The 87,082-nt window shown below is 32.5% G+C and carries 86 protein-coding genes, 4 tRNA genes and 1 rRNA gene; 75 read left to right on the forward strand and 16 right to left on the reverse strand.

Features of this window, described 5'->3' with window-relative positions:
• Positions 1-28 precede the first annotated feature (28 nt).
• From rrf to E7419_03935, 5 genes are all read left to right on the forward strand, one after another.
• A 5S ribosomal RNA gene (rrf, locus tag E7419_03915) occupies positions 29-145 on the forward strand.
• A gap of 6 nt (positions 146-151) precedes the next feature.
• Positions 152-227 (forward strand) — tRNA-Asn (locus E7419_03920).
• Positions 228-263: 36 nt separating this feature from the next.
• Positions 264-338: transfer RNA gene (locus tag E7419_03925), tRNA-Glu, on the forward strand.
• 46 nt (positions 339-384) lie between these two features.
• Positions 385-461: transfer RNA gene (locus E7419_03930), tRNA-Met, on the forward strand.
• Between the two features lie 170 nt (positions 462-631).
• Positions 632-976, forward strand: a complete 345-nt coding sequence (locus E7419_03935; protein ID MBE7014340.1) for a four helix bundle protein — start codon at positions 632-634, stop codon at positions 974-976.
• A 415-nt stretch (positions 977-1,391) separates the two neighbouring features.
• On the opposite strand, the gene E7419_03940 is transcribed toward E7419_03935, so the two are convergent.
• Positions 1,392-1,604: a helix-turn-helix transcriptional regulator gene (locus E7419_03940; GenBank protein ID MBE7014341.1), complete on the reverse strand. Its 213-nt coding sequence runs from the start codon at positions 1,602-1,604 to the stop codon at positions 1,392-1,394.
• 344 nt (positions 1,605-1,948) lie between these two features.
• Between E7419_03940 and E7419_03945 the strand changes: the two genes are divergently transcribed.
• From E7419_03945 to E7419_03980, 8 genes are all read left to right on the forward strand, one after another.
• Positions 1,949-2,599, forward strand: coding sequence for a hypothetical protein (locus E7419_03945; protein ID MBE7014342.1), 651 nt, complete (start codon positions 1,949-1,951; stop codon positions 2,597-2,599).
• A 47-nt stretch (positions 2,600-2,646) separates the two neighbouring features.
• Positions 2,647-3,102 (forward strand): hypothetical protein, encoded by a 456-nt coding sequence (locus E7419_03950; protein ID MBE7014343.1) that lies wholly within the window; start codon positions 2,647-2,649, stop codon positions 3,100-3,102.
• A gap of 590 nt (positions 3,103-3,692) precedes the next feature.
• Complete coding sequence (putP, locus tag E7419_03955) at positions 3,693-5,183, forward strand: sodium/proline symporter PutP (protein MBE7014344.1); 1,491 nt, start codon at positions 3,693-3,695, stop codon at positions 5,181-5,183.
• Positions 5,184-5,316: 133 nt separating this feature from the next.
• Complete coding sequence (locus E7419_03960; GenBank protein ID MBE7014345.1) at positions 5,317-5,739, forward strand: hypothetical protein; 423 nt, start codon at positions 5,317-5,319, stop codon at positions 5,737-5,739.
• A 4-nt stretch (positions 5,740-5,743) separates the two neighbouring features.
• Entirely contained in the window at positions 5,744-6,373 is a 630-nt protein-coding gene (locus tag E7419_03965) for a hypothetical protein (protein MBE7014346.1), read from the forward strand.
• Entirely contained in the window at positions 6,363-7,706 is a 1,344-nt protein-coding gene (rimO, locus tag E7419_03970) for a 30S ribosomal protein S12 methylthiotransferase RimO (protein ID MBE7014347.1), read from the forward strand. Before E7419_03965 ends, rimO begins: the two co-directional genes overlap by 11 nt.
• Positions 7,703-8,251, forward strand: coding sequence for a CDP-diacylglycerol--glycerol-3-phosphate 3-phosphatidyltransferase (gene pgsA, locus E7419_03975; protein MBE7014348.1), 549 nt, complete (start codon positions 7,703-7,705; stop codon positions 8,249-8,251). The genes rimO and pgsA overlap by 4 nt, the downstream gene beginning before the upstream one ends.
• An 18-nt stretch (positions 8,252-8,269) precedes the next feature.
• Positions 8,270-9,607, forward strand: coding sequence for a glucose-6-phosphate isomerase (locus E7419_03980; GenBank protein MBE7014349.1), 1,338 nt, complete (start codon positions 8,270-8,272; stop codon positions 9,605-9,607).
• Between the two features lie 240 nt (positions 9,608-9,847).
• On the opposite strand, the gene E7419_03985 is transcribed toward E7419_03980, so the two are convergent.
• Complete coding sequence (locus E7419_03985; protein MBE7014350.1) at positions 9,848-10,702, reverse strand: LysR family transcriptional regulator; 855 nt, start codon at positions 10,700-10,702, stop codon at positions 9,848-9,850.
• Between the two features lie 156 nt (positions 10,703-10,858).
• On the opposite strand from E7419_03985, the gene madL reads away from it, so the two are divergent.
• Both madL and madM read left to right on the forward strand, forming a co-directional pair.
• Positions 10,859-11,224, forward strand: coding sequence for a malonate transporter subunit MadL (gene madL / locus E7419_03990; GenBank protein ID MBE7014351.1), 366 nt, complete (start codon positions 10,859-10,861; stop codon positions 11,222-11,224).
• A gap of 11 nt (positions 11,225-11,235) precedes the next feature.
• Positions 11,236-12,000 carry a malonate transporter subunit MadM gene (gene madM, locus E7419_03995; protein ID MBE7014352.1) on the forward strand — a complete coding sequence of 255 codons (765 nt, stop codon included), beginning with the start codon at positions 11,236-11,238 and terminating at the stop codon, positions 11,998-12,000.
• Between the two features lie 64 nt (positions 12,001-12,064).
• On the opposite strand, the gene E7419_04000 is transcribed toward madM, so the two are convergent.
• Positions 12,065-12,862, reverse strand: coding sequence for a helix-turn-helix transcriptional regulator (locus E7419_04000; protein MBE7014353.1), 798 nt, complete (start codon positions 12,860-12,862; stop codon positions 12,065-12,067).
• Positions 12,863-13,122: 260 nt separating this feature from the next.
• Between E7419_04000 and E7419_04005 the strand changes: the two genes are divergently transcribed.
• The 12 genes from E7419_04005 (at position 13,123) to groL (ending at position 23,299) form a co-directional block, all read left to right on the forward strand.
• Positions 13,123-14,079, forward strand: a complete 957-nt coding sequence (locus tag E7419_04005) for a calcium/sodium antiporter (protein MBE7014354.1) — start codon at positions 13,123-13,125, stop codon at positions 14,077-14,079.
• Between the two features lie 114 nt (positions 14,080-14,193).
• On the forward strand, positions 14,194-14,904 hold the full coding sequence (locus E7419_04010) for an SGNH/GDSL hydrolase family protein (GenBank protein MBE7014355.1): 711 nt from the start codon (positions 14,194-14,196) through the stop codon (positions 14,902-14,904).
• Positions 14,905-14,924: 20 nt separating this feature from the next.
• Positions 14,925-15,323, forward strand: coding sequence for a DUF4430 domain-containing protein (locus E7419_04015; GenBank protein ID MBE7014356.1), 399 nt, complete (start codon positions 14,925-14,927; stop codon positions 15,321-15,323).
• Positions 15,320-15,838: a hypothetical protein gene (locus E7419_04020; GenBank protein ID MBE7014357.1), complete on the forward strand. Its 519-nt coding sequence runs from the start codon at positions 15,320-15,322 to the stop codon at positions 15,836-15,838. Before E7419_04015 ends, E7419_04020 begins: the two co-directional genes overlap by 4 nt.
• Positions 15,839-15,848: 10 nt before the next feature.
• Positions 15,849-16,439, forward strand: coding sequence for an ECF transporter S component (locus tag E7419_04025; GenBank protein ID MBE7014358.1), 591 nt, complete (start codon positions 15,849-15,851; stop codon positions 16,437-16,439).
• A 6-nt stretch (positions 16,440-16,445) separates the two neighbouring features.
• Positions 16,446-18,113 (forward strand): hypothetical protein, encoded by a 1,668-nt coding sequence (locus tag E7419_04030; GenBank protein ID MBE7014359.1) that lies wholly within the window; start codon positions 16,446-16,448, stop codon positions 18,111-18,113.
• Between the two features lie 15 nt (positions 18,114-18,128).
• Positions 18,129-19,163, forward strand: coding sequence for a metallophosphoesterase (locus E7419_04035; GenBank protein ID MBE7014360.1), 1,035 nt, complete (start codon positions 18,129-18,131; stop codon positions 19,161-19,163).
• A 19-nt stretch (positions 19,164-19,182) separates the two neighbouring features.
• The gene (locus E7419_04040; protein MBE7014361.1) at positions 19,183-19,980 is read left to right on the forward strand and encodes a TIGR00282 family metallophosphoesterase; all 798 of its coding nucleotides are present in this window, start codon (positions 19,183-19,185) and stop codon (positions 19,978-19,980) included.
• A gap of 85 nt (positions 19,981-20,065) precedes the next feature.
• Positions 20,066-20,425: a four helix bundle protein gene (locus tag E7419_04045; protein ID MBE7014362.1), complete on the forward strand. Its 360-nt coding sequence runs from the start codon at positions 20,066-20,068 to the stop codon at positions 20,423-20,425.
• Positions 20,426-20,606: 181 nt separating this feature from the next.
• Positions 20,607-21,173 carry a nitroreductase gene (locus E7419_04050; GenBank protein MBE7014363.1) on the forward strand — a complete coding sequence of 189 codons (567 nt, stop codon included), beginning with the start codon at positions 20,607-20,609 and terminating at the stop codon, positions 21,171-21,173.
• Positions 21,174-21,365: 192 nt separating this feature from the next.
• Positions 21,366-21,656, forward strand: coding sequence for a co-chaperone GroES (locus E7419_04055; GenBank protein ID MBE7014364.1), 291 nt, complete (start codon positions 21,366-21,368; stop codon positions 21,654-21,656).
• A gap of 17 nt (positions 21,657-21,673) precedes the next feature.
• A complete protein-coding gene (gene groL, locus E7419_04060) occupies positions 21,674-23,299 on the forward strand; it encodes a chaperonin GroEL (GenBank protein MBE7014365.1) in 1,626 nt (541 codons plus the stop codon).
• Between the two features lie 85 nt (positions 23,300-23,384).
• Here groL and E7419_04065 read toward each other — a convergent pair whose 3' ends face one another.
• Positions 23,385-24,371 carry a diaminopimelate dehydrogenase gene (locus E7419_04065; protein MBE7014366.1) on the reverse strand — a complete coding sequence of 329 codons (987 nt, stop codon included), beginning with the start codon at positions 24,369-24,371 and terminating at the stop codon, positions 23,385-23,387.
• 113 nt (positions 24,372-24,484) lie between these two features.
• Here E7419_04065 and E7419_04070 point away from each other — a divergent pair, with 113 nt between their 5' ends.
• The 13 genes from E7419_04070 to E7419_04130 all read left to right on the forward strand — a co-directional run bounded on the left by E7419_04070 (position 24,485) and on the right by E7419_04130 (position 33,162).
• The gene (locus E7419_04070; GenBank protein ID MBE7014367.1) at positions 24,485-25,048 is read left to right on the forward strand and encodes a hypothetical protein; all 564 of its coding nucleotides are present in this window, start codon (positions 24,485-24,487) and stop codon (positions 25,046-25,048) included.
• Positions 25,049-25,050: 2 nt separating this feature from the next.
• On the forward strand, positions 25,051-25,581 hold the full coding sequence (locus tag E7419_04075; protein MBE7014368.1) for a spore maturation protein: 531 nt from the start codon (positions 25,051-25,053) through the stop codon (positions 25,579-25,581).
• Between the two features lie 288 nt (positions 25,582-25,869).
• On the forward strand, positions 25,870-26,433 hold the full coding sequence (locus tag E7419_04080) for a DUF4364 family protein (protein ID MBE7014369.1): 564 nt from the start codon (positions 25,870-25,872) through the stop codon (positions 26,431-26,433).
• 3 nt (positions 26,434-26,436) lie between these two features.
• Complete coding sequence (locus tag E7419_04085) at positions 26,437-27,075, forward strand: MBL fold metallo-hydrolase (GenBank protein ID MBE7014370.1); 639 nt, start codon at positions 26,437-26,439, stop codon at positions 27,073-27,075.
• A gap of 51 nt (positions 27,076-27,126) precedes the next feature.
• On the forward strand, positions 27,127-28,026 hold the full coding sequence (locus E7419_04090) for a hypothetical protein (GenBank protein ID MBE7014371.1): 900 nt from the start codon (positions 27,127-27,129) through the stop codon (positions 28,024-28,026).
• 294 nt (positions 28,027-28,320) lie between these two features.
• Entirely contained in the window at positions 28,321-28,680 is a 360-nt protein-coding gene (locus tag E7419_04095; protein MBE7014372.1) for a zinc ribbon domain-containing protein, read from the forward strand.
• Between the two features lie 135 nt (positions 28,681-28,815).
• A complete protein-coding gene (locus E7419_04100) occupies positions 28,816-28,950 on the forward strand; it encodes a 50S ribosomal protein L34 (protein ID MBE7014373.1) in 135 nt (44 codons plus the stop codon).
• An 89-nt stretch (positions 28,951-29,039) separates the two neighbouring features.
• Complete coding sequence (gene rnpA / locus E7419_04105) at positions 29,040-29,456, forward strand: ribonuclease P protein component (protein MBE7014374.1); 417 nt, start codon at positions 29,040-29,042, stop codon at positions 29,454-29,456.
• The gene (gene yidD / locus E7419_04110; protein ID MBE7014375.1) at positions 29,425-29,637 is read left to right on the forward strand and encodes a membrane protein insertion efficiency factor YidD; all 213 of its coding nucleotides are present in this window, start codon (positions 29,425-29,427) and stop codon (positions 29,635-29,637) included. The genes rnpA and yidD overlap by 32 nt, the downstream gene beginning before the upstream one ends.
• Before the next feature lie 52 nt (positions 29,638-29,689).
• Positions 29,690-30,559 (forward strand): YidC/Oxa1 family membrane protein insertase, encoded by an 870-nt coding sequence (locus E7419_04115; protein MBE7014376.1) that lies wholly within the window; start codon positions 29,690-29,692, stop codon positions 30,557-30,559.
• Positions 30,560-30,564: 5 nt separating this feature from the next.
• On the forward strand, positions 30,565-31,254 hold the full coding sequence (locus tag E7419_04120; GenBank protein MBE7014377.1) for a protein jag: 690 nt from the start codon (positions 30,565-30,567) through the stop codon (positions 31,252-31,254).
• 183 nt (positions 31,255-31,437) lie between these two features.
• Entirely contained in the window at positions 31,438-32,268 is an 831-nt protein-coding gene (gene rsmI / locus E7419_04125; protein MBE7014378.1) for a 16S rRNA (cytidine(1402)-2'-O)-methyltransferase, read from the forward strand.
• A 120-nt stretch (positions 32,269-32,388) separates the two neighbouring features.
• Positions 32,389-33,162, forward strand: a complete 774-nt coding sequence (locus E7419_04130) for a hypothetical protein (GenBank protein MBE7014379.1) — start codon at positions 32,389-32,391, stop codon at positions 33,160-33,162.
• Between the two features lie 292 nt (positions 33,163-33,454).
• On the opposite strand, the gene E7419_04135 is transcribed toward E7419_04130, so the two are convergent.
• Positions 33,455-35,122, reverse strand: a complete 1,668-nt coding sequence (locus tag E7419_04135; protein ID MBE7014380.1) for a phospho-sugar mutase — start codon at positions 35,120-35,122, stop codon at positions 33,455-33,457.
• 3 nt (positions 35,123-35,125) lie between these two features.
• Positions 35,126-36,334: a cofactor-independent phosphoglycerate mutase gene (locus E7419_04140; protein MBE7014381.1), complete on the reverse strand. Its 1,209-nt coding sequence runs from the start codon at positions 36,332-36,334 to the stop codon at positions 35,126-35,128.
• A 289-nt stretch (positions 36,335-36,623) separates the two neighbouring features.
• Here E7419_04140 and E7419_04145 point away from each other — a divergent pair, with 289 nt between their 5' ends.
• The 10 genes from E7419_04145 to E7419_04190 all read left to right on the forward strand — a co-directional run bounded on the left by E7419_04145 (position 36,624) and on the right by E7419_04190 (position 48,230).
• Positions 36,624-37,070: an ACT domain-containing protein gene (locus tag E7419_04145; protein MBE7014382.1), complete on the forward strand. Its 447-nt coding sequence runs from the start codon at positions 36,624-36,626 to the stop codon at positions 37,068-37,070.
• A 27-nt stretch (positions 37,071-37,097) separates the two neighbouring features.
• Entirely contained in the window at positions 37,098-38,303 is a 1,206-nt protein-coding gene (locus tag E7419_04150; protein ID MBE7014383.1) for a homoserine dehydrogenase, read from the forward strand.
• Between the two features lie 11 nt (positions 38,304-38,314).
• A complete protein-coding gene (locus E7419_04155; GenBank protein ID MBE7014384.1) occupies positions 38,315-39,523 on the forward strand; it encodes an aspartate kinase in 1,209 nt (402 codons plus the stop codon).
• Between the two features lie 80 nt (positions 39,524-39,603).
• A complete protein-coding gene (locus tag E7419_04160) occupies positions 39,604-39,795 on the forward strand; it encodes a DUF378 domain-containing protein (GenBank protein MBE7014385.1) in 192 nt (63 codons plus the stop codon).
• A gap of 256 nt (positions 39,796-40,051) precedes the next feature.
• Positions 40,052-41,785 carry a hypothetical protein gene (locus E7419_04165; GenBank protein ID MBE7014386.1) on the forward strand — a complete coding sequence of 578 codons (1,734 nt, stop codon included), beginning with the start codon at positions 40,052-40,054 and terminating at the stop codon, positions 41,783-41,785.
• Entirely contained in the window at positions 41,775-42,068 is a 294-nt protein-coding gene (locus E7419_04170; protein MBE7014387.1) for a Ryanodine receptor Ryr, read from the forward strand. The genes E7419_04165 and E7419_04170 overlap by 11 nt, the downstream gene beginning before the upstream one ends.
• Positions 42,069-42,352: 284 nt before the next feature.
• Entirely contained in the window at positions 42,353-44,188 is a 1,836-nt protein-coding gene (locus tag E7419_04175) for a toll/interleukin-1 receptor domain-containing protein (GenBank protein MBE7014388.1), read from the forward strand.
• Positions 44,189-44,204: 16 nt separating this feature from the next.
• Positions 44,205-44,912: a 16S rRNA (guanine(527)-N(7))-methyltransferase RsmG gene (gene rsmG, locus E7419_04180; GenBank protein ID MBE7014389.1), complete on the forward strand. Its 708-nt coding sequence runs from the start codon at positions 44,205-44,207 to the stop codon at positions 44,910-44,912.
• Between the two features lie 133 nt (positions 44,913-45,045).
• On the forward strand, positions 45,046-45,858 hold the full coding sequence (locus tag E7419_04185; protein MBE7014390.1) for a ParB/RepB/Spo0J family partition protein: 813 nt from the start codon (positions 45,046-45,048) through the stop codon (positions 45,856-45,858).
• Between the two features lie 599 nt (positions 45,859-46,457).
• On the forward strand, positions 46,458-48,230 hold the full coding sequence (locus E7419_04190) for a phosphoenolpyruvate carboxykinase (GTP) (protein ID MBE7014391.1): 1,773 nt from the start codon (positions 46,458-46,460) through the stop codon (positions 48,228-48,230).
• Between the two features lie 117 nt (positions 48,231-48,347).
• Here E7419_04190 and E7419_04195 read toward each other — a convergent pair whose 3' ends face one another.
• Positions 48,348-48,902 (reverse strand): manganese efflux pump, encoded by a 555-nt coding sequence (locus tag E7419_04195; protein MBE7014392.1) that lies wholly within the window; start codon positions 48,900-48,902, stop codon positions 48,348-48,350.
• Between the two features lie 56 nt (positions 48,903-48,958).
• Positions 48,959-49,831: a GPR endopeptidase gene (locus E7419_04200; protein ID MBE7014393.1), complete on the reverse strand. Its 873-nt coding sequence runs from the start codon at positions 49,829-49,831 to the stop codon at positions 48,959-48,961.
• A 698-nt stretch (positions 49,832-50,529) separates the two neighbouring features.
• Between E7419_04200 and rpsT the strand changes: the two genes are divergently transcribed.
• The gene (rpsT, locus tag E7419_04205) at positions 50,530-50,796 is read left to right on the forward strand and encodes a 30S ribosomal protein S20 (protein ID MBE7014394.1); all 267 of its coding nucleotides are present in this window, start codon (positions 50,530-50,532) and stop codon (positions 50,794-50,796) included.
• 161 nt (positions 50,797-50,957) lie between these two features.
• On the forward strand, positions 50,958-51,497 hold the full coding sequence (locus E7419_04210; GenBank protein MBE7014395.1) for a rubrerythrin family protein: 540 nt from the start codon (positions 50,958-50,960) through the stop codon (positions 51,495-51,497).
• A 377-nt stretch (positions 51,498-51,874) separates the two neighbouring features.
• On the opposite strand, the gene E7419_04215 is transcribed toward E7419_04210, so the two are convergent.
• Positions 51,875-53,224: an NADP-specific glutamate dehydrogenase gene (locus E7419_04215; GenBank protein MBE7014396.1), complete on the reverse strand. Its 1,350-nt coding sequence runs from the start codon at positions 53,222-53,224 to the stop codon at positions 51,875-51,877.
• A 316-nt stretch (positions 53,225-53,540) separates the two neighbouring features.
• Between E7419_04215 and mraZ the strand changes: the two genes are divergently transcribed.
• From mraZ to E7419_04300, 17 genes are all read left to right on the forward strand, one after another.
• Positions 53,541-53,966 carry a division/cell wall cluster transcriptional repressor MraZ gene (gene mraZ / locus E7419_04220; protein MBE7014397.1) on the forward strand — a complete coding sequence of 142 codons (426 nt, stop codon included), beginning with the start codon at positions 53,541-53,543 and terminating at the stop codon, positions 53,964-53,966.
• A complete protein-coding gene (gene rsmH, locus E7419_04225; GenBank protein ID MBE7014398.1) occupies positions 53,963-54,913 on the forward strand; it encodes a 16S rRNA (cytosine(1402)-N(4))-methyltransferase RsmH in 951 nt (316 codons plus the stop codon). The genes mraZ and rsmH overlap by 4 nt, the downstream gene beginning before the upstream one ends.
• A complete protein-coding gene (locus E7419_04230) occupies positions 54,903-55,379 on the forward strand; it encodes a hypothetical protein (protein ID MBE7014399.1) in 477 nt (158 codons plus the stop codon). Before rsmH ends, E7419_04230 begins: the two co-directional genes overlap by 11 nt.
• A 109-nt stretch (positions 55,380-55,488) precedes the next feature.
• Positions 55,489-57,654, forward strand: a complete 2,166-nt coding sequence (locus E7419_04235) for a PASTA domain-containing protein (GenBank protein ID MBE7014400.1) — start codon at positions 55,489-55,491, stop codon at positions 57,652-57,654.
• 13 nt (positions 57,655-57,667) lie between these two features.
• Positions 57,668-59,098 (forward strand): UDP-N-acetylmuramoyl-L-alanyl-D-glutamate--2,6-diaminopimelate ligase, encoded by a 1,431-nt coding sequence (locus E7419_04240; protein MBE7014401.1) that lies wholly within the window; start codon positions 57,668-57,670, stop codon positions 59,096-59,098.
• Positions 59,099-59,101: 3 nt separating this feature from the next.
• Entirely contained in the window at positions 59,102-60,454 is a 1,353-nt protein-coding gene (locus E7419_04245; GenBank protein ID MBE7014402.1) for a UDP-N-acetylmuramoyl-tripeptide--D-alanyl-D-alanine ligase, read from the forward strand.
• Positions 60,448-61,404: a phospho-N-acetylmuramoyl-pentapeptide-transferase gene (locus E7419_04250; protein ID MBE7014403.1), complete on the forward strand. Its 957-nt coding sequence runs from the start codon at positions 60,448-60,450 to the stop codon at positions 61,402-61,404. Before E7419_04245 ends, E7419_04250 begins: the two co-directional genes overlap by 7 nt.
• Before the next feature lie 23 nt (positions 61,405-61,427).
• Positions 61,428-62,522, forward strand: a complete 1,095-nt coding sequence (gene ftsW / locus E7419_04255; GenBank protein MBE7014404.1) for a putative lipid II flippase FtsW — start codon at positions 61,428-61,430, stop codon at positions 62,520-62,522.
• Positions 62,523-62,526: 4 nt separating this feature from the next.
• On the forward strand, positions 62,527-63,636 hold the full coding sequence (gene murG, locus E7419_04260; protein MBE7014405.1) for an undecaprenyldiphospho-muramoylpentapeptide beta-N-acetylglucosaminyltransferase: 1,110 nt from the start codon (positions 62,527-62,529) through the stop codon (positions 63,634-63,636).
• A gap of 127 nt (positions 63,637-63,763) precedes the next feature.
• Entirely contained in the window at positions 63,764-65,017 is a 1,254-nt protein-coding gene (gene murA, locus E7419_04265) for a UDP-N-acetylglucosamine 1-carboxyvinyltransferase (protein MBE7014406.1), read from the forward strand.
• Between the two features lie 26 nt (positions 65,018-65,043).
• Positions 65,044-65,820 (forward strand): FtsQ-type POTRA domain-containing protein, encoded by a 777-nt coding sequence (locus E7419_04270; GenBank protein MBE7014407.1) that lies wholly within the window; start codon positions 65,044-65,046, stop codon positions 65,818-65,820.
• A gap of 76 nt (positions 65,821-65,896) precedes the next feature.
• The gene (locus E7419_04275) at positions 65,897-66,625 is read left to right on the forward strand and encodes a DUF881 domain-containing protein (protein MBE7014408.1); all 729 of its coding nucleotides are present in this window, start codon (positions 65,897-65,899) and stop codon (positions 66,623-66,625) included.
• Between the two features lie 15 nt (positions 66,626-66,640).
• Positions 66,641-67,033 carry a DUF1290 domain-containing protein gene (locus E7419_04280; protein ID MBE7014409.1) on the forward strand — a complete coding sequence of 131 codons (393 nt, stop codon included), beginning with the start codon at positions 66,641-66,643 and terminating at the stop codon, positions 67,031-67,033.
• 1 nt (position 67,034) lies between these two features.
• Entirely contained in the window at positions 67,035-68,201 is a 1,167-nt protein-coding gene (gene ftsZ / locus E7419_04285; protein MBE7014410.1) for a cell division protein FtsZ, read from the forward strand.
• A gap of 42 nt (positions 68,202-68,243) precedes the next feature.
• Entirely contained in the window at positions 68,244-69,467 is a 1,224-nt protein-coding gene (locus E7419_04290) for a tyrosine--tRNA ligase (protein ID MBE7014411.1), read from the forward strand.
• A gap of 55 nt (positions 69,468-69,522) precedes the next feature.
• The gene (locus tag E7419_04295; protein MBE7014412.1) at positions 69,523-69,888 is read left to right on the forward strand and encodes a hypothetical protein; all 366 of its coding nucleotides are present in this window, start codon (positions 69,523-69,525) and stop codon (positions 69,886-69,888) included.
• Complete coding sequence (locus E7419_04300; protein ID MBE7014413.1) at positions 69,881-70,270, forward strand: hypothetical protein; 390 nt, start codon at positions 69,881-69,883, stop codon at positions 70,268-70,270. Before E7419_04295 ends, E7419_04300 begins: the two co-directional genes overlap by 8 nt.
• A 51-nt stretch (positions 70,271-70,321) precedes the next feature.
• Here E7419_04300 and E7419_04305 read toward each other — a convergent pair whose 3' ends face one another.
• Positions 70,322-71,299, reverse strand: a complete 978-nt coding sequence (locus E7419_04305; GenBank protein ID MBE7014414.1) for a LysR family transcriptional regulator — start codon at positions 71,297-71,299, stop codon at positions 70,322-70,324.
• Between the two features lie 67 nt (positions 71,300-71,366).
• On the opposite strand from E7419_04305, the gene E7419_04310 reads away from it, so the two are divergent.
• Positions 71,367-72,755 carry an aspartate ammonia-lyase gene (locus E7419_04310; GenBank protein ID MBE7014415.1) on the forward strand — a complete coding sequence of 463 codons (1,389 nt, stop codon included), beginning with the start codon at positions 71,367-71,369 and terminating at the stop codon, positions 72,753-72,755.
• A 137-nt stretch (positions 72,756-72,892) separates the two neighbouring features.
• Here the strand turns inward: E7419_04310 and E7419_04315 are convergent, their stop codons facing one another.
• The 4 genes from E7419_04315 to E7419_04330 are packed head-to-tail and all read right to left on the reverse strand — an operon-like array spanning position 72,893 to position 75,994.
• Entirely contained in the window at positions 72,893-74,023 is a 1,131-nt protein-coding gene (locus tag E7419_04315) for a M20/M25/M40 family metallo-hydrolase (protein ID MBE7014416.1), read from the reverse strand.
• A gap of 12 nt (positions 74,024-74,035) precedes the next feature.
• Complete coding sequence (locus E7419_04320) at positions 74,036-74,914, reverse strand: hypothetical protein (protein ID MBE7014417.1); 879 nt, start codon at positions 74,912-74,914, stop codon at positions 74,036-74,038.
• Entirely contained in the window at positions 74,901-75,296 is a 396-nt protein-coding gene (locus E7419_04325; protein MBE7014418.1) for a hypothetical protein, read from the reverse strand. The genes E7419_04320 and E7419_04325 overlap by 14 nt, the downstream gene beginning before the upstream one ends.
• A gap of 59 nt (positions 75,297-75,355) precedes the next feature.
• Positions 75,356-75,994, reverse strand: coding sequence for an HAD family phosphatase (locus tag E7419_04330; protein ID MBE7014419.1), 639 nt, complete (start codon positions 75,992-75,994; stop codon positions 75,356-75,358).
• Between the two features lie 137 nt (positions 75,995-76,131).
• On the opposite strand from E7419_04330, the gene E7419_04335 reads away from it, so the two are divergent.
• From E7419_04335 to E7419_04345, 3 genes are all read left to right on the forward strand, one after another.
• Positions 76,132-76,207: transfer RNA gene (locus E7419_04335), tRNA-Trp, on the forward strand.
• A gap of 685 nt (positions 76,208-76,892) precedes the next feature.
• Positions 76,893-77,786, forward strand: coding sequence for a helix-turn-helix domain-containing protein (locus E7419_04340; protein MBE7014420.1), 894 nt, complete (start codon positions 76,893-76,895; stop codon positions 77,784-77,786).
• The gene (locus E7419_04345; GenBank protein ID MBE7014421.1) at positions 77,716-81,699 is read left to right on the forward strand and encodes an S-layer homology domain-containing protein; all 3,984 of its coding nucleotides are present in this window, start codon (positions 77,716-77,718) and stop codon (positions 81,697-81,699) included. Before E7419_04340 ends, E7419_04345 begins: the two co-directional genes overlap by 71 nt.
• Before the next feature lie 111 nt (positions 81,700-81,810).
• On the opposite strand, the gene E7419_04350 is transcribed toward E7419_04345, so the two are convergent.
• The gene (locus tag E7419_04350) at positions 81,811-82,008 is read right to left on the reverse strand and encodes a hypothetical protein (protein ID MBE7014422.1); all 198 of its coding nucleotides are present in this window, start codon (positions 82,006-82,008) and stop codon (positions 81,811-81,813) included.
• Positions 82,009-82,414: 406 nt separating this feature from the next.
• Between E7419_04350 and E7419_04355 the strand changes: the two genes are divergently transcribed.
• Entirely contained in the window at positions 82,415-83,407 is a 993-nt protein-coding gene (locus tag E7419_04355; protein MBE7014423.1) for a hypothetical protein, read from the forward strand.
• A gap of 896 nt (positions 83,408-84,303) precedes the next feature.
• Here E7419_04355 and E7419_04360 read toward each other — a convergent pair.
• Positions 84,304-85,179: a helix-turn-helix domain-containing protein gene (locus tag E7419_04360; GenBank protein ID MBE7014424.1), complete on the reverse strand. Its 876-nt coding sequence runs from the start codon at positions 85,177-85,179 to the stop codon at positions 84,304-84,306.
• Between the two features lie 612 nt (positions 85,180-85,791).
• Here E7419_04360 and E7419_04365 point away from each other — a divergent pair.
• The coding region (locus tag E7419_04365) for a hypothetical protein (protein ID MBE7014425.1) at positions 85,792-87,082 on the forward strand (1,291 nt) is incomplete at its 3' end.

Genomic DNA, 87,082 nt, shown 5'->3' on the forward strand with positions numbered 1-87,082 from the left:
GAGGGTGTATAAAGCACCTTTAACCATGATCAGTGGTGATTGCCAAAGGGGTACACCTGTTCCCATTCCGAACACAGAAGTTAAGCCTTTGAACGCCGAAAATACTTGGTGGGAGACCGCCCGGGAAGATAGGTAGCTGCTGATCTTTTAATCCTCAATAGCTCAGTCGGTAGAGCATGCGGCTGTTAACCGCAGGGTCGTTGGTTCGAGTCCAACTTGAGGAGCCAACAAACAGTTTGCCTTATGCAAACTGTTTGTTATATGGCCCGTTGGTCAAGCGGTTAAGACACCGCCCTTTCACGGCGGTAACGCGGGTTCGATTCCCGCACGGGTCACCATATTTAAGTAAATGCGAGGATACTATATCCTCGTATTTATGAATTAGGGCCATTAGCTCAGTTGGTTAGAGCTCCCGGCTCATAACCGGACGGTCCTAGGTTCGAGTCCTAGATGGCCCACCAAAAATCGACATTCTTCGTTAGAGGAATGTCGATTTTACTTATTACCTATTCACTCTTCACTATTCCCTAAAAACCCTTGTCGATTTTTGGAAAGTAATAGGTAATAGGGAATAAGGAAGAAGTAAGGTGCAAACTCGCAAAAGCGAGTTTGATAAAAAAGGAGAAAAATCATGGAAAGTCCGTTGCTTATAAAATCAAAACAATTTGCTCTAGATATAATTAAGGTTTGTAATAAAGTAAAAAGCGAAAAAAGAGAAAGTGTACTTACAAATCAGCTTGTTCGCAGTGGCACAAGCATCGGTGCGAATATAAGAGAAGCATTTTACGGGCACGGTAAAAACGATTTTATTGCAAAACTTCAAATAGCGCTGAAGGAATGTTCTGAAAGTGAATACTGGATTGAACTGCTTATAGAAAGCGGATATTATGACGATAACACAATTCTGGGGAATTGTGTTGAACTGAAGAAAATACTTATTTCATCTATAAACACGGCAAAGAAAAACAATAAATGAATGCATCATTATTGTTCTGCCTTGACACAAAAAAAGAACGCAAATCGCGTTCTTTTTTTGTGTTTGTGTCCGCAAGGACACAACGTCATTTGACCGTAAGAGGTCAACACTGTTTCAGGCTTTGCCTGAATATCATTTTGTGGCAAAGCCGCAAACAAATACTCTTAGCGGACACAAAATGAAGTTACACTTTCATGGTAAACGATGTTATCTTCGATAAATGATATTGTGTTATGCGCAGTTTATAATATAACTGCAAACAGAGTTTGCAATATAACTTTTACATAGTAAAATATCACTCCATTGAAGATGGAATATCACTATAACAAGTTCATCCAACCGTTTAGCGCCTCCCCAAAAAGCGACTTGTATGATACAATTAGATTTTCAATTATTTATTTTTAATAACTTGAATTTACTTGTTGATGTCTCTTTTTTCGGTTCTGCATAAAATATAGTCTATACTTACATCGTAAAAATCAGCAAGAAGAAGTAAGGTTTCTGTTGGAGGAGTTCTTTCACCCGTTTCAAATTTGGACAACAACGATTGCTCAATACCTGTTTGCATCTGTAGAGCAATTTGAGTAAGTTTTTTTTCTTTTCTTAATTTTCGTAAATTATTATTCATTAATAATCACCTAATGACATTATGTCATATTTTTTTCTTGACAAATATGACGAGTTGTCATATAATAATTTATATAATATAAAAAAATTTTAAAGGGTGCTAATTTATGAAAAAATTTATTCATGTTGCCTCGTTTCTTTATTAGCATTTTATTTCTTTGCTGTTACGGAAAGAAATACGAATGTTCAAAGTGCAAGTTGAAGATTTCACAATTATATTATTAATGTAATGATGACATAACATATTGAGAAGATAGTGCCCGACGATATAGTGTGTCGTTTGATTACAAAACGTGTCGCGTTAGATAGTTAATATAGCTTTGAATGGAAAGGATAAGTGATACAATGAAAAAATATATAGGCGTCTTTTTAATGATGTATTTAACATTTTTATTATGTAGCTGTGCTTCTAATTATCAACATACTGATAAAGCAAGTGCAAAAGCAATTGATGGCGTGCCAGATGATGTTATATATGAATTTGTAGATAATAAGTATAATAGTTATCAGTATCTATATAAAAAAAATCCTGGAAGGAGTTCTAAACCTGTGTTCAATAACGCAATTAATATTTATCAAAGGGTAGACACAATGGTTGATGTTGATAATTTTATTGTAAATTTAAAAGTTAAGATCAGCGGCGAAATATCTACAAAAGAGGTTGAATTACAATGTGAGTGTCAATTAAGTGATGGTACTTGGTATGTGCGTGACACCAATGAAATTGTTAGAAACATAGAATGGCATTATTCAAACTTGACGAATTGTTGGTGGACTGGTGGTGCTGGGTTAGCATATAGAGCTTTTCGTATTACAAATGTTAATACACAAAGTCAGAGTATGAATATTATTGATCAAGCTAATAGAGAATATTCAACAAATTATGAAGTATTTGATGATTATATAGAGATAAAAATTAAATATGACACAATAAACTGGTTTATTTTTTCAGAGGGACCAATGATTAATGGATATTTTATGAGAAAAGAAAATTAAATCTAGTATCAAAACATAAGAAAAGCAAACTGTGAGGAGGTGATTGAATGAAAAAAATAGTTTCATTTTTTCTAATGTTGATATCAGCTATTTTAGTTTTTTCAGCTTGTAATAATAGTGAGCCAAAAATTGAAACAACAAAAATGTCGAATGCCGAAAAAATTATTGGAGAATGGTATATAGTCGGAGAAAGTGAAGATACAGATTCTGGTGAGCAATTATATGAGTATTATGATTCTCCAGGTGGTAGTTGGATATTTAACAAGGATGGGTGTTATACAATAGCTTTTGCTGGACTTCAAAATTATAATTATACCATAGATAATGATAATTACATTAAGTCTTATGAAAAAAATGGAGAGTATGTGGGCTTTGATTTAAAAATCTCATGGCACGGAGAAGACTTGGTTTTGGCGGAGTATTGGAGAGAAGGCAATGATAAAGATGGTCCGTATGACAAAACTAAAGACCACGATTTTTATATTTTAAGGAGAAAAAAATAAAAAGTTATTTAAGAAATTGTAATTTTAGTAAAAAATGAGAGGAATGTTAATAAAATGAAAAAAATAGTAGTTTTGATTTGTATAATATGTACAGTTCTATGCTCTATGAGTGGCTGTGCAAAAAAATGTTATGATTGTGGAAAAATAACTTCAAGAGGATATACCTTTTTTGGAAATTATTATTGTGAAGATTGTGCATGGTAATGTAAATTTTTTGAACTATTATTATTTTATATTAAAGGTGAAAAAAATAATATCATTAAAATCAAAGGTTTCAATAACACTTTTGATTTATCAAAAATAGCACTCCAACGAAGTTGGAATATCACTTGAAACTTGTCATCTAAACCGTTCGGCTCTTCCAAAATAAAAATCCTGTCGAAAGATAGGATTTTTTGTTTCCTATTATTCGTTCTTCATTATTCAATATTTATAAATTAATAACAAAATAACGCAATTCCTTGTATTCTTTTTTTTGTGCCTCGATTTTCAAAATTGTTTTTCTAAAATATATTTATCTAAAATATTGCCAACTTTAAAAAAATATGGTAAAATAAATAAAACTATTTTTTTATAAAGGGGAAGATAATATGGCAGAAGTATTAGCATTTGTACTTTACTTTGTTATCGTTTTAATGATAGGGATTTATTTCTTTGTTAAATCAAAAAGTACTGACGAAAAAGATTATTTCTTAGGTGGAAGAAAAATGGGACCTTGGGTTACAGCAATGAGCGCTCAGGCATCAGATATGAGTGCATGGTTACTTATGGGACTTCCGGGAAGCATCCTTGCTTTTGGGTTAGGTCAGGCATGGATAGGTATCGGTCTTGCAATCGGTACTGCACTTAACTGGATATTTGTGGCAAAAAGACTTAGAAAGTTTTCTAAAGCATCAGGAGATGCTATCACTATGCCGCAGTATTTATCCAATCGTTTCTTGGCGGTAAATCCTGCACTTAAAATTATATGTGCAGTAGTATTTTTAGTAAGTTTTACATTATATGTTGCATCTGCATTCTCTGCAGGTTCAAAAGTGTTCAGTGATTTATTCCCTGTACTTAGCGAACAAAATGCGATGATTATTTTTGCAATAATTATCCTTGTTTACACTTTTTTAGGTGGTTACAAGGCAGTATGCTGGACTGACTTTTTTCAAGGTTTCCTTATGCTCGTTGCTTTGATTACAGTTCCGATTGTTATTGCGCTTACTAAAACACTTGATGTGACAGCATTATCAACAATAACCACTTCGAGCGGAGCAGTTTATCCGTTTACAACCAATTTATTTTCTGCAAGTCCTAAAGAAATTATATCAGGGCTTGGATGGGGGCTTGGGTATTTCGGAATGCCACATATTTTAGTTCGTTTTATGGCAATAGAAAAACCAAGTATGGTTAAGAAGAGTGCTATAGTTGCTATAATCTGGGTTGTTATAACATTACTTGCTGCAATATTAATCGCATATTTAGGAAGAATGGTTATCGGTGCAGAACTTTTAGAAGCAGGCAAACAGGAACTTGTATTTGTTACACTTGCAAGAAGATTGTTCCCAGGATTTATTGCAGGGGTTTTACTTGCTGCAATTATTGCAGCGTCAATGTCAACCGCTGACTCTCAACTACTTGTTGCGTCATCTTCTTTCACAAGTGATATATATAAACCTATAATAAGAAAGAATGCATCAGATAAAGAAATTTTATGGGTTGGAAGAATAATTGTAATAGTTGTAGCAGTTGTTGCTTACTTTATAGCAAGCAGTAAAGGTGAGGGGGCACAAGCAGTTATGGATATGGTTTCAAATGCATGGGCACTATTCGGAGCAGCATTCGGACCTGTTATGATTTTGTCATTATTCTGGAAACGCCTTACATATAACGGTGCTCTTTTGGGTATTATATCAGGGGCAATAGTTGATATTTTATGGTTAGTTTGCATGGCGCACACAGGAATTTACGAAATAGTTCCTGCGTTTATTGTAAGTTTAATAGTAACGGTTGTGGTTTCTTTAATTGATAAAAAACCGTCAGACGAAATTATTGCAATCTATAATAAGGCTACAGATAATAGCATTGATGACTAATTTAATCATATCTTTATAAGAACAGTAAGAAATTACTGTTCTTTTTTACGATTAAATTGGTTGTTATATTGACATTAAGTTAACAAAAGTGATATAATTAAATGAAAATATAAATTTACGAGGAATTTAAAAAATGGAAAAGGTAATATGTTGCCCCAATTGTAAATCGGAAGATTTGAAATTTCCTGAAAATAAATATGATTATATCGTATGTAATGATTGTGAGTATGAGTTTTATTCAGTTGAAACTCTTACGGAAGAAATAGAGAGAAAAGAGAAAGTTTTCAGTGTAACAACATATATACAAATCATATCGCTTATTATAGGTACGTTTGCACTTGCACTATCGGTTTTTATTGATTTTGAACTTAAACTTATACCTCAGTTTTTAATTAAATATGAGTATTCAGCATTTATATCTATAATTGTTGGATTTGTGATGTATTCTGTTTCTCTTATAACATTTTTTATACTATTAAAACAAAGAAATGAGATTAATGTTATAAGGAATATGAGAAGACATTTAAAAAAGCGTATATACAAAGAAAAAAGGTAAAAAAATGCTTGTTACAGATATTAAAAAAAGTTTTCCTTATAAAAAATTAAATGAAGTGTATATAGATTTTGAATTTTCTTTTGCCCTTTATGATTCTGAACTTAGAAAATTTAAAATAGAACTTAATAAAGAAATTGAAAAAGAATTTTTAGAGAACGAAATATATCCGTATCTTAAGAAAAAGGCGTTAAATGATGCGCTTAAAATGGTTTTAAGAGCAGATACAACGGTAAAAAATGTGAAGGAAAAATTGACTTTAAAAAAATATCCTTCATTTGCCATTGATAACGCTTTGGAGTATCTTGAAACAAAAGGATTTGTTGATGATTTAGAATATGCGATAAATTTTATCAAACATTCATTTAACAAGGGAAAAGGAAAAAAATATGTTGAGTTTGAACTTGCAAAACGAGGATTAAAAAACGATAAAACAGAAGCATTTTTAGATAAATATTATAAAGAAGATTTAATATGTGATGTAACTGATAAAAAACTTATATCACTTATAAAAGGCAAAGATAAACCTGATTATAAAGACCTTAACAAATTAAGAGATTATCTTGTAAGGCAGGGTTTTTGCTATGATGAGGTAAACGAAGAAATTTTACGGGTGAGACGAAATTATGAAGACTAAAGTTTTTGTTGTATCCTTAGGGTGTTCAAAAAACCATTGTGATCTGGAAAATATGATGGGTATACTTGTTGATAAAGGATACGAAATAACCCTTAATGAATACGAAGCAGATGTAGCGCTGGTTAACACCTGTGGTTTTATAGAATCGGCAAAGGAAGAAGCCATCTCAAATATATTGGAAATGGCAGAACTTAAAGAAACGGGCAATTTGAAAGCACTTGTTGTTTCAGGATGCCTTTCGCAAAGATATAAGGATGAAATACTTGATTCTTTCCCTGAAGTCGATGCTGTGGTCGGGGTTTTTGATTTTGATAAAATTGACGAAATTATAAATAACACATTAAAGGGCAAAAGGGCATGTTATCTTGATAGTGAAAAATTAGAAAATTTTAATAATATGCCAAGAATTCAGACAACGCCTTTTTACACTGCTTATTTGAAAATTGCTGAGGGGTGTGACAATCGTTGTTCTTATTGTGCAATTCCTAAAATAAGAGGAAGATTAGTTTCAAGAGAGTTAAATTCACTTATTAAAGAAGCGACCAGACTGGCACAGTCAGGAGTAAAAGAACTTATTCTTGTTGCTCAGGATACAACCCGTTATGGAGTTGATTTATATGGCGAACCCAAACTTTGTGAACTTCTTTATAAACTTTCACAAATTGACGGAATTGAGTGGATAAGAATTCATTATATGTATCCTGAAATGATTACTGAGGAACTTTTAAATTGCATAAAAGAAAACAAGAAAGTTCTTCATTATTTTGATATACCTATTCAACATATAAATTCGAGAATTTTAAAACTTATGAACAGGCGTTCTGACAGGGAAAATATTGAAAGCACGGTTAATCTCATAAGGAAAATCATTCCTGATGCGACTATAAGAACAACTGTTATCGTAGGTTTTCCAACTGAGAGTGAAGAAGAATTTCTGGAACTTTATTCATATATAGATAAAACCAAGTTTGACAGGTTGGGAGTTTTTGCTTTTTCCAAAGAAGAGGGAACGGGTGCTTACAATTTAAAAGGGCAGATTCCAAAAAAAATCAAACTAAAAAGGCAGGAAGAAATTCAGAAGCTTCAGGCAGAGATTATGGAAAAAAACAACAAAAAACATATAGGTCAAGTTCTTGACGTACTGGTGGAAGGCTATCATAATGATTATGATGTTTACTTTGGAAGAAGTAAGATGGACAGTGTAGAAATTGATGGAACGGTTATGTTTGAGACAGATGAGAAAATTGATTTTGGTGAAATTGTTAAAGTTAAAATAACAAATGCACTTGAATATGATTTGATAGGGGAATTAACGAAAGGAACAGAATTATGAATTTACCAAACAGATTAACAATTTTAAGAATTATATTAGTACCAATACTTTTGATTTTAATATACAATATAGGAAATTCTTTATTGATGTCTTTAATATCAGCAATTGTTTTCTTACTTATTTCATTTACCGATATGCTTGACGGATATATTGCAAGAAGCAGAAATCTTGTTACTGATTTTGGTAAATTTTTAGATCCTCTTGCAGATAAAATTCTTGTAATTTCAACTATGATTGCATTTATAGATATGGGGTATATTTCTTCTCTTGCGGTTATAATAATTATTATAAGGGAATTTTTAGTAACATCATTAAGACTTGTTGCAGCATCGACAAGTAAAGTTATTGCTGCATCTAAATTAGGTAAATTAAAAACTATTATTCAAATGATTGTTCTTACTATTCTATTCTTTACGCCTCAGGTAGCATCATTGCCTGGTGGCAATATTATACTTAATATATTAATATGGATAATGGTTGCAATAACAATAATATCAGGTGTAGATTATTTAATAAAAAATAAAGAAGTTATTAAAATTCAATAAAAAAGGAAGGGAAACAGTATGTTAAAACCAATTTTCAAGTATGAAACTGCAAGTCAGTTTATTGATAGCGAAAAATTTGAAAAATACAAAGAGAGCGCCATAAAATCACTTTCTCTTTTAGAAAAAAGAAGCGGGAAGGGTAATGATTTCTTAGGCTGGCTTGATTTGCCAAATACCTACGATAAAGAAGAATTTGAAAGAGTAGAAAAAGCCGCAAAGAAAATAAGAGAAAATTCTAAAGCACTTGTTGTTATCGGTATTGGTGGATCTTACTTAGGTGCAAGAGCTGCAATCGAATTTATAAATGGCAATATGCATAATCTTAAGAACGATAATAATCCTAAGATATTTTTTGCAGGAAATTCTATTTCTTCAGATTATCATTATGAACTTTTGGAAATTTTAAAAGATATGGACTTTTCTATAAACGTAATTTCAAAGTCAGGAACAACTACTGAACCTGCGATTGCTTTCAGACTTTTCAAAGAACTTTTAATAGAAAAATACGGCGAAGAAGAAGCAAAAGAAAGAATATATGTTACAACCGATAAGGAAAAAGGCACATTGCTTAACTTTTCCAAAGAAGCAGGGTATGAGAGATTTACAATTGCTGATGATGTAGGCGGAAGATTTTCGGTTTTAACATCTGTAGGACTTTTACCGATTGCGGTAGCAGGAATTGATATTAAAAAACTTATGGAGGGTGCAAAAGAAGCACTTAACGATACAAGAACATTAGACTTTGATAATAATCCTGCGTTAAAATATGCAACTGTAAGAAATGTTTTTTATAATGATAATAAAGCAATTGAAATTTTAGTAAATTATGAGCCATCTATTACTTATTTTGCAGAATGGTATAAGCAACTTTTTGCAGAAAGTCATGGTAAAGAAGGCAAAGGTATATTCCCTGCATCGCTTAACTTTTCAACTGACCTTCATTCTCTTGGGCAGTTCGTTCAGGATGGCACAAGAAATATGTTTGAAACTGTTATTACAGTTAAAGAACCAAATAAAAAGGTTGAAATTAAGGAAGATGAAAAAAATGTTGACGGACTTAATTTCCTCGCAGGAAAAACAATGGACTTCGTTAACACACAGGCATTTTTAGGAACATACTTAGCACATACAGATGGTAATACTCCTAATTTGGTTATAGAAATTCCAAAAAGAGATGAATTCTCACTTGGTTATCTTTTCTATTTCTTTGAAATAACATGTGCGATTGATGGTTATATGCTTGATGTTAATCCGTTTGACCAACCTGGTGTCGAAGAGTATAAAAAGAATATGTTTGCTCTTTTGGGAAAACCGGGATATGAAGATATGAAAAAAGAACTTGAAAAAAGACTTTAAAAATTAATTAGGAATTAGGAAAGAGGAATTAGGAATAAAGGTAAAAACGCATAATGCGTTTTTGGATTAAATGGGAAATCTTCGATTTCAAAATTGTAGTGGGGAAGGATCTTAAGTGCCCTCCCGAAACATAAAAATTCAAATAATTCAATTTTGTATAGGTGAGAATTATATTAAAGGCGAAATGGCTGTATAGCATCATTTCGCCTTCTTTCATTCCTAATTCCTAAATCCTCATTCCTAATTATCTTTAGCCGTATCTATCAGTTTTTCCAAAAACAAATGTGTGGCTTTTGAATTGTATTTTTGGGTGTTAAGATATACAAAGGTGTATCTGTTGATATTTACTACTTTTCTTAAAACAACGTCGTCAGAAAAAGTACCTTGCCAAGAAAGAGAAGGGACAAAGGAAACCCCAAGTCCCATTTCAATATATTTTCTTATATAATAAGGGTCATCGCTTTGAATAACAAAATCAGGGTTGAATCCTTCGGAATTGCATATTTCGTTAATTAGTCTGAAAAGACCGCTTTTGCTGTTCATTGTAATAAATTTTTCGTTTTCCAAATCTTTAATTGAGATCTCTTCTTTATAAGAAAGGGGATTACTTTTATTCATAGCAAGTAAAAGTTTATCTGTAACAAGAAGGTGCTTTTCAAAATTTTTTTGATTTATAATTTTATCCGTAATAATTAAATCATATTTATCGTAAATTCCGTCACAGGAATGGTCAATAAAAAATGATACATAAGTATAATTTTTCTGAAAATTCTCAATTGCTTTGGTAACAATTCGTCTGTTTGTTTCTGCAAGTATTTTGATTTCTCCCGAAATTTCTCCCGGTGTTTTTAAATTTAATTTTGCATTGTGAATAAGTTTTAGTGCATCTTTTATATCCTTATAAAAAACTTTTCCCTGTTCGTTAAGTGAAATCTTATTTGACGTTCTGTCAAAAAGTACTGTTTCAAGTTCCTTTTCAAGTCTGCGTATACTCTGCGAAATATTTGATGTTGGGACATTATATATATTAGCCGTTTTTGAAAAATTTTCTGTTTCTGCAGCAGTGCAAAAATATGTAAGTTGTAAAAGTTCCATTTTTTTCACCTCTGATATTATTTTAACCCAAATTAGAAACAAAGTCAATAATTACTATATTATTAAACATATAGTAGGTGTATAATATCTCATTATTTACAATATAGTAAATGTATTATAGAATTAATAAGATAAAAAAATAAGGGGGATTAGAATATGATTTACGGTGTAGCGTTACTGTCTTTTTGTATGATTTCAGGTTCATTTGTCGGAAATCTAATAGGAATGCTTATCGGACTTAATTCTGACGTTGGCGGTGTTGGTTTTGCGATGTTACTGTTGCTTTTTGTGACCAACTCTAAAAAAATAAGCGAAAAACTTCCTAAAGGAAGTTCGGAAGGGCTTACTTTCTGGAGAGAGATGTTTATTCCTGTTATAATTGCCATGACTGCGTCTCAGAATGTTTATCATGCAATATCAGGAGGAGCACTTGCAATTGTTGCAGGGATTGCTGCTGTTGTTTTATCATTTGCAATGGTTCCTGTTCTTGCTAAGATAAAAAGTAAGGGAGGTAAGGAATAATTATGCAGAATATATTAAATATAATAGTTGATTTGTTTACTAAAAACGGACTTGTTATATCTTTCTTGATTGTGGGAATTATATCATTATTTTCTAATTTTGTTTCTAAAAAAATAACAAAAGGAAGAATTCACGCATCGGCAATTGCTATTTTTATTGCACTTATTCTTGCTTACATAGGAGGAGCTGTTACAGGTAAGGAAAAAGGGCTTTCAGATATTGCGATGTTTGCGGGAATAGGAGTACTTGGAAGTTCTTCTTTAAGAGATTTTGCTATTATAGCAACATCTTACGGAGCAAAAGTTTCAGAAATTAAAAAATGTGGTGTTGCAGGAATTATATCAGTTTTTGCAGGCGTTCTGGTTGGATTTATAGCAGGTGCAATAGTTGCTTACTGCTTTGGTTATCACGATGCAGTCAGCGTTGCAACAATCGGTGCAGGAACGGTTACTTTCGTTGTTGGTCCTGTTACAGGTGCCGCAGTCGGTGCATCTTCAACCGTTATTGCGCTTTCCATTGCTGCAGGGCTTGTTAAATCAATTATGGTTATGCTTTTAACTCCTGTAGTTGCAAAAAAAATAGGGCTTGATAATCCTCAATCGGCTATGATTTTCGGAGGGCTAATGGGAACAACAAGCGGAACAAGTGCAGGACTTGCCGCAACAGACCCGAAATTAGTTCCTTACGGTGCAATGACTGCTACTTTCTATACAGGGCTTGGATGTTTACTTTGCCCATCGGTTTTATATACTTTGACAAAATTAATTTTAGGATAATCGAATAGTACAAAAAAAGAACAGATATTCTGTTCTTTTTTTGTAGTAAATATAATTTAATATTCTATAAGACATCTTTGGGAGAAATTCCTGTTTTATTTTTATAAAACCAACTGAAATATGCCGCATCTTCAATGCCGATTGCACTTGCGACCTCATATATTTTATGTTCTCCGTTTTTTAACATTGTTGTTGCTTTGTTGATTTTAAGTTTATTAATATAACTAAGTGGCGAATTACCCGTGTATTCTTTAAAAAGTCTTCTTAAATGGGTTTCCGAAATAAGAGAATTTTCCGCTACGTCCTTGACAGTTATATTTTTATGATAATTTTTTTCTATATAGGAGATGGCTGTAAGAACTTTTTTATATTTTTCAGGCACAAGCTGCCTTCCTGAACTTATAGACATATCAGTTAGAAATTCATACATTTTTGCCTTGATTAAGGCACTCGGTTTGTTGGATGAAATAAGTTCATAGAGTTCATCAATATATTCTGTAAAATTTCTTTTTAAGATTTCTGATATAAGGATATAATTGTCGGAAAAAATAATATCCTCACCAAAAGAGTCTATAAGGTTAAAATTTATAATTACAGCGCTTCTTTTTGGCAGACAGTTTGAAAACCGTGATTTATATTTTAGTCCTTTCGGGAAATAACATAAATCATTTTTTTGAAATTTTTTAGTTTCGTCTTTAAAAGTATGGGTAATATCCATATCATAAAAAAACATAAACCCACTTGCCATTCTGCCACTCTGGGTACAATTATAAATTCCGCCTTCTTCAAAAGAGTCTTTTAACGTAATATCACAAATATTATATTCGTACTGATATAAATCTTTCAGGTGTATTGTCTTCAATTTGTTTCACCTCTTTATTATTATAATATCTTGTAAAGATAAATTCAATAAGAATATAATTGTTTTTATTGACTTTTTAACTTTAATGGAATATAATAGTAAAAAAAGGGAGTAGCTTGCGCATGCAATGTGCGTTTGAAATGTCGTCAGTACGATTTTTTTAAAAAATCCGTATTTCAATTAAAAAGCGAGACTTTTATTACCAAAGGGGTAGTAGAAGTCTTTTTTTATGCGTAGAATATAAAAACAGGAGGATACTTATGAATTATTTATTACTTTTAGTTGGTTTTGTATTGCTGGTAAAGGGTGCAGATTTTTTTGTTGACGGGAGTTCCTCGCTGGCAAAAAGGCTTAAAATTCCTGCAATAGTTATAGGCCTTACAATAGTTGCTTTCGGAACAAGCGCACCAGAAGCGGCTGTTAGTATTAGTGCATCTTTGCAGGGAAGTAACGGAATTGTTATCGGTAACGTAGTTGGATCCAATATTTTTAATCTTTTAATGGTTGTCGGAACCTGTGCTTTAATTAAACCTTTTAAAGTTGAAAAGAAAGTTATGGATTCTGAATTTTCTATGTCGATTTATGCATCTCTGTTGCTTTTGGTTGTTGGACTTGACAGTGTGTTAAACGGCAGAGCAAATGTTGTTGACAGGACTGAAGGTATATTTTTAACTGTATTTATAATTTTATTCTGCGTATCTCAAGTTAAAAATGCCTTAAAAGGAAGAAATGAATCCCTTGAAGACAAAGATGAGGAAGAATTCAAACTGTTATCTCTTCCAAAAACTTTTGTATATATTATAGGTGGACTTTGCGCGATTATTTTCGGAGGAGATTTAGTGGTCGATTCTGCATCGGCTATTGCAAAAAGTTTTGGTGTTTCTGACCATTTAATCGGTCTTACAATTGTTGCTATCGGTACATCTTTACCTGAACTTGTTACAAGTGTTATTGCCGCAATTAAAGGCGAAAGCGATCTGGCGCTTGGCAATGTTATTGGTTCCAACATATTTAATATATTCTTTATACTTGGACTTGCAGGACTTATAAGTCCGTTTGAAATAACCGGTTTTGCAGTAAGTGACACTGTTATTTTAATTGCTGTAAGCGTACTATTCTATTTGATTACAAGATTTACAAAAGGTGTTAAAAGATGGCACGGAGCATTATACGTGCTTATGTATATAATGTTTACTGTGTATATTATGATAAGATAAGAAAAAAGGACGTTTTGGGGACTGTCCCCAAAACGTCCTTTTGATATTTTATATTATATATTGAAATTTAAGTTTTAATATTGTATAATGTTATGAAGAACGGAGGAGTAAAAAATGGAAAATTTATTATTTAAAAAAACAATTATATGGAACGGAGACTCGATATGTGCAGGTTCGGAAATATCGGGCAACTGGTCAAAAAGAATTGCCAAAAACAATGAAATGATTTGTAAAAATTATGCTGTCGGTGGCGGAACAATTGCTCAAGGTTTCCCTATATGCCAAGGCGGTGAAATCAGACATTCGGTTCTTAAAACTATAGATACAATGTATGAAGAATATCCTGATGCTGATTTTATAGTTTTTGAAGGCGGAACTAATGATGCCGACCTTATAGAAAGAGGCGACGGCGCTGACCTTTCACTAGGCTCTGTTGATTTTAATGATTTTAGCGGAAATTATAAATTATCAACTTTTGCAGGTTGTCTTGAAACCTTGTTTTATAAAGCATTAAAATACTGGAACGGCAAAAAAATCTGCTATATTGTTGCTCAGAAAATGGGCACACATCCTCTTCAGTTAAGAAGGAGAAGAGATTATTTTGATATGGCAGTTAAAATTTGTAAAAAATGGGGTATTCCATACGTAGATTTATGGGAAGGTTGTTACCTTAATCCAACTCTTTCATGGATGTATAATCCTGAAAAAACACCTGATGAAAACAGTATGGAAAATAAATGCTACTATATAGATGGTCAGCATTTAACAGGCAGAGGGTATGATGTAACTTCTGAAATTATAGAAAAATTTCTTAGTAGACTTTAAATCTGAGGGGATAAGAGAGTATGAAACTTAAGAAAATATTGTTGCTGATTTTAAGTGTTATTTTAATGTTATCTTTTTCGGGGTGTACCGTTATAAATAATGATGCATTAAATGAAAGTGACGGAACAGTTAAAGAATTTACATTTACTGCCTTTTTTCCTGACGGAACCCATAAAACTTATGAATTAAAAAGTGATATGAATACTGTGGGGGATGTCTTGATTAAAGAAGGTATTATATCAGGTGAAAAAGGAGCTTACGGTCTCTATGTAAAAAAAGTTTGTGATGTGACACTTGATGCAGATAAAGATAAGATGTACTGGGCATTTTATGTAAACGATAGTTACGCAACAAGTGGTGTTGACACAACTAAAATAGAGGAAGGTTTCAAATATTCGTTTAAGGCAGAAAAGATATGAAACTATCAGTAAAAGAAATGTGCCTTTTTTCGATTTTCGGAGCAGTAATGTATGCATCAAAACTTGTTATGTCGTTTATACCTAATGTGCATCTTATTGGCGTTTTTGTTGTTTCGCTGACTGTTATTTACAGGAAAAAGGCATTATATCCAATATACATATATGTGTTTTTATGTGGCTTTTTTTCAGGATTTGGAGTCTGGTGGATTGCTCAACTTTATATATGGCTCGTTCTATGGGGTCTTGTGATGATAATTCCGAAAAAAATCCCTGATAAAACTAAAACAGCAATATATATGATTGTGTGCTCTATGCATGGATTTTTATATGGATTTTTGTATTTGCCTGTTCAGGCTGTGTTTTTTAATTTTGATTTAAATAAGGTTTTATCATGGTATATGGCAGGAATTCCATGGGATATTACACATGGAGTGAGCAATTTAATTTGCTCGGTTCTTGTTGTACCAATTATAATGATAATACAAAGGGGAGATTCAGATGTCAAAAAAATATGATACAAAAAAAATGATTTTAATGTCGCTTTTTATGGCGATTATACTTATTATGGCTTTTACACCTAATTTAGGATATATTCCTTTAGGGGTTACAAGAGCGACTATTATACACATTCCTGTTATAGTCGGTTCTATTATTTTAGGCCCATTACCGGGTGCTTTTTTGGGGTTTGTTTTTGGTGTAACAAGTTTAATAAATAATACTATAAACCCAACTGTCACATCTTTTTGTTTTTCTCCTTTTTATACTTTTATGGGAATAAACGGTGGATTTTTAAGCCTTGTTATATGCTTTGTTCCAAGAATTTTAGTGGGTATTGTGCCTTATTATATTGTGAAACTTCTTAAAAAGATAAACTATAATTTATCACTTATCTTAGCAGGACTTTTAGGCTCGCTTACAAATACACTTTTTGTTATGAATATGATATTTATATTCTTTAAAGAAGAGTATTCTTTAGCAAAGGAAATAGCAGTAGATACGTTATATAACGTTATTTTATCCGTTATTGCAATTAACGGAGTTCCCGAAGCAATTGTTGCTTCAATTCTTACTTTGTTTTTAATAAAAGCAATAAATAAAATATATAATAGAGGTTAACTGCAAATGAGCTATAAATATCATCCTATGCATATGCATCTTCATGCGGCCTGTGACTATGGAGCATCAATGGCACTTGATATGTATAATGCATCAAAACTTGGTATGAAATATATATGGTTTACCGACCATGACACAAGAATGGGTATAAGAGAAAATTGCGTTGATGGGTTTTCTTTTGATACCCCTTCTTTAATGAAATATATAGATGAAAGCTTTTATGGTTTTGAAACTCTGAATGAAAATATAGATTACAGTATAGATGTTAAATCAAAAACCTTAAGTATGGATTTAAAGTCTGAAGATAGCGAAGAATGGACTACATCTGGAATTAAATTCTTATCGAAAGGGACTTTGCATACCTGTTCACTTTCATCTGATGTCACCTTAAGCGTTGAGGTTAAGGATTTTACTTTAACGCCTGATAGCAGACTTGTTTTTGTAGTTAAATTATCTCAAAGACCGCCTGATATGAAAAATGCATATATGCTGTATGTTGTGGGCGAAAACGATGATCTTTTAAATTTATATAACGAGCATATACAAACTCTTTCTGCTAAGGTAGAAAATGGTATGGTTACTATGCCTGTTTCGTCAGATGTTTCTTGTGATATAAATATTGGTGGACGGGATAATGCTTTTGATACCCTTTATATTCTACTTCAGTCTAAATGCGGGAAAGAATGTTCTGCTAAAATCGGAGATTTTAAAATAGAAAGAAAGTGGATATGCGAAGAGTTAAAACAAAGGCTTCAAAAATCTGCTGATGAAGCGGGTAAGCATTACGGAGTAAAACCATTTGTTACAACTGAAATTTCAGGTGCAGGTGAGCATAAGAATTGTTACGGCACCAATATTCCTATTATTGATTATAAAGAGTATAACTATAATATGCCGGAAATTGATGCGATTGAGCATGTTAAAAAGCATAATGGAATTTATGCAATCAATCATCCGTTTGCTATTAAGAAACTAAAAAAATTAAAATTCCAAGATGGGATTGAAGCGGAAAAAATCACACAGGAATTATTTGAAAATATAAAATCAACTTATAAAGATGCATCGCTTATAGAGGTCGGTTTTCCTGAAGGAAGAAATTTCCCCCTTTCTTATTATCTTCGTTTGTGGGATATGCTTTCTTTATCGGGAATGTTCTTAACAGGGTATGGTTCTTCAGATTGCCACAGAAATAACATTGGCTGGTTTGATGGGAATAACTTCTGCACTTATATAGGAGTTGATCCGCATTTAGAACATCCTATATGTGAAAAAGAATTTGTTGACGGGATGAAAAAAGGCAGAGTATATACTGCCGACCCTGTAAGAATAAAAGGCAATTTAACATTTGAAACCGAAAATATGATTGAGATGGGCTCAGTAATTTCTTTTGAAAATAAAGAGTCTGTGAAAGCAAAATTCAGCATGAATAAATTATCTTCAGACTGGACTTTTAAGCATATAAAAGACGGAGAAGAAGTCGTATGTAAAAGAGTAGAAAAAGAGGATTTTGAATATAACTTTGTAATAGAAAAATCTTCTCAAAAAGTAAGCTTTCATCGTATGGAAATATGGGATGAAAAAGGAAGATGCATTCTTATTACTAATCCGATATATGCTATAAATAAAGAACTTCTTTCAAACCCTTGCCCGGAAGAAAGGCTTCATATTTTATAGGGAGAGTTTAAAATAATGAAAATATATATAGCAAGTAATGCACAACCTGATTTATCAGATAATAGTCATATCAGTAATTCAGGGAAAGAACAGGCAAAATATCTTGGAATGTACATAAGCCATCTTGGTTTTAAAGGGAATATATACTCAGTTGGTGGCTTTTTAGTATCAGAAACAGCAAAGATAATAGCTGATATTACCGGTGCTACTATTGTTTTATGTGAAAATGATTTTGACAAAATAAAAAATCTTGAATTTAACGAAGATGTTATGTTTGTCGGGGATAACGACGCAGTTATTAAAATGACAGAGTTTTTTGGTATCTCAGGTAAAAAAAGAGAAGTGTCCAACTGCTCATTTTCGATGATTGATACAGACGGAATAATGGATAAGAGGTATCTTGATAACGCTCATCTTCCATATAAACTTAGAACTTTTAATGATATTTCGCAGTATGAAATTGATAAAAAAAGAACGCAGGATATAATTGAAAATCACCTTAATATTCCCGATAAATTGGTTAAATCCAAAGAAACGAAAATTCTTCACATCGGGGATACTGGCTCTTATTCTTACCCTTATTATAAAGAACTTATAGATAAAACAAAACCTGATATTATAATACATACCGGAGATTTTGTTGACGAAGTTAAGGCAGGAAGAATGATTAACACTGAAAATGAATATGAAGAAGGCGTTAAGAATCTGGCAGATATCATTTTATCATCAACTGCAAGTGAAGTATATATAGTGCGTGGCAATAATGATGTTGAATCTGTTATAAGAAAGCATTTTCCTTTAGCAAAAATATTGGAGCCAAATACCACAATAGATTTATGCGGAATTTCCTGCACTTTCGGACATAGCCATTTTGAGGCTGAAAATCCTGCACAGTGGTATTTTTACGGGCATGGATTTACAGGTGAAAACTGGTCGGAAGAAATGAATGATATTAAAAATGGCGTGTGCAAATTTAATGCCGCAAGAAATCCGTCGGTTATCATAATGCCTGAAAGAGAAAGGTTTTTATTCCCGTCTCTCGAAGTATAATAAAGAAAGTTGAATTATAATGAAAAATATTTTAGTAATAGGTGATGTTGTAGGCAGAGCCGGGCGAGAGCTTATTTTTGAAAAACTTAAAGATATAAAAAATGAATATAACATTGATTTTACAATAGTAAACGGAGAAAATGCTACAACAGGTAACGGTATAACCGAAAAATATGCATATATGCTTTTAGATGCAGGGGCTGACTGCATAACGCTTGGCAATCACGCGTTTGATAAAAAGGACCTTAATAATATGCTTAATACATCAACTAAAATTGTAAGGCCTCTTAACGTTAATCCTGACCTTCCGGGTGACGGTGTGGCAGTTTTTGATATAGGAGATTATAAAATCGCCGTTATAAATCTTCTTGGCAATGTTTTTATTGAAGGGGCTGATTCAAATCCGTTTACAGTATTAGATAAAGCAGTAAAAAATATAGAGAGAAAACATGGGCGTTGTAATATTATAGTTGATTTTCACGCCGAGGCAACAAGTGAAAAACAAGCATTAGGTTATTATATGGACGGGAAAATTACAGCACTGTTTGGCACTCATACCCATGTTCAGACTAATGATATAAAAATATTAAAAAACGGAACAGGATATATAACTGATGTAGGAATGACAGGAGCCGAATACTCTGTTATAGGACTTGATAAAGATATTGCTGTTAAAAGATTTGCAGAAGGTGAAAAAGGCAAATTCAAGTGGTCGGACATTTCGCCTATGATAAACGGATGTGTTTTTACGATTGATGAAAGAATAGGCAAAACTGTTTCGGTAAAATCAATATATAAAAGATACGGAGAAAATTAGGAATTAGGAATGAGGAATTAGGAATGAAGGTATGCAAAAACATGCCATACGGCGTTTTTGCAATAGTGAAGAAAGGTGACAATGAATGGATAATAATATCATAGCAGATAAGAGTAAAAAATTTGCTATTCGAATTGTTAATTTATATAAAATTTTAGTTTATGATAAAAATGAAACAGTTATGTCTAAACAATTATTAAGAAGCGGAACAAGTATAGGCGCTAATATAGCAGAAGCTGTCTGTTCAATTAGTAAAAAAGATTTTTTATCTAAAATGTATATTGCTTTTAAAGAATGTTCTGAAACAGGATATTGGATTGAGTTATTATATGAAACAAAATTTGTAAATTACGAGGAATATGTTTCAATTTATGGTGATTGCACGGAACTTAAAAGAATTTTATCGTCTATTACAAAAACTGCTAAAGAAAAAATGGATAATTAGAGATTAGAAATGAAGGTGTGCAAAAACATGACATTGGCGTTTTGTTCTCTTTTTAATATTGTATGAGTTGACATCCTCGACAACCTGCATTTGAAATCATAAATTCCGTAAGGAATTTATACCTTCATTCCTCATTCCTAATTCCTAATTCCTCATTATATAAGAAAGAAGGGTATAAATTATGGAAATTTTTGATATAATTAAAAGAAGAAGAACAATTCGACTGTTTTTAAAAAAGCCGGTTGAAAAAGAAAAGATTGATATAATGTTAGAGGGGGCTCGTCTTGCGCCGTCAGGAGCAAATATTCAGCCTGTTAAATATATTGCGGTAACTGATAAAGAGTACTGCGATAAACTTTTTCCTCTTACCAAGTGGGCAGGTTATACTGCACCAAAAGGCGCACCGACTAAAGAAACATCTCCGACTGCTTACATAATTGTTCTTATTGACGAAGATTTAAGAAAAGACGGGGATAATGATGCTTGTTATGCAAGTGAAAATATAGTCTTAATTGCAGAAAGTATGGGGATTGGCTCTTGTATTTTAGGGTCAGTTCAAAGATCTGAAATTAAAGAATTATTTAATATTTCTGATAATTTAAGGATTCATACTGTTATTGCTCTTGGCTATCCAAAGCAAAAATCTTCTTATTTTGATTTAGAAGACAGTGTAAAATACTACGTTGATGAAAATAATGATTTACATGTGCCTAAAAGAAAAATCGAAGAAATAGTTTCGTATTTTTGAGTAAATCAGAGTATTTTAGAGAATTTTAAAGAAAAACAACTATTATATTAAAATTTTAATGATATGCATACAAATGCCCAGTATTTCGCACCTTGAAATACTGGTAAATATTAGGTAAAATATACATTAGCACTCTCGTAATGCGAGTGCTAAAAATGTTTTTTATATAATAATATACAGGAGGAACTTAATATGAAGACATTAAAACCATACCTTGACAAAGTGGTCATTAAAATGGTAGAAACTGAAGAAACAACCGCAAGTGGAATTGTTTTACCGGGTAATGCTAAAGAAAAACCTCAGATGGCAGAAGTTATTGCTGTTGGTCCCGGTGGGATTGTTGACGGAAAAGAAGTTGCAATGTTTGTTGAAGTAGGCGATAAAGTTATTATCAACAAATATGCCGGAACTGAAGTAAAACTTGATAAAGAAGAATATACAATCGTTAAACAATCAGACATTTTAGCTAAAGTAGAATTTTAAGTAGGAGGCAAAACAATATGGCTAAACAAATTTGTTACGGAGAAGACGCTAGAAAAAAATTGGAATCAGGCATAAATCAACTTGCCGACACAGTTAAAATAACATTAGGTCCTAAAGGCAGAAATGTAGTTTTAGAAAAGAAATTCGGCGCACCATTAATTACTAATGATGGTGTTACAATTGCAAAAGAAGTAGAACTTGAAGACCCATTTGAAAATATGGGTGCTCAACTTGTTAAAGAAGTTGCAACAAAAACTAATGATGTTGCAGGTGACGGTACTACTACTGCTACTGTTCTTGCTCAGGCGCTTGTAAGAGAAGGTCTTAAAAACATTGCTGCAGGTGCAAACCCTATGATAGTTAAAAAGGGTATTCAAAAAGCAGTTGACACCGCAGTTAAGGAAATTGTTAAAAACTCTAAAAAAGTTAATGGTAAAGAAGATATAGCAAGAGTTGCATCAATTTCTGCTGCTGACGAAACAATTGGAACTTTAATTGCAGAAGCAATGGAAAAAGTATCAACTGACGGTGTTATTACAGTTGAAGAATCAAAAACTGCCGAAACATATTCGGAAGTAGTTGAAGGTATGCAGTTTGACAGAGGGTATATCTCGCCTTATATGGTTACTGATACTGAAAAAATGGAAGCAGTAATTGACGATGCTTTAATTTTGATTACAGATAAGAAAATTTCAAATATCCAGGATATCCTTCCACTTTTAGAACAAATTGTTCAACAAGGTAAAAAACTAATTATAGTTGCAGAAGACATTGAAGGTGAAGCATTATCAACTCTTATTGTTAACAGATTAAGAGGAACATTTATTGTTGTAGGTGTTAAAGCACCAGGCTTTGGCGACAGAAGAAAAGAAATGCTTCAGGATATAGCAATTCTTACAGGCGGTCAGGTTATTTCCGAAGAATTAGGTTATGAACTTAAAGATACAACTATTGATATGTTAGGTAAAGCAGGTCAGGTTAAAGTTCAGAAAGAAAACACTATTATAGTTAATGGTAATGGAAATGCCGAAAATATTCAGGCAAGAATTGCACAAATCAAAGCGCAAATTGAGGAAACAACATCAGAATTTGACAGAGAAAAACTTCAGGAAAGACTTGCCAAACTTGCAGGCGGTGTTGCAGTAATCAAAGTTGGTGCTGCTACCGAAACTGAAATGAAAGAAATGAAATTAAGAATTGAAGACGCACTTGCTGCTACAAAAGCCGCAGTTGAAGAAGGTATTGTTGCAGGGGGCGGAACTGCTCTTATAAATGCAATTCCATCAGTTGAAAAGTTAATTTCTGAAACTTTAGGCGATGAAAAAACAGGTATTAACATTGTTGCAAAAGCATTGGAAGAACCTGTTAAACAAATTGCTAAAAATGCAGGTTTAGAAGGTGCAGTTATAATCGAAAAGATTTTATCAAGCGATGTAAATGTAGGATTTAATGCACTTAAAGAAGAATATGTTAATATGATTGAAGCGGGTATAGTTGACCCTACAAAAGTTACACGTTCAGCTCTTCAAAATGCTGCTTCAGTTGCATCAATGGTTCTTACAACTGAAAGCCTTGTTGCTGATATCCCTCAACCTGAAGCACCAGCACCACAAATGCCGGGCGGCGGAATGGGAATGTATTAAAGTTTTAAAACACAAGTATTTTATTCAAAAAACACCGAAACGGGATTATCCTGTTTCGGTGTTTTCTATTGAAAAAAATTCTGTTTTACAACATTTCGCTTATAATTTCTTCATATGATTTTTGTGATAACAGTTTAGGTGCGATATCAAATACTGTTCTGGCACCTGTTTCATTGTTTTTATAAAGTCTATATGCAGCTCTTGCATACGAAACAATAACGCTGGCAGTAAATTCAGGGTTGGAGTCAAGATTAAGGCTGTATTCAATAGTATGAGTATTCTTGCCATTTTCCCCTGTCGTACCTGTTCTTATAACTTTTCCGCCGTGAGGGATTCCCCCGTGTTCTTTGTCTAAAACTTCCTGAGATACAAAATGAACAATTGTATTGTAATCTGCAAAATAGTTAGGCATATTTTTGATTTCTGATTCTATTTTTTCTTTGTCAGCATCATCTCTTACTACAACAAAACATTCTCTGTAATGTTTCTCGCCTGTAGAAAGAGTAGGATATGTGCCTTTTTTAACTTCTTCGATAGCAGCATCTATCGGAATTGTATATTGCTTTGCATCAATTACTCCGTCAATTCTTCTTATCGCATCAGAATGTCCCTGACTTACGCCTTTTCCCCAGAATGTATAATCTTTTCCTGATGGTAAAATTGCTGATGCGTAAAGACGGTTAAGAGAGAACATACCGGGATCCCATCCCACTGAAATGATGCTTATTTTTCCTGCTTCTTTTGACGCTTTGTCAGTATTTGAAAAATGTTCGGGAATTTTTGCATGAGTGTCAAAACTGTCAATCACATTGAAATATTTTGCATAAAGAGGAGTTTGTGTTGGTAAGTCTGTTGCACTTCCTCCGCAAAGTATTAAAACATCTATCTCATCTTTATAATCTAAAATAGAGTCAATGTGTTTTACCGAAGCTGTTTTTGTAATTATATTAACATTTTCGGGATTTCTTCTTGTGAAAACATATTTAAGTTCCATATCGGAATTTTGACCTATAGCGTATTCAACGCCTTTACCTAAATTTCCGTATCCTAAAATACCTATTCTAATTGTCATTTTTATCACCTTTCTTTTAATTAGAATTATATCATAAAAATTTTAAAAAATAAATATTTTTTTTGTATTTTTAGTATCTATTAATCATATTTTTTAAAAAGGAGGCTGATTTTATGCTTAATTATGTTTTCTCATTTATTATAATTTTGTCAATCATATATTCGCTTTTTACAGGTGACTTCCCTAAGGTAACCGAAGGTGCACTGGAATCTTCACAACAAACAATCGAACTTACTTTTACTATTTTATGTTCAATGTGTTTGTTTAACGGAGTGATGAGGGTGCTTGAAGAGGCAGGAGTTTTAAAAAGACTTGCCCGTATTTTAAAAAAGCCTCTTAAATTCTTATATAAAGATGTAAAAGATGAAAAAGTTTTTGGTATAATGAGTATGAATATCGGAGCAAATTTGCTTGGTATGGGAAATGCAGCCACTCCTTTTGGCATTAAAACAATGCAAGGCTTAAAAGGAAATAACGAAAAGGCTACCAATTCAATGTGCCTTTTTGCAATAATGAATACGGCATCAATACAAATTATTCCGTCAACAATTCTCGCAATAAGATTAAAATATGGATCTTCATCTCCTTTTTCCATAATTATACCTATATGGATATGCAGTGTTACCGGTCTTATAACAGGAATAGTTCTATGTAAAATATTTGAAAGGAGAGGTTAGACGTGCGAGTTTTAGAAATAATTTCATCTCTTTTAATACCTCTTACTTTTCTTTTTGCGCTGATTGTTGGTGTTATAAAAAAAGTAGATATTTATTCTGCCTTTGTTAATGGTGCAAAGGATAGTTTAAAAACTGCACTTAATATCTTTCCCGCAATTGTAACATTAATGATAGCAATAGGCATTTTTCGTACTTCGGGACTTCTTGATTTTACTACCGGTCTATTTTCTCCCATACTTAATTTTATAAATGTGCCAAAGGAAATTCTGCCAATAGCAATTTTACGCCCTATGTCAGGAAGCGGAGGTCTTGCAATGCTTACTGATATTATAAAAAACTATGGTCCTGATTCGAAAATTGGTGTGATGGCATCGGTAATATGTGGATCAACTGAAACAACTTTTTATACTGTTGCCGTTTATTTTGGCTCAGTAGGTATAACAAATGTAAGGCACACAGTAAAGTGTGCCTTGCTGGCAGATTTAGTCAGCATAATAATGGGGATTTTAGTTTGCAATCTTCTTGTTTTTTAATTCGCTATAACATACATACGAAAATACTAAGCTTGATTGGTATAACGAATAATTACAGCGTAAATTTTCTAAGACAATGGGGATGTAAATTTTTACTAACCTTTGCTGTTGCATTCCCACTGTCTCCACATCTTAATACTATCTAAAACAGAAATATCAGATGTTAAAATATTTTAATATCTGCTTTTTTTATTGTGTACTTGAAAAATGTTTTGTAAAATGGTATAATGAATTCAGCGATATATCTTCGATGCGATATATTTTAAATATCCACGATGACGGCGAGATATGTCAAAAATCAGAAAGGAAAAAACAATGGCATACGAAGGACTATTAAGAAACGAGTTTATTATAAAACTTATTATATTATTTGTCATGAAAGAGTATAAAAAGCCTCTTACAAACCAGCTTCTTACTCAGATGACTTTAGAAAACGTTGAAATAGATTATTATTTAATGCAGAAATGCTTATTTGATGTTATAGGTGTTGGTTGGATAAGAACTTTTAAAGAAGATGGATGTATGAAGTATGAAATAGTGGAAGAGGTTGCTTCATCTGCAGAATATTTTCAAAGGGAAATTCCCTATAAAATAAAAGAAAGGCTTAAATTTGCAGTAAAAAGGCAGGAAACACGTGAACAGCCTAAGTCGGCAATTGAGTCTGATATTGTTGTTTCGGAAAAAGGGGATTTTAATGTATATTTAAAAATATACGAAAAAGGAGATTTGCTTTTTGAACTTAATATAAATGTCGGCTCAAGGGACCTTGCTTTGAGAACTAAAGAGCATTTTTTAAAAAATGCTATGGACATTTATATGGAAACTACAAAGAATGCAATGCAGGGTGTGTAATAAATGAAAGTTTTACCTTTAGTTGTGGGAAATCTTTCCACTAATTCATATATAGTATATGACGAAAATAAAAAAGAGGGGATAATAATCGACCCGGGCGATTTTCCCGAACTTTTAATTTCAAAAATAAAAGAACTTGGGATTAACCTTAAATATATAGTTTTTACTCATGTTCATTTTGACCATATACTTGGATATCCCAAATTAAAAAAAGAGTTTCCCGAATCCCTTCTTATTGTTTCACATATAGAAAAAGAGTCGCTTTGGGACAGAGAAAAAAGTCTTCTTTATTATGTCGATGTTGATTTTCCGAAAATAACGGAATTTGAAGAAGTAAAAAACGGTGACCTTGTTGAGTTTGGCGATGTGTCTTTAAAAGTTATTGAAACACCTGGGCATACTGAGGGTAGTATATGTTTATATGGGGAAAACATTTTGTTTTCAGGTGATACTTTATTTTACTTATCTTTGGGAAGATGGGATTTTCCGGGGGGAGATTTTTATAAGGAATATCACTCAATAACCGAAGTTTTATTCAGTCTTCCAAATGATACTTTGGTATATCCGGGGCATGGGAATAAAACAACTATTGGATATGAAAAAATAAATAATGAAGTCGTAAAATTTAAAAAAACAGAATAAGAACCTTTAAAACTGCAATAGAATATATAAAGACTAAAAGAGGTGGTATAAATGAGCGTTTTAACAATAGCTGAAATTAACAAAATGGCAAAAGAGCCTGAAAAGTTTGTATCAGCATGTGAAGAAAAATTTTTAAAAACTACCGAAAACATTGTAAAAATAATAAACGAACAAAAGATAAAATATGTATTCTTATGCGGTCCGTCATCTTCGGGGAAAACTACTTTTTCCAGTATGCTTGTAAAAAGGCTGGAAGGAAAAGAGCATTTTGATATATCTTTAGATGATTATTACAAAGAACTCAGCGTAATGCCTTTAAGGAAAAACGGTAACTATAATTTTGAAACTATAAATTCTTTGAGGGTTAACGATTTTAAAAAAGATTTTAAACTTCTTAAAGAAGGGAAAGAAATCTATCTTCCTATGGTGGATTTTAAAACAGGTAAAAGAGTAGAAGATAATGAAAAAGTAAAGGTAGGAAAAGATACAGTTGTTTTAATCGAGGGGCTTCATGCATTAAATAAAAAAGTAACAGATATTTTTTCGGGAGAAAAAACGCTTAAAATATTTATTTGCCCCGAACCGAAAATAGAAAGGAATGGGAAACTACTGTCGCCTTATGACTTAAGATTTATTCGCCGTGCAGTAAGAGATGAAAATTTCAGAAATTCTGATATTTTCAATTCCTTTAAAATGTGGCAGGATGTTCGTCTTGGCGAAAAACAGTTTATGGGTTCTTATAAAAAGAATGCAGATATTGTAGAAAATACTTTCTTAAACTATGAACTATGCGTTTTAAAAAAACCTGCGCTTAAGATGCTCTATACGGTGGGGAAAGACAGTAAATATTATCTTAAAGCAAAAAGGCTTATCGGCATACTTGAAAACTTTTTAGATATTGATAAAAAATATGTGGGTAAAAACTCACTTTTAAAAGAATTTATAAAATAAGTAGGCACTCGGGAGTCGAACACCTTATGGTTTAAAATTAGAAATTTCGCTTAATCCTGCAGAAATTCCTGCGAATATACGAAAGTATTATCCTTGAAATTTCTTTGACTTAAACAAAATTTCTCAATTTTAAACTCTTCGACCTTAAACGCAGGGAAATTTCTAAGATTTTTAATGCGAAGGACGAAGTCAGGCCGTCGCCTTACGAGGACGCCAAATTAAAAAGATTAAAATTTAACAAGTTTAAGGCATAAGGGGGTTTGGCTCCCGAGTGCCTAAGAGGAGGAATTTAATATGGAATGGTTTAACACAATAAAAGGAACAGTTAAAAAAACAGCAGGAATGGCTTACGAAAAATCAAGCCAGATAGTTGAGGTTACAAAAATCAACTTTAAAATTTCTGAAGCACAGGCAAAAATTGACAAGGAGTTTGAAGAAATAGGAAGAAAAGTTTACGGTATGTATAAGGATGGAGAGAATGTATCGGAAGATGTAAAAAACATTTGCGAACTTATAGATAATAAATACTTTGAAATCGAAACTTTAAACAACCAGATTGAAGAAATCAAAGAAATAAAAATATGTAAATCCTGTCAGGCTAAGAATAGCGCAGAAGCAAAATTCTGTTCAAACTGCGGGACTATGATGGAGTAATAAAATTCTATAGCCTATATTATAAAAAAATATCTTGACTTTTTAAATGTTTTTATATATAATTAGTATGTTATAAGTTAAAATGTCGGTTTGTGCTCACATTTTGGCGGTATCACATTAAGGAGGTGCATAGACGTGAAAAGAACATTTCAACCAAAGAAAAGACAAAGAAGCAAAGAACACGGCTTCAGAAAAAGAATGAGAACTTCTAACGGCAGAAAAGTATTGGCAAGAAGAAGATTAAAAGGCAGAAAAAGATTAAGTGCGTAATTTTTTAATTTTAATATATGACATATTATACTTGCGGTAATACCTGCAGGTAGTTTTGTCATATTGGTGTAAACCGAATTGAATATAAAATGCCGTCGTCTTTACGGCATTTTTTTAAAATTAAAATCAAGACAGGTTTTAGTATGGTAAGAACTGTATCGATAAAGGAAAACAGGGACTTTTCATATTTGTACAGGCGTGGGACATTTGTTTCCTCCGACTGTCTTATACTTTATTTTCGTAAAAACAGGTTTCAGGTTAACAGGCTTGGAATAACTGTTTCGAAAAAAGTGGGAAAAGCCGTTGTAAGAAATAAAGTCAGACGTAGAATAAAAGAATATTATCGTAAAATAGAAGGTAGATTGCCTGCCTCCTATGATTTTGTTATAGTAGCAAGAAACAGTGCAAAAGATGCAGATTTTAAAAAAATATCATCGGCATTTGAGTTTTTGCTAAGAAAATCCGGTTTGTTGAATTATGAAAAAAATACTTATCCTGGTAGTTAAATTTTATAGAAATTACTTATCCGGTCTTAAAAGGTATCCTACCTGCCGTTATATTCCCACTTGTTCGGAATATGCAATTTTAGCAATTGAGAAATACGGTGCGTTCAAAGGTTCTCTTAAGGCCATTTACCGTTTGTTAAGGTGCAATCCGTTCTCGAAAGGCGGAGTGGATTATCCGTAGGCATCAGTGAGAAATTTTCTGATGCTAATTGTTTTAGTTAGGAAGTGAATTTATGGACTTTTTAGGGGCTCCAATTGGATATATTATGAATATTTTATACAACTTTTTATCAAACTACGGTTTGACAATTGTGGTTGTATCAGTACTCTTTAAACTTATTATTTTACCACTTACAATTAAACAGCAAAAGTCAATGGCGGCAATGCAGGAAGTTCAGCCTATACTTACTGAAATTCAGAATAAGTACGCCAACGATAAAGAAAAGCAAAGTACAGAAATGATGAAGGTTTATCAGGACTATAATATAAGTCCTTTTGCAAGTTGTTTGCCTACTCTTCTTCAGTTTCCAATACTTATAGGTCTTTACGGTGCAATAGGAAGACCTTTAAAATTTATGCTTGGCTTAGGCGAACAAGCAATTAAAAAACTTGCAGAAATTGTCGGTGTGAGTATTGCAAATGCATCTCCTTATTCTTATGAAATAAATATTGCAAATAAAATAAGCCAGCCTGAATTTATAGATAAAATTCAGGATATCATTCCGGGATTTTCAGGGATAGATTTTAACTTTTTTGGTTTAAATCTTTCTCAGATGCCACAGTTTAGTGTGATATCGACTGCATGGATACTTCCTGTTCTGGCAGCAGTTTTGACTTTCCTTAGCAGTTATGTTATGCAGGCACAGTCATCTCAAAACAGTGAAATGCAGTCAAGCCAGAAAACTATGCTGTATGTTATGCCTGTTATGATTTTATTCTTTGCATTCCAGGTTCCGTGCGGACTTAGTTTGTACTGGTGCATTAACAGTATTTTGCAGATTATTCAGTTCTTTACACTAGATAAAGTTATTAAAGAAAGATTATCAACAGAAATTGCAGTTAAAAGTGCAAGTTCGGTTGCCAAGAACCAAAAAAGGAGATAACCGTTATGAGAGAAATTATTGCAACAGGTAAAGATACCGAAGAAGCAATTGAAACAGGTCTTATGGAACTTAATGTTTCAAGAGAAGATGTTAATATAGAAATTATAGAAACAAGCAATAAAGGACTTTTTGGAATATTCGGACAAAAAGATGCTAAAGTTAAAATTACTCTTTTGGGAGAAGAAACCGAAACGAAAAAAGATGCTCCTAAGGTAGCTGATGAAGATGTTTTATTACAAACCAAGAATTTTGTGATTACCGTTTTATTAAAAATGGGTATTGACTCAAATTGTGAAATAGTAATGAATGATAATAACCGCATTGAAATAGAATTAAGCGGTGAAAACATGGGTATGGTAATCGGTAGACGCGGAGAAACGCTTGATGCTCTTCAGCACGTTGTTCAACTTTATGTTAACAAAGAATTTGAAGAATATTATAAGGTGACTATTGACACCGAAGATTACAGAAAAAAAAGAGAAGAAGCACTCATAAATCTTGCTCACGGGCTTGCAAAAAAAGTTATAAGAACAAGAAAAGAAATTGTATTAGAACCGATGAAACCATACGAAAGAAGAATTATACATACAGCACTTCAGAATTACAATAAGGTTAAAACTCACAGCATCGGCGAAGAACCAAACAGAAAACTGGTTGTTTCTTTCAAATACCCTGCAAAGAAAACAGAAGAATAACATCAAGAGGGTGTTTAAAAAGTCAATTTTTAAACATCCTCTTTTTAGGGGATAGGAAAAAATCTTTGCCTTCATTTTGCATTTTGCATTTTGCGTTTTGCATTTACGGGAGGGCACGGAGGCCCTCCCCTACAATCGGTTTGGAGTTTTTTTACAGCCCCTATTTTTTAAAGGTGAAAAGATATGTATGGAAAACTATATATTTGTGCAACCCCAATTGGTAATCTTTCTGATATTACTTTAAGGGTTTTAGATACGTTAAGAGAAGTTGATATAATAGCAGCAGAGGACACGAGGCATACTCTGAAACTTCTTAACCATTTTGATATTAAAAAACCACTTATAAGTTATTTTGAACATAACAAACAGTATAAGGGCGCTAAAATAATAAACGAATTAAAGCAAGGAAAAAATGTTGCTTTAGTATCAGATGCAGGAACGCCGATTATATCTGACCCCGGAGAGCAACTTGTTAAAGAATGTATAGAAAATAATATTGAAATTGAATCTTTGCCGGGTCCCTGTGCGTGTGTAACTGCTATGACTTTATGCGGTCTTGACTCGAAGAGATTTATGTTCTACGGGTTTTTGCAACATAAATCAAAGGACAAGTTAAAAGAACTTGAAGAATTAAAGCATATAAAATATACCCTTGTTTTTTACGAAGCACCTCATAAACTTGTTTCGACTTTAGAATGTATATATGAAGTTTTTGGCAATAGGGATATCGCACTCCTTCGGGAAATGACCAAAAAGTTTCAGGAAACTCTCCGTATGTCTTTATCGGAGGCTATAGAATATTACAAGGAAAAAGAGCCAAAAGGGGAATATGTACTTACTGTAAGTGGTGCAAAAGAAGAAATAAGCGCAGATTTTTCTTCTCTTTCTATCGAAGAACATGTTGACATTTATATTGAAGAAGGTCTTTCGAAAAAAGATGCAATAAAAAAATGTGCTGAAGACAGAAATATTTCCAAAAGAGATGTATATAATATTGTAATGAAAAAGGATTAAAAAATGTGCAGTATTGATGAGTATCTTTATAAACACTCGGCAATACTGCACATTTTTTTTCTTTTATCATAATATGGTAGTGAGATAAAATGTCTCTAAAAATCTATGGAGGTTATAAATATGGCAGATAAGTGTAATTGCTGTTCAAACAGCTCTATAAAAGATAAAGTTTGTATTCATACTGATAAAGTCTATGATTCCTGTAGAGAAAAAGACTGCTTGGAAGATTTAAGAGTATATCTTACCCGTGAAGGTCAGGAAGTTGCTGATCGTGCAATCAGTGTTAGAATTAAAGGTGCGGAAATTGTCTGGGTATATTCTGATGTAGAACCTGTCGCTTTTAATAAAGGGTATTATACTGTAAGTGTTAAATATTTCTTTAAAATTACATTGGAATTGTTTACAGGTTGCGGAAGACCAACACTTGTTGAAGGACTTGCAACATTTGATAAAAAAATCATTCTTTATGGTTCAGAAGGTAATGCTAAAATATATACATCTGTATACAGACCTGACGAACAGGATATTTTAGAATCTGTTAAAACAAATCTTCCTCGTTCTGTTGTAGAAGTGGTTGACCCTGTTGTATTAAATGCAAAACTTGTTGAAAAAGACAAATGCTCTTCTTGCTGTGACGTAGATATTACATCTATACCGGGATGCATTTGCCGTTGCTTTAGTGACGATTTAGTATCTTCAGGAGATAATAAAACAGTTTATGTAACTATTGGCATATTTACAATAGTAAAACTTGAAAGAAGCGTTCAGTTAATGATTCCTGTATGCGATTTCTGTATTCCTGAAAAAGAATGTGAAGGGTCAACAGATGAAGATCCATGCAACGTATTCAGAAGTCTGTGTTTCCCTGTAGAAGAATTCTTCCCACCAATGTAAGTTTAAAGGCGTTAAAATTGCCCGTAACACGCAGGGGAAAATGAGTTTATGAGGATGCAGGTGCATCCTCTTTTTTTACAAGGTATAAATTGCTGATGGCAATTTATAAAATCAATACCCTGCGTTTTTCGTTATACAACAAAATGGGGTGTATCTCTTTTTCAAGAGATACACCCTCGTTTGCATTTCCTTAATAAATTTTTATATAGTTTTAATTGCTTCTTGGTAAATGTTGTCTGCATCACTTTATAATTACAATTACACTATAACACAGCAATATTAAAAATGCAAGTTAATCAAAAAGTTTATTTAACTCTTCTTTGTAAAGTTTTAATTTTTCTTCAGATTCGCTGTTTGTCGGTGTTTTAACCATAATATAACCTTTGATTTTAGGCTCGGTTCCTGATGGTCTTATAAATAGTGTGGTATCATCAGAAAGTTCAAATCTTAAAACATCGGCTGAAGGAAGTCCTTCGACTCCTTCTTTATAGTCAATAACTTTTGTTACAGGAAAACCGCCAAGCGTTTTTGGGGTATCATTTCTTAAAGATATCATAATATTTTTGATTTTTTCCATACCTTCTAAGCCTTCAAATGAAACAGAAATAACCTGTTCTTTGAAATAGCCGTATTTTTCATAAAGATTTTCCATAGCGTCATATAAGGTCATACCTTTATCATTATAATATGCTGCCATTTCAGCAATAAGAAGACATGCATTAACACCGTCTTTATCTCTTGCGTGAGTTCCGCTTAAGTATCCGTAACTTTCTTCAAAGCCAAAGAGGAAAGTATGGCTTAAATCTTTTTCATATTCTTTTATTTTTTCACCAATAAATTTAAAGCCTGTAAGAACGTCAACCATTTTTACGTTAAAGTCATCACAAATATCTTTTGCCATTTTAGTTGAAACAATTGATTTAATAACTGCACCGTTTTTTGGCAATCTGCCCTGTTCTTTTAAGCCTTCTAAAATATAGTGGGTAAGTAAAGCACCTACCTGATTTCCTGTCATACAAACAAATTCATCATTTTTATTCTTAACAACTATTCCCACACGGTCGCAGTCAGGGTCAGTTCCTAAAATTAAGTTTGCACCGTCACGTTTTGCATATTCCATTGCAATGTTAAATCCCTCTTTGTCTTCAGGATTAGGGGATTTAACGGTTGAAAACATCGGGTCCGGCATTTCCTGTTCTTTAACAACAGTCACATTAGTAAAACCTGCTCTTTTTAAAACTTCTCTTACAGGTATGTTTCCTGTGCCGTGAAATGGTGTGTAAATAATCTTAATGTCTTTATTTACGTCTTTTCTTATTTGTAATTTTAATACTTCGTTTATAAATTGTTCATCAATTTCTTTTCCTATGATATTTATTAAAGGATGATTATCTTCTGCTCTTTTAACATCAAATATTGAAAGAGATTCCATGATTTCAAATACCTTGCCTGCTTCTTTTGGAGGAAGTTGCGAACCGTCTTCCCAGTACGCTTTATACCCGTTGTACTTATACGGATTATGACTTGCGGTAATAACAACACCTGCGATAGTTTTTAACTCTCTTATGGCAAAGGAAAGTTCGGGAACAGGTCTTAAACTTTCAAAAAGATATGCTTTAATTCCGTTCGCTGCAAGAACTTTTGCAGTTTCTAATGCGAAAACGTCAGAATTTTTTCTTGAGTCATAGGCAATAACAACCCCTCTTTTTTCTCCACCTTTTTCTTTTATAACTTCACTTAAACCTTGAGTTGCAAGACCTACAACATATTTGTTCATTCTGTTTATTCCTGCGCCGATTATTCCGCGAAGTCCTGCTGTGCCAAATTCCAACAGCTTTATAAATCTTTCTTTTATTTCTTTGTCGTTATCCTTGATTTCCAAAAGTTCTTCTTTAAGTTCCTTATCTAAATTTTCGTAGTTTAGCCATTTTTCATACTCTTTAATATACATATTATTCATCCTTTATATTTTATTTTTAATTATTTCACTTATTAACTTATGACCTTTTTCAAAATATATGCCTGATTTATCTGCATCTTTTTCTGAATAAATATAATCGTTTTTTTCTTCATAGTCAGAATCTTTTACAAGTACAAACGGAACAGGCTCGCTTGTATGAGTTTTAAGTGCAACCGGTGTAGGATGGTCAGGTAAAACTAAAAGTCTGAATTCTTCTTTTGTACTTAAAAGATATTCATATATTGGTTTTACAACTTTTTCATCAATCAGTTCAATTGATTTAACTTTGTCGGATAAACTCCCCTGATGGCCGCTTTCATCTGCAGCCTCAATGTGAAGGTAAAGATATTCGTCACCGTTTTTTAAGGCTTCAATCCCTGCTTTTGCTTTAGCCAAAAAGTCTGTATGCACATTTCCTGTAGCACCTTCTACATCTATGCTTTTAAGCCCGCTTAAAAGAGCAATACCTTTTATTAAGTCAACTGCCGATATAACACTTCCTGTTATTCCGAATTTTTCTTTATAGTTTTCAAGTTGAGGTTTTGTTCCTTCTCCCCAAACCCATATAGAATTTGCAGGATTTTTACCTTCTTTAATTCTTTTTAGATTAACAGGATGATTTTTTAAAATTTCATAACTTTTTTCCATAAGTGCAAGAATTGATTTATCCGAAGGAAGATACTCGCCTACAACTTTGTCAGATATATCATGAGGAGGGGTAAGAGGACCTGCTTCTTTCATATCTTTTCTTAAAAGCAGATGGCGGTAACTTATTCCCGGATACAAAGAAAAAATTTCATCTTCAAGTTCCTCTTTTAAAGTTTTAATAATTTCTCTTGCTTCACTTGTTGTAATTTCTCCTGCACTGTAATCTATCATAGTTTTATCACAATAATTGTCTTCGTCTGATAATGTAACAAGATTTGCTCTGTATGTAATATCCGTATCCGTTAACTCTACTCCGATACTTGCGGCCTCTAAAGGAGAACGTCCGCTGTAATTTTTGCTCGGGTCAAAACCCATAACACAAAGGTTCGCAACATCACTTCCCGGTTTTAAACCTTCGTATACAGTTCTTAATTTTCCCATAACTCCAATCTTTGCAAATTTGTCCATATATGGCTTGTTTGCAATCTCCAAAGGAGTTTTATTGTTTATTTCGGGAATGGGAAGGTCTGCCATACCATCTCCCAATATAATAACATACTTCATTTTTATCACCGCTTTTTTATAATATTCTCATTTTATTTTATTATAATAAATTTTAGAAGTATATTCAAGTTAAATTTATAGTTGTAATAACGAATATACGTAGAAAAATTAGGTATCTATGCACAAAAATTACAAAAATAAAATTTCAAGCAAATAAAAGAAAATGAGAGAAAATAAGAGAAAATATAAGATATATTTAAAAAACGAGCATTTATTGCCTCTTGTTATTCTGCTTTTCGTGTGGTATAGTAATGGAATAAACAAATGTATATGTGGGGTGAACAGTAAAATGCCCGGCAGGGATAAACTCTATATAGTATCAAAAGAGGCACTTTCGGAAGTTCTTAAAAAAACTTTATATGCAAAAGAACTTCTTGAAACAAAAAAAGTTGCCAATACTACTGAAGCGATTAAAAAAGCGGGGATTTCACGAGGCGCTTTTTATAAATATAAAGACCTTATAATGCCCTTTTACGATATGCAGTCGGAAAAGAAGATTACTTTTTTAATGGTTTTAGAAGATGTAAAGGGTGTTTTGTCTAAAATTTTAAATATTATGGCAAAATATAATGTAAATGTTATTACAATAAATCAAAATGTTCCAATTGATAAGGTTGCAAATGTAACAATAACTGTTGATACTTTTGAAACCAAAATCAAAGCAGAAGACCTCGTAAAAAAAATAGGCAGTGTTGAAGGTGTAAAAAAGATAGACATCATTTCAAGCGGAACATAAAATAATAGAGAGGAAGATTTTTAGGATATGGCAAAAGTTGCAGTATTGGGATACGGAGTAGTAGGATCCGGAGTAGTTGAAGTTCTTAATACAAATAAAGATTCAATTTTTAAAAAAGTATCGGAAGATATAGAAGTTAAGTATATACTTGATATAAGAGAATTTGCAAATGATCCGTACGGTCATCTTGTAACGAAAGATTTTGATAAAATTTTAAATGATGATGAGGTTTCGGTAGTTGCAGAAGTTATGGGAGGGCTTAACCCTTCGTATGAATTTACAAAACAACTTCTTAAATCGGGAAAACACGTTGTAACATCAAATAAAGAACTTGTGGCAACGCATGGCACCGAACTTTTGAAAATAGCAAAAGAAAATAATGTAAATTACTTATTCGAAGCAAGTGTTGGCGGAGGTATTCCTATTATACGACCTCTTTATCAGTGCCTTGCAGGTAATGAAATATCAAAGGTTACAGGAATACTAAACGGAACAACAAACTATATTTTAACCAAGATGTTTAAAGAAGGTGTTTCTTTTTCTAAGGCGCTTTCAGATGCTCAGGAAAAAGGCTATGCAGAAAAAAATCCTGATGCTGATGTTTGCGGTCACGATGCCTGCAGAAAAATTGCAATTCTTACATCTTTGGTTTATGGGAAAAATGTTGACTATAAAAAAATAAATACAATAGGGATAACTGATATAGATTCTTATGACGTAAGTTATGCTGAAAAACTTGGCGGCGTTTTAAAACTTATAGGCCAGTCAGAGATTGAAGACGGTAAGGTTTACTCTTCGGTTGAACCTGCGATCCTTGAAAAAAATCATCCTCTTGCCAATATTGAAGACGTGTTCAACGGGATACTTGTCAGCGGAAATGCTATAGGCGATGTTATGTTCTACGGACGTGGTGCTGGTAAACTTCCTACTGCAAGTGCGGTTGTTGCCGATATTATTGATGCTGTACGAAATAAAGACGGTAGCGAAAAATATTTCTGGAAAGAAGAAGATGGCGATTTTGTTATGCCGTATTCTGAAATTAAATCTTCTTATCTTGTGCGTATAGAAGGAAATTTAGATAAAGTAAAATTAGAAAAAGTTTTTGGTGATGTTGAAACTTGCGTGATAAAAGACGGAGAGTTTGCATTTATTACTCCGTTTGCTAAAAATTGCGAACTTGATGAGATTTTAAAAGACTTTAATGTAATTAAGAAAATAAAGGTTGTTAAATAAGGGGGATTAATATGAGCCTGGTAGTTCAGAAATTCGGTGGTTCATCTGTTGCCGATGCAAAAAAGATTTTTAATGTTGCAGGCAGAATTACAGATGCATATAACGAAGGTAATGATGTTGTAGTAGTTGTATCTGCTATGGGTGACACTACTGATGATTTAATAGAAAAGGCTAAAGAAATTAACGATAAACCGTCAAGAAGAGAAATGGATGTTTTGTTATCTACAGGTGAGCAGATAACAATATCGCTTCTTGCGATGGCTTTAGAGAAAATGGGTTATCCTGTTATATCCTTGACCGGATGGCAGGTTGCAATGATTACTGACTCTAACAATTCAAAAGCAAGGCTTAAAACAATAAAAACACAAAGGATTTTAAGTGAACTTGACAAGAAAAAGATTGTTATTGTTGCAGGTTTCCAGGGTGTTAATGAATATAATGATATAACAACTTTGGGAAGAGGCGGCTCTGATACAACAGCAGTTGCACTTGCTGCAGCACTAAAGGCTGATGTTTGTGAAATCTACACAGATGTTGACGGCGTTTATACTGCTGACCCGAGATATGTTAAAGGCGCTAAAAAATTAAATGACATTTCGTATGATGAAATGCTGGAACTTGCATCACTTGGCGCAAATGTTTTGCATAATCGTTCGGTTGAACTTGCAAAAAAATATAATGTTAATATGGAAGTTAAATCAAGTTTTGAAAAAATAGAAGGAACCAAGGTTAAGGAGGTTAGTCTTGTGGAAAAGATGTTAGTTAGAGGGGTAGCAAAAGATAATGATGTTGCAAGAATTTCTGTTATAGGTATTCCTGATGAACCGGGAAAAGCATACAGAGTATTCAATCTTCTTGCAAAAAATAATATAAGTGTTGATATTATATTACAGTCAATAGGAAGAGATAATACAAAAGATATTTCGTTTACAGTATGTATGGACCAACTTGACGAAGCGGTTAAAGTGCTTAATGACAATCTTGCAATTTTAGGCGCTAAAGAAGTTAAATCAAGAAGTGATATCTCAAAAGTATCTATCGTTGGAGCAGGTATGGCATCAAATCCGGGTGTTGCTGCAAAAATGTTTGAAGCATTATTTGACGCTCAGATAAATATTCATATGATTTCAACATCTGAAATTAAAGTAAGTGTTTTAATTAATGAAAAAAATGCAGATAAGGCAGTGGAAGTAATACACGACAAATTTTTTAATGAATAAATGAAAAATATAAAATAATTTTTGCATAAAAAAAATTATATCTCCAATAATAATAAAAAATAAATATTGGAGGTAATAAAATGATTGATAAAATTGCACTTATACTTGTAATTGTCGGAGCACTTAACTGGGGAAGCGTAGGTATTTTTGGTTTTGATGCTGTAGGATGGCTTTTCGGAGGACAACTTGCAATCCTTTCAAGAATTATTTTTACGCTTGTCGGTCTTGCAGGACTGTGGTCAATCACTATGCTTTTTAAAGACAACAGATAATTTAAAAAATATTCTTAAAAATTTCACCAAAATGGGAATATCCCCTATTGGTGAAATTTTTTATTGTGAATTAGCACAACAAGGTTCTCCAAAAAACTTGAACTTTTAGTTCGTTAGTTTTTTGTGAGGGTCTTATGTATAAAATACTTGTTTTTACTTTCTTTATAGTGTATAATATAAATTGTATTATTGTAATTTTAAGTAGTACGGGGGGATTTGTTTGGAATACTTCTGGCTTGTATTGTTTATTGCTTTTGTGTTGGGGATATTGTTTCTTTATTCAAAAAAAGGAATAAGATACAGTATAGGTTTTACATATATAGTAAGCATAATAGTATCAGCAAGGCTTTTTTATGAATATCAGGGAACAGCTTCAATACTTAACTGCCTTGTTTTTTCTGCCCAGATGTTTACGTTCGGAGTTAACGGAAAAGAACTTGTTGAAATTATTTATACAATAAGTGAAAAGATATCTTATTTTTATATTATTTGTGTATGGGCAGTATATCTTGTATCTCCTGCACTTACTATAAGTGCAGTGCTGTCTTTTGTTAAAAAAGGTCTTGATAGATTTTCTTTAAAAACACTTTCAAAAAAAGATGTATATATTTTTACTCAAAAAAACGAAAATTCTTTAATACTTGCATCAGATATTATAAAAGAAAATAAAAATTCGGTTGTAATATATTCCGAGATGGACAGTGAGGATATTTCTTCCCGTCAGCTTTGTGTAAACAAAAGTGTGGACTGTATATTAAAACTCCTTAATAAAAATAATAATGTGAATATTTGTTTTAATGATACCGATTCGGGAATACTTCTTGATAAACTTAAAAGTTTTTCTTCTTTAAAAATTTTAAAGAAAGTTGATATATATGTTTTCTCGGACAATGAGATTGTTTTTGAAGTTGTTGACAGAATAAACAAAACTTTAGAGAATGTATATATTAAAATTATCAGCGTAAATGCAATTCTTATGAAAAATATTTTGTGGGATTATCCGCTTTATATGAATATGAGTAAAACGAATGAACTTAATATTTCTGTTTTCGGTGTTGGAGAGTTTGGCGGATATTTTGCGAAAAACACGCTTTGGTGCGGGGTGCTTCCTTCTTGCAGGATGAAACTTAATCTTATTGACAGGGATAACGAAGAAGAAATTTTTGGAAGGGTGTCAGATAATATACCAAAGGAATATTTTGATATTGAAGTTTTTTCTGAAAATATTCATGAATCTGACCTTAATGAAAAATTTGAAAAAACTCGTGTTGTAAACTCAGATTATATTCTTGTTGCAATGGGTAATGATGACCTTAATATTAAAGTTTCAAGAAAATTAAGACTATATTTTTTAAGAAACGGTAAAAATCCGTTTATACTTACTGTTCTTAAAAATCAAAGTAAATATTCTGTTATGAAAGATATCCTTAAATACGAGGGCATTGAAGTTACAGGGGGAATTTGCAATATATACGGATATCAATATATTTTTAAGGACAGATTTTTTAATAAAGCATATAAAATATATGACTTTATTTCTAAAAATTACAATGAGGTTGCAACAAAAGAAGGCTTTTACAGGCAAAGTCAGATTGATATTTTATCTTCCTATGCAAGTGCAATCCATAATAAGTACAAGGTGTTTGCTTTGACGGGTAAAGAAAATCCGACAAAAGATGAGATAAACAAAAATTTAGATGATAAACGTGCATCCTTAGTTGAGGCGGAACATCAAAGATGGGTTAATTTTGAAGTTTTAAAAGGATATATCGGAGTGATCGAAGATAAACTTTATGACTTTTTAATAAATAACAGTACATCTAAAAAAAGGCACAGAAATGACGAACTTAAAATCCATGCATGTATAACTGATGTGGAAGGTGTTAAAAAACTCGATAAGATGTTGGAAGAACTTTTTAATAAAAAGCCAAATCTTATTAAAAATGATGAAGATATAATTGACAATCTTGCAGATTTATATGAGGAATAATGCTATGTATAAACCTAATCCTGAAGATACAAGTAAAATAAAATTACCAAAGGAAATAGAAACCTTAACCGAAATGATAGCAAAGAACACCCACGAAAACTGGGCGAAAAGCAAAATAGAAGAAGGCTGGACTTTAGGGGATAAAATTGATGAAAAAAAACTTACTCATCCTTGCCTTGTAGAATATGAAAAATTATCTGAAAAAGATAAAGAGTATGACAGGGTTACTGCGATGGAAAGTATAAAATTTTTAATAAAAAAGGGATATAAAATAACAAGATAGCCGTCGGAGAGCTATCCGAACCTGCCTCTAACCCTTAAAAATCGGCTTTTTCGTTGTTGTCGATTCCGATATACCTCGTATTATCGCAATCTTCCGCCTGGAAAAACCACAATTTTTAAGAGTTATAGGTTCGAAGAATTTTCAAATTAGGAAATTTTTCGATAGAATGAGGCAAAAGGTGCAGGGAATATACGATATTTCCAAGACTTTTAACGATATTATATCAAAAATTTACAATTTAAAAACGCGTTCGGATAACTTTCCGACGGCTAGGGGGATTACTTATGAAAAGAGTTGTTTGCATTGCACTTATCTTAATTTTGGCATCGGCTAATTTAACCGCTTACGGTTTTGTTTATCCGACTTATGAAGGGGTAAATAAAAATGAGGTTACATATACTGAAAGGATAAATATTGTTTTTGATAATTCGGGGCATGAGTATGTTGAAACAATGTTTCAGAATGTTTTGATGGCATCTGCTGTTTCTGAAAATACAAAAATTTGGATTTATCCTGTTGCAGGTCAGCAGGAACCAATTTTAGTTGAGCCATCGGGTGCGTTTTCTGATAAATATTATAATCTTTATTCTAAATCAAGTAATGAGTTTAAGGCAGAAAACATATATGAAAAGGCACTTAACGATTTAAAAAACGATACCAGTGTATCTAAAAAAAGACTTATTCTTATGCCTGGCGAAAATGTAGCACAGATAAGAAGTGAGTTTAATTATGTTTATTTAGAAAATTATATGGCGTCCAACCCTGATATTTTATTTTCTATGTTTTATAACGGTAGCTATATGCTTAATGTTCCTTCTTATCGTAAATATTCAAACTATGAATGTGTAGACGATAAAGATTTCCACGAATTTATGCTTTTGCAGAATGGTTACTCTCTATGTGAAGCAATTTTTAATGAACAGGAAAGTGTTGTTAAAATCGAAAAGGGAAGTGCAGGGAACAACATTGCCATTTTTGCTAAAGGCTATAAAACAAGAAGAGCGAATGTTGACGGAACCCGTAAAGACGTAGATTTAGACCTTTTTATAAGCGGATGTTTGTTAAATACTGAGGGTTATGAAACATATAAGGCTAAATCAAAGGTTAAGGGAGTTTCTTTAAGTTATAATAACTTCTCAATGAAATATGATTCCAACTATAATGCTTCTTATGCTTTGTTTACTTTAGACGGAACAACCATTAACCCTCTTGAAGATGATTTATATATACCTGTAATAAATGCAAATTCAGTCACTGTATACTATAGAAACCAAAAAGGTGCAGGGGTATGCTCAGAGAATACTGTTTATAAAAATGATGTTGACAAGAAAATTTTTAATATTAATGCACCACAGGAAGATGCAGTTTCTAAGGAAGAAAGTTCAGGAACAGGACTTTTAACTAAACCGTTTAGTTCAACTGCGCAATCGGAAGAAACAGGCGTTAAAAAAGTTCTTTCGATAGTTTTGGGGATTTTGGGTACTGTACTCGGGTTAATTATCAGACTTATAAAATTAGCAATATTTGTATTTATTATTCTTCTTATTTTTGTTCCTAAAGTAAGAAGTTATGTTCAACTTAAAATTTTAAGTTCGAAATTCGCACCGTATTATGAAAAACTTGTTATAAAAGTAAAGAAGATAATTTCAGATATAGTTGGTGCAGGTGTTAAAATCAAAGGTGCGACCGATATGCAGGGTGACTATGTATTCATTTCCAAGGCAAGTGCAGATATGGGACTTCCTAACAACAGAGTTGCACTTGTTGTAAAAGAACTTGAAAAAAGAGGAATAAAATGCTGGCTTTCGGAAACAGGTATTAAGGCAGGCGATAACTATAATGCAGTTCTTCCTCTTGCTATAAGAAGTTGTAAAATGTTCTTGCTCTTTATATCGCCTATGTCAGTAAAATCTTCGGATGTTGTTTCGGAAATCGGCACGGCTAAAGAGTATAAAAAACCTATAGTTCCTGTTCAGATAGAACAGTTTGACTTGTTTAAAATGTATTCCGACTGGGCATATATGTTAAAACAGTACCAGAAAACAGACTTGTTCTCATCAAAAGAAGAAGATGTAAAAGCAATATGCGACCAGATTGTAGAAGCATATAATAAAATATAAAGAAAAGGATTATAAAATGACTCATTTAAAAGAAATATTTTCTCAAATGGAACTTGAGTTGAACGACTTACAGGAAGAACAATTTAATAAATATACCGATTTGTTAATAGATTATAATAAAAAAGTTAATCTTACATCTATTTTAGAGCCTTCCCAGATTAATTTAAAACATTATCTTGACAGTGTTCTTCCTGTCCATACAGGATGTTTTAAAGATGGTATGAAAGTAATTGATGTCGGATGCGGAGCAGGCTTTCCGTCAGTTCCCTTAAAAATTTATATGCCGTCTTTAAAATTCACCTTGCTTGATTCTTTAAACAAAAGAATAAACTTTTTAAATATTTTAACAGATGAACTTGATTTGTCTGAAATTCTGACAGTTCATTCCCGTGCGGAAGATGCAGGGCATAACGAAGAATTCAGGGAAAAATACGATATTTGTGTTGCACGTGCTGTTGCGCCTTTAAATGTGTTAATGGAATATTGCACACCTTTTGTAAAAGTGGGAGGATTCTTTATTGCATTAAAAGGAAAAGACGGAGAGGCAGAACTTGAAAGTTCAAAAAAAGCAATGGAAATTCTTAATGTAAAACTTTTTGATACTTTGGAATTTACTCTTCCGGGAACGGATAACCAAAGAAAAATATATGTCTTTAAAAAAGTTTCACCAACCCCTAAAAAGTATCCAAGACAAGCAGGGAAACCTACGAAATCTCCGTTGTAGACAAGGGTATGGCACTTTTTGAAAGAATTTGACGAACGATTTTTCTTTACAAATTGGAAAAAAATGGATATAATAACACTGTACCAATTAAAAAAGGCGGTGTTATTTTTTTATGTTAAATATTTTACCTGAAATAGTTACGGACAAGCCTCGTCTTATATTCATAAATCCTGACAGGATTGTACCTAACAAATATCAGCCGAGAAAAGAATTTGACGAATCCAAACTTTATGAGTTGTCCCAGTCGATTAAGGAACATGGAATATTGCAACCACTTACTGTTAAACAGATAGAAAAAGATTTATACGAACTTATAGCAGGAGAAAGACGATTAAGAGCCGCAAAACTTATTGGACTTACAACTGTTCCTGTAATTGTTAAAAAATTCTCGCACGAAGAGTCAATGGTTTTATCCATTATAGAGAATATTCAAAGACATGATTTAAGTTATTTTGAAGAAGCACAAAGTTACAGAAAACTTATTGAAGAATGTCATCTTACTCAGGAGGAACTTGCAAAAAAACTTGGAAAAACACAGTCGACTGTTGCAAATAAATTAAGACTTTTAAAATTGGAACCCGACCTAAGAACTATGGTATATGAAAATAATCTTACCGAAAGGCATGCCCGCTCAATATTAAAACTTGAGGACAGGGAACTGAGAGAAAAAGCAATAAACGAGATTATATCGAAAAATCTTAATGTTGCCCAAACTGAAAGTTTAGTTTTAACTTTGCTTGGAGAGGTAAGAAAAGAAGGAAAGAAAAATAACACTAAACTGCGATGTATAAGCCTTTTTAAAGATTTAAGAATTTTCTCAAGTACGATAAATCAGACTGTTGATTTAATTAAACAGTCGGGTCTTATGGTTAAATCAAATAAAAAAGAAACCGAAGACTTTATTGAATATGTTATTAGAGTAGACAAAAATCTACCTAATAGATAAATCAGGGAATGTAAAAAAGTATGAATCGCAAAAAGTAGGGAACGACCTATGTGTCGTTCCGATGAAAACATCACATTATGAATAGTATATAATATTGTGTTGTAATAAAAAATCTTTAAAATTAAATTCTTTTTGCTATGAACTAACTTAGTACGCCTTCGGATAGCTCTCCGACGGCTAACCCAAAGCAAGACTTTGGCTAAGTTTATCCATTTCAAACATTTTTTCCTATTCCCTATAAAACCCCCATTCTCCATTATCCTGTAAAAGATGCATCCCCTTGAACTGTTGGATAACTCTCCGATAGTTAGTATCTTAAGAAGATGGCATAATCCCCTTGACCGTTTGTGTGAAAACATTTACGGTAATGTCCATTTTTATTTACAGGAAAAAATCTATTTTGCAAAAAGCCCGGACTTAATAAAAGTTCGGGTTTTTTGCATAAATTATCAAAAATATGAGAAAAAATAATTTATATTAAAATTTTTAAAAAAGACTTTATTTTTGGAAAAAAATAGTGTATAATTATTGTGATATATTATAGTAGGGGAGATTTTTTTTAAATCTCAAACTACAAAAAAATGAGAGGAGATACTACAATGACAAAAAATCAAGCAGTATTAAACTGGTTAGAAGAAATGAAAACTCTTTGTAATCCTGATAAAGTTGTTTGGATTACAGGAGAAGAAGCACAGCTTGAAGCTTTAAGAGAAGAAGCATGTGCTACAGGAGAAATGATTAAATTAAATCAGGAAAAATTACCTGGTTGTTACTATCACAGAACAGCAGAAAATGACGTTGCGCGTGTTGAAGCGAGAACATTTATCTGCACACCTACAAAAGAAGAAGCAGGTCCTATCAATAACTGGATGGATCCAAAAGAAATGTATGCAAAATTAAACAAACTTTATGACAACTCAATGGCTGGAAGAACTATGTATGTTATTCCTTATTCAATGGGTCCTGTTGGTTCACCATTCTCTAAAATAGGTATAGAACTTACTGACAGTATCTACGTTGTACTTAATATGGCTATTATGACAAGAGTTGGAACACCTGTTATGGAATCTTTAGGGGAAAATCCTGATTTCGTTAAATGTTTACATGCTAAAAAAGATGTTGATCCTGAAGAAAGATATATCGTTCAGTTCCCACAGGACAAAACAATTATGTCAGTTAACTCTGCTTACGGCGGAAATGTTTTACTTGGTAAAAAATGTTTTGCTCTACGTATTGCTTCATACCTTGGTATGCAGGAAGGCTGGATGGCTGAACATATGCTTATCTTAGGACTTGAAAATCCTCAGGGCGAAGTTAAATATATCTGTGCAGCATTCCCATCTGCATGTGGTAAAACAAACCTTGCTATGTTAATTCCACCTGAATACTTAAAAGAAAAAGGTTACAAAGTATGGACAGTTGGGGACGATATCGCATGGTTAAGAATTGGTCCTGACGGAAGATTATACGCTATAAACCCTGAAGCAGGTTTCTTCGGTGTTGCTCCTGGTACAAGTGTTAAAACAAACTTTAACGCTTTAGAAGCAACAAAGAAAAATACAATCTTTACAAATGTTGCTATAAACAATGAAGACAATACAGTTTGGTGGGAAGGTTTAGATAAAAATCCTCCTGTAGATGCTACAGAATGGAAAGGTGCTAAAGTTAACGGTCCTGAATTTATTGAAGCAGGAAACAACCTTGCACATCCTAACTCAAGATTTACTGCTCCAGCAGTTAACTGCCCTTGCATTTCTTCTGAATTTGAAAATCCAATGGGCGTTCCTGTATCAGCAATCGTATTTGGCGGAAGACGTGCTAAGTGTGCTCCACTTGTATACCAGTCAAGAGATTGGGAACATGGTACATTTGTTGGTGCTACAATGGCTTCTGAAACAACTGCTGCTGCAACAGGTGCAGTTGGTGTTGTAAGACGTGACCCAATGGCTATGAAACCATTCGTTGGATACAATATGGCAACTTATTGGCAGCACTGGTTAGATATGGGTAAAAAATTAGGCGACAAAGCACCTAAAATCTTCCATGTTAACTGGTTCAGAAAAGACGAAAACAATAACTTTATGTGGCCTGGATTTGGCGATAATATGAGAGTTCTTAACTGGATTTTAGACAGATGCGACGGAAAAGTTGGCGCTAAAGAATGTGCTATCGGTTACGTTCCTGACGTTAAAGATATCGACGTTAATGGTCTTGATATGACAACTGAAGAAATCGAAGCATTGCTTTCAATTGATAATGAAGTATGGCTTGAAGATGTTGAAAACATCAAAGAATACTTTGCTCAGTTCGGTAACGACCTACCAAAAGAAATGGCAGACCAGTTAGCAACACTTGAAAACAACTTAAAATAGTATTTAATTGTATGATTATAAAAAATGCTCAAAAGGATTTTTCCTTTTGAGCATTTTTGTATAACGAAAACCACCAAAAAGAGGACAGTCCCCATTTTGGTGGTTTGATATTATGCGTTAAAAAAACAAATGTTCAATTAGTATTTTCGTACCCATTAAAATAAGAATAACTCCGCCTGCAAATTCTGCTTTTTGTTTATATTTTGTGCCGAATATATTCCCGATTTTTACTCCAAGCATAGAAAGTATGAAAGTTGTAACTCCGATAATTGTGACAGCAGATACAATATCTACCGATAAGAATGCAAATGTAACACCGACTGCAAGAGCATCAATACTTGTAGCAATTGCTAAGGTTACCATAGTTTTAAATTTCAGAGAATTATCGGTTTCGCATGAGGAGTCAGACGATTCTTTTATCATATTCATACCGATTGCAAATAATAGCACAAATGATATCCAGTGGTCAAAGGACACTATGTAGTCTTTGAAGTTTATCCCTAAAAAGTAGCCTGCAAGTGGCATCAAAGCCTGAAAAAGTCCAAAGTATAGCCCTACAATGAGAGGTGCTTTAAGTGACAATTTTTTAATGGATAAGCCTTTGCAAACAGAAACTGCAAAGGCATCCATTGAGAGTCCTATTCCAATTATGAAAAATTCTATAAATGTCAAGATATATCAATCCTTTTTTTAATATAGAAATATTATACAACACCACAGACTAAAAGTCAATTTATAAAAGCCTCTATATATTCTAAATCTATGTTTTTATGAAGGCTTAAATTTATGCCGTTGGCAATTATTTTTGACATATTTTCAATTAGTTTGTCGATTTCTTTTGGTGTAACAAAAAAATCTTTGCCTATTTCGGTTTTTTCTATCTTGGGATAAATAAATTTAGCAATAGAAAAAAGGTCAACAACAGTAGGAACACCTATTGCAATAACAGGAGTGTTAAGGCTTTTTTGACTGATTTCTTTACGGTTGTTTGAAACTCCCGAACCGGGATTTATGCCTGTATCTGTTATTTGAATTGTTGTAGAAATTCTTTTTGGGGAAGATGATGCGAGTGCATCTATTACAATTATTAAATCAGGCTTTAATTTTTTGGCAATTGCCGATATAATATCATTTGTTTCTATCCCTGTTATTCCAAGTACGCCTGGAGATAATGCACTGACAGGGATAATATCATCATCTAAATGTTTTGGCATATATTCTTTTATATGTCTTGTTACCATAATTTTTGATATAACTTTCGGACCCAAAGAGTCTGATGTAATACCTGCATTTCCGAGTCCGACTATGAGAACATTATTAAAATCTGTTTCTTTTTTCATTTTTATAAGTTCGTCTTTTAAAATGTAACTTGACTTATTTAAGAATTCGGGAGAGAGCATTTTAAAATATTCACTTTCAATTGTGGTATATCTTCCTACTGGTTTATTTATTTTCTTTGCTGTTATTTCATCTGAAATTTCAACCTCAGTAATTAAAATGTCCCCTTTTTTATTTTCTTTAACACTTATTCCGGGTATCTCTTTATTTTTCCCGACATACATTTCTCTTGCTTCGAGTGCGAGGTCGGTTCTTATATTCATACTTTTTTCCTCCTTAGGCACTCGGGAGTTGAACCCCTTATGCCTTAAACTTGTTAAATTTTAACCTTTTTAACTTGGCGTCCTCGTAAGGCGTCAGCCTGACATCGTCCTTCGCATTAAAAATCTTAGAAATTTCCCTGCATTTAAGGTCTAAGAGTTTAAAATCAAGAAATTTTGTTTTAGACAAAGAAATTTCAAGGATAATACTTTCGTATATTCGTAGGAATTTCTGCAGTATTAAGCGAAATTTCTAATTTTAAACCATAAGGTGTTCGACTTCCGAGTGCCTAAGCAGATGCGTTAGTATCCAAACTCGTTTCTTGTCGGATTTTTTCGCTACTGCATCGTTAAAATACTCGCAAATATGTTAATATTCGTTCCGTTTTTGCCTCGCATTAACAAAAAAATCCAGACAATAAATTCAAGGAACCATAAACCTTTTAAATTCGAGATTTTTTTAGACGGAAGATTTCGATAATACGAGGTATATCGGAAGCGACAACGACAAAAAAGCCGGATTTTAAAGGTTTTGGCGGGTTCGGATATTAACGCATCTGCTTATGTTAAATATTCTTTAATGATATTTTTGCAGTTTTTAATAAAAAATATGAAAAAAAATGAAAAATCTCTTGACAATTGAGGGTGTTTAATATTATAATAGTATCTGCAAGTTTATCGAAAAGTCGGAGGTGAGTAATTTGCCAAACATTAAATCTGCTAAAAAAAGAGTTAAAGTTATCAAAACTAAAACACTTAGAAATCAGATGCTTAAATCAAATTTAAAAACAATTATCAAGAAATTTGAAGTTGCAGTTAATGGAGATGACAAAGCAAAGGCAACTGAAGCATTAAATGCAGCAGTTAAAAGAATTGACCAGGCAGTTGCAAAAGGTATTTTAAAGAAAAATACTGCAAGCAGAAAAAAATCTCAATTAGCATGTAAGTTAAATAAGATGTCTGTTTAGTTTTTTAAAATATGATTTCTGAGGCGTGTATATTATATACGCCTTTTTTGCGTTATAGAAATATTTTGTTTTAAAAATATACATTGGTATTATTGACATATATTGCCATTATGTGATAAAATAATAAGGAATATAAATTATAAAAAACGGAGGAATTAATTATGTCAAACAAATATGCCGGTACTCAAACCGAAAAAAATTTAGAAGCTGCTTTTGCAGGAGAATCTCAGGCAAGAAATAAATATACTTATTTTGCATCTAAAGCAAAAAAAGAGGGATTTGAGCAGATTGCGGCTTTGTTTTTAAAAACTGCTGATAATGAAAAAGAACATGCTAAAATGTGGTTTAAAGAACTTCATGGCATAGGGGATACTGCTTCTAATTTAAAAGATGCTGCTGATGGCGAAAACTATGAATGGACAGATATGTACGATGGTTTTGCTAAAACTGCTGATGAAGAAGGATTTCCTGAACTTGCAAGAAAATTCCGTCTTGTTGCCGCTATTGAAAAACATCACGAAGAAAGATACAGAAAATTACTTTCAAATGTTGAAATGGCAGAAGTTTTTGAAAAGAGTGAAGTTAAAGTATGGGAATGCAGAAACTGTGGTCATATCGTAGTAGGAACAAAAGCACCTGAAGTTTGTCCTACATGTGATCATCCTAAGGCTTATTTCGAACTTCACTTGGAAAACTACTAATAATGTTTGCCCAATGGGGGCAAACGTGATATTTTTGCAAAGCAAAAGTTATATATTTATTTTGTAAATGTGATATGTGCTAAAGCACGTGATATATTTGACATTGGCAAATGTTAATGACGCAAAAGATGCCATTCGGCCTTTTGCGTTTTTTAACAGGTATAAAAGAATAATATTTAAAAACTGCTTACACCAAAAATGTAAGCAGTTTTTATATGTGTATTTAGTTTTACAAACTGCGTCAGCAATAGAACTGTTCGTAAGAACAATACAACTGCGCAAGCAATATAACTGTTCGCAAGAACAATATAACTGCCCGCAAGGGCAATAGAACTGCCCGCAAGGGCAATATAACTTGCTGAAGGCAAATAAAACTTTTAGTATGCCACGCCTTGCCATTTCATAGCGTCATATACTTTTAAGAAACCTGCAACGTTAGCACCTACAACAAGGTTGCCTTCGCATCCGCATTCTACCGATGCGTTATAAGTGTTTGCAAATATATTTTTCATAATACCTTTAAGTTTTGCGTCAACTTCTTCAAATGACCATGAAAGTCTTTGAGAGTTCTGGCTCATTTCCAAACCTGATGTAGCAACACCGCCTGCATTTGCTGCTTTTGCAGGACCAAATAAAATTCCGTTTGATAAGAATGTGTGAACTGCTTCAGGAGTTGATGGCATATTTGCACCTTCTGCTACTGCAAAACATCCATTTTTAACAAGTGCTTCTGCACCATCTTTGTCAAGTTCATTCTGAGTTGCACAAGGAAGAGCGATATCACATTTTACAGTCCATATTCCTTTGCAGCCTTCGGTGTAAACTGCGTCTTTTTTGTAATTTACATATTCTGAAATTCTCTTTCTTTCAACTTCTTTGATTTTCTTAACAAGTTCTAAATCGATTCCGTCTTTATCATATATGTAACCGTTAGAGTCAGACATTGCAACAACTTTTGCTCCAAGTTCGTATGCTTTTTCACAAGCATAAATTGCAACATTACCTGAACCTGAAATAACAACGGTTTTTCCTTCAAATGATTTACCGTTTTTCTTTAACATTTCATCAGTAAAGTAGCAAAGACCATAACCTGTTGCTTCTTTTCTTGCAAGTGAACCGCCATAAGTCAAACCTTTACCTGTAAGAACTCCTGTAAATTCGTTCTGAAGTCTTTTGTATTGACCGAACATAAAGCCGATTTCTCTTGCTCCAACACCGATATCTCCTGCAGGAACATCAGTATCTGCTCCGATATGTTTTGAAAGTTCAGTCATAAAACTCTGGCAGAATCTCATAATTTCGTTATCAGATTTTCCTTTAGGATCAAAATCGGAGCCACCTTTTCCTCCACCCATAGGTAAACCTGTAAGTGAGTTTTTAAATGTCTGTTCAAAACCTAAGAACTTGATAACGCTTAAGTTAACTGACGGATGGAATCTGATACCGCCTTTGTATGGACCTATTGCAGAGTTGAACTGAACTCTGTAACCTCTGTTAACCTGAACGTTACCGTTGTCGTCAACCCACGGAACTCTAAATATAATTGTTCTTTCAGGCTCAACCATTCTGTCGATAACCCCTGTTTTTTCCATTTCAGGATTTTTGTTAACAATTGGTTCTAAAGATTCTAATACTTCACCAACAGCCTGTAAAAATTCTGGTTCAGTACTGTCTTTCTTGGCAACTGAATTATAAATTCCCAAAAGATACTCGTTTTTTAAATTCATTTTTATCTCCTCCATATAAACTATATGCTGTAATTATACTATATTTTACTGCTGATTGCAATAATTTTGTTAAAAAAATTCATAACAGGACAGGTTTTATCACAAACTGTCTTTTTAGGAATGTTAAATGAAATATTTGTATTTTAAAATTTCAAAAACATTTGTATTTTTTTGTTGAAAAAATATTGAAAAAAATTTTTAATATTTTTGTAAAAAAAGTATTGATTTTTTATAAGAAAAATGATATATTTTTAATATAAGTGGTTCGAAAATGCATTAAAGTGGTGGAAAGTGGTTTTGAAAGAGGGGTGAAAATTTGTTTTACGGACAAAACAGACATGCTATAGACCCTAAGGGAAGAATAATATTTCCAACTAAATACAGAGAGGAACTTGGCGAGTATTTTTATGTTACCCGCGGGCTTTCTAACTGTCTTTTTGTGTATCCGGAAAACGAATGGAAAAAACTTGAAGACCAACTTCGTTCACTGCCTATGAGTTCAGCAGGTAATATCCAGAGATTCTTTTTCAACAATACTGAAAAGGTTTCTTGTGATAAACAGGGAAGAGTTTTACTTGCAGGTCATTTGAAAGAATATGCATCTTTAAAAAAGGATGTAGTTATCGCAGGGGTAAGCAATCGTCTTGAAATATGGGACGCTGAAGAATTTGACAAGATGAACAGTCTTGATAATATGAATGTTGACGAAATTACCGCTCAGATGGAGACTTTAGGAATATGATGTTTTACCATAAACCCATTATGCCCTCAGAGTGTATAGAAGGTCTTAATATAAAAAAGGACGGAATATATGTTGATGCTACTTTAGGTGGCGGAGGTCACAGTCTTTTAATAGGAGAGAAACTTTCAAAAAAAGGAACTTTAATCGGGATTGACAGGGATAAAGATGCCTTGAAAGCCGCGGGTGAAAGGCTTAGCGATTTAAAATGCAAAGTTATTTTAGTTCATTCGAATTACAGCGAAATAAAGAATATATTAAAAGATTTAAAAATAGAAAAAGTTGACGGCATTCTTGCTGATTTAGGAGTATCTTCTTACCAACTTGATAATAAAGACAGAGGGTTTTCCTATCGTTTTGATTCTCCTCTTGATATGAGAATGAATCAGGAGGACAGCCTTACTGCAAAAGATATTGTAAATAACTATGAGTTTTCGGAACTGTTAAGAATAATAAGGGACTACGGGGAAGAAAAATTTGCTTACAATATCGCAAAGAATATTGTTAAAAGAAGAGAACAAAAACCGATTGAAACAACGTTTGAACTTGTGGATATAATAAACAGTTCAATGCCTGCAAAAATTGCGTTAAAAGGTCCGCATAAAGCGAAAAGGACTTTCCAGGCAATAAGAATAGAAGTAAATCAGGAACTTGCACTTTTAAAAAACTCGGTAGAAGATTTCTTTTATTCACTTAAAGTAGGAGGAAGGTTATGTGTGATAACTTTTCACTCTCTTGAAGACAGAACGGTCAAAAATGTTTTTAATGATTACATAAAAGGGTGTATATGCCCGAAAGATTTCCCTGTATGTGTGTGTGGGAACACACCAAAAGGGAAACTGATTACAAAAAAACCTCTTACTGCAGATGAAAACGAGGTTTTAGAAAATTTACGTTCGACAAGTGCTAAACTTAGAATAATAGAAAAGGTGGAGGATTATGAGGTATAACAGGACAAGTCTTGCTTACAAAGTAGAAGAATATAGTGAAGTAGACACTTTGGTTAAAGAAGCAAAGAAAGAAAATACCAAAAAGAATAAGAACTCAACGCTTTTTATGTTTATTTGTATAGTATATATGATTTCAATAGTTGCATCACTGCTTATTAAAACAGCAACTATAACCGAGCAGAGAGCAGAACTTACTGCTATTAAAAGTGAATATAATGAAATTCTTAATATAAATAAGAAGATGGAAGTTGATATAAATTCCCAGATAGATTTAAGAAAAGTTGAAGAGATTGCAATTGCGAAACTGAATATGAATCAACCGAAAAAAAGTCAGATTGTCTACATAACAACAGAGCCTAAAGATTATGGCGAAGTTATGGCGGGGGAAACAGGCAAAAGGAAAGATGGTAATATTTTTGCATCTTTGATTAAATCTTTAAATGGATATTTTGCATATTCTAACTAACTTAGAACATATAAATTGTAGGGGAATGAAATCATTCCCCTAATTCTAATTTATATACCCGCAAAAACTGATATAAAGTGAAAGCGTATTTTAAGAAGGAGTATTTATCGTGGCGAAAACAACTAATAAAACAAAAAAAAGAATAATATCCGCTTTTTCTTTTATTGTTGTGATGTTTTTAATTCTTGCATGCCGTCTTTGTTATCTTACGGTAGTTAAAGGCGATGAATACAAGAAACTGGCTATTGAACAACAAACAAGGGACCGACTTATTACGCCTAAAAGGGGAACGATTTATGACAGGAACAATAAACCTCTTGCAGTAAGTGCATCAGTTGAAACTGTTAGTATTTCTCCTGTTACAGTTCGTAACTCCGATAAAAAAGATGAAACAGCGTCAACACTTTCTCAAATACTTGGAATTGAACTTGAAACAGTTAAAGCAAAAATAGAGAAAAACTCTTCCTATGAGATAATAAAAAAGAAAGTTGAGAAAGAACAAGCAGATAAAATAAGAGAAAAAAGACTTCCCGGTGTATATCTTGATGAAGATACAAAGAGATATTATCCTAATGGGAACTTTGCATCTCATGTTATCGGATTTACAGGTGTTGATAATCAGGGACTTTGGGGCATAGAAATGATATATGACTCGGTTTTAAGGGGAAAATCGGGAAGAATAGTTACTGCCAAAAGTGCAGACGGAAATGAAATGCCTTATAAATACGAGAGATATTATAATCCTGAAGACGGAACAAATATAGTTCTTACTATTGACCAGACCATGCAGCATTTTTTGGAAAAGCATCTGGAAACTGCTGTTATTGACAATAAAATAAATAATGGTGCAGCAGGAATTATTATGGATATAAAAACAGGTGAAATTCTTGCTATGGCAACAAAACCTGACTTTGACCTTAATAATCCGTTTACTTTGAATTCAGAAACAAAAAAAGCAGAAATAGCTTCTGTCGCTGATAAAGAACAAAGGCTTAAAAAAGAAAGTGATGCACTGTCTTTAATGTGGAGAAATAAAGCAGTTGTTGACAGTTATGAACCGGGTTCCACTTTTAAAATTATAATGTCAGCAATAGGACTTGAAACAGGGAAATTAAATCTTAACGATATGTTCAACTGTGTAGGTTATAAACAAGTCGGAGGATATCGTATCCATTGTTGGAAAGAAGTGGGGCATGGTGTTCAGAACTTTGTAGAGGGCATAAAAAATTCCTGTAACCCTGTATTTATGGAAATAGGAGAGAGAATAGGCAAAGAAGATTTTTATAAATTTTACAAAGCGTTTGGTTTTACTGAAACAACAGGTATTGAATTAAACGGAGAAACTTCCGGTTTGTTCTTTACTCCTGAAAGATTTAATACAACAGAACTTGCGACATCTTCATTCGGTCAGGGATTTCAGATAACACCTCTGCAAATGATAACAGCAGTATCATCGGTTGCAAATAAAGGTAAACTTTTAAGACCGTTTTTAGTAAAAAAATATATTGATGATGACGGAAATGTTTTAAAAGAGTTTAAAACTGAAGTTGTAAGGCAGGTTATAAGCGAGGAAACAAGCAAACTTTTATGTCAGGTGCTTGAAAATGTTGTAACCGACGGTAGTGGTAAGAGTGCCTTTATTAAAGGTTATCATATAGCAGGGAAAACAGGTACCAGTGAAAAACTTCCGCGTGGTAACGGAAAATATGTAGCGTCATTTGCTGGCTTTGCGCCTGCAAATGACCCGCAGATTGCGTGTCTTCTTATTCTTGATGAGCCGGAAGGCGGTCAGTATATGGGCGGTATTATTGCTGCTCCTGTTGTAAAAAGGATAATGGAAGATTGTTTAAGATATTTAGGCGGTGAACCGGATCTTACCGAAGAAGAAAAGGAACATGAATATACAGTTCCTAATGTAATAGGGCAACCGGTTGAAACAGCAAGACAAATGTTAAATTATACATCACTTAAGTATAAAATTGAAGGGAAAGGCGAAGTTGTTCTTGACCAGGTTCCAAAAGCAAATGTAGTTGTTGCAGAATCTGCTACGGTAATATTATATACCGAAGAAAGAGATGAGGAAGAAAAAGTTGTTGTACCGGAACTTTATGGTCTTACTTACAACGAAGCCGTAAAAAAACTTGGCGAGTCAGGTCTTACCATAAAAGCAAATGGAATAGAAAATGATGATGGTAGCAAAAAATGCGTATCTCAAAATCCACCGTCAGGCCATTTTGTGGACCCTTCAAGTGAAATTTATGTTGAGTTTAAATAAGAAGGAATGAAAAATGTTACTTAATGAATTACTTACAAGTATTGAATATTTAAGTTATTCGGGTGAAAACAACGTCGAGATAACGGGCATAGCTTTTGACTCAAGAGAAGTAAAACCGGGTAATCTTTTTGTGTGCATAAAAGGTTATGAAAGCGATGGGCATAAGTATGCAAAAAGTGCTGTTGAAAAAGGTGCTTCGGCAATTGTTTTTGAAAATGATGTAGAGTGTGATATACCGAAAATCAAAGTCGCAAATTCGAGAAAAGCGTTAAGTTACCTTTCTGCTTGTTTTTACGATTATCCATCCAAAAAAATGCAGATAATCGGTATTACAGGAACAAATGGTAAAACTACATCTACTTATTTAATAAAAGGTATTTTAGAGGCTTGCGGGTATAAGGTTGGGCTAATCGGTACAAATCAAAATATGATAGGTGACAAAGTAATAGAAACGTCCAAAACAACTCCTGACTGTCTGGAACTTAATATGCTTTTATCCGATATGGTAAAAGAAAAGGTGAATTTTGTTGTAATGGAGGTTTCCTCGCACTCCTTATATCTTGACAGAGTGGCTGAAATTGATTTTAAAGTGGGAGCAATATCAAATGTTACGCAAGACCATCTTGATTTTCATAAGACTTTAGAGGCATACCGTGACGCAAAAAGTATTTTGTTTGAAAAAAGTGAAATATCAGTTCTTAATACAGACGATTCATCCTATAAATATATGAAAAACAAAGCAAAAGGCAAAGTCATATCGTATGGTGTTGGAAACGGAGATGTTAAAGCAGATGACCTGTTCTTAAACAGTAACGGGATATCATACAGCGTGTCTTTCGGCGAGGACAGTGCAAGGATTTTTGTGGGAATACCGGGTAAATTCAATGTCTACAACTCTCTTCTTGCAATAAGTGTTGCTTTAAGTCTTGGAATTCCTATGCCGTTTATCAGAATGGCTCTTAAAAATCAAAAAGGAGTTAAAGGACGCCTTGAAGTATTGGATACCGATACTGACTATTCAGTTATAATAGACTATGCTCATACCCCTGACGGACTTATGAATGTTATAGAAACAATTAATGAGTTTAAAAAGGCACGTCTTATCACAGTATTTGGTTGTGGAGGAGACAGGGATAATAAGAAAAGAAGTATAATGGGAGAAATTGCAACAAAGAATTCTGATTTTACCATTATAACTTCGGATAATCCTCGTACCGAAGACCCTATGAAAATTATTGATGATATTTTAAAAGGGGCTGTGGGCGAAAATTACAAGGTAATAGAAAACAGAAAAGAAGCAATTGCTTATGCACTTGAAATTGCAAAACCTGAAGATATAGTTCTTCTTGCAGGAAAAGGGCATGAAACCTACCAGATTTTAAATACAGGAAAAATTCACTTTGATGAAAGGGAAGTTGTTGCCGAAATTTTAAAAAGGGGTTAAATAATGTTTTTAAGCATTGAAGAAATTGTTAAAGCGACGGGCGGTAAATTATTAAATGTAAGTGACGCTGTAACAATTAAAAAAATAGATACGGACAGTAGAATAGTTACTGCTGACAGCTTGTTTGTTGCATTAAAGGGCGAAAATAATGACGGACACAATTTTGTTTTCGATGTAATAAAAAAAGGTTGCAAAGCAGTTCTTGTAAGCGAGGAAATGCAAATTGACGGTGCAACTGTAATTTTAGTTAAAGATACTAAAATCGCACTCGGAGATATTGCAAGATACTATGTAAATAAACTTAATTTAAAGAAAATTGCGATAACGGGCAGTGTTGGAAAAACTACTACAAAAGAAATGATTGCCTCAGTTTGTGAAAAAATTGATAAAACAGGCAAAACACAAGGCAACTTTAATAATGATATTGGGGTACCTCTTACTGCTTTTTCCTTAAATGATGAAAAAATAGCTATTTTTGAGATGGGAATGAATCATTTCGGAGAAATAGAATATTTGTCGCAAATTGTAAACCCTGAAATTGGAGTAATAACAAATATAGGTTACTCACACATAGAAAATCTGGGTTCCAGAGAAGGTATTTTAAAAGCAAAACTTGAAATTTTAAAAGGTATGGACGAAAATTCATATCTTATCTTAAACGGAGATGACCCATATTTATACAGTGTTAAGAATAATATAGAGGCAAATATAATTTATTTTGGCATTGAAAATAAAGAATGTGATATTGTTGCAAAAGATATAAAAGAAGAAAATGAAACTACAATTTTTAAGATAGACGATGAAGAATATAAAATTAATGTTTTAGGAGTTCATAATGTCTATAATGCTCTTTCTGCTATTTCGGTAGGAAGACTTTTGTCAGCAGATAACAGTAGAATAAAAGAAGGCTTATTAAGTTTTAGGCCTGACGGAATAAGGCAGAATATAGTTAAAAAAGACGGATACACGCTTGTTATAGACTGCTATAATGCTGCGCCTGATTCAATGATAGCATCTTTAAATGTGCTTTCCAAACTTTCGGGGAAAAGAAAGATTGCAGTATTCGGTTCGGTAGCAGAACTTGGGGATATAAGAGATGAACTTCTGTATGAAGTCGGAAAAAAGGCAAGTGAATGTGATTTATATGAACTTATTACTTTGTCTTCCGATGCACTTTCTATAAATAAAGGTGCAAAAGATAACGGCTTTTTACGAGAAAAGAATTTTAGTACAAACTCAGAAATTTTAGAATATCTTAAAAGTATTATAAAAAAAGACGATGTTATTTTAATTAAAGGTTCAAGAAAATATAAAATGGAGGAAATAAGCGAGGGCTTAGTAAATATGAAATGGTAAGTATAAGTTTGTCAATAATAATAGCATTTTTAGTGTGTGTTATAATATCGCCTGTGCTTATTCCTTTTTTAAGGAAATTAAAATTCGGTCAGGAAATACTGGAAATCGGTCCTAACTGGCATAAGAGTAAAAAAGGTACACCTACTATGGGAGGAATTTCCTTTATTCTTGCAATAACTTTTTCAATCCTTTTTATACATCTTGATTTAACAGGATATATAGTGTTTGCTTTTGCTCTTATTTGCGGAATAATAGGCTTTGTTGATGATTTTATCAAAGTACATCTTAAAAGAAATATGGGATTTAATGCAAAGCAAAAAACAATGTGTTTAATCCTTGCTATAGTTATTTTTGTTCTTTTGTTAAGATATTTAAATATTACAGATACTAAGATTTTTATACCGTTTTTAAAGGCAGAGGTTGAATTTTCATATTTTTATTATCCTCTCGTTTTAGTTGGTATATTCTATATGGTAAACAGCGTAAATCTTACTGACGGCATTGACGGCTTGTGCGGAAGTGTAACATCTATTGTGCTTGTTTTCTATGTAATAACATTATATATGAAAAATGCTGTCGGTCTTTCTTATCTTGCTGCATCTTCACTTGGAGCAATGATTGCCTTTTTGATTTTTAATCTTCATCCTGCAAAAATGTTTATGGGGGATACAGGCTCACTGTTTTTAGGCGGTCTTGTAACAGGAATAGCAGTTGCAACAGGCAATCCTTTAATTATTGTATTGTTTGGAATTATATATGTAATAGAATCTTTGTCAGTTGTTATTCAGGTAACAAGTTTTAAACTGACAGGAAAAAGAGTATTTAAGATGTCGCCTATTCATCATCACTTTGAAATGTGTGGCTTTTCGGAAAACAAAATTGTTCTTTTGTTTTCTCTTGTAACTTTTGTATGCTCGGTAATAGGCTTTTTTGGAACAATCAGTTTGTAATAATGTAGGATGTGAAAAAAAGTATGGCTAAAACAAAAAAAACTTCCTTTGATGGTGTTTTGTTTGCGACAGTAATTGTACTGTCGCTGTTTGGCTTGATTATGATATTTTCTGCAAGCTCGCCGTCTGCTTTTTCTTTGTATGGCGACAGTTTCTATTTTGTTAAAAAGCAACTTATATGGACTGTTTTAGGTTTTGGGGTGTTATTCTTTTGTGCCTCTTTTGACTACAGAAAATATAAAAAATTCGGTGTCGCAATTTTTGCCCTTAATATAATTTTACTACTTCTTGTTCTTGTAATCGGTGTTGAAACAAAAGGGGCAAAAAGATGGCTTAATTTAGGGATTGGTACTGTTCAGCCCTCCGAGTTTACAAAAGTATCAATAGTAATTTTAATGGCGATGTACTTTGAGGTAATGGGAAAAACAAAGCAAACTATGAAAAATGTTTATCTTCCTTTAGCAGTGCTTGTAGGGATACCATGCATTCTTCTTATTTTACAGCCTCACTTTTCAGTTATTATAATTATTGGTGCAACAGTGTTTGGAATGCTTTGCGTTTATGGAATACAGTTTAAGTTCTACCTTCCTATAATTATAGGCGGAGGTGCTATGGGAGCATATCTTGCAATAAGTGAGCCGTACAGATTAAAAAGAATAACTGCGTATCTTGACCCGTTTTCCGATAAATTAGGAGACGGATGGCAGATAGTTCAGTCTTTATATGCGATAAGTTCAGGAGGAGTTTTTGGTCTGGGGCTTAGCCGAAGCAGACAAAAGCATCTTTATATTCCCGAACCGCAGAACGATTATATTTTCTCTATTATATGCGAAGAATTGGGACTTATCGGAGCGATTGTAGTTATAGTATTATTTGTGGTTTTGTTTTTAAGATGTGTAAAAATTGCACTTTCCTGTAAAGATCCTTTTGGTACATATATGGCTTTTGGAATGGGATTTTTGATTATAATTCAGGTTGTTTTAAATATAGGTGTTGCAAGTAATTTGTTGCCGTCAACAGGTATTCCTCTGCCGTTTTTCTCGGCAGGCGGTTCCAGTTTTGTATTTCAGATGATGGCAATGGGAATTGTCCTTAACATTTCACGGCATAGGAGTTGAAAAAATGAGACTGATTATTGCAGGCGGAGGCACAGGCGGGCATATTAATCCCGCTATAGCAATCGGAAGTGAAATCAAAAAAAGAGATAAAGACAGTGAAATTTTATTTATAGGAACAAAAAAGGGTCTTGAGAGCGAACTTGTTCCAAAAGCAGGCTATGATATAGAATTTATAGATGTCGAAGGATTCTTAAGAATAAAATCTTTTCATAATCTTACTGTTCTTATGAAATTTTCAAAAAGCGTTTTAAAGTGCATGAGTATTATAAAAAAATTCAAACCTGATGTAATAGTAGGAACCGGAGGGTATGTCAGTGCACCTGTTGTACTTGCAGGTAAAATCTTAAATATTCCAACCCTTATTCATGAACAGAATGCAGTTGCAGGTAAAACATCAAAAATGCTTTCAAAATATGCAGACACGATATGTGTTGCTTTTGATAACAAAAATATATTGGGGAATCCTGAGAAAACAGTTGTAACAGGTAATCCTGTCAGAGAAAGTTTTAAATCGGTAAATAAAGAATCCTCAAAAAAAGAACTTGGATTTCTAAACGAAAAACCTCTTATAGTATGTGTAAGCGGAAGTCTTGGCGCTCAGAAAATAAGCGAATATTTGACCGATTTTATTAAAGACCATTATAAAACAAATGACTTTAATTTAGTTCTGGTAACAGGAGATTTGTACTACGAGGATGTGCTTAATGAACTTAAAAGGTGTAAAATTGATTTAACAGGTACAAATATTAAGATTAAAAATTATATTCACGATATGGAAAAATATTTGTCTGCTGCAGATCTTGTGATAAGCCGTTCAGGAGCAATTTTCTTATCAGAGATTGCATATCTTGGCAAACCTTCAATTTTAATTCCATCTCCGAACGTTGCGGAAAATCATCAGGAAATAAATGCTGATGCATTTGTAAAGTCTGGTGCAGGAATTAAAATATGCGAGAGTGAATTGTCGAAAAATACACTTAAAAATGCTATATATGATATTATAAAAGACGATTATAAAATGTATGTTATGAGTCATAATGCTCTTAAGATGTCTAAAAAAGATGCAACTAAGATGATAGCAGATGAAGTGGAAAAACTTATAAAAACAAAGTAGTGGCAATTTAAAAATTTCCTAATAAATTATGGTACTTGCAAATGCCCTTTACAAAATATACTTTATTAAGAACACTTTTAAAAATTTTACATACAATTATGGTGTAAAGTATTTTGGAGGTGTGCTTATGAGCAAACTGGTTATTACAGGGGGCAGAAGGCTTGAAGGGAAGGTAAGAATACCGGGTGCAAAAAACACTGTTTTACCTATTCTTGCAGCGACCATTATAAGCGGGAAAAAAAGTATAATAAAGGATTGCCCTAAAATTAAAGATGTTTATTTAACTTTGGAGATATTAAAAGATTTAGGATGCGAAGTTTTTTGGGAAGATGATAACCTTATAATAGACTCTGCTAATATTTCAAGCACTAAAATCAAAGATGAACTTATGGATAAAATGCGTTCCTCCATTATACTCACAGGTGCTATTCTAGCACGTATGGGGGAAGCGAAAACCACTTATCCCGGAGGTTGTGAATTAGGGCTTCGACCGATTGATTTACATATAAAAGCCTTTGGGGAAATGGGAATAGAAATAAAAGAAAAGCACGGATATTTAAATTTCGATGGAAAAAAATTAAAACCAAGTGAAATCCATCTTGATTTTCCGTCAGTGGGTGCTACTGAAAATATTATGCTTGCAGCATCAAAAATAAAGGGAAGAACTAAAATAATCAACGCTGCAAAAGAGCCTGAAATTGAAGATTTGCAAAACTTTTTAAATAAAATGGGTGTAAAAGTTTACGGTGCAGGAACAAGTGTTATTGAAGTGAATGGCACGGATACTTTTTATGATGTGACTCATACAGTGATACCCGACAGGATTGTTGCTGCAACCTATATGATGGCAGGCGCAATAACAAATGGGGATATTTTTCTTACAAATGTTAACTATAACCATATAAGTTCAGTAGCATCTGCTCTTTTAAGTGCAGGCGCAGACGTTATAAAAGACGGGAACGATGCCTTAAGAGTCAAATCAAACGGCAATCTCAAAGCAATTAATTTAGTAAGAACAACGCCATATCCTGGTTTCCCTACTGATGCACAGTCGATTCTTATGTCACTGCTTAGTGTGTGTGAGGGAACAAGTATGATAGTTGAAAATATATTTGACGGCCGATTCAAACACGTTGAAGAACTTAAAAAGATGGGCGCCGACATAACTGTTGACGGAAGATGTGCAGTTATAAAGGGAGTTCCTGCTCTTTATGGTGCAAGAGTTAATGCTCCTGATTTGAGAAGTGGCGCGGGACTTGTAATTGCAGGACTCTGGGCAGAGGGAATAACCGAAATTACCAATGTTCATTATATAGAACGAGGCTATGAGGATATAGCGGGAGATTTACAAAAACTGGGAGCAGATATAAGTAAAATATAAATATATTATATTTTAGGAGAGAACAAATGATAATAAGAGGTAAAGACGCTGACGGCAGAACACTTAGCGAACTTCGCCGTGAGAAGAGGAAAAGGAGAAAAACAAGAAAAAAAATACTTATTGGTTTAATGCTTATACTTATGATTTGTATAGGTTTACTTTTCACGCCTCTTTTTAATCTTAAAGAACTCGAAATTGAAGGAAATAAGAAAGTAAAAACGGAAGATATAATAAAATCGAGCGGTTTTATTCTTTCAGAAAATATTTTTAAATTCAAATTAAATACAGCAGGGGAAACTATTGCAAAAATCCCTTATATAAATTCTGTTATAATACAAAGAAAACTGCCGGGTAAAATTGAGATTTCGGTAACTGAATGTATTCCGATGGCTTATATTCAGTGTGCAAATGAAATGGTAGTAGTAGATAAAGACGGTAAAGTTTTAGAGAAAAAAACTGAGGATATTAACTATAATTTGCCAATACTTTTTGACTTCAAATTTGATAAATATACACTTGGTGAAAAAATTTCAAAAAATAATAATGAAAAATTGCAAAAAACTCTTGAAATTACGAAGAATTTGTATAATAATAATCTTATAGAAGATGTTTTAAGTATTACTACAACAAAAGGCGAACTTTATCTTAATTTCAGAGACGGTCTTAAAGTAATAGTAGGCGATGAGAAAGATATTGGGAGCAAACTTACAATGTTAAAAGAAGTTTTAAAAGTTATGCCAAATAAAAGTGGCGGTATCATTGACGCCAGAGACCCTCAAAAACTTTATCATCGTACAGAGTAATACGAATTTTAAAAAGCATCAATATTGATGCTTTTTTAGTCTTTAAAAATATATAAAAAAGGAATGTTAACTTTAAATGAAAAACAGAAAAGCACAGTTATCAATAGGCTTTGTGTGTATGATTCTAAGTTTTTTTATAGTTCTTCAGCTTAAAACGGTCAAAAATAATACTGTAAATACCTATCCTACTCAGATAAGGGTGGAGCAGTCTCAGGAACTTTTAAGGCTTGAAAAAGAAAAAAACGAAGCATTATACAAACAGGTTATGGAATATAAAGATGAGATTGCGGAATATCAGTCTCAGGTTAATGCTGACGAAATTTTAATAAAAGATTTAAGAAATGCGGAAATTGTAGCGGGTATGGTTTCTGTTCAGGGACCGGGACTTATGATAACTTTAAACGATGGTGAGGTTGCCAGTAATATAAATATTGATGAAAATCTTTATGTTGTGCATCAGGACGATATTTTAAGAATACTAAACGAACTTCGTTCTGCAGGTGCAGAAGCCTTGTCGGTAAATGATCAGAGAGTTCTTGCAACAAGTGAAATAAGATGTGCAGGGAATACTGTAAGTATAAACAATACACGTACTGCAGCTCCTTTTGTAATAAAAGCAATAGGTGATCCTGAGCAACTTGAGAGTGGAATAAAAATGCGTGGAGGAATTTTTGATGATTTATCTCCATGGATTAGTATTGAACTTAAAAAAGTTACTGATGATATTGTAATTCCAGCATACGCCGGAAAAATAGAATTTAAACACGCAAAGATTATAACAAATAAAGAAGCAATGGGAAATTAGGTGATTTTTTTGGCTATTGGAATAATATGTCTTATAATAGGTGGTTTGCTTGGCTTTTTTATAAACATAAATGTTTCAGCAGAGGCATCTGTTTATATTGCCATTGCAATTTTTGCAGCCTTTGACTCTATAATGGGTGGAATTGTTGCATATCTTAACAAAAATTTTGATTTACCTGTCTTTATTTCAGGATTTTTTTCAAATGCTTTGCTCTCAATAGTGCTTATATATCTCGGCACAAAACTGGGTATAGATGTTTATGTGGCTATTGTAATAGTATTTTCATTAAGAATTTTTCAAAATTTTGCAATTATTCGAAGATTTCTATTGAATAAATTAAAGAAATCTGCTAAAATAGAAGAAATAAGTGACTTAAAAGAGAATAATATAAATCAGGGAGGACAATAAAATGTCAATAAGTATTCCATCTGAAATTGCAGATAATGCAGTTATAAAGGTAATTGGTGTTGGTGGCGCAGGTAATAATGCGGTCAACAATATGGTACTTAACAATCTTTCAAATGTAGAATTTATTGCACTGAATACGGACAAGCAGGCTTTGGCTACATCATTAGCCACTCATAAAATACAAATCGGCGAAAAAGTTACCAGAGGTTTAGGCGCAGGCGCTAATCCTGAAATCGGTAAAAAAGCAGCCGAAGAATCAAGTGATGAAATTGCCCAGATTTTAAAAGGCGCTGATATGGTATTCATAACAGGCGGTATGGGCGGAGGTACCGGTACAGGTGCTGCTCCTGTCGTTGCAAGTATCGCTAAAGATTTAGGTATCTTAACTGTAGGTGTTGTTACAAGACCTTTTAGTTTTGAAGGTAAAAAAAGAGCAGATGTTGCAAATAAAGGAACTATGACTTTAAAAGACAGTGTTGATGCATTGATGGTTATCCCTAACGATAAACTTCTTCAGATGGTGGACAAGTCAACTTCTCTTTTAGATTCATTTAAAATGGCTGACGATGTTTTAAGACAAGGCGTTCAGGGTATATCTGACGTTATTGTTATCGGTGGTTTAATCAACTGTGACTTTGCCGATGTTAAAACAGTTATGAAGAATAACGGTTTTGCTCATATGGGTATAGGTTATGGCTCAGGGGATAACAGAGCAGAAGAAGCAGCAAAAGCAGCTATCGAAAGTCCGCTTCTTGAAACATCAATTGAAGGTGCTAAAGGCGTCTTGGTTAATATCACAGGTAGTTCTAATCTTAACTTGTTTGATGTCAGCACAATAAATACTATCATTCAGGAAAAAATCTCAACTGATGCAGATAATTACATATTCGGTACTGTTACTGACGAATCAATGGGAGACGATATTAAAGTTACTGTTGTTGCAACAGGCTTTGATTCAGCAGAAGGCGGCGAAGTTATAAGACCGATGAAGAAAATTTCTGAAGATAAAACTGAGTCTGAACCTATAATTGAAGAAGACTTACCTGTTTTAGAACCGGTTGCTCCTGCAAAACTTTCAGATGAACCTGAAAAAGAACAGATAGATATATTTGATAAAGATATTTTAGATATTCCATCATTTATAGACAGTATGTCAAAAAACGATTAATATAAAGCACCTGGAAACAGGTGCTTTAAAAACTAGGAGATTATTATGAATTTATTAGAAGAATTAAAAGCAAGAGGTCTTATTGCACAAATGACCCACGAAAAAGAAATAGAGGAACTTTTAAACAATGAGAAAGTTACTTTTTATATAGGATTTGACCCGACAGCCGACTCGCTTCATATAGGCCATTTTTTGCAAATGGTTGTTATGGCTCATATGCAAAGAGCAGGTCACAGACCTATTGCGATAATAGGCGGAGGTACTGCTATGGTCGGTGACCCGTCAGGCAGAACTGATATGCGTCAGATGATGACAAAGGAAACAATAGCACATAATGCTGACTGTTTTAAAAGCCAACTGTCAAAATTAGTTGACTTTTCTGACGGCAAAGCTCTTATGGTAAATAACGCTGACTGGCTTTTAGATTTAAATTATGTTGAATTCTTAAGAGATATCGGTGTTCATTTTTCAGTTAACAGAATGCTTACCGCTGAATGTTTTAAAACAAGACTTGAAAAAGGTCTTTCCTTTATTGAGTTTAACTATATGCTAATGCAAAGTTATGACTTTTTAAAACTTAACAGGGACTACGGTTGTAAATTGGAACTTGGCGGCGATGACCAGTGGTCAAATATTATCGGCGGTATTGAACTTATAAGAAGATGTGATGGTAAAGAAGCATATGGTATGACATTTACACTTCTTACAACAAGTGAAGGCAAAAAAATGGGTAAAACCCAGAAAGGTGCATTATGGTTAGACCCTAATAAAACAACACCATTTGAGTTTTATCAGTATTTCAGAAATGTTAACGATGCCGATGTTATCAACTGTATGAAACTTATTACATTTATTCCTTTAGATGAAATCTATGAGTATGAAAAATTAGAGGGAAGCGAAATTAACAAAGCAAAAATGAGACTTGCTTTTGAAGTAACCAAAATGGTTCATGGAGAAGAAGAAGCCAAAAAAGCAGAAGCGGCAGCTCTTAACCTGTTTGCAGGGGGAGGAGCAGCAGAAGTTCCGAGTGTAGAAATCTCAGCCTCTGAAATAGAAAACGGTATAAATATAATGGATATGCTTGTTATAACAAAACTTGCACCGTCAAAAAGCGAAGCAAGAAGAAATGTTCAACAAGGCGGAGTATCTGTAAGGGAAGAAAAAATTTCTGATATTAATTTTACCATTACCAAAGATATGTTTGAGAATAATGAACTTATGATAAGACGTGGAAAGAAAGCGTTTATAAAAGTTATTATACATTAGAAAAAAGGGCAGGCTATGCCCTTTTTTTAAAATTAATAAGGTGGAGGGGATTAAAATGAGCAAGTTATCAAATGAAGAAATGTTAAATGTACTTATTGTTTTAGTTATAATGATAATTGTTGTGCGTCATATTTATCTTAATGTGTCAATTATGTTTGCAATGAGAATAGTTAATAAAAACCCAAATGAAGCCAATGCCCAAAAAGTTTTTAAACTACTCAATGCAAAGTTTGGAGTAAAAATCAATAACCATCCGAAAGACTGGGGAGAGTACAGGGATATGTTCTACAAAATTAACGGATCATCCCAGATTCCAACCGAATTAAAAGAAAAAATTAAAGCAAGACTTATAAAAAAAGGGCTGTATATCAACAATACTAAAATTATAAATAACTATAAAGGGGGAAATAGTAATGTTTGATAAAATTCCAACATGGATAAAAATAGTATTGGTAATTTGTTTTCCACCGCTTATCGTATTTTACATAATATTGTTGTTATTAAAACCAACATTTAAATACGCAGCTGATGAAAACAAACTTTTTACAAACCTTGTAAATAATCCAACTAAAGAAAATGCATCAGAGTATATTGAACTTATACACAATAAACCAAAAGTAACTTTTCTTCCCGATAATAATCCGAGTGCATGGGCTGTTTTAAGGGAAAAATGGCAGATTATAAATCATTCAGATAAAATCCCTACCGAAATGAAAAAGGAAATCTTTGAATATTTAGTAAGCCGCGGTCTTTATGTAAATAATTCAAAAATTGTGAATAATTATAAAGAGTCAAATGAATAATACGATGTAATATAAAAGCAGGATGATTTTTCACCCTGCTTTTATACTGTGTCAATTAGTATTTTCTTCTATGAATTTTCGCGTTGAATTTTTGATATAATGGTTGCTTTTTGTATAAAAATATATATTTCTTTTAATTTCTTCATCACTTAATTTATAGTAAATAATATTATTTTGTTCACCTGTTCTTTTCACAAGAGTATCACTTACAAATGAAATTCCTAACCCTGAAGTAGAAATATTATGTGCTGTTACTTGCTGGTCAATCTCAAAAACAACTTTTGGAGTAAAACCATGCCGTTTGCATAACAGCAGAGCCTTTTTACCTGTATCATTTTCCTTTTTTAAGAGAATAAATGGTTCATTTTCAAAAACATCCAAAGATACACACGGGAAATTTTTATTTAAATGTACATCATTTTTAATATCATCTATAGAAAGTTTGAATTTCTTAAGCTTCGAATTTATTTTATAATCCTTAGGTACAGCAAGTAATATTGTTTCTGAAATGTAAAAGTATGAAGTGATATTTTCGTTTGCTATAAAAACATTATCAATAAAAATATCAATTTCTCCGTCCAAAAGCATTGAAATTAAAGAGGTTGTTTTATCTTCATAGATGGTAAATTCAATACCCGGATAAGTTTTGTTGAATTTCGCAATTATAGGAGGAAGTATATATGAAACAAATAAATTACTGCCTCCGATTTTTATATTACCTTTTACAATATTCAAACTGTCGTTTATATAATTTGAGAACTCATTCTCAATTTTTTTAATTTGTAATGCTTTTTCTATGTACTCTTTACCAATATCGGTAAGTGTAATTGGTTTTGTCGTACGATTAAAAATAGGCGCTCCTATCTTTAATTCAATACGCCTGATACTTGCGCTGAGTGACGGCTGAGATACATATAAATTTTGAGAAGCCTTGGAAAAACTTTTTTCGTTATATACTTCCAAAACATAGTCTTTATTGCTAAACATATCCATTCCCACCTTGTATAACTTTAAAGTTATAATAATCATTATTTAATATATATTAGATTATATCACATAACCATGTTATAATCAAGCAAAAAGGGGGAATAAACAAATGAAAAATATATACAGAGAGGAAAAAGACTCTATCGGAGTTTTGAATGTTCCTTGTAATGCATATTATGGTATTCATACGCTAAGAGCGAAGGAAAATTTTCAGATAACTGGTAAAACAGTACATAAAGAATTGATTACTGCACTTGTAGAAATAAAAATGGCAGCCGCCCAGACTAATTTTGAAGCAGGTATTTTAAGTAAAGATATAAAGGATGCGTTAATAAAAGCAGGTAATGAAATACTTTCCGGAAGCCTTTGGGATAACTTCCTTGTTGATACAATACAGGGAGGCGCAGGTACTTCAACTAATATGAATATAAATGAAGTAATGGCAAACAGGGCTATCGAAATATTAGGCGGAGAAAAAGGTGATTACAAGGTAGTTCATCCCAATGACCATGTTAACTGTGGGCAATCCACAAATGATGTATATCCAAGTGCAGGAAGAATTGCAATAATACGAACAATTTTAAAGACTTTGGAGGAGTTAAAACAATTGGAAAGTTCACTTCTTAATTGCTCTTTAAAATTTAAAAATGTAATAAAAATGGGACGAACTGAAATGCAGGACGCTGTCCCTGTTGGACTGGGAAGAACTTTTGGCGCATACGCAAAAGCAATCGAAAGAGACATCGTACATTTTTATGATGCAATTAAAATTTTATCAAAAATAAATATGGGAGGAACTGCAATTGGAACTTCCATAAATGCTGATAAAAAATATGTTCATAATATAACAAAAAATATTTCTGATATAACCGGTCTGGAATTAACCCGTGCCGAAAATTTAATTGATGCAACACAAAACGCAGACGAACTTGTTTTTGTACACGGAATAATAAAAAGCTGTGCAGTCAATTTGTCCAAAATTTCCAATGATTTAAGATTAATGTCATCCGGTCCAAGATGCGGAATCGGTGAAATTAATCTACCTCCAAGACAAAACGGTTCCTCTATTATGCCTGGGAAAATTAACCCGGTAATTCCTGAAATGATGAGCCAGATATCGTATAAAATAATGGGTAACGATACAACAGTAACTGTAGCAGCAGAGGGAGGACAACTTGAACTTAATCCTTTTGAACCAATTATTTTCCATTGTATTTTAGAATCTCTTGATATTATAAGAAAAGGAATAAATTCTTTAATCATAAATTGTATTAATGGTATAACTGCCAACGAGGAGTACTGCAAAAAAAGTGTTTTAGAAAGTATTGGGATAATAACTGCTTTATGCCCTTATATAGGATATACGCAAAGTTCCAATATAGCAAAAGAGGCTCTAAAAGAGAATAAAAATGTATATGATATAATAATTGAGAAAAATATAATGTCTTGTGAAAAATTGGATGAAATTTTTGATAAAATAATAAAAGATGCCTTGTAATTTAGTAGGTTTTATAATCTCCGTATACTTAAAAAACTGATAAACTTTTACATAACACACACTAAAGAAATGTTAAGTTATGTTAAAGTTTGTCAGTTTTTTTAAAACTAATATAAAAGTTTGGTAATTCTTACTTTTTAAGTTAATTTTTCTCCGATGGAAATAGCAACTTTTAATCCGTCAAGCATAGATTCTTTATCCACCCATTCTTCACGTGTATGCATACCCTCGTATATATTCACGCCTATACATAAAGCGGGGATTCCTTTTGATAGTGGTATGTTGCAATCAGTTGAACTGCTTTTAAAAGTTACTTTCTTATTTATAACTTTTTCAATTTCAGGAACAATAAGATTTTTAAGTTTTTCTATCTTTGTTATATCAGTATTTCCGCAAGGTCTGTCACCAACCATTTTAACTTTAATGGTTACTCCGTCTGATTTTGCGTGTTCAAATATTTTTTCAAACTTTCTTTCCATATTTAAAAGACAATCTGCATCATCAGAACGGTATTCGCATAAAAATTTTGCATATTGAGATATCGTATTTACTGATGTTCCGCCTGAAAATGTACCGACATTAAATGTGGTTTTCGTTCCTTCTTTTTTGGGAATATCTATTTTATAAATATCGTTAATAATCTTAGATGCAATGTTTATTGCATTTGGTTTCCCAAAATCAAGATAGGAATGACCTCCTTCGGTAAACACTTCAACTTCATATCGTTTGGAACCCACACAGGTATCATTGACAATATCAAGATTACTGTCAAATGTTATAAATTGTTTAATTCGTTCGTTGTAATCGGAAAAAAGTTGTCTGACCCCTTTAAGATTTCCCAAGCCCTCTTCACAGGAATTACAAACAAAAAGTATTCCTTTTTCAGGTTTTATATTATTGGTTATAAAGTATTTTGCCATTAGGAGAAGAATAACAACACTTGCAGTATCATCTGCAACTCCCGGAGAGTGAATTCTCATACCATCATCATAACAGGGCATAGGCTCCAAATCGGGAAAAACTGTATCTGTATGTGCTGCGAAAACTGTGATCTCATCACTGCTTTCACAGTTTAGGGGGAATATAACATTTAAGGCTTCATCAATATATACTCCCTCTGCATTGACACTTTCTAACCATTTTTTGCAATATTCTGCTCTTTTGTGTTCAAAATGTGAGGGAGCAGGGATATTGCATAAATCTTTTAACATATCAAACATTTCCGTTTTGTTGTTTAAAATAAACTGTTCAATGTTTTCGTAATTCATAATTTTTCTCCTTTAATTGAAACATTCATTACAAGTATCATATCCATTTTCTAAAAGTACATCGATATTTCCAAAGTAAGTTTCTTTATTCTTATCTTTAATAGACTTAATATTTGAACATTCTTTTCTATGTACTTTTTTGGAACTTGTGTTTAATATAAAACTTGTTTCATTTTTATAATCTTCCGTTTTAAAAGTGTAATTTTCATCTTTTTTACTTATTCCAGATGCATAGTTTATTTCAACGCCGGGTTGAACATTATAGCAATACACATTAAAGCATATACCGTTTCCGTTATCTTCCATAGATAACGCTTCCATTAATACACCACTTGCGACAAGATTATCTTCTTTAAAAACAGGAGTCACTCTCATTAAAACATGGTTGTCAGTTTCTTTTATGTAGTCTGCAACCATATTTTCAAAAGGTAACATTCCCTCAACATTTAAATATCTTGTGCCTGTTATGAGATTTCTCTCGTTTGCATTTTCTCCTGTTAACTGAAAGCCTAATAAATGACACCTGTTATAAAGATATTTTCCGTCAACCCAGTCGTATTTTACTGTATGCCACCCTGAAGGCTTAACCTGACCGATTGCCTCTCTTTCTTCTTCGGGCATTAAATCCTTTCCTATTGATGCCATAACAACACCGCATCTTCCCAATCTGTCAAGGTCACTGTATGTTTCGTAAGAATCAGTTGTATATTCATCTTCAGAAAAAAACGGTAGGTTATCATTTATTACTACGTAAGGCGAACCTGAAAATTCAGGAATATTATCAAGCGCGATGTTCGGATATTTTAAATTATCATTTTCGCTTTTGAAAAGTCCTGAAATAATTAATATAACGGCAATAACTATAACCACAATTTTTCTATACTTTTTCATAATATACCTCCGTTATTTTTTTGTGACTGTTTCCTTCAAAATCACTTGACTTAGCAACTCTAAAATTGCTTGGCAGAACAAATTTTAAATCACAAGGATAAACAGTATTCCAACAAAACAGTATAACTTTGTCAACTTTGGAAAAATCACATAACTCAGGACTTTCTACAAAAAAATAATCGTCAGCGTATGCATCTTGAGGGACTTTATCACAAATTATAATCTTTTCTTTTTCAAAAAGATTTTTTGAAAAATCGGTAGTAAAAAGTCTATTGTTTTTTGTTATTTCGTAAATTCTGTCTATCACTTCTTTATCTTTTGTCTGACGCCTTTTATTAAATTGAATTCCAAAATTATTATCAACACATGCTATAATTATCATAAAATTACTTCCCTTTAATATAATTTAAATACGTGTTGCCGTTGCAACACGTATTTAAATTATATTTTATATTCACTAAAATTCTTTATGTATTTATCAGAGGTTTCTTTGATTTGTTCCTTAAATTCTTTAAACGAGTTATCATAAACACCGACAACATTAAAACCTGCTTTTTTCGCAGAAACTATTGCGTGATAAGAATCTTCAAAAATTACGGTTTCTTCCTTATTTGTTCCAAGTTTTAAAAGTGCTTCTTCAAAAATTTTTGCACTGTCTTTCTTACTCTCTTTAACATCTTCGTTTGTGATAATAAATTCAAACATATCAAATATGTTGTGCCTTTTAAGAGCATATTCAATTAAATATTTGTTGGTTGCAGAGGCAATACACATTTTAATATTTTTCTTTTTTAGTTTGTTTAAAAAAAGATGTACGTAAGGTTTTAGAGGTATATTGAATTTGTAATTACTTTCTATAAGAGAAAGTACTTCTTTTTCTATTTTTTCACAGGACTCGGAAAGATTAAAATGTTCTTTCATATATTCACATGCCTTAGGGATAGTAAGACTGTCAATAATCTGCTTTTCTTCTAAAGTAACCTGTTTACCTTTTCTTCCCAAATAGATTTCCACTATTTTTCTCCAGAAAACCATTGAATCCAGTAAAGTGCCGTCTAAATCAAATATAACACCCTGCATATATTAACACCCCATAAATATTATTAAATCCGTAAAAAATAATAACATATTTTAGACATAAAGTCAATTTAATATAGAGATTTTTTAAAAAATATCTTTACAATTTGAAAATAGTATGTTATAATATTTTGGTATTTAGGGGTATAGCTCAGTTGGTAGAGCAGCGGTCTCCAAAACCGCGTGCCGTGAGTTCAAGTCTTACTACCCCTGCCAAGAAAAAAGACATCCATTGGATGTCTTTTTTCAGTTATATTTGCCTTTGGCAAGTTATATTGCTACGCAGTTATATTTGGCTTACGCTTAGTGATATTGTGCTTTCGCACAGTATAAAGGCAAAGATAATATCACTGAAACTGGAAGTTTCAATATCACTTTTGATTTATCAAAAATATCACTCCATCGAAGATAGAATATCACTATTTTTGCATCAATTTCCCATCCGTTCTTACCCGTTTCTAACGATTCCGTCTGCTACATCATCAAAAAAGCATCAAAGAATTTTGTTTTCTTTGTTTACAGTATATCAAATTTTGATATGTCCTTAAGTTTATTATCAGGGTATATTTTCGGATCCCTTGTGTAAAGGTTTTGTGTTAAGAAAACACACTGCTGCCTTTTCCTTGAGTAAACGCTGACTAATTCGTATTTCATCACTTATTTGAGGAGAAGGAACTTTCCTGTTTTAATAAAAATACCGCTAATACAAATATATGAGTATGATAAATAAAGTTATAGGTTAAATTAAAATATGTTGACAATTAATTAGAAATATAGTATAATAATACAAAAAAGAGACGTAAATTTTTTAAAAACCCTTTTAAATGTAGAAAAGTAAAAAAGATATCTGCGTAAAATAATCCAAATATTTAATGTGTAAAATATTGAGGTGATTGTGAATATGCTGGAAAAAGATAAGATTTTATTTTGTACTGCAAAGGAATTTTTTGGAGGTTATCCTTTTAAGGTTATAAAAATTGTTGGAAGTCTTTTAGGAGAGACGTATGTTCAAAAATTTCATTATCATGATTATATGCAAATATGGTATGTGAAGAATGGTCAGTGTATTCATTATTTTAATGATGTAGAATATAAACTTTCAAAAGGCGATATATTTATTTTGCCTCCTTATGTTTCCCATAAAATTATTGCTGAAAATACTGAAAATATGGAACTTATCGGATGCGAATTTGTGGAAAAATTTATTGCCAATCCAAATGGAGAAAAGGATAATTTTGATTTTAATTATCTTAAACCATTTATAGTCGATACTGAAAAAATAAAACCTATTTTTTCACTTGATGGTTCCGCAGTTAAGGAAATTGAAAAATTGCTCGAAGAAATTGTCTGGGAATATGAGCATAAAGAAATGTTTTTTGAGATGTATACTAAAGCAAATATATTAAAGATACTTTCTATAATCGCAAGGCAATATAGCAAGATTGTGGATATTTCTCAAAGCAATTTGATAAATAAGTATAAAGACGCTATTGCAAAAATAATACTTTATATGAATGAACATTGCAAGGAAAGAATTTATATAGATGATATGTGTAAAATGGCAAATATGACGCCTTCGTATTTTTCCTATGTTTTTAAAACTATTACAGGGAGAAATTTTACCGAATATTTAAATTCGATTAAGATTTCAAAAGCAAAAGTTATGCTTTTACAATATAATAAGAAAATAAGCGAAGTTTCTGAAGAACTTGGATTTAGCGATCATGCGTATTTTTGCAGAGTTTTTAAAAAGGAGACAGGAATTTCTCCGGGAAAATATAGGAGATTTTCCTGATAATTACATTTTTTATTACTCGATTTGTTTCCTTTTTTTAAAAAAAACAAGGGTTAAAAACACACTTTGTACAAAGTGTGTTTTTTTGTGCGAAAAATATAGTATTTTTGTCCAAAATTTACGAAAAATTATCCAATTGAAAAGGGCGATTTGTGATGTTATACTAAGTTTACAATGGAATGTTAAAAGGAGGAATAAGCTTATGATTAAAAGGAAAATTATGGCACTAATATTATTGTTATCTGTGATTTTTACTTTATGTCCGTCTTTTGCAGTATTTGCGGATGGATTTAACGAAGAGTATATTATGGAAATTGAGTTTTTAAAAAATCTTAAACTTATCGATGATGATTATGATGCCACACTTGTTATTACAAAAGGGGAAATATCGGTTATGCTGCTTGATATGCTTTATCCTGAAACCGATTTTTCATCTCATCTTGGAGAACCTGCATTTAATGATGTGACAAATGAACATAAATATTATTCATATATAAAAGCCTGCAGGGATTTAGGAATAGTAAATGGAGATTTGAACGGAAATTTCAATCCTGATAGGCAGATATCACTTATAGATGCTTTGACAATGGTTATAAATTCGCTTGGATATTCCTATCATGCTGAGCAGTTTGGAGGGTATCCAACAGGTTATTATGAAATTGCTAGGCAAACAGGCGTTTTAAAAAATGTTGGTTTGTCACTTTTTGATATAATAAATGGCGGAGATGCTGCGAGAATTATTTATAATTCACTTTTTGCAAACCCTGTGAAGATGGTGTCACTGGGAACTGATGGTGTTAAACTTGAAGTTGATAGTACTAAAACTATATTAAGTGACAGATTCTCTATTTATGAATATGATGCAACTGTTATTGATAATGGTATTGTAAGTATAGAAGGAAATTCAATTGATGATAGAGAAAAAGCAGTTATAAGATTAACCAGAGATGGATCTTTGGTTACTGCATACATAAGTGATATAAACGTTTCTTCCTATCTTGGTCACAGGGTAAAAGCATATATTAAAAATAATACCCGGGAAGGAAGATATGAGTTCGTTTATGTTGCACCTCACAAGAATTCTGAAATTGTAACTCTTAACGCAAAGAATATTATAAATGTTACTGCTTCTTATGTTGAGTATGACCTTGATGAAAATACTTCGGATACCGATAAGGTCAATTTATCCTCCGAAAAGCCAGTTCTTATATATAATGGTGTTAAAATAATTGACAAAACACTTTCAGAACTCCTTCCGTCTGATGGATACGTTGAATTTTCCGATAATACAGGGGATGGGAAATACGATGTAATTTTAATATATAGTTTTAACTACTTTGCCGGAATGTATAATGCACCTGCAAGAAATATTGTGGTTGACAGTGTTATAACCGAAGAAGATAACGAAGGAATTTCCTGCCTCTTTAATCCCATAAAATCAATAGAGTTAAACAGTGATGAATATATTTACGATTTTATAATAAACGGTGAATTCAAAAGTTTAAAAGATATTGAAAAAGGTATGGTTGTTTCGGTTGCAGAATGTCCGGAAAAAATTGACGGGAAAACATACTATATGCTTGCTGTATCTGAAAAGTCACTTGAAGATAATCTTGACAGTGTAGGGCAGGATGGTAAACTTTTTGTTTCTTCTGGAACACAATATGAACTTTCAACAAGTATCACATGTGTTAAAGCATCTTTTTTAAATACTTTAAAAATCGGAAAAGAAATTGAACTTTTCCTTGATATAACTGGTAAAGTTGCTTATGCAAAAACTGAAGATGGTGCAGCTAAAGATTATGCTTATATTGTAAAGGCTGTAAAAAAATCTGACAGTGACGAGTATATTCTTATAAAATTCTTTTCTAAAGACGGTAAAATGAATGAAATGGTTTTATCTGACAAAGCAACGGTTGACGGAGTAAGAGTTGCAGGTAAAACTGCTTTGGAAAAACTTTCGCTTATAAATGACCGCCCTTCTGTATCAGGTATAGTAACAGGGGCAGAAACTACAGGCAGACCTGCAATTATAAAAGTGTCTGACAATAAGATTGTAAGTATTGATACCGATACACCAAACCCTAATTTGTCAACAGGAAATATATCCGAAACTTATGTCCAGCAATCTGTTATTCAGTACTATGAAGATGATGCAAATAGTTTCGATACCTTAAAAGCCGGTTTCAGAAGTCCGAGAATTATTACTTTCAGAGGAACTAATAAAGGTCTTGGTGGTAAATTCTTTATAACATCACAAACGACTGTTTTACACATTCCGGAAATTGATACATGGGGGCTAAAAAGTCTCGCACCTTACAAACCGTATGGCTATAATTCAGGTTATTTATCATCTTCTTTCTCATCACCTGATAATATAAAATATTATGAAATGGAAAAGATAGATGAAAATTACAAGGTATTATCAATTTCAAATTTACCTGCAGCATATTCTATTGACGTACAAGGTTACGATATTGACCCTGATACAGGTGTCGCAGGACTTCTGGTTGTAAGAGGAAGAAGAGATACATATCGTTCAGGAAGTGTATCCAGTGTAAATCCTATGGGTATTTTCTTAGAAACAACCGAAGCTTACGACGAAACTTTGGATAAGATAGTTACCAAAGTTCACTATTTTGAAAAAGGTGAAAAGAAATCAGCGATAATTGATCTTGATACTTGTTATTATCCATATAAAGCATTGATAAAAGGAAGTACAACATCAGAAAACCCTCATAATATCAATGTCACTCCGCTAAAACGTGGAGAAGTTATAAGAGCAGTTGTATCCAATGGTAAACTTAATCATATTGAGAGAGTGCTTATCTTGGAAGAGATTGAGAATGCAGGCGGATTTGTAAAATACTCTTCATCGCCATCAAATCCATATGCCGCAACTAATGCACATACGATAACCGGATTCCCTTATGATATGCCTGCAATAAATGAAGATGATTATGTAAATCCTGAAAGTTCATATTCAATTGCTACAGCTTACATTACATTAACACCTTCAATTTGTGAAAATATAGGTAAATATATTATATCGATGGATAATGCCGATGATACTGTCATCACGGAATTTAATGAAAATAATACATATAAACTTACTGATACATCAGGAACTTTAAGCGAAGTTTTTGTATCGGTTTACGATGAGAAAGGAAACCTTTTTGAAACCTCATATGCTTACGAAATCGATTTTGTTTATTCTGATGGTTCGGGAACTTATGAAGATCCGTATGTTATATCTACTGTAAAGCAATTTACAAGTGTGTTTGGTTTGGGAACCACCAATGAATTGGATAAAGTATATTTGCTTACAGGGTTTGACAAAACACCGCTTTCTCTTCCTGAAGATTTTAAACCTGCAAAAACCATTTTTACAGGTCAGCTTATAGGTGGAAATAAAACTGATGGAGTTATTAATTATGATGTTAAGCAGAAAATAAATATTTCATCATCTTTATCATCAACCGATTATATCAAAACGGGAAATTTGTATTGTGCAGGCGGATTGTTTCATATACTTTCAGGAGCTACTGTTAAAAATCTTGAAATTTGTGGAAGTATAACCTCTCAGTCAATTTCAGGAATAAGTTATTTCGGTACATTGGCAGGTCGTCTTTCTGACAGTTCGGTTGTTTCGAATGTTGATAATTATGCCGATGTTAAAAGTTATCAATCACACGGTACAGGTGGAATTATAGGTGTGTCAGGTTCAGGGATAAATAGTATTATAAATTGTAATAATTACGGAGATATTATATGCTCGGACAATTATGCAGGAGGAATAATAGGTGATAAATTCAGAACAACATTAGAAAATTCCTTTAACTATGGAAAAATAGAAGGTAAAAATTATGTTATATGTACCATCTTCGTTAAAGCATGTTCCCCTGATTATTAAGCCTGAAAAATCCTGTTCAAAACACTCATAATAAAACCTAGGGGTGTCACCCTCAGCAATATATACCCCTACCCAAATACCTTCAAGGTATTTATTTCCAAAGACTAGTTTTTATATAAATTTACATTTTATCATTATCATCTCTGCTAATTTTAGTATAAATCGATATGTGCCAAGAGATATTATCCCACTTAAAGATATTCCCAAAAATAAGTTTGTCTTTATAAAATCAGATAATAGACCCAAAATAAAGAATAACATTGCTGTTGTTATCGTAAAGACAATAGTTCTTAACTTTTCGTATTCCATATTTTTCTCCTTAGTATTCTTATTATAATTCCTTTCAATTATTATTCTGAAAATGATATTAGTTTTTCGACAAATCAAAACTTATTTTCTTAATATTATATCACAAAAAAAGTTTATTTGGCAATTTATAACAACTTTTTCTTATGCTAACTTTTACTTAGAAACTAACTTTCTTTTTCTAAACTTATGTCGATTCACAACAATAACAGTACTGAATTTGTCTGATTTTCGGAAATGCTTTTTGAAAGCTAAAATTTTACAGCGTTCTATAATTTAGCTTTTCTTATCCCAATTTTTATAAAAATATGTAAAATTATTGATTAAAATGTAATTTTAGGATATAATTGTAAGGAACACTTCATATAATAGTTAAAAGCAATGTTACAGGCACAAAGGAGGAATTAATATGAAAATAACTTTTTTTATTGGAAATGGATTTGATTTAAACCAAAATTTAAAAACATCATATCCTGAATTTCTTAAAACATATCTACCTGAAAAAGAAGAAGATTCAGATATTGTAAAATACTTTAAGAAAAAATTAGAACAATATAATTGCTGGAGTGACTTGGAATCTTCTCTTGGCAAAATTTTAATTCATTATGATGAGGAAACAATTGATGATTTTATTAAAGGATTAAATGATATAAAGAAATGCCTTTCCTTATATTTGTCAGAACAAGAAAAAAAGTTTAAATATAAATTTAGGAAAATAAAAAAAGAATTAAAGCGCACTTTCGCAATGTATTACAATAAAAAAGGTTATCTATATCCATTCTTTGATTTATATGCTGATAATTCGGAAAACAATGAAATCAACTTTATTACATTTAATTACACCAAAATTCTTAATAAAATGGTTGCTAAAATTCGCAAAAAAAGGTATTCTTTTGATACAAAGACGACACACAATTCTATTGGACAGGTTATATCAATACACGGAAATACTAATAAAGGGTTTATTTTGGGACTAAATGATAAATCTCAAATAAACAATGACAAGCTTAAAAACAATGACAAATTGTTACAACACATAATTAAATCAAATCAAGTTACAACCATGAACAGATGTAATACACATAACGAGGTTCAGAAAATCATAGAGAATTCAGATATTATTTATGTATATGGAATGTCGTTTGGTGAAACAGATGCTACATATTGGGAAACTATAGTTAAATGGTTAAAAACAAATGCGTCTCACAAACTAATTATAAATAATTATAACCCCTCTTTCAATCCCATCGATATGGGAGCCATCTCTTATAATTCTCAGAAAATATCTTATATTTTTAAGAACTATGGTGCTAATACAAACATATTAGAAGAACAAGTTTTCTATATAGAAAACTCCACCCTTTTTAATTTTGTAAAAAAATCAAAAAAACACAGAATATAACAGTTAAAATGAATTTATAGCAAAATTTATTTTGACCACATGATATCCCACAGTTAGCTCTGGACTACATGGAAACAGTGGAGATAAAATGTCTAAAGAGTATGTTGAATGTAGCGGAAAGGACTAAAAAAAGAAAAAACCGCTATATATCAGGCTTTAGCGAGCGTTCGGGACAAAGTGGCAACAGGTTCAAACTATTCTAATAAATTAATAGATTGTTTTTTTAGATGTGTTTAGTTATAGGAGAATTTTCAATAGCATCAATAAAGCATCAAAAGGCATAAGGTTCAAAAGACCGAGTGTTACAAACGGCGGAGCGGTGGGAACAATTTGAACGGTCTTTTTAATTTGACATGACCTCCAAAACCGCGTGCCGTGAGTTCAAGTCTTACTACCCCTGCCAAGAAAAAAGACATCCATTGGATGTCTTTTTTCAGTTATATTTGCTTTTGGCAAGTTATATTGCTACGCAGTTATACTCGGCTTACGCCTAGTGGTATTGTGATTTCGCACAGTATAAAGGCAAAGATAATATCACTGAAACTGGAAGTTTCAATATCACTTTTGATTTATCAAAAATATCACTCCATCGAAGATGGAATATCACTATTTTTGCATCAATTTTCCATCCTGTTTCATCTATTTCCAATGTTTCCGTCTGCTACATCATCAAAAAAGCATCAAAGGATTTTGTTTCACTATTACATCCTTTATTCAACACACAATACCTTAAAGACAGTTGCAAGTCAAGTTAAAAGGTGAAATAGGTCTTTAAAAGAATTTTAAAAATATATAACAGTAATTTTATTGACATAAACATAACATAAAAGGGCGTCCCTTAATAAGTGGTTTCACTTTATTAAGGCAACGACCTTTTTTTAGTGCTGTGAGTTACTTCATTTGTTAATTTTATTACGGTACGAAGACGGCGTTATACCGATAGATTTTTTAAACATTTTCATAAAGTATGTCTCATCGGCAAATCCTACGGAATAGGCAATCTGCTTAATACTTAAGTTTGTGTTTAATAAAAGTTTTTGTGCTTCCTCGAGTCTGACTTTTATTATATTTCCTTTAGCTGTTAACTCACTTTTGTTTTTAAAAAGTTTGCAAAGATATGAATGGCTTATATTAAAATTTTTACATATTTCTTCAATTGTAAGTGAAGGTCTGGAATAATGAAGTTTTATATATTTTATAATAGATTCTACAATATTGTTGTTTGAAAGAGAATTATTCTGCTTTTTAATAAATGAGTCAATTATATTATAAAAAACGGATAGAACTTCATAATAACTTACATTATCGTCCTTAAACCTTTTTTTAATTAAATTTTCACATTGATAAATTATATCACTAAAGTCGCTGACTTGAATCACATAATTGTCTTTTTCAAAACCTATAAGATTAAGATACTTTTCACTTTTATTACCATTAAAATTAAACCAGAAATACTCCCAGGGGCTTTTCTTTTCAGGATAATATTTTGCCTTAGTTTCGTTGGGGAGCATAAAAATATCCCCTTTCTTTATTTTGTACTTCTTTTTGCCTACATATAAAGTTCCTGCACCATTTATAACAAAACTTATAGAATAATGATAACGTACACGATAATCTTTAAAAGGTTCTGCAATATGCGAAAAATTTGTGTATCCTACGGTAGTGATATATAAATCATTTTCAATAAAATTATAAAAAGGTATTAAAATTTCATCCATATCTTTATATTGCATTTTCATTTTCCTTTCCCTTCCAATGATATATTTTTCCATTTGAGATTAACAAATTTTTCTTATAATGTCAAGTATATTATATAAAGATAGTGTAAAAAAATACAGTTTTTTTACATAATTATCCATTTGAATTATTATAAGTGTATGATAAAATTAATTTGAAGATAAGTTTAGTGATAAAATGTAAAAAAACCCGAAAAAGATATAAAAACACATTAAGAAACATCAAGATGTATATGGTAAAATAAAAATGGAAAATCAAATAATGTAATTAAAAGTAGAGAACAAAAAAGCGATAAAGGGATAGCCGTCGGAGAGCTATCCGAACCCGCCTCTAACCCTTAAAAATCGGCTTTTTCGTTGTTGTCGATTCCGATATACCTCGTATTATCGAAATCTTCCGCCTGGAAAAACCAGAATTTTTAAGAGTTATAGGTTCGAAGAATTTTCAAATTAGGAAATTTTTCGATAGAATGAGATAAAAGGTGCAGGGAATATGCGATATTTCCAAGACTTTTAACGAAATTATATCAAAAATTTACAATTTAAAAACGAGTTCGGATAACTTTCCGACGGCTATCCACTTATTGTATATATGCAATAAAACCTCTTATTAAAATATATTAGCCGTCGGCTGTCAGGAGGAATACTATGAAAAAACTTACACGCAAAATAAGCCTATTGATATCTGTTCTTATATTATGTCATAGTGCTTTGCCTTTATTTATATACGCATCAGATGCATCGCCTGTTATAATTGAAGCAGAAGGTTTTGAAGTGGGTAATACGCATAATTTTAAGTTAATTGAAGATTCTTCTGCATCGGAAGGATACAGCCTTAAAACTTATGTGAATAACACTGCCAAGACTCCATCGTATAACGATGCAGGTTATATTGAATATACTTTTAACGTTTCACAAATCGGATATTATAATATATGGATAAGAAGTAAGTCTCAAACTACAGGAAGTGACTCGGTATATTATGCAGGGGTTAGTTCTGAAAGTTATGTATATAAAGAATTCCCTATAGATGAGACAAATTATTTGTGGTCAAGACTTGAAAAAGCATATCTTAATAAAGGAACTTATACAATAAGATTTTTTTCAAGAGAAGGAAATAGTGCGAATGGATTTTGTCTTGATAAAATCCTTGTAACCGATAACGGCTCTTATACTCCTTCGGGAATTGATGGAGCAAACAACACTATTGATAAAAATCTTCCTGATACATACGGGAAACCGAAGGTTTATCCTCCAAAGGATGAGCATCCGAGAGTTCTTGTAAATTCCCAATTGCTTGAAACGGTCAAAAAGAATTTAAATCATGAACAAAACAAAGATATGTATGCAAAGGTTCAAAGTTATGCAACGCAGAATAAGAACGGTATTCTTTTGGAGAACAGTAAAAATAACTATTCTGAAACTGAACTTGCAATAGCGGAAAGCTGTGCATTTATGTATCTTATCGATAATGTTGAGAATTTTTCTTATGGAGAAAAAGCTATAACAAATATTAAAAATATATGCAATACACTTGTTCTTACAGATAATAAATTTGTTACAAGAGCCGCAGGTCATACAATTTATGTAACAGCACTTATATATGACTGGTGTTATGACCTTCTTGATGAAACTGAAAAAGAAGAACTTATCGGGCATATTGTTAATCTTGCAACAACAATGGAAATTGGCTGGCCTGCAACAAAACAGGGTAATTTCGTTGGTCACGGAAGTGAAAGTCAACTTTTAAAAGATTTGTTTGCAGCAGCGGTTGCAATTTATGATGAATATCCTGAATTTTACGAACTTGTTGGCGGAAGATTATATAACGAAATGATTCCTGCAAGAGACTTTATGTATGAAGGTCATTATTTCCAGATAGGAAGCGGATACGGACCTTACAGATATACAGCAGATATGTGGAATGCATTCTTGTTAA

This window comes from Oscillospiraceae bacterium (genome assembly GCA_015068525.1).
GTDB lineage: Bacteria > Bacillota > Clostridia > UMGS1840 > HGM11507 > SIG450.

What these genes read in the sequence shown, in the direction of transcription:
- E7419_04175 (MBE7014388.1), top strand. Translation starts at nt 42,353, where the DNA reads ATGAAAAGAGTTGTTTGCATTGCACTTATCTTAATTTTGGCATCGGCT.
- E7419_04325 (MBE7014418.1), bottom strand. Translation starts at nt 75,296, where the DNA reads ATGATAATTATAGCATGTGTTGATAATAATTTTGGAATTCAATTTAAT.
- putP (MBE7014344.1), top strand. Translation starts at nt 3,693, where the DNA reads ATGGCAGAAGTATTAGCATTTGTACTTTACTTTGTTATCGTTTTAATG.
- E7419_04230 (MBE7014399.1), top strand. Translation starts at nt 54,903, where the DNA reads ATGAGGTATAACAGGACAAGTCTTGCTTACAAAGTAGAAGAATATAGT.
- E7419_04210 (MBE7014395.1), top strand. Translation starts at nt 50,958, where the DNA reads ATGTCAAACAAATATGCCGGTACTCAAACCGAAAAAAATTTAGAAGCT.
- E7419_04250 (MBE7014403.1), top strand. Translation starts at nt 60,448, where the DNA reads ATGGTAAGTATAAGTTTGTCAATAATAATAGCATTTTTAGTGTGTGTT.
- E7419_04155 (MBE7014384.1), top strand. Translation starts at nt 38,315, where the DNA reads ATGAGCCTGGTAGTTCAGAAATTCGGTGGTTCATCTGTTGCCGATGCA.
- E7419_03950 (MBE7014343.1), top strand. Translation starts at nt 2,647, where the DNA reads ATGAAAAAAATAGTTTCATTTTTTCTAATGTTGATATCAGCTATTTTA.
- E7419_04005 (MBE7014354.1), top strand. Translation starts at nt 13,123, where the DNA reads ATGAATTATTTATTACTTTTAGTTGGTTTTGTATTGCTGGTAAAGGGT.
- E7419_04310 (MBE7014415.1), top strand. Translation starts at nt 71,367, where the DNA reads ATGAAAAATATATACAGAGAGGAAAAAGACTCTATCGGAGTTTTGAAT.
- E7419_04150 (MBE7014383.1), top strand. Translation starts at nt 37,098, where the DNA reads ATGGCAAAAGTTGCAGTATTGGGATACGGAGTAGTAGGATCCGGAGTA.
- E7419_04340 (MBE7014420.1), top strand. Translation starts at nt 76,893, where the DNA reads ATGCTGGAAAAAGATAAGATTTTATTTTGTACTGCAAAGGAATTTTTT.
- E7419_04355 (MBE7014423.1), top strand. Translation starts at nt 82,415, where the DNA reads ATGAAAATAACTTTTTTTATTGGAAATGGATTTGATTTAAACCAAAAT.
- E7419_04145 (MBE7014382.1), top strand. Translation starts at nt 36,624, where the DNA reads ATGCCCGGCAGGGATAAACTCTATATAGTATCAAAAGAGGCACTTTCG.
- rnpA (MBE7014374.1), top strand. Translation starts at nt 29,040, where the DNA reads ATGCCGTCGTCTTTACGGCATTTTTTTAAAATTAAAATCAAGACAGGT.
- E7419_04305 (MBE7014414.1), bottom strand. Translation starts at nt 71,299, where the DNA reads ATGATTATTATAACTTTAAAGTTATACAAGGTGGGAATGGATATGTTT.
- E7419_04120 (MBE7014377.1), top strand. Translation starts at nt 30,565, where the DNA reads ATGAGAGAAATTATTGCAACAGGTAAAGATACCGAAGAAGCAATTGAA.
- groL (MBE7014365.1), top strand. Translation starts at nt 21,674, where the DNA reads ATGGCTAAACAAATTTGTTACGGAGAAGACGCTAGAAAAAAATTGGAA.
- E7419_04135 (MBE7014380.1), bottom strand. Translation starts at nt 35,122, where the DNA reads ATGAATAATATGTATATTAAAGAGTATGAAAAATGGCTAAACTACGAA.
- E7419_04025 (MBE7014358.1), top strand. Translation starts at nt 15,849, where the DNA reads ATGATTTTAATGTCGCTTTTTATGGCGATTATACTTATTATGGCTTTT.
- E7419_03965 (MBE7014346.1), top strand. Translation starts at nt 5,744, where the DNA reads ATGCTTGTTACAGATATTAAAAAAAGTTTTCCTTATAAAAAATTAAAT.
- E7419_04315 (MBE7014416.1), bottom strand. Translation starts at nt 74,023, where the DNA reads ATGAATTACGAAAACATTGAACAGTTTATTTTAAACAACAAAACGGAA.
- E7419_04095 (MBE7014372.1), top strand. Translation starts at nt 28,321, where the DNA reads ATGGAATGGTTTAACACAATAAAAGGAACAGTTAAAAAAACAGCAGGA.
- rimO (MBE7014347.1), top strand. Translation starts at nt 6,363, where the DNA reads ATGAAGACTAAAGTTTTTGTTGTATCCTTAGGGTGTTCAAAAAACCAT.
- E7419_04085 (MBE7014370.1), top strand. Translation starts at nt 26,437, where the DNA reads ATGAAAGTTTTACCTTTAGTTGTGGGAAATCTTTCCACTAATTCATAT.
- E7419_03980 (MBE7014349.1), top strand. Translation starts at nt 8,270, where the DNA reads ATGTTAAAACCAATTTTCAAGTATGAAACTGCAAGTCAGTTTATTGAT.
- E7419_04020 (MBE7014357.1), top strand. Translation starts at nt 15,320, where the DNA reads ATGAAACTATCAGTAAAAGAAATGTGCCTTTTTTCGATTTTCGGAGCA.
- E7419_04215 (MBE7014396.1), bottom strand. Translation starts at nt 53,224, where the DNA reads ATGAATTTAAAAAACGAGTATCTTTTGGGAATTTATAATTCAGTTGCC.
- murG (MBE7014405.1), top strand. Translation starts at nt 62,527, where the DNA reads ATGAGACTGATTATTGCAGGCGGAGGCACAGGCGGGCATATTAATCCC.
- rsmG (MBE7014389.1), top strand. Translation starts at nt 44,205, where the DNA reads ATGACTCATTTAAAAGAAATATTTTCTCAAATGGAACTTGAGTTGAAC.
- pgsA (MBE7014348.1), top strand. Translation starts at nt 7,703, where the DNA reads ATGAATTTACCAAACAGATTAACAATTTTAAGAATTATATTAGTACCA.
- E7419_04300 (MBE7014413.1), top strand. Translation starts at nt 69,881, where the DNA reads ATGTTTGATAAAATTCCAACATGGATAAAAATAGTATTGGTAATTTGT.
- ftsW (MBE7014404.1), top strand. Translation starts at nt 61,428, where the DNA reads ATGGCTAAAACAAAAAAAACTTCCTTTGATGGTGTTTTGTTTGCGACA.
- E7419_04070 (MBE7014367.1), top strand. Translation starts at nt 24,485, where the DNA reads ATGCTTAATTATGTTTTCTCATTTATTATAATTTTGTCAATCATATAT.
- rsmI (MBE7014378.1), top strand. Translation starts at nt 31,438, where the DNA reads ATGTATGGAAAACTATATATTTGTGCAACCCCAATTGGTAATCTTTCT.
- murA (MBE7014406.1), top strand. Translation starts at nt 63,764, where the DNA reads ATGAGCAAACTGGTTATTACAGGGGGCAGAAGGCTTGAAGGGAAGGTA.
- E7419_03935 (MBE7014340.1), top strand. Translation starts at nt 632, where the DNA reads ATGGAAAGTCCGTTGCTTATAAAATCAAAACAATTTGCTCTAGATATA.
- E7419_04200 (MBE7014393.1), bottom strand. Translation starts at nt 49,831, where the DNA reads ATGAATATAAGAACCGACCTCGCACTCGAAGCAAGAGAAATGTATGTC.
- E7419_04115 (MBE7014376.1), top strand. Translation starts at nt 29,690, where the DNA reads ATGGACTTTTTAGGGGCTCCAATTGGATATATTATGAATATTTTATAC.
- E7419_04045 (MBE7014362.1), top strand. Translation starts at nt 20,066, where the DNA reads ATGGATAATAATATCATAGCAGATAAGAGTAAAAAATTTGCTATTCGA.
- E7419_04245 (MBE7014402.1), top strand. Translation starts at nt 59,102, where the DNA reads ATGTTTTTAAGCATTGAAGAAATTGTTAAAGCGACGGGCGGTAAATTA.
- E7419_04050 (MBE7014363.1), top strand. Translation starts at nt 20,607, where the DNA reads ATGGAAATTTTTGATATAATTAAAAGAAGAAGAACAATTCGACTGTTT.
- E7419_04160 (MBE7014385.1), top strand. Translation starts at nt 39,604, where the DNA reads ATGATTGATAAAATTGCACTTATACTTGTAATTGTCGGAGCACTTAAC.
- E7419_04350 (MBE7014422.1), bottom strand. Translation starts at nt 82,008, where the DNA reads ATGGAATACGAAAAGTTAAGAACTATTGTCTTTACGATAACAACAGCA.
- E7419_04035 (MBE7014360.1), top strand. Translation starts at nt 18,129, where the DNA reads ATGAAAATATATATAGCAAGTAATGCACAACCTGATTTATCAGATAAT.
- E7419_04275 (MBE7014408.1), top strand. Translation starts at nt 65,897, where the DNA reads ATGAAAAACAGAAAAGCACAGTTATCAATAGGCTTTGTGTGTATGATT.
- E7419_04015 (MBE7014356.1), top strand. Translation starts at nt 14,925, where the DNA reads ATGAAACTTAAGAAAATATTGTTGCTGATTTTAAGTGTTATTTTAATG.
- E7419_04030 (MBE7014359.1), top strand. Translation starts at nt 16,446, where the DNA reads ATGAGCTATAAATATCATCCTATGCATATGCATCTTCATGCGGCCTGT.
- E7419_04170 (MBE7014387.1), top strand. Translation starts at nt 41,775, where the DNA reads ATGAGGAATAATGCTATGTATAAACCTAATCCTGAAGATACAAGTAAA.
- E7419_04130 (MBE7014379.1), top strand. Translation starts at nt 32,389, where the DNA reads ATGGCAGATAAGTGTAATTGCTGTTCAAACAGCTCTATAAAAGATAAA.
- E7419_04330 (MBE7014419.1), bottom strand. Translation starts at nt 75,994, where the DNA reads ATGCAGGGTGTTATATTTGATTTAGACGGCACTTTACTGGATTCAATG.
- ftsZ (MBE7014410.1), top strand. Translation starts at nt 67,035, where the DNA reads ATGTCAATAAGTATTCCATCTGAAATTGCAGATAATGCAGTTATAAAG.
- E7419_03940 (MBE7014341.1), bottom strand. Translation starts at nt 1,604, where the DNA reads ATGAATAATAATTTACGAAAATTAAGAAAAGAAAAAAAACTTACTCAA.
- E7419_04240 (MBE7014401.1), top strand. Translation starts at nt 57,668, where the DNA reads ATGTTACTTAATGAATTACTTACAAGTATTGAATATTTAAGTTATTCG.
- E7419_03985 (MBE7014350.1), bottom strand. Translation starts at nt 10,702, where the DNA reads ATGGAACTTTTACAACTTACATATTTTTGCACTGCTGCAGAAACAGAA.
- E7419_04090 (MBE7014371.1), top strand. Translation starts at nt 27,127, where the DNA reads ATGAGCGTTTTAACAATAGCTGAAATTAACAAAATGGCAAAAGAGCCT.
- E7419_04320 (MBE7014417.1), bottom strand. Translation starts at nt 74,914, where the DNA reads ATGAAAAAGTATAGAAAAATTGTGGTTATAGTTATTGCCGTTATATTA.
- E7419_04055 (MBE7014364.1), top strand. Translation starts at nt 21,366, where the DNA reads ATGAAGACATTAAAACCATACCTTGACAAAGTGGTCATTAAAATGGTA.
- E7419_04190 (MBE7014391.1), top strand. Translation starts at nt 46,458, where the DNA reads ATGACAAAAAATCAAGCAGTATTAAACTGGTTAGAAGAAATGAAAACT.
- E7419_04140 (MBE7014381.1), bottom strand. Translation starts at nt 36,334, where the DNA reads ATGAAGTATGTTATTATATTGGGAGATGGTATGGCAGACCTTCCCATT.
- madL (MBE7014351.1), top strand. Translation starts at nt 10,859, where the DNA reads ATGATTTACGGTGTAGCGTTACTGTCTTTTTGTATGATTTCAGGTTCA.
- E7419_04080 (MBE7014369.1), top strand. Translation starts at nt 25,870, where the DNA reads ATGTCAAAAATCAGAAAGGAAAAAACAATGGCATACGAAGGACTATTA.
- E7419_04010 (MBE7014355.1), top strand. Translation starts at nt 14,194, where the DNA reads ATGGAAAATTTATTATTTAAAAAAACAATTATATGGAACGGAGACTCG.
- rsmH (MBE7014398.1), top strand. Translation starts at nt 53,963, where the DNA reads ATGATGTTTTACCATAAACCCATTATGCCCTCAGAGTGTATAGAAGGT.
- E7419_04065 (MBE7014366.1), bottom strand. Translation starts at nt 24,371, where the DNA reads ATGACAATTAGAATAGGTATTTTAGGATACGGAAATTTAGGTAAAGGC.
- E7419_04345 (MBE7014421.1), top strand. Translation starts at nt 77,716, where the DNA reads ATGCGTATTTTTGCAGAGTTTTTAAAAAGGAGACAGGAATTTCTCCGG.
- E7419_04295 (MBE7014412.1), top strand. Translation starts at nt 69,523, where the DNA reads ATGAGCAAGTTATCAAATGAAGAAATGTTAAATGTACTTATTGTTTTA.
- E7419_04270 (MBE7014407.1), top strand. Translation starts at nt 65,044, where the DNA reads ATGATAATAAGAGGTAAAGACGCTGACGGCAGAACACTTAGCGAACTT.
- E7419_04360 (MBE7014424.1), bottom strand. Translation starts at nt 85,179, where the DNA reads ATGGAAAAATATATCATTGGAAGGGAAAGGAAAATGAAAATGCAATAT.
- E7419_03945 (MBE7014342.1), top strand. Translation starts at nt 1,949, where the DNA reads ATGAAAAAATATATAGGCGTCTTTTTAATGATGTATTTAACATTTTTA.
- E7419_04040 (MBE7014361.1), top strand. Translation starts at nt 19,183, where the DNA reads ATGAAAAATATTTTAGTAATAGGTGATGTTGTAGGCAGAGCCGGGCGA.
- E7419_03960 (MBE7014345.1), top strand. Translation starts at nt 5,317, where the DNA reads ATGGAAAAGGTAATATGTTGCCCCAATTGTAAATCGGAAGATTTGAAA.